At 41.0% G+C, this 86,238-nt stretch carries 85 protein-coding genes, 1 tRNA gene and 2 pseudogenes (1 of these 88 running past the window's edge); 12 read left to right on the forward strand and 76 right to left on the reverse strand.

The window, feature by feature from the left end; genetic code table 11:
• Nucleotides 1-694 carry the 3' portion of a pantoate--beta-alanine ligase gene (gene panC, locus T356_RS0103365; RefSeq protein WP_026513281.1) on the forward strand. Its footprint begins 158 nt before the window's first position, so only the last 694 of its 852 coding nucleotides appear in the window; its start codon lies beyond the left edge, outside the window; the stop codon is at nucleotides 692-694.
• A 32-nt stretch (nucleotides 695-726) separates the two neighbouring features.
• Nucleotides 727-1,119, forward strand: a complete 393-nt coding sequence (panD, locus tag T356_RS0103370) for an aspartate 1-decarboxylase (protein WP_026513282.1) — start codon at nucleotides 727-729, stop codon at nucleotides 1,117-1,119.
• 97 nt (nucleotides 1,120-1,216) lie between these two features.
• Here the strand turns inward: panD and T356_RS0103375 are convergent, their stop codons facing one another.
• The 11 genes from T356_RS0103375 to T356_RS0103430 form a co-directional block, all read right to left on the reverse strand.
• Nucleotides 1,217-1,969 carry a basic amino acid ABC transporter substrate-binding protein gene (locus T356_RS0103375; protein WP_026513283.1) on the reverse strand — a complete coding sequence of 251 codons (753 nt, stop codon included), beginning with the start codon at nucleotides 1,967-1,969 and terminating at the stop codon, nucleotides 1,217-1,219.
• A 33-nt stretch (nucleotides 1,970-2,002) separates the two neighbouring features.
• On the reverse strand, nucleotides 2,003-2,734 hold the full coding sequence (locus T356_RS0103380) for an amino acid ABC transporter ATP-binding protein (RefSeq protein ID WP_304412644.1): 732 nt from the start codon (nucleotides 2,732-2,734) through the stop codon (nucleotides 2,003-2,005).
• 10 nt (nucleotides 2,735-2,744) lie between these two features.
• Nucleotides 2,745-3,434, reverse strand: coding sequence for an amino acid ABC transporter permease (locus T356_RS0103385; RefSeq protein WP_035780301.1), 690 nt, complete (start codon nucleotides 3,432-3,434; stop codon nucleotides 2,745-2,747).
• Between the two features lie 90 nt (nucleotides 3,435-3,524).
• A complete protein-coding gene (locus T356_RS0103395) occupies nucleotides 3,525-4,343 on the reverse strand; it encodes a TPM domain-containing protein (protein WP_026513286.1) in 819 nt (272 codons plus the stop codon).
• Between the two features lie 3 nt (nucleotides 4,344-4,346).
• Nucleotides 4,347-5,024, reverse strand: a complete 678-nt coding sequence (locus T356_RS0103400; protein WP_026513287.1) for a CatA-like O-acetyltransferase — start codon at nucleotides 5,022-5,024, stop codon at nucleotides 4,347-4,349.
• A 13-nt stretch (nucleotides 5,025-5,037) separates the two neighbouring features.
• Nucleotides 5,038-6,168: a hypothetical protein gene (locus tag T356_RS0103405; RefSeq protein WP_026513288.1), complete on the reverse strand. Its 1,131-nt coding sequence runs from the start codon at nucleotides 6,166-6,168 to the stop codon at nucleotides 5,038-5,040.
• Nucleotides 6,169-6,189: 21 nt separating this feature from the next.
• Nucleotides 6,190-7,221, reverse strand: coding sequence for a hypothetical protein (locus T356_RS0103410; RefSeq protein WP_026513289.1), 1,032 nt, complete (start codon nucleotides 7,219-7,221; stop codon nucleotides 6,190-6,192).
• A 974-nt stretch (nucleotides 7,222-8,195) separates the two neighbouring features.
• On the reverse strand, nucleotides 8,196-8,537 hold the full coding sequence (locus T356_RS0103415; protein ID WP_026513290.1) for a hypothetical protein: 342 nt from the start codon (nucleotides 8,535-8,537) through the stop codon (nucleotides 8,196-8,198).
• Nucleotides 8,538-8,729: 192 nt separating this feature from the next.
• Complete coding sequence (locus T356_RS0103420) at nucleotides 8,730-9,119, reverse strand: C-GCAxxG-C-C family protein (RefSeq protein ID WP_026513291.1); 390 nt, start codon at nucleotides 9,117-9,119, stop codon at nucleotides 8,730-8,732.
• Entirely contained in the window at nucleotides 9,116-9,715 is a 600-nt protein-coding gene (locus T356_RS0103425) for a 4Fe-4S binding protein (protein WP_026513292.1), read from the reverse strand. The genes T356_RS0103420 and T356_RS0103425 overlap by 4 nt, the downstream gene beginning before the upstream one ends.
• A complete protein-coding gene (locus T356_RS0103430; protein ID WP_026513293.1) occupies nucleotides 9,702-9,902 on the reverse strand; it encodes a 4Fe-4S binding protein in 201 nt (66 codons plus the stop codon). Before T356_RS0103430 ends, T356_RS0103425 begins: the two co-directional genes overlap by 14 nt.
• A gap of 118 nt (nucleotides 9,903-10,020) precedes the next feature.
• On the opposite strand from T356_RS0103430, the gene T356_RS0103435 reads away from it, so the two are divergent.
• Entirely contained in the window at nucleotides 10,021-10,365 is a 345-nt protein-coding gene (locus tag T356_RS0103435) for a winged helix-turn-helix transcriptional regulator (protein WP_026513294.1), read from the forward strand.
• Nucleotides 10,366-10,386: 21 nt separating this feature from the next.
• Here T356_RS0103435 and T356_RS0103440 read toward each other — a convergent pair whose 3' ends face one another.
• The 5 genes from T356_RS0103440 to T356_RS21235 form a co-directional block, all read right to left on the reverse strand.
• Nucleotides 10,387-10,749, reverse strand: coding sequence for a YccF domain-containing protein (locus T356_RS0103440; RefSeq protein WP_026513295.1), 363 nt, complete (start codon nucleotides 10,747-10,749; stop codon nucleotides 10,387-10,389).
• A 16-nt stretch (nucleotides 10,750-10,765) separates the two neighbouring features.
• On the reverse strand, nucleotides 10,766-11,155 hold the full coding sequence (locus T356_RS0103445; protein WP_026513296.1) for a hypothetical protein: 390 nt from the start codon (nucleotides 11,153-11,155) through the stop codon (nucleotides 10,766-10,768).
• Nucleotides 11,156-11,173: 18 nt separating this feature from the next.
• Nucleotides 11,174-11,578 (reverse strand): (deoxy)nucleoside triphosphate pyrophosphohydrolase, encoded by a 405-nt coding sequence (locus T356_RS0103450; RefSeq protein WP_026513297.1) that lies wholly within the window; start codon nucleotides 11,576-11,578, stop codon nucleotides 11,174-11,176.
• 15 nt (nucleotides 11,579-11,593) lie between these two features.
• Entirely contained in the window at nucleotides 11,594-14,566 is a 2,973-nt protein-coding gene (locus T356_RS0103455; protein ID WP_026513298.1) for a DUF3427 domain-containing protein, read from the reverse strand.
• A gap of 320 nt (nucleotides 14,567-14,886) precedes the next feature.
• Entirely contained in the window at nucleotides 14,887-15,582 is a 696-nt protein-coding gene (locus T356_RS21235; RefSeq protein WP_051563117.1) for a hypothetical protein, read from the reverse strand.
• 297 nt (nucleotides 15,583-15,879) lie between these two features.
• Between T356_RS21235 and T356_RS20125 the strand changes: the two genes are divergently transcribed.
• Complete coding sequence (locus tag T356_RS20125) at nucleotides 15,880-16,200, forward strand: zinc ribbon domain-containing protein (protein WP_051563118.1); 321 nt, start codon at nucleotides 15,880-15,882, stop codon at nucleotides 16,198-16,200.
• Nucleotides 16,201-16,273: 73 nt separating this feature from the next.
• Here T356_RS20125 and T356_RS0103475 read toward each other — a convergent pair whose 3' ends face one another.
• From T356_RS0103475 to T356_RS0103500, 5 genes are all read right to left on the reverse strand, one after another.
• The gene (locus T356_RS0103475) at nucleotides 16,274-16,570 is read right to left on the reverse strand and encodes a HigA family addiction module antitoxin (protein ID WP_026513299.1); all 297 of its coding nucleotides are present in this window, start codon (nucleotides 16,568-16,570) and stop codon (nucleotides 16,274-16,276) included.
• 21 nt (nucleotides 16,571-16,591) lie between these two features.
• The gene (locus T356_RS0103480; protein WP_026513300.1) at nucleotides 16,592-17,278 is read right to left on the reverse strand and encodes a DUF1963 domain-containing protein; all 687 of its coding nucleotides are present in this window, start codon (nucleotides 17,276-17,278) and stop codon (nucleotides 16,592-16,594) included.
• A gap of 141 nt (nucleotides 17,279-17,419) precedes the next feature.
• On the reverse strand, nucleotides 17,420-17,890 hold the full coding sequence (locus T356_RS18230) for a hypothetical protein (protein ID WP_155838965.1): 471 nt from the start codon (nucleotides 17,888-17,890) through the stop codon (nucleotides 17,420-17,422).
• 338 nt (nucleotides 17,891-18,228) lie between these two features.
• Nucleotides 18,229-18,717, reverse strand: coding sequence for a flavodoxin family protein (locus T356_RS0103495; RefSeq protein WP_026513301.1), 489 nt, complete (start codon nucleotides 18,715-18,717; stop codon nucleotides 18,229-18,231).
• A gap of 32 nt (nucleotides 18,718-18,749) precedes the next feature.
• Nucleotides 18,750-20,174: an AAA family ATPase gene (locus tag T356_RS0103500; protein WP_026513302.1), complete on the reverse strand. Its 1,425-nt coding sequence runs from the start codon at nucleotides 20,172-20,174 to the stop codon at nucleotides 18,750-18,752.
• Between the two features lie 204 nt (nucleotides 20,175-20,378).
• Here T356_RS0103500 and T356_RS0103505 point away from each other — a divergent pair, with 204 nt between their 5' ends.
• Nucleotides 20,379-20,834: a PaaI family thioesterase gene (locus T356_RS0103505; protein WP_026513303.1), complete on the forward strand. Its 456-nt coding sequence runs from the start codon at nucleotides 20,379-20,381 to the stop codon at nucleotides 20,832-20,834.
• A gap of 54 nt (nucleotides 20,835-20,888) precedes the next feature.
• Here T356_RS0103505 and T356_RS0103510 read toward each other — a convergent pair whose 3' ends face one another.
• Nucleotides 20,889-22,106, reverse strand: a complete 1,218-nt coding sequence (locus T356_RS0103510; protein WP_026513304.1) for an RNA-splicing ligase RtcB — start codon at nucleotides 22,104-22,106, stop codon at nucleotides 20,889-20,891.
• Between the two features lie 58 nt (nucleotides 22,107-22,164).
• Complete coding sequence (locus T356_RS0103515) at nucleotides 22,165-23,637, reverse strand: DUF2828 family protein (protein WP_026513305.1); 1,473 nt, start codon at nucleotides 23,635-23,637, stop codon at nucleotides 22,165-22,167.
• A gap of 397 nt (nucleotides 23,638-24,034) precedes the next feature.
• Between T356_RS0103515 and T356_RS0103525 the strand changes: the two genes are divergently transcribed.
• Complete coding sequence (locus T356_RS0103525; RefSeq protein WP_026513306.1) at nucleotides 24,035-25,021, forward strand: WYL domain-containing protein; 987 nt, start codon at nucleotides 24,035-24,037, stop codon at nucleotides 25,019-25,021.
• A gap of 19 nt (nucleotides 25,022-25,040) precedes the next feature.
• Here the strand turns inward: T356_RS0103525 and T356_RS0103530 are convergent, their stop codons facing one another.
• The gene (locus T356_RS0103530; protein WP_026513307.1) at nucleotides 25,041-25,808 is read right to left on the reverse strand and encodes a nucleoside phosphorylase; all 768 of its coding nucleotides are present in this window, start codon (nucleotides 25,806-25,808) and stop codon (nucleotides 25,041-25,043) included.
• 240 nt (nucleotides 25,809-26,048) lie between these two features.
• Between T356_RS0103530 and T356_RS0103535 the strand changes: the two genes are divergently transcribed.
• Entirely contained in the window at nucleotides 26,049-28,094 is a 2,046-nt protein-coding gene (locus T356_RS0103535) for a methyl-accepting chemotaxis protein (protein ID WP_026513308.1), read from the forward strand.
• 276 nt (nucleotides 28,095-28,370) lie between these two features.
• Here the strand turns inward: T356_RS0103535 and T356_RS0103540 are convergent, their stop codons facing one another.
• Nucleotides 28,371-28,625 carry a helix-turn-helix domain-containing protein gene (locus T356_RS0103540; protein ID WP_026513309.1) on the reverse strand — a complete coding sequence of 85 codons (255 nt, stop codon included), beginning with the start codon at nucleotides 28,623-28,625 and terminating at the stop codon, nucleotides 28,371-28,373.
• 1,479 nt (nucleotides 28,626-30,104) lie between these two features.
• Here T356_RS0103540 and T356_RS20745 point away from each other — a divergent pair.
• Nucleotides 30,105-32,180 carry a pectate lyase family protein gene (locus T356_RS20745; protein WP_081777732.1) on the forward strand — a complete coding sequence of 692 codons (2,076 nt, stop codon included), beginning with the start codon at nucleotides 30,105-30,107 and terminating at the stop codon, nucleotides 32,178-32,180.
• Between the two features lie 62 nt (nucleotides 32,181-32,242).
• Here T356_RS20745 and T356_RS0103555 read toward each other — a convergent pair whose 3' ends face one another.
• From T356_RS0103555 to T356_RS18245, 20 genes are all read right to left on the reverse strand, one after another.
• Nucleotides 32,243-32,833: a TerD family protein gene (locus T356_RS0103555; RefSeq protein WP_026513311.1), complete on the reverse strand. Its 591-nt coding sequence runs from the start codon at nucleotides 32,831-32,833 to the stop codon at nucleotides 32,243-32,245.
• Nucleotides 32,830-33,600, reverse strand: a complete 771-nt coding sequence (locus T356_RS18235; RefSeq protein ID WP_051563119.1) for an HAD family hydrolase — start codon at nucleotides 33,598-33,600, stop codon at nucleotides 32,830-32,832. The genes T356_RS0103555 and T356_RS18235 overlap by 4 nt, the downstream gene beginning before the upstream one ends.
• The gene (locus T356_RS0103565; RefSeq protein WP_026513312.1) at nucleotides 33,601-34,653 is read right to left on the reverse strand and encodes a cysteine protease StiP family protein; all 1,053 of its coding nucleotides are present in this window, start codon (nucleotides 34,651-34,653) and stop codon (nucleotides 33,601-33,603) included. It abuts the gene before it with no gap.
• A gap of 5 nt (nucleotides 34,654-34,658) precedes the next feature.
• Entirely contained in the window at nucleotides 34,659-35,783 is a 1,125-nt protein-coding gene (locus tag T356_RS0103570) for a phosphoribosyltransferase domain-containing protein (protein ID WP_026513313.1), read from the reverse strand.
• A gap of 74 nt (nucleotides 35,784-35,857) precedes the next feature.
• A complete protein-coding gene (locus tag T356_RS0103575) occupies nucleotides 35,858-36,832 on the reverse strand; it encodes an HpcH/HpaI aldolase/citrate lyase family protein (RefSeq protein ID WP_026513314.1) in 975 nt (324 codons plus the stop codon).
• Nucleotides 36,833-36,862: 30 nt separating this feature from the next.
• A complete protein-coding gene (locus T356_RS0103580; RefSeq protein WP_026513315.1) occupies nucleotides 36,863-39,541 on the reverse strand; it encodes a calcium-translocating P-type ATPase, PMCA-type in 2,679 nt (892 codons plus the stop codon).
• 152 nt (nucleotides 39,542-39,693) lie between these two features.
• Complete coding sequence (locus tag T356_RS0103585) at nucleotides 39,694-40,305, reverse strand: TerD family protein (protein ID WP_026513316.1); 612 nt, start codon at nucleotides 40,303-40,305, stop codon at nucleotides 39,694-39,696.
• A gap of 20 nt (nucleotides 40,306-40,325) precedes the next feature.
• Nucleotides 40,326-40,907: a TerD family protein gene (locus T356_RS0103590; protein ID WP_026513317.1), complete on the reverse strand. Its 582-nt coding sequence runs from the start codon at nucleotides 40,905-40,907 to the stop codon at nucleotides 40,326-40,328.
• Nucleotides 40,908-40,929: 22 nt separating this feature from the next.
• Entirely contained in the window at nucleotides 40,930-41,511 is a 582-nt protein-coding gene (locus T356_RS0103595; RefSeq protein WP_026513318.1) for a TerD family protein, read from the reverse strand.
• A 56-nt stretch (nucleotides 41,512-41,567) separates the two neighbouring features.
• A complete protein-coding gene (locus T356_RS0103600) occupies nucleotides 41,568-42,728 on the reverse strand; it encodes a toxic anion resistance protein (protein ID WP_026513319.1) in 1,161 nt (386 codons plus the stop codon).
• 5 nt (nucleotides 42,729-42,733) lie between these two features.
• Nucleotides 42,734-45,013, reverse strand: a complete 2,280-nt coding sequence (locus tag T356_RS0103605; RefSeq protein ID WP_026513320.1) for a YceG family protein — start codon at nucleotides 45,011-45,013, stop codon at nucleotides 42,734-42,736.
• A gap of 373 nt (nucleotides 45,014-45,386) precedes the next feature.
• Entirely contained in the window at nucleotides 45,387-47,060 is a 1,674-nt protein-coding gene (locus T356_RS0103615) for a vWA domain-containing protein (RefSeq protein WP_026513321.1), read from the reverse strand.
• The gene (locus T356_RS0103620; protein WP_026513322.1) at nucleotides 47,057-47,863 is read right to left on the reverse strand and encodes a hypothetical protein; all 807 of its coding nucleotides are present in this window, start codon (nucleotides 47,861-47,863) and stop codon (nucleotides 47,057-47,059) included. The genes T356_RS0103615 and T356_RS0103620 overlap by 4 nt, the downstream gene beginning before the upstream one ends.
• Nucleotides 47,860-48,270: a hypothetical protein gene (locus T356_RS0103625; RefSeq protein WP_026513323.1), complete on the reverse strand. Its 411-nt coding sequence runs from the start codon at nucleotides 48,268-48,270 to the stop codon at nucleotides 47,860-47,862. Before T356_RS0103625 ends, T356_RS0103620 begins: the two co-directional genes overlap by 4 nt.
• Nucleotides 48,271-48,617: 347 nt before the next feature.
• Entirely contained in the window at nucleotides 48,618-49,166 is a 549-nt protein-coding gene (locus T356_RS0103630; RefSeq protein ID WP_026513324.1) for a GNAT family N-acetyltransferase, read from the reverse strand.
• A 206-nt stretch (nucleotides 49,167-49,372) separates the two neighbouring features.
• Nucleotides 49,373-50,542: a hypothetical protein gene (locus tag T356_RS0103640; RefSeq protein WP_026513325.1), complete on the reverse strand. Its 1,170-nt coding sequence runs from the start codon at nucleotides 50,540-50,542 to the stop codon at nucleotides 49,373-49,375.
• Between the two features lies 1 nt (nucleotide 50,543).
• Nucleotides 50,544-50,951 (reverse strand): hypothetical protein, encoded by a 408-nt coding sequence (locus T356_RS21240; protein WP_197020870.1) that lies wholly within the window; start codon nucleotides 50,949-50,951, stop codon nucleotides 50,544-50,546.
• A gap of 108 nt (nucleotides 50,952-51,059) precedes the next feature.
• Nucleotides 51,060-51,377: a thioredoxin gene (gene trxA, locus T356_RS0103650; protein WP_026513326.1), complete on the reverse strand. Its 318-nt coding sequence runs from the start codon at nucleotides 51,375-51,377 to the stop codon at nucleotides 51,060-51,062.
• Nucleotides 51,378-51,419: 42 nt separating this feature from the next.
• Nucleotides 51,420-52,109, reverse strand: coding sequence for a Pr6Pr family membrane protein (locus T356_RS0103655; protein ID WP_026513327.1), 690 nt, complete (start codon nucleotides 52,107-52,109; stop codon nucleotides 51,420-51,422).
• Nucleotides 52,110-52,576: 467 nt separating this feature from the next.
• Entirely contained in the window at nucleotides 52,577-53,035 is a 459-nt protein-coding gene (locus T356_RS18245; protein ID WP_035780304.1) for a hypothetical protein, read from the reverse strand.
• A 122-nt stretch (nucleotides 53,036-53,157) separates the two neighbouring features.
• On the opposite strand from T356_RS18245, the gene cobI reads away from it, so the two are divergent.
• On the forward strand, nucleotides 53,158-53,826 hold the full coding sequence (cobI, locus tag T356_RS0103675) for a precorrin-2 C(20)-methyltransferase (RefSeq protein ID WP_026513329.1): 669 nt from the start codon (nucleotides 53,158-53,160) through the stop codon (nucleotides 53,824-53,826).
• Nucleotides 53,827-53,846: 20 nt separating this feature from the next.
• Here the strand turns inward: cobI and T356_RS0103680 are convergent, their stop codons facing one another.
• Together T356_RS0103680 and T356_RS0103685 are read right to left on the reverse strand one after the other, a co-directional pair.
• Nucleotides 53,847-54,188, reverse strand: coding sequence for an arsenate reductase family protein (locus T356_RS0103680; protein WP_026513330.1), 342 nt, complete (start codon nucleotides 54,186-54,188; stop codon nucleotides 53,847-53,849).
• 74 nt (nucleotides 54,189-54,262) lie between these two features.
• Entirely contained in the window at nucleotides 54,263-54,604 is a 342-nt protein-coding gene (locus T356_RS0103685) for a CBM20 domain-containing protein (protein ID WP_026513331.1), read from the reverse strand.
• A 228-nt stretch (nucleotides 54,605-54,832) separates the two neighbouring features.
• Between T356_RS0103685 and T356_RS0103690 the strand changes: the two genes are divergently transcribed.
• Entirely contained in the window at nucleotides 54,833-55,864 is a 1,032-nt protein-coding gene (locus T356_RS0103690) for a helix-turn-helix domain-containing protein (protein WP_026513332.1), read from the forward strand.
• 88 nt (nucleotides 55,865-55,952) lie between these two features.
• Here the strand turns inward: T356_RS0103690 and T356_RS0103695 are convergent, their stop codons facing one another.
• The 5 genes from T356_RS0103695 to pnuC form a co-directional block, all read right to left on the reverse strand.
• A complete protein-coding gene (locus T356_RS0103695; protein ID WP_035780305.1) occupies nucleotides 55,953-57,041 on the reverse strand; it encodes a DUF6688 domain-containing protein in 1,089 nt (362 codons plus the stop codon).
• Nucleotides 57,042-57,066: 25 nt separating this feature from the next.
• Nucleotides 57,067-57,540 (reverse strand): flavin reductase, encoded by a 474-nt coding sequence (locus tag T356_RS0103700; protein WP_026513334.1) that lies wholly within the window; start codon nucleotides 57,538-57,540, stop codon nucleotides 57,067-57,069.
• 62 nt (nucleotides 57,541-57,602) lie between these two features.
• Nucleotides 57,603-58,682, reverse strand: a complete 1,080-nt coding sequence (locus T356_RS20130; RefSeq protein ID WP_051563121.1) for a hypothetical protein — start codon at nucleotides 58,680-58,682, stop codon at nucleotides 57,603-57,605.
• Complete coding sequence (locus tag T356_RS0103710; RefSeq protein WP_035780308.1) at nucleotides 58,639-59,646, reverse strand: AAA family ATPase; 1,008 nt, start codon at nucleotides 59,644-59,646, stop codon at nucleotides 58,639-58,641. Before T356_RS0103710 ends, T356_RS20130 begins: the two co-directional genes overlap by 44 nt.
• Nucleotides 59,636-60,334, reverse strand: coding sequence for a nicotinamide riboside transporter PnuC (gene pnuC, locus T356_RS0103715; RefSeq protein ID WP_034468332.1), 699 nt, complete (start codon nucleotides 60,332-60,334; stop codon nucleotides 59,636-59,638). The genes T356_RS0103710 and pnuC overlap by 11 nt, the downstream gene beginning before the upstream one ends.
• A gap of 121 nt (nucleotides 60,335-60,455) precedes the next feature.
• Here pnuC and T356_RS21800 point away from each other — a divergent pair.
• Both T356_RS21800 and T356_RS0103720 read left to right on the forward strand, forming a co-directional pair.
• Nucleotides 60,456-60,629, forward strand: a pseudogene (locus T356_RS21800) (helix-turn-helix domain-containing protein); the annotation flags it as partial.
• 78 nt (nucleotides 60,630-60,707) lie between these two features.
• A complete protein-coding gene (locus T356_RS0103720) occupies nucleotides 60,708-61,322 on the forward strand; it encodes a LysR family transcriptional regulator substrate-binding protein (protein WP_242846547.1) in 615 nt (204 codons plus the stop codon).
• Nucleotides 61,323-61,536: 214 nt separating this feature from the next.
• Here the strand turns inward: T356_RS0103720 and T356_RS0103725 are convergent, their stop codons facing one another.
• The 24 genes and pseudogenes from T356_RS0103725 to T356_RS21245 form a co-directional block, all read right to left on the reverse strand.
• Entirely contained in the window at nucleotides 61,537-63,528 is a 1,992-nt protein-coding gene (locus T356_RS0103725; RefSeq protein ID WP_026513338.1) for an oxidoreductase, read from the reverse strand.
• A gap of 142 nt (nucleotides 63,529-63,670) precedes the next feature.
• Nucleotides 63,671-66,295, reverse strand: a complete 2,625-nt coding sequence (locus T356_RS0103730) for a heavy metal translocating P-type ATPase (protein WP_026513339.1) — start codon at nucleotides 66,293-66,295, stop codon at nucleotides 63,671-63,673.
• A gap of 75 nt (nucleotides 66,296-66,370) precedes the next feature.
• Nucleotides 66,371-66,685 (reverse strand): metal-sensing transcriptional repressor, encoded by a 315-nt coding sequence (locus tag T356_RS0103735; RefSeq protein WP_155838969.1) that lies wholly within the window; start codon nucleotides 66,683-66,685, stop codon nucleotides 66,371-66,373.
• Between the two features lie 96 nt (nucleotides 66,686-66,781).
• On the reverse strand, nucleotides 66,782-68,416 hold the full coding sequence (locus T356_RS0103740; RefSeq protein WP_026513341.1) for a glycoside hydrolase family 43 protein: 1,635 nt from the start codon (nucleotides 68,414-68,416) through the stop codon (nucleotides 66,782-66,784).
• 18 nt (nucleotides 68,417-68,434) lie between these two features.
• Nucleotides 68,435-68,839, reverse strand: a complete 405-nt coding sequence (locus T356_RS0103745) for a DUF3237 family protein (RefSeq protein ID WP_026513342.1) — start codon at nucleotides 68,837-68,839, stop codon at nucleotides 68,435-68,437.
• A 31-nt stretch (nucleotides 68,840-68,870) separates the two neighbouring features.
• Complete coding sequence (locus T356_RS0103750; protein ID WP_026513343.1) at nucleotides 68,871-69,674, reverse strand: alpha/beta hydrolase; 804 nt, start codon at nucleotides 69,672-69,674, stop codon at nucleotides 68,871-68,873.
• A 14-nt stretch (nucleotides 69,675-69,688) separates the two neighbouring features.
• Entirely contained in the window at nucleotides 69,689-70,489 is an 801-nt protein-coding gene (locus T356_RS0103755) for an alpha/beta hydrolase (RefSeq protein WP_026513344.1), read from the reverse strand.
• Between the two features lie 55 nt (nucleotides 70,490-70,544).
• Nucleotides 70,545-71,639: an alpha/beta hydrolase-fold protein gene (locus T356_RS18255; RefSeq protein WP_051563122.1), complete on the reverse strand. Its 1,095-nt coding sequence runs from the start codon at nucleotides 71,637-71,639 to the stop codon at nucleotides 70,545-70,547.
• Nucleotides 71,640-71,679: 40 nt separating this feature from the next.
• Nucleotides 71,680-72,546 carry a Nif3-like dinuclear metal center hexameric protein gene (locus T356_RS0103765; protein ID WP_026513345.1) on the reverse strand — a complete coding sequence of 289 codons (867 nt, stop codon included), beginning with the start codon at nucleotides 72,544-72,546 and terminating at the stop codon, nucleotides 71,680-71,682.
• Between the two features lie 22 nt (nucleotides 72,547-72,568).
• The gene (locus tag T356_RS0103770; protein WP_035780311.1) at nucleotides 72,569-73,480 is read right to left on the reverse strand and encodes a carbohydrate ABC transporter permease; all 912 of its coding nucleotides are present in this window, start codon (nucleotides 73,478-73,480) and stop codon (nucleotides 72,569-72,571) included.
• Between the two features lie 13 nt (nucleotides 73,481-73,493).
• Nucleotides 73,494-74,426: an ABC transporter permease gene (locus T356_RS0103775; RefSeq protein ID WP_330370881.1), complete on the reverse strand. Its 933-nt coding sequence runs from the start codon at nucleotides 74,424-74,426 to the stop codon at nucleotides 73,494-73,496.
• A 218-nt stretch (nucleotides 74,427-74,644) separates the two neighbouring features.
• A complete protein-coding gene (locus T356_RS0103780) occupies nucleotides 74,645-76,165 on the reverse strand; it encodes an ABC transporter substrate-binding protein (protein WP_035780313.1) in 1,521 nt (506 codons plus the stop codon).
• 82 nt (nucleotides 76,166-76,247) lie between these two features.
• Nucleotides 76,248-77,867: a response regulator transcription factor gene (locus tag T356_RS0103785; RefSeq protein WP_026513349.1), complete on the reverse strand. Its 1,620-nt coding sequence runs from the start codon at nucleotides 77,865-77,867 to the stop codon at nucleotides 76,248-76,250.
• Nucleotides 77,852-79,591 (reverse strand): sensor histidine kinase, encoded by a 1,740-nt coding sequence (locus T356_RS0103790; RefSeq protein WP_081777735.1) that lies wholly within the window; start codon nucleotides 79,589-79,591, stop codon nucleotides 77,852-77,854. Before T356_RS0103790 ends, T356_RS0103785 begins: the two co-directional genes overlap by 16 nt.
• A 4-nt stretch (nucleotides 79,592-79,595) precedes the next feature.
• Complete coding sequence (locus T356_RS0103795; protein ID WP_026513351.1) at nucleotides 79,596-80,960, reverse strand: sensor domain-containing diguanylate cyclase; 1,365 nt, start codon at nucleotides 80,958-80,960, stop codon at nucleotides 79,596-79,598.
• Nucleotides 80,961-81,329: 369 nt separating this feature from the next.
• The gene (locus T356_RS0103800) at nucleotides 81,330-81,590 is read right to left on the reverse strand and encodes a prevent-host-death protein (RefSeq protein WP_026513352.1); all 261 of its coding nucleotides are present in this window, start codon (nucleotides 81,588-81,590) and stop codon (nucleotides 81,330-81,332) included.
• A 156-nt stretch (nucleotides 81,591-81,746) separates the two neighbouring features.
• Nucleotides 81,747-81,830 (reverse strand) — tRNA-Ser (locus tag T356_RS21045).
• Between the two features lie 18 nt (nucleotides 81,831-81,848).
• A complete protein-coding gene (locus tag T356_RS0103805; protein ID WP_330370882.1) occupies nucleotides 81,849-82,106 on the reverse strand; it encodes a helix-turn-helix transcriptional regulator in 258 nt (85 codons plus the stop codon).
• Nucleotides 82,107-82,745: 639 nt separating this feature from the next.
• Nucleotides 82,746-83,387 carry a hypothetical protein gene (locus T356_RS0103810; RefSeq protein ID WP_026513354.1) on the reverse strand — a complete coding sequence of 214 codons (642 nt, stop codon included), beginning with the start codon at nucleotides 83,385-83,387 and terminating at the stop codon, nucleotides 82,746-82,748.
• Between the two features lie 64 nt (nucleotides 83,388-83,451).
• Entirely contained in the window at nucleotides 83,452-83,976 is a 525-nt protein-coding gene (locus tag T356_RS0103815; RefSeq protein WP_026513355.1) for a hypothetical protein, read from the reverse strand.
• Between the two features lie 147 nt (nucleotides 83,977-84,123).
• Entirely contained in the window at nucleotides 84,124-84,669 is a 546-nt protein-coding gene (locus T356_RS0103820; protein ID WP_026513356.1) for a flavodoxin family protein, read from the reverse strand.
• A 41-nt stretch (nucleotides 84,670-84,710) separates the two neighbouring features.
• Nucleotides 84,711-85,400, reverse strand: a complete 690-nt coding sequence (locus T356_RS0103825; protein ID WP_026513357.1) for an aspartate/glutamate racemase family protein — start codon at nucleotides 85,398-85,400, stop codon at nucleotides 84,711-84,713.
• 237 nt (nucleotides 85,401-85,637) lie between these two features.
• Complete coding sequence (locus tag T356_RS0103830) at nucleotides 85,638-85,958, reverse strand: DMT family transporter (protein ID WP_026513358.1); 321 nt, start codon at nucleotides 85,956-85,958, stop codon at nucleotides 85,638-85,640.
• A 42-nt stretch (nucleotides 85,959-86,000) separates the two neighbouring features.
• Nucleotides 86,001-86,238 (reverse strand): annotated as a pseudogene (locus T356_RS21245) (RNA-guided endonuclease InsQ/TnpB family protein); the annotation flags it as partial.

Consider the following 86,238-nt stretch of genomic DNA (forward strand, 5'->3'; position numbering starts at 1 on the left):
CAGTGATTTTGTAAATCCCATACAGTTCGGCGCAAATGAGGATCTTGCAACATATCCGAGAGATTTTGTCACAGACTGTAAGATGTGCGATGAGCTCGGAACAGATCTTATCTTCCATCCCGATCCGGCAGAAATGTACAGCGACAACTTCTTCTCACATGTGGGAGTAGATACACTTTCCAAGGGACTTTGCGGCAAGAGCAGACCTACTCACTTTAACGGAGTCTGCACGGTAGTCACCAAACTTTTTAACATCGCCGAAGCTGACAGAGCCTATTTCGGAGAAAAAGATTATCAGCAGCTCGCAATCGTTCGCAAGATGGTTGCCGACCTCAACTACAACATCGAGATAATAGGATGTCCCATCATAAGGGAAAAAGACGGCCTTGCAAAAAGCTCAAGAAACACCTATCTGAATCAGTCAGAAAGAAGCGCTGCCCTCATCCTTCATAAGGCACTTACAAAAGGCGAAGAAATGGTCAGAAGCGGTGAAAAGAATGCAAAGAAGATAATCGGAACGATCAGAGAAATAATCGAATCAGAGCCTCTTGCCAAAATCGATTACGTAGAACTTGTAGATTCAGAAAAGCTTCAGCCAGTAGAGACCATCAACGGTCCGGTTCTTACCGCACTTGCCGTATATATCGGAAAGACAAGACTCATTGATAATTTCTTCGTTGACTCGGTCTGCTGACGATCACAATAAATGAATAAGGATAAATGCTTATGAATATAACCATGTTAAAAGGTAAGATTCACCGCGCGACCATAACTCATGCCAAACTTGATTATATAGGAAGTATCACCATCGACAGTGAGCTTATGGAAGCTGCGGGGATTCTTGAATATGAACAGGTGCAGATTGTTGATGTACAGAACGGAAACCGATTCGAGACATATACCATAGCCGGAGATGCGGGAAGCGGAATGATCTGTTTAAACGGCGCCGCCGCAAGACAGGTATGCATAGGTGACAATGTGATAATCATGTCCTACTGCACAATTGATGCAGGTGAAGCAAAGACGCATAAACCGACCGTGGTATTTGTGGATGAAGCCAATAAACCTGCACGCATCACAAGCTACGAGAAGCACGGGAAACTCGCAGATCTACAGTAGAGCCCGGCTCCGCCTAACAGAAAACATTTGATAGGATTTTCCTCTCAAATGAAAAAAGGGAGTTCACACTAACTATTAGCATGAACTCCCTTGATTTTTAGTTGGCATCAGCATATTTTGCTGCAAACTCTGAAATTGTTCCGTCAGCGAGCATCTTGTCGATTGCCTCGTTGATAGTATTAAGAAGCTCTGTGTTTCCTTTCTTAACTGCGATAGCATATTCCTCTGACTCGAAAGCATTGGAATCTTCAACGATAACAAGACCTTCGTTGTCACCAACAAAATCTTTTGCTGTAGCAGAGTCGATAACTACTACATCACACTTACCGTTTACAAGCTCAAGAATGCACTCTGTTCCCTTTTTAAATGCTTCATACTTGTATCCGAGATCCTGAACAACAGTCTCACCTGTATATCCCTGAACAACAGCGATTGCTTTACCTTCCATATCAGCTGCAGTCTTGATATCAGAACCTTCCTTAACAACCATAACCTGTGTTGCTGTGTAGTAAGGTGTTGAGAAATCAACAGTCTTAGCTCTCTCTTCTGTAGCTGTCATACCTGCGATAGCTGCATCGATCTGACCATTCTGGATTGCCACAAGAAGTGAATCAAATTCCATGTTTGCAATCTCAACATCTTTTCCTGAAATCTCACCGATCTTAGATGCAATAGCCATATCAATTCCGTCATAACCATCGATGACACCGTTTGTTGAGATGTACTCAAAAGGCGGAAACTCTGCGTTTGTTCCGAATACGATCTTATCAGATGATGAAGATCCGCATCCTGTAAGAGATGCAATGCTCATTACCAAAGTAAGTGCAACAGACAGTATTTTCTTTTTCATATTTTTCATATCTCCCTTTTTGCGCCGTTTTTATTATAAGACCTTGCTCAAGAACAACTTTGCTCTCTCGCTGGTCGGATGGCTGAATATCTGTTCCGGAGTTCCCTCTTCCATGATGATTCCCTCATCCATGAAAAGAACTCTGTTCGCAACTTCCCTTGCAAATCCCATCTCGTGAGTAACGATTACCATAGTCATACCGGTATCCGCAAGTTTCTTCATAACATCGAGAACTTCTCCTACCATTTCAGGATCAAGTGCCGACGTGGGTTCATCAAAAAGCATTACTTCCGGTTCCATCGCAAGCGCTCTTGCTATAGCAACACGCTGCTTCTGTCCTCCGGAAAGCTGTATTGGATAATTGTCGGCTTTTTCCACAAGTCCGACTTTATCAAGAAGTTCAAGCGCCTTATTGCGCGCAGCTTCCTTGGTCATTTTTTTAAGTTTGACAGGTGCATAGGTAATATTATCTATGATAGTCATATGTGGAAAAAGATTGAAATGCTGAAATACCATTCCCATCTTCTGGCGGATCTTGTTGATATCCGTCGCAGGGTCATTTATCTTTTCACCGTCAAGGAAAACCTCTCCCTCGGAGATTTCCTCAAGCTGATTGAGACATCTTAAAAATGTGCTCTTTCCGGATCCCGAAGGGCCGATCACAACCACTACTTCTCCCTGTTTAATCGAAGTGGTGATGCCGTTTAAAACTTCCAAATCTTCAAATTTCTTTTTAAGGTTCTTTACTTCAATCATATCACTCATGGCATTCTCCTCATCGTATGTCTGACTTACGGAGAGTGTTCTCAACTCTCTTAAGTGCCATTGTCAGCAACTTGATCAGCACATAATAGATAATCGCTGTTCCGATCAAAGGCATAAATGCCAAAAATGTAGAACTCTTTATGAAATCACCGGCCTTCTGAATATCCATAAGACCTACATATCCAACGATAGCTGTTTCTTTTATAAGAACGATGAACTCATTGCAAAGTGCAGGGAAAATGTTCTTGATAGCCTGCGGGATTACGATTCCCATGAGAGTCTGTCTTGCATTAAGTCCAAGCGATCTTCCCGCCTCGGTCTGCCCCTTATCAATAGACTGGATACCAGCGCGGACAATCTCAGAAACATACGCACCGGAATTTATACCGAACGCGATTGCTGCGATGATCCATTTGGGCCAGCGAACACTTGCGAACACAACGAAATAAATAATCATCAGCTGTGTAACCGACGGTGTTCCTCTGATAACATCTGTGTATATCGTACCTATAACCTTAAGGATCTTATTCGATGACATGTTGCACATCGCGATCAAAAATCCAATGACAATACCGATAATAACGGCAACGAGCGATACCTTTATCGTCACGCCTATACCGTCGATAAGCATCAGGTATCTGTTCTCTTCAATAAAACAACGGTTGAAATCCTCAACCAATTTTGCGAACCACTCATTCATACTAAAAACTTCCTCAACTCATGTGGGTTATAATTGCTTATGCAAAAATACCACATAATTATGCATTTTTCAACAAGCTTCTGTAATGCTCTATCTGCTTGCTCCTCCGCCATCGGAACCGCCTCCGCCAAAGCCACCGTCGTAACCTCCTCCATAGTCGTTACGGTTATAATCTATAAAATCGCTAAAAAATTTTCCCATCTTACTTTTGCGTTTTCTCTGATTAGGAAGGATAAGACGGCTCTTATTGCGTTCCATTTTTTCTGCATATTTAACACCCCAAACCATTCCAGCTATGAGTACCCCAAGAATTCCGAATACAACGAACCCTACTATGCCATCGCCCGGTTCTTCTTCAGTTTGTTTCAGATTGTTTGCAGTCGTATATTCATTGCTGATACCATAGTAACTATAGAAAAATCCTACAACCGCCTTTGTCGTTTCAAGTGCGGCTCTTGATGTACTGCTGTCTCTGTAAGGAACATAGTATGTATCAAGTATGTCCCCCGCCTTTTCGTCTGTGAGCTCATCATCTATGCCTCTTCCAACCTCAAGGCGCACATGATTTCCTTCTTTCTGCATCAGCAAAAGAATTCCGTTATTTGTTTCTTTTTTACCGACTCCCATCTCATTCATGAGCGTTGTCGCATATTCCTCGATAGACAGATTTGAATCTTCATAGGAAACAACCGCAACTTCAGCCGTAGTTTCTTTTTCCAAAGTTACAAGTATTCTGTTGATCGTATCTTCCGTTTCGGCGTCTATCATATCTGCCTCATCATATACAAAAACTCCTTTTGTAGTCTGCGGAACATACACCTCATCTTTGGGCATAAGGATTGAAACAACAGGTATTAGCACAGCCAACGCTATAACTATATATACTAATTTATTATTCTTCTTTTTCATCGTTTAGAACTCCATCTTGGATAGTTCTGCATCGAGATTTGCATAAAATCTGGATATATGCAAACCATCGATAAGCGCATGGTTTACAAAAACAACGACTGGGATAGTCGTCTTCTCTTTTTCAACGACATTACCGTCTTCCAGTGCAAGATACTTCTCTGTCTTGTACTTGCCCCAGACAATATTCGGAACAGAGAATTTCGAATCAGGATATGGCATTGTTCCGCCGGTAAAATCCTGCCACGGAACACATGATGTGAACAGATGGCTTCGCGAATCTCCCTCTTCTTCAAGGTGCTCTGCATTAAGCGCTTTCTCCTGCTTTACCTTGGCTTCCGCAAGATATTCACTAAGAGGCTGATCGGTATTGACCATGCAATATCTGTATGTCTCGTCAGGAAGCGCCACTGTATATGAAGGATTACAGTAAGAATATTCTATAATACCGTCTTCCTCTATTCTCTGCCTGAACTGCGGAACGCTGTTGGCTGCTCGGGCGATCGCATACTGAAAGCAGAGGAAAAAGGGATATCCCGCTTTTTTTAGCCTTTTTATCCAATCAGAAATATCAACCTGAACAGTCATAGTCACAAACGGGTATTCCATATTGCGAAAATGATCGAAGTGATCTTTCCTTGGATATGTCGTCATGTCGATGTTCTTATACGTTGTCTTTTCCATTTATCATTTCCCCTTAGTCTATAGGAGTAAAGTCTAGAAGTGTCGCAGCAAAATAGTTTTCACGGTATTTCTTATACTCTGCTTCGCCGCCGGTGAATTCAACATCATTGTCAAAACTGTTGGTCTCTCTGGTAAATCCAATATATGTAGCATTGCCATTTTCATCATATTCTTCATGAATACAGTCTTTCATCATAAGACCGTTCCCTTCAGGATTTACGAAATATACCTCGTATGAATGGTGGTTGCATGCAAATATAGCGCCGTCTTGAACGGCAACAGGATAGGCCGTCCCCGCTGAAGATACGTTTCCAAGGTTCTTTACAACACCGTCGACTTCGCCATAGAGAGCCACATCTATTGCAAGATTTTTTCCCTTATCTTTATACACATTTTCAGCCAGAGCAAGAACATCCCCATTATAGCCTTTGAGCTGAATATATGCATATCCCTGCCCTTTCTTGAGGTATGAGATCACTTCATCGTAGCTCTCAAACTCAGTCTTTCCTGCAACCTCTTCAACAAAAGAGCTGATATACATCTCAGGTTCCGGCGGCATTGCTTCTGCAACCGCCCGGATATCAAAACCTTCAAGATCACTTGCAACAGTAGAAAGACTGTATGCTATACCTATCTCTATGTCATACCAGGTGCAAAGATCTGCACATTCATCACCGTTGTATCTGTAGAATTTCGCATCCATGTTGCCGCCGCCCCATGTTGCAAGCTTGCCTTCATCTTTAGAAGACCATTCATAGTTCATTCCGGATATATCCGCAAATTCAGATGCCCCGTACTGTGTTCTGGCTGTAAATTCTTTTCCGTCAAGTGTAAATGTTGCCTGTATAAGCGGCGCTTCATCTCCCTTGCTTTCCATCATGCTCCATGTAACATTTTCCGCGCCTTCGGGAATTGTAAAAAGTCTTACGCTCCCATTTTTAGCCTCTTCTTCCGTGATATCTCTCCATGGATTGGCAAGCTTCGTTTCTTCGGAATCCGAGCTCATTTCAGTATTGCCGGCTTCAGCGTCATTTGCATCAGTTGTCTCAGATGAAGCCTCTGCGCTTTGCTCTGCATTGGCACCGCCACATCCTGTAAGCATGAGCATTCCGGCCATAATCAAATAAACAATCTTCTTTTTCATCTCTTTTCTCCCTTAAATCAATTAAAAAATGTTAGCTTCAAAAATTCCGCCACAGTCAGATTTCTGCCACGGCTTTTCCCCTTCGCCGCCCTCATACATAAATGACTGTGTTTTCTCATTATATGTAGCATTTCTAAAAGATATATCTACCGATCCGTTTTCGTTGTCGGTTCTCTGATAATAATTTATGTTGATAACCCCGTTATCTCTTCTGTAAATATGCCCGAGTTGAAAACCTGCTGCCTTTATCTCACCCGCAATGTCGAAGCCGCATGCAGAATTAAGTTCTTCCTCTGTAAGCTCTTTGGACGCATATTCCTTGAAATCAGATGTGTCTTTATCATAGTAAAAGAAATATTCTTTCCACGTATGGCCTGTATAAAGCCCTTTCTCAAGTCCTGGGCCATAATCAAGCACCACGTCCGGATTATCCGCATCCTCTGCCGATTCAAATTCAAGAGACATATCATAATTATCTACATTAATGCAGTAATCACCTGTATCCTCCGACTTATAAAAGCCGCCGATTCCTGAAATAGCTGACGACTTGCAATCTCCGCCGGCTATATAGAAGACATCCGTCACACTGCTTGACATGAAGGCTCTCTCTATCAGAATAAAATTCTTATTCTCTGTAGGAAGAACGTTTATAGCTTTGCCGTCATGAGCAACAAATGAAAACTCTTCCTCTACCTTCTCGCATACTTTGTCGGAAGCAAACCACACTTCGCCCTCGCAGGTTCCCATTTCCTTGTCCACTTCCTTGCCAATATATACGAAGGCATCCATCGATCCGTCTCCGTCAAAATCATCAACCAGAGATTCTCTTGCAAGTTCAGGAGCGACTGCGGCTGTATCAATGATCTTTTGTACAAGTGCCTCTCCCGTTGAAGCTGTCGTACTTGCTTCAGTTCCTGCCTCAACTGCCTGACTCGATACTTCCGCCACCGCAGTATCCTGTGTATTCCCCTCATCCTGCGTCGTTTCTTTTGCACCGCACGCTGTCAGCATCAGCGCCGCCAAAAGTGTCCAAACCAATTTTTTCTCTCTCAAATCATTACTCCATTTCTTAAAAACAACGGTTTTATAAGCTTTACTAGACTCGACAAAACCTCGTCAAGTGACCTTGTATGGTTCGCACTAAGCTCGATAATACCTCGCTAAGTGCTCTACACACAAAAAGTACATGGAAGCCTTTTCTCCCATGTACTATATTATAACATTACTTATTATTTGTGACTTCTTATACATCACAGCCCCATTATCTCGCCATAGATCATAACCGCATTCCTCACACAGTCTTCGCAGGGGCACAGCGGTTTACCAACCACCACAAATCTCGCTCGGTTGGCAGACGTCATCAACTCCGCAAAATTGCCTGCCTCCATGGCAAATTCTACACACAGTTATACATTTTGACTTTCCTCTACGTTACTCAAATTCAATTACAAACTTTATACCCGTAAAATCCACCTCACATTCGCTTGCTTATACGTGTATAGATTGATTTCCGAGATTCTATGCCCGTAAGAATACTCCTAAATTCACTCACTTCTACGTGTACAGATTGATTTCCGGGATTCTATGCCCGTAAGGCTACTCCCAAATGCACTTTCTTCTACGTGTACAGACTGATTTCCGAGATTCTATGCCCGTAAGGCTAGTGCAAAATCCACTTTCTTCTACGTGTACAGATTGATTTCTGAGATTCTATACCCGTAAGAATACTCCTAAATTCACTTGCTTCTACGTGCACAAATCGTTTTCCGAGATTCTATACCCGTAAAGCCATTCCCACATTCACTTGCTTCTACGTGCACAAATCATTTTCCGAGATTCTATACCCGTAAAGCCATTCCCACATTCACTTGTTTCTACGTGCAAACATCATTTTTCGGATTCTAATGTCCGTAAAGCTACTTCAATATTGAAACGTATACTTTAGCCAATGCCCGCATTCACATAACAATCCCTCATACGAGATCAAACACACCAAAACTTTTTTCTTATTAGAAACTGCTATATAATCACCTTAAGAATAAATCCTCACCGTGAGGAACAAATTTTTCAAGGAAATACCATATAAAAAATGCAAACACCCTGCCCCTAATGCTCTTAGACGCGATAGCAACCATGATCATAGCATGGGGGAGTATAATATTTTTTAACAACGCTTCGTTTATTGCGTTCCCGACAGCGCTCATAATAAAAAAAATCATATTTGTAAAAATAATTGGCGAATATAAAAATCCCAGAATATATGGCTTATCCATACTTATTACTTCTGTTACCTTCTTTACATTATCAACGCTGGTTATCGAATTATTCGTAAGACTAATTTTTGAACTCAGCCTAATAAATGATGCCATGAAAATATCCTGTATATCTCTGCCTTTTATGCTGGCACCGGACCTCATAGTAGGTCTATGGATATTTAGAAAAAAAATAAAAGAATGGCTTTCAAGAAAATTTCATTGATAAGCCATTCTATAATCATGCCGCAACAATTCTCGCTCTGAAAAGTCCCAGCCGGAATCTTGCGATATTAAAAAAAATTCGAATCACAGCCCCATTATCTCGCCATAGATCATAACCGCATTCCTCACGCAGTCTTCGCAGGGGCACAGCGGTTTACCGTCTGTGACGGTCTTTAGATCTTTGCATTTTAATGCACCGCATCTTTTGCCAAACTCTTCCTGAATCTGCTTGGTAACTCCAAGAGTTCCTTTGCCTTCTGTCTTGAGGCCTGCTATCATTCCTGCACCAATCAAGGCTCCGCAGGTTGCTTCAAGATTGCCCATTCCCGCACAGAATCCGGCAGATACCTGTTTGAGCTGTTCCTCCGTAAGTCCTGTCTGATCTGCCAAAGCCGCAGTCACTGCCTGTGCACAGTTATACATTCCGGAATTCTTAAGCTCCACAGCCCTCTCAGCTCTTTCTTCTAATGTCATAAATTCTCCCTACCTTTCTTTGCCTTTATCTTGCAAATGCCCTGTGTCATTGTTCCCATTGGACAGAAAGAACACCAGGTTCTCTCTTTGTACATTGCCATCACTATCAGTCCTATCAGAGTGGATGTCAGCATAAGGCTGTAAAAGCCAAATCCGAACTGCGCCACCCAATCGGGGAAGACACTTCCATTATACGCCCATTTCCATGGTACTTTAAATGTCCAAAAGAGCTTTACTACTTTCTTAAGCGACTCTGCTCCCGAGAACACAAGATAGGTCTGAAATATCATAGTTCCAAACATTGTCATAAAAAATGTGAGGAATCCATACCTGAACCACTTTGAGGAAATCCACTTAGGCGCCGGCTTTTTTCGCGAGCACTTAAGATTCCTTCCAAGTACCCAGAAAAGCTGACCCCTGCCGCACATGTGATTGCAAAACCATTTATTTCCACCGACTATCGCAAAGATAAGAGGAAGTATGAAATCGATCATTCCAAGCCAGGCAAATAAGATATTAAAGAATCCGAGTGCAAAATAAATGATCGTCCATATCCAAAGATAGTCGTACCATTGCTTTTTCTTATTTAATACCATCTTGCACCTCCACTACTTTTACAGATCCTGCCGGACAAGCTTTTTCGCATATACCGCATCCCACGCATTTAGAAACATCAACAACCGCATAAATGCCTCTATAAATGTCAATCGCTTCCCTCGGACATTGCAGCGCACAGACTCCGCAGGCTACGCATCTGTCTTTGTCATTAGTCGCCTTTCTCATAAAAATTCTCCTTAATAAAAGATTTACTTGTTTTTCTAATCTGATGCTTTTATTATATGTAGTATATTTTTTATATCAAGTACGCAGTTTAAATTTATCTGGTAAGGAAAAGTATACTATGAGAAAAATAGCCGATCACGAGCCTTTATGTGAAGATATCGCAGGAAAAGGTTGTGGATTAAAAAAAGTAATAGATACCGTTGGCGGCAAGTGGAAAATAATGATACTATGCGTCATCGATAAAAATGAAGTTGTCAGATACGGCGAACTGAGCCGCTCTGTTAACGGCATCACCAATACAATGCTCGCCAATTCGCTAAAAGAGCTGGAAGCAGACGGACTTGTTGAGAGAAAGCAGTATGATGAAATGCCCGTAAGAGTTGAATATAATCTTACAGAAAAAACAAAAAGCCTCATCCCAATTCTTCTCCAATTAAAGAAGTGGGGCGAGGACAATCTGTGACTTATTTTTTACTTATAACATTTAACCTACAATCCTGACTCCGAAAGGACACAGAGCAAGTCTTGCGATCTTAAAGAACTGTTTTCCGAAAGGAATTCCCACGATCGTGATGCACAAAATACATCCGATCACAAAGTTAGCAACTGCAAGCTCCCATCCTGATGCCAGAAGCCAGATAACATTTAAAAGAAATGATGCTGCATTTCCTTCATCCACGATTCTTTTACCAAAAGGGTTAAGTGACATTGATGCCATCTTAAAGCACTGAACACCAACCGGTATTCCTATCAAAGTAATGCACCAAAGAAGCCCTGTCAGGAGCCATCCGATTGCACTAAGCAAACCTCCGCAAATAATCCATATAAGATTCCCTAAAAAATTCATGTCGTTCCTTTCCGTTTCAAAAAAATATCAGAATCAGTATCCCGGCCACAATTCCCATTATTCCATATCCGGGATCATACGCTAGCTTTTTTAAATCAGCATATTCAGCAGGTATGCAGAATTTATGATCAGAGCTGCAAACCAATATATCCATTTTGTCACCAATTTTATATTTTGGCTTTTTAGTATAATATGGTATGTCAACTTGAGATTTTGCCGTATACCACCAATGCTCAATCTTATATCGGTACGTGGGATATATATGTTTATTTCTTGAGTCATTATGAATCTCAATATCTATAATAACAGCAGAAACCCTGATAGAACATTTTTTTATCAAATATAAATAGCGCGCCAAAAAAGCCAATCCGCTCATAATAAATATAATAGAAAAAATTACTTTCATAAACTAACCAAAAAATCTTTAATCCATGCCTTCTTTAATCATGTCGATCAACAGCTCATCGGCAGGGAGCCAATCAACGTTGCCAAGTTGTTCCTTTGTGAGCCACATTGCAGCTTCATGTTCGTTGAGAACCAGATTCCCTTTCAGAATATCTGACCAGAAACAATCCATTGAAAGGTGAAATGTTGGATAATCATATTCTATGGTATCTATTAACTCTCCTACACTTATTTCAGTATCAAGTTCCTCACGAATTTCCCTCTTTAGTGCTTCCTGAGGAGTTTCACCTTCTTCAATCTTTCCTCCGGGAAATTCCCATCCGTCCTTATATTCCCCATATCCCCTCTGGGTTGCAAATATTATTGGGCGACCGTCTTCATTTTCTGCTTTTATTACTGCCGCAACTACGCGTATGTTTTTCATTTCTGCTCCCTTCAACTAATTTGCTAAATACTCGTACAAATCTTCTCTAACAGCATGTTTCAATTGTAAATGAAAATTCATTATAGGTAAAACATCACCATCATCATTTTTGATATTAGTCTGTTGCCAAAATACAGGTGTTACTTCTCCCATATAGTAAAAGTCTGCACCTTCATCATCACTTTTCTTTATGAATAAGAATAACTTTTCCCCATTTTCATTTGCATGAATAATCTGCTGAGTTTCCTTACTATCCATGGACACTCTGCTTCGAGTCATCCAATTAAACAACTGCTCATTTATAAAATGATCGGGATAATTCGTAGAACTTGATATATCTTCATTTTTATTATATGTAACAAAAATCGGGCAGGTACCATATTTATATCTGTAACCGTAAACAGTGGAACTGTCATCTTTTTCCCAATTCAAGATTCTGCATACGTCTTTTCTTGAGTATTTCCTGTAAAGAACCAGATTATTATCATCTGCGTCCTTGTAATTATCTTTATATCTAAGTAATCCAAATTCAATTGTTTCTTTTAGTTGCTTTTCAAATTGTTTATTTAAAAGAGCTTGTGCATATGCGTTTGCTCTTTTAACCCTTCTCTCCTTTGCTGCTTCTTCATCAATCCACTGTACAAGTTCATACTTGCTTTTATCCGCTTTTGAATTTAACCATGCTAAGCTAACTATGTTCATTGCAGAATCATAGTCTTCTTCTCTATATGTTCCTCCGACAGCTTCCAATGCAGCTTTGAACCTGACACTATCAATAACACCCTGATCTGCTTTTTCTTCAATCAATGACTTAAGAATAAGCAACTCATGAGGTCGCTTTCCATTCATGAGAAACTGGGAAACAAAAGCCAGCATCTCTTCTTGTTCTTTAGAAAAAAGAGCTTTGTAATATGGTTCGATCCTTTTTAAAAATGAGTGATATGACTCTTTCGTATACTCAATAAACAACATCGGATCAATTTCACCATAATTATAAAAATCTATGATTGATGGTATTCTTCCCAATCTGTCTTTTAACAACTCATATTTTTCCTTAAGCATCGCGAGGCGTAAAGTAGACTTATCGATAGACTCAAAAATTTTTTGCTTACTCACCTCATCAAAGTGCACTGTAGATGCACCCGGAATGATCCTTCCGCCTTCCATAACATATCTGCGAATATTATCTTTGTTGTACGTTCTGTCACCTGACAAAGCTATGGGAATCATGAAGTTGTTATTATAATTACCGATAAAATCCAGTATTACCGTAAATTCTTTTCCATCAGCCTTACGAAGTCCTCTGCCAAGCTGCTGGATAAACACTATGGGAGACTGTGTAGGTCTGAGCATTATAACCTGATTAACTTCTACAATATCCACACCTTCATTAAGGATTTCCACAGATAAAATATAATCGAGCGGGCCGTTATTGTTTGTGTATGAGATATCTTCATTTTCAAACATCGCCAATCTTTCAAAAGCTTCTTCTCGCTCTGATTCCGATGCACTTCCGTTAAGCGCGATTGTTCTGTAGTACTTACCGGTAGCGGGATTGATGGTATGATTCATCTTCTCGGAAAGAGCCTCGGACTCATTTATTGAACTACAGAATATTAACCCCTTTACTCTATCTCCGCTATATCCGTAGTAATTAGCCTGCTCCACAATATGCTTAACTCGCTCATCGCAGGTCAATACAGAAAAATCGCGATTCTTGTCATCACCGATTATGGAAATATCAGTTATACCAAAATAGTGAAACGGGCACAACAAATTTTCTTCCATAGCCTGCTGTAATCTAATCTCGTAAGCAATCTGATGATCAAACAGCTCATATACATTGCGTCCCTCAATATTATCATCACGTTTATCGGGGGTAGCGGTCATTCCAAGCCATAATTTAGGTGTGAAGTGATTCATGATCTTCTGATATGTTGCCGAAGGAACATGATGCGCCTCATCAAGACAAATCGCATCAAAATGATCCGGAGAATATTTAAGCAGATGCTCATCCCTATTTAGAGTCTGCACTGTCGCGAATATGAAATCCGCATCATACTCACTGTATCCTGCTCCGACAAGTCCCATAGTTACAGACTTTCCAAACACCTTCTCATATGATTTCTTGGTCTGTCTGGCAAGCTGGCCTCTGTGCACAAGAAAAAGAACTCGCTTATATCCAAGTTCTCGCATAGCAAATGCTGAAGCATATGTTTTTCCCGTTCCTGTAGCAGATATAAGAAGCGCTCTGTTCTTTCCCAAACCGATTATTTTTCGCAGACTTGATATAAATCCAACCTGCATACTGTTTGGTTGTAATCTATATTTTTCAATTGAAACAAGATCTTCTTTTTTGGCACTTTCTCGCTGATGCCTTATTATCTGATACTTCTGCTTATATTCTTCAATGAAATCATCAAAGTCTATCGCATACGGAGACTCCCAGAGCCGCTCAAATTCTTCAATTATCTGCTTTGATACTTCTCCGTTTATTGTTGAAACAATCTTTGTATTCCATTCATAGTTCTGTTTCAGCGCTCCACCTGTCATATTGGAGCTTCCGATTATTATTCTGTATATTTCTTCATTTCGAAAAATATATCCCTTCGTATGAAAGCCCTCACCGGAACTTTCAGAATCAAATATTTTTAAAGTTATATTCGTAAGTGAATTTAATTTTTCCAGCGCCTTAGGCTCACTGAAGTTCAAATAATTAGTTGTAAGGATTTCTCCTTTAATCCCTTTTTTCTCCAATTCCTTGAGCGTTTGCAAAAGAGGCGTTATTCCGCCAAGTGTGATGAAAGCCACGCTGATTCTGAATTCATCGCATCGCAATAGCTCATCCTCTATGGATGAGAGAACTTTTTTCCCTTCTTTGTAGTTATTTGAAATAAACTGAGGCCTATACTTCTCGCTTGAAACTACTGTGCCATCTATATATGCCGTTTCAAAACCGTTTCTGAGTTCTTCAATTGAATTTCCCATAATACCGCCTCTTCTCCCTTTCGCCAAAAGTCGTGAAAATAGCCTTAATTCAAGTATAGTTGCATATAAATGTGCGATCAAATGTTTTTTCTATGCATTCTTGAACATGAAGTTCAAGAATGCATCAACCAAGCCAATTAAAATCGACTTCGTCGATAGGGCTTGGTTGACTCCTGAATCACATTCTCACGAAATCCGCAGCAAGTGCGGATTTCTGTAATTTCATTTAAGATGTCATACATTACAAAATGCACCTAGGACGCTGCTCTCTCCTTCAGCATCCAAGGTGCATTTTTCAAATAATCTATATAATAAATCCCTTACTTTGCTACTCTACCCTCTGCCTTACCGTATTCATTGTAATGCTTCAAAAGCTTATCTCCGTCTGCGCCTATTGCAGTCTGGAGATCCACGTTATTGATGTAATAAGCATATGCGTTAAACTCTTCCGTATTTCCTTTATATGTCTTGAGCGCTTCGACTGACGCATTTGTTGTATTTGCCTGTGCCGCAGGCGCCGCACTTGCTGAGTTAAGCTTAGGCGGATTACATTTTTTGCAAGGTTCATACCCCTTATCAACCGCGTTCTGCAAAGTTGTTTCTATCTTACTTTGCCCTAAACTTTGACAGCCGTCCGAATGATATTTCTTACCAGTCTTAGTGGTATATACAGTAGTATTGCCATTTGTAGTTGCTGTAGATTTAGCTACATTTGCAGGTGCTGCTGCCACATTTGTCGTAGCTGCAGGTTCTGAGCTTGCTGTATCAAGCTTAGGTGGATTGCACTTTTTGCAAGGTTCATACCCATTATCAACCGCACTCTGAAGCGTTTTTTCTATCTTGCTCTTACTAAGACTGCTGCAACCAGCATTATGATATTTCTTTCCCGTCTTAGTAACATACACTATAGTATCACCACTAGCAGCGTTGATCTTAACATCTCCCGTGATGAACGTTCCTACAACCACAAGAAAAGCTGTGATCACAGCGAGGTTTCTTTTCACAAACATCTTCATTGGCAATACCTCTCTTTCAAAAATAATGTAATTGCAATTATAATCACCTAATCTCACGAATGAAACAAACTCAGAATAAAAAGAACATAAAATAAAAATCTTAAATAATAAAAAAAGCCTTACCGCCTTTTGTTACTCGTGTATGAATATTTGTTAACAATAAATAAAAGTTTTTATTCGATAATATCGTAAAATATGGTATAGTAATTATATTAGGGGAGAAAATTTATGCTGTTTGTTATTAAGTAAGTAACATCTGCATTATAGTGATTGTTTTACAAAATAGGAGGAATCAAAATGTTTGTAATTTATGGAAGGAAAGCGTTTAGGAAGGATCTCGGATATACCCATAAGGTATATCATTGTCCCAACTGCAATAACAATAAACAGTATTTGGTCATGAGAAACAGGAAATTCTTCACCTTATATTGGATTCCAATAATTCCTTACTCATCTAAATATTATGTAACTTGCCCTGTCTGCGGCGCCGGATATGAAGTGAAAAAGGCTGATGCTTTGGGTAGTATGCAACCGGAACAGGTCGTTGTGGAAGCACAGCCAAATACAACTTACCTGAACGGAACTCCTTATGATTCCAACAACTCAAACTTTAATTAAATAAGACATATAATAAAAAGCACTCCGGACGCTGTTTCTATTACAGCATCTGAAGTGCATTTTTCATTTTTTATTATCCCTCTTTTACTTCAGATAGAGGGAAAGGTATAACATTAGCCGGTTCATGCTGATGCGCAATCCAAAGCGTTAATTTTTGTTGCATGTTCATCCAGCTCTCTGCAGATGTTCCGGTTGCTTTACTTATTCTCAATGCCATCTCAGGGCTTAAAGATGCTTTCTCATTTACAAACTCCGATAGAGCTTTTCTGCTCACCCCAAGCATTCTAGCCGCATCAGTAACTGTTAAATTTAAAGGTTTCATTACATCTTCTAAAAACACATTTCCCGGATGTGTAGGTTTTCTAATCATACATCTTTCCTCCTTTTTGTACTAGCAAAAATCACATTGAACATCCCATTTATCAAGCTTTTTACTATAGAAGAAATAAAAGCTTCCACTATCTACTATATTTAGCCCCGCTTTATCATCAGATGAAATCTGGAATATAAATTCATAGTCATCATCCCATCTGCCGGGTTGGATGTATGCAGGATAACCGCCTACTTTATGCATCGGATAAATTTCAGTATGAATATCTTCATAATAATCAATATCTTCTTTATTCTCTAATTCAATAATAGCCGCCTCAATATCCGGATCCATCCCACCATCCCACATTGGGAAATCATTATCAATCAACTGAGGTTCCAGAGGAAATGCTTTCATATACTCATTTTTCAAATCACATAATTCCAAACCTTCTATGGAATTATATGTCTTCACACTGAAATAGCCTTCCATATCTATTAAATGATCAAGTATGTTCGGTGATATAAAAACATTACATAGTACGATACCTTCTATCTCATTCGGTATATATTCCATATATCCGGTAAAAAGAGAGGCTAATGGCAACATTTCAGTTCCATCAATATCCTTAGGAATTTCATCCACTGTTTTTTTCCACTTTACCGCGCCTATCCAGCTTTCCCCAATTTCATTTGTAGGTTTAAAACCACCTGTCTCAAAAATTACTGCTTTTCTTTGCAGAATTCCTTTTATCTCATCAATAGTCATGTAAACTCTTTCCTCCTCCCTCAATGATAATCCTTATAATCCACAAATTAAACATCCTATTCTCCACAAAAAATGCACCTGGGCAGCTGCTCTCTCCTTCAGCATCCAAGGTGCATTTTTCACGTATACATTTTCACTCTCTTACCTTGCTATTCTCTCCTCTATAGCAATTCTCTCCTCTTCTTTGCCCTGTTTGAGGTAATGCTCAAGAAGCGCATCGCCGTCCGGTCCCACTTCAATCCATAGGTCAATGTTTTTGATGTAGTAAATATATGCGTTGAAATCTTTTGTATTGCCTTCGTATGTCTTGAGTGCTTCGATGGCTTCTTCACGTTCGCAATCCAGCGAGATCGTGTCAAGCGCTACGGACTGGCAGATATTGCAAGGCTTATATCCGCTATCTATTGCCTCCTGAAGCGTCAGCGTCGTGTAGCCCTTCCTAAGAGTTCCGCAATTTGCGCCATGATAACGATCACCTGATTTAGTAACGTACACCATTGTGTCACCGCTTGCTCCTGCTGCATTTATCTTTATTTCGCCTGTCAAAAAAGATTCAACAACCATAAGCAAAACTGTGCTCACAACAAATATTCTTTTAAGCGCCTCCTTCATTTCGAAACTCCTTCTCTTCTCCGCGAGGTAGAAAAAATGCACCCCAAATGCAGCTCTCTCCATCAGCATTTGCAATGCATTTTTCCCTAACTCTTTCCTTTTTGCGTTATACCTCCGCCTTACCCTTTTTTATATATACAGGCGGCCCATCCATTCTCGCGTGCGGCACAGGTCGTCCCTTCGATCCACTGCATGCCGAAGCGTTACTCGGATTTTGTAATTGCAATTATATATGCTCGTAATCGCGAATGAAACAAACTCGCAATAAAAAGAATATAAATAAAAAAAGGAAGAGAATAAAAATTTTGGATATTATTTTAAATTTCCATATGGTCGTTTCATTGATTCAGCGCAACGCAGAAACCATTGATCTGTGCCTCTTTCTCCGCGCTTGCCGATGCTTTGGGATCTACAAATATTGACGTAGCCTCAAATCCCGGTATCTCCAAGAACTTTGCAAGTTTATTGATAGCTTTTTCTCCGCCGGATCCGGCCATGCAGGCGTATGCGGAAAATCTTTTACCCGCAAGCGCTTTTCTGTTATCTTCTATGAATGTACGAATAGGAGGCGTGAAAGTTCCCGCCCACACGGGGAATCCGAAAATAATGCGGTCATACTTTGATAAATCGACATTGTAATCTTCAAGCTCAGGTTTCTCCGCCATGAGCGCACTCTTTCCGCCCCAGAAGAACTTTGCAAAGCCTTTGTCACTGTAGGCTTTCTTGGGAACAAGGCGAAGTGTATCGGCATCTACCTTTTCTTTTACCTTATCTGCAACGTACTGCGTGTTTCCTTCCAATGAGTAGTAAACTATCAGTGTTTTCATGCATTCTCCCTCTCTCTTCGATTGTATTGTCATTAAGTGAACAAATTCTCCATACACACTTCTTTTCCAATATAATTACTGTACATATTCTTTTTCACACCATATGTAGTAATCATGGTAATTATAATTGTATTAGTGTTTTTGGTAGCTTTTCTGAATACCTCGACCTTGTTCTTTAGCGCAAGGTCGTACGTTTTATCTATCTCATATTCGCGCCCTGCAAACTTTATCTCACACAGGTTTATTACCCTGTCACGTCTTTCTATGATCAAATCAATCTGTGCTCCGTTTTCGTCATCATCGCCTTGTTTATTCCACGTTGATACCTCTGTAAGAACACCCGATATTCCCAGAGTTTGCTTTATCTGATTAATATGATCTTTGCAAACCTGCTCATAAGTTAGCCCCGACCATGCGCGCCTTGCAGGATTGTCGTTCATATTACTCCAAAAATGCTCATCTTTGCCGTAATTATCCCGAATAAATTTAAAATAAAACAGCGAGTAATAGTCCGACAGCTGATAACGCATTCCTCGTTTTTTATTTCCATATGTCTTGTTTACTCTTATAAAGCCGCATTTCTCCAGATTCGACAACATCTTTGTCAACATGCCATTTGAAGGCAATCCTGTTTTCTTAACCAGTTCTTCTCTGGTAAGGCCACTTCTCTTCTCACTTAATGCTGCTGCAACTTTTATATACTGCTCACTATTAGAAAACAGCGTATGGTACAGATGTTCAAATTCATTCCATAACTCCGCTCTTTTCCCAAAGAATATGTCATCAATATTTTCATTTAAAGTCTTTTCACTGTCTAAAAGCCTTAAGTAGAACGGGATACCTCCCATGATCATATAAACCTGCACAATATCATATCTTGACCAAAAGATATTTCGAGAATTAAGATACATCTCCGTATGCCTAAGATCAAAGGGTTCCAAGAACAACCTGCAAGTTTGCCTATTAAATAAGCCACCTTTATTCTCATCTAATTTTTCAACCATCCAAGATGTTGCCGAACCACATACAATAAATACCAAATTCTTTCTGGTCGATCCCCAGGAATTCCAGAACCATTCAAATGCATTCAAAAATCCGGAGTTAATCTTATCCATCCATGGAAGCTCATCAAAGAAAACCACTTGCTTCTTCTTTGCATCTAAGGACTCAAGGTAATTTCTAAGCGCAAAAAAAGCCTCTGTCCAATCTTTTGGATCATCATACTTTTTATGCGACGTATTATTCAATTCCAGAATAAAGTTCTTTAACTGTTCTTGATTCTTTTGATTCTCTGAACCTGTAAACTTAAACGCAAAGGAATTGTCATAGTACTCATTTATAAGGAAAGTTTTTCCAACTCTTCTTCTGCCGTATACTACTATCAATTGTGCTTCTTTTTCAGACATCGCTCTGTCCAAGCGCTTTATCTCATTTTCACGTCCTATAAGATTTTCCATAGCGTCCTCCTGAACGACTTTTGTCTTTATCTATAATTTTAATGAGGATAAAGATAAAAGTCAATCCGACTTTTGTCTTTATCTCTGTTTTTTATAAACATAAAGACAAAAGTCACAGTCTAAAAACTTATAATTCTATTGACGTGAAAAAGTATTAGAATTTATTATGATAAATGCAATGCTATATTTAAGGAGAGTACCAAAATGAGACCAACACACACAGAAAAAGAAAATGCAATGAGGGAAAAGATAATTCCTGAATTATATGCAAACGAATACAATAAATTTATAGGTTTTGAGATATTGGAATTAAGCTCAACTTACAGTAAAGCCAGAATTAAAGCTGATTCCAGATTACATAACACTTACGGAAGTATTCACGGCGGAGCACTTCTTTCATTTGTTGATGCAATGGCAGGAGCAACAGGAAGCATGAGCGGACATTATGTTACTACCGTTTCAGCGAATCTGAACTTCTTACTTCCCGCAGTAAACACTGAGTATATCTACTGCGAATGCATGAAGCTTAAGACAGGTAAGCACATCCTTGTATTTGACATCAGAGTAACCGATGATAACGGAAATCTTTTGGACAGCGGAGAGTTCTCATTCTTTGCCAGCAAAGTTCCGGTACTTGGAGACAATCTTAAATTCAGCTAAAATATAGACCACGAATTAAGGGACAGCTATCCTAATGAATAGCTGTCCCTTTCTTTAATTAGAAGCCTTAAAGTTATATATCGGCTTCATCACATCAATTATCTCAACCGACTCTTTTATCACATCGATGATATCATCAAGTGACTTGTATGCCATGGGCGCCTCGTCGATGGTAGCCTCGCAGACTGATGAAGTATATATTCCCTTCATCGCCTCTTTGTACTCATCCATCGAGAGATTATTCTTTGCCGCAGATCTTGATAAGATTCTTCCCGCGCCGTGAGGTGCAGAGTAATTCCACTCAGGATTGCCCTTTCCCACAGCAAGAACCGAACCGTCTCTCATATTGATGGGAATGAGAACTTTCTCACCCTCATGTGCGGCAATTGAGCCTTTTCTAAGGATCATCTCCTCAGTGTCAATGTAATTATGTATTGTATGAAAGGACTCTCCTGCAGAAAGACCTGTTTTTTCCAAAAGAATCTCTGCCATCTTCTCGCGGTTTCTCCTTGCAAATCTCTGGCATATCTCAACATCGTGAAGGTAGTCCTCAAGATACTTGCCTGACAAGTAGCACAGATCCTCGGGCATTGTCAGTGCGCCCTCGTGATACTTCTCTTTATAAAGCTCTTTAAGTGCCGCCTGGATCTCTTTACGTCTTCCCTGCTCTTTGTATGTTCTGATGAGTTCCTCTCTTGCCTCAAGATACTCCCCTATTCCCTTGTCAAGGTCGACTGCAAGAGTCTGATAGAGCTCTGCCACCTGTTTTCCAAGGTTTCTTGATCCTGAGTGGATGATGAGGTACTGTGTGCCATCGGCAGCTCTGTCTATCTCAATGAAGTGATTTCCGCCGCCGAGTGTTCCAAGCGATCTCTCAAGTCTTTTTGTCTCCCTGAGCTGTCTGTAGCAGATAAGCTCTGTAAGATCGAATCTCTCAACTCTCCCCTCCCAGACTTCTCTTCCGGAAGGGATTGAAAATGCCGCCATATCGAACTTCTCAAGATCGATATCCTGCTTTCCGAGGTTAACCGTATACATTCCGCAGCCGATATCCACACCTACAACGTTGGGAACCGCCTTGTCTGTGATCGTCATTGTAGTTCCGATCGTGCAACCTTTTCCCGCATGGACATCAGGCATTATCCTGATCCTCGATCCCGCTGTCATGGGATAGTCGCACATTCTTCTGATCTGCTCTATAGCCTCATCCTCAACAACCTTTGCATAGCAAATGGCTGTATTAACTTTTCCTTTTATCTCAATTGTATTCATTTCTCTTTCCTTTCAATCCCGAACCGGAAGCTTCATTCTTCCGGTCCTTCGTCTCATGTTATGCAACAATCCTCTCATAGCGTTTTGATGAAAGGACGCTCATCATAAATTTATACGGTTCAAAGTTTCCATCTTTTAACATTGAAAAAATTTGCGGATTGCAGCCTGACACAAGTGCCACGCCCTGCTCGTTCATCTCAACTGGTTGCTGGGTGTTGCGGCTGTTCACATTCCAGAAGACTATCTGAGGAAGCTTAAACCCACGTCTCTCAAATTCTGCTTTGGCATTCTCAAAATTAGTCATACCGGAATTTTTCGCGCACATATCAAATTCCATATCGGAGATTATATACAATTTCTCAGGCATGTCCGACTGTTTAAGATTGTTGCGAACCGCAGTATTCAATATAAGCATAAATGTCTTTTCCAGATCAGTATTGCTGCACTCATTGAATCCCATGCAATAACGAACTTTCTCAACAATGTCTCTTCCTTTTATCTCCACAAGTCTCGGTCTGTTCGAAAATGTAATGAAGTGGTTATGAAAAGCACCTGTATTTTTCTCCGCAAAGTATATACCAAGCGACTGCGCAACCGCTGCAGGACTTGTATTTATTCCCCAGTACATCGAGCTCGAGCCGTCAACCACGACCAGAGAATTCTCTGAGCCTGCGTAGTTTTCAAGTGCGTTCCATGTTGCATCCATCGCGCTTCTTTCATCCTCGGTGATCTCTGCTCTTTTTATAACAGGGGCTATCACGTCATAAGGTGTGAGCGTTCCGGTGTGCATGACAGTCGGATTCTCTTTTGCCTTTTGGATAAAAGAGCGGTATCTTTCACCGTCATTTCTTATAAATGCTCTTCTGTACTTGTAGAGCGCTTTTGATGCCTGTTTCTCGTAGTCAAAAGAATAATCTTTTTCGCGAAGGTTATTCTCAATGATCTTGATCTGTGCTCTGAGTGCAGATAACGCTTTGCGATACTCGGAGTCTGTCATCTTCATTGCTCTTGCTATCTTCTTTGCATTTCTGACTGTATCGCGGTTGCTTGCATTTATAGAAGGAAGCCATTTGGCAAGAAGTGATACTTTAGCATCTTCGCCGTCCTGCGCAAGTGCTTCCATATCTGCTCTGAGAGTCTTTTCGATATAATCGGAAGCTTCTTTTTCAACGGGTGTATCCATAAGTGCGAGAAGGTCATCGTATCTGCCGTACTCAGCGATATTTTCTATATTCTTTCTTACAGACAAAGGCTCGTTTACCGCGAGGTACTTAAGTATCACCTTGAATACTCTTCTCTCACCAAGTCCGCCTCTTATATCTCTTGCAAAAAAGAGCATCTTCATCGCAAGTTCTGCATTCTCTGCATAAGCCTTTACGAATCGGTTTATGATATCTTCATCTGAAGCGTTCCTGAGAGCACCTATTGTCGCAAAGAGATCAAGGCACTCCGATCTGGTTGAAACGTATGTATTTGCGCCGTTTTCTGTATATGTTCTATTTGATTCTCTCTTTAAAAATTTTAACATCATTGTATTCTCTCTCCTATTAAAACCGTTCAAGCTTCAGCAAGGTGCAGCCGGGTTAGTGCCCGGCTCACTATCCTGCAATGCAGGACACGTTTGACAGACGTGGACTAATTTAATTGCTGTATGCACCTTTTTCTTTAAGCTCTTTCAAGACACACTTCCTATTCGGAAGGGGTGGGATTCGAACCCACAAAGCCGGACTATGAATCCGGTGCTTGCCATCTAGCTACCAATGATTGCTGTATGTGTCTTTCGCTTTGTTGTGATTACATCATAGCGCAGAAAAATGGAGATAAAAAGATGCAAGTTGACGCGCTTTTACAACCCCAATATAATATGTATATAACTTAGAATTACGTGATATTTTATAGAAATCGTAACCCCAAATAAGAGGTATAATATGACAGAGAAATACAAAATATATCTTTCCGAAGAAACCAGATTAAGACTTATAAACGACGCCGAGCTCTTTGAATTCACCAAGAAGGATGAATCCGTCAATCTCAACGCTTTCTTAAAGACGCTCATCGTGAATTACTTTGACAGGTACAGACGCGACAGCGAAGCCCTTCTTGATAACATAATGAAAGACCTGACAGGCCTTACATCAATATCAAACAAAGCCGCCTCTGCCCTTGCGGACAAGATCATAAGTACATATATAAAAGCCGACAACTCGCAGTCAGGCAAGAACTCTGCCCTCACGCTTACCGTCAGCGGCGCTTCTTATGAAATACTAAAGATAATAGAACTCAATATGCTTAAAGACACTTCGCTCTCACAGTACCTCAAAGATATGTTCAATTCATATCTTTCGATCCCGCGAAACGAAAGAGAGACAATTATTTTTAAAGATACATATGAAGACATCAACAAAGCACTTGAAGCTCACAAAGTACTCACGTTCGCATCAACTTATTCGGAACGCAAATATGCTTTTGCCGTTGAACCATATATGATTGCACCTTCAAAAGAGGAACAGTGCAATTACCTGCTCTGCAGGGACATCAACACCCGTACTCCCAGAACTTTCAGGATATCCAGGATGCGAAATGTGTTCATAACATCCGATGAATTTAATATCGATGAAGAATTGGAAAAAGAACTCCGAGAAAAAGCCACACGTACTCCTCATTCAGTATCGCCAAATGTACAGGCCGTTGTGCGCCTTAGCCAAAGCGGAACAAGACTGTTTAAAGTCATAACAAAAAACAGGCCAATCGCATCGAAAATAGAAGGTAATCTCTATTACTTCGACTGGCCTGCATTACAGCTTGAAGAATATTTTAGACGATTCGGAAGGGACGCTGTTGTCATAAAACCTGCTTCCCTCAAAGAAAAAATACGCAAATACTATTACTATGCCTTTAAAGAATACAATAAGTAACAAAGCTCATCTTGTGACATTATTTATAGCTTCGCAGCACATCAAGCCCGAGTAAAAGAGCTTTCTCATGCGAATCTATACCGAAATCTCTGCTGTCATATTCGTGAACGTTAGCAAGAGAATCTGCGGTGAACAGGAACTGTCCGAATTTCGCACCTCTTTTCCTACTACATGCTGCAAGAGCTGCGCACTCCATCTCAACTACAGAGCAGCCCTCTTCCAGGCGGTAATTTACCATATCTTTTGTCTCCCTGAAAAATCCGTCAGTTGTCCAGGTGGTACATTTTACAACAGGAAGATTATGGGCTTTGAAACAATTCTCAATAACGGATACAGGCTCTTCATCAAGCTCTATATATCTTGAAGCAGGCAGATAATGATATGATGTTCCTTCATCTCTCAGCGCTTTCGTAGGAATCATAAAAGCATTCTCGGGAATATCGGCCAGTACACCGCATGAACCTACTGCGATGATTTTTTTGCATCCACAGCTGATAAGGAAATCCAAAAAAGCTGTTGCGGCAGGTGCTCCGATTGTGGGCTGAACAAGGCATATATCCTCTTTTTCCTCATGAAGGACATAGACATTCACGGTATGTGAAACAGTGATGTACTTCTCTGCAATCTCATCGTTATGCTCCGCGGCATATCTGTCTACCACATCTCCCAGAAAAGCAACCAGACATTTCTCCGGTAGTTTGAGCCTGCCACTGTCGTGGTTGGGTGTGATCACTTCCCTCGAATGATCATCATACTCCAGTATCGGTATCTCATTTTTAATTATCATAATCTCTTCCTTTTTAACGTTATTTTGTAGAAAATATTTATGTATAATTATAACCGCTTACACCGTACGTGCAAATAACTTGTTTTTCCGTAGCTATATAAATTAAAAATCAATTAAATATTTATAAATATACGTTTTTCAGACTCTTTTCGTTGTAAAATCTTAATTGACCCCTTTATCGGGATAATTTCTTTTTTTCCGTAAAAACAGTTTTTTCATGAGTTCTTCATGGAGGTGCTTATGGCGGCAAATTCTAAGGTTAACATCAAAAAGCAAAGCAATGAGATCAGTTTTAAAGACAGTATCAAGACAAAACTGATTGCCATCTTACTTGCAGTTGCGGCAATCCCTCTAATCATCGCAGTAATCGTAAGCTACAAGACATCTACAGGAAAAGCAAAGGATGATGCTTTGAAACTTCTTAATTCAGATGCGAAAGTAGTTGCCGGTCAATTCTCAACAATTGTCCAGCAAAATCTCATCGCGCTTCAAACCTGCGCTTCCGCGCAAAGCACCATAGATTATCTAAAGACCTTTAATCAGAGCGGTGCAGATAAGAAAAGAGAACTGATTCTGGCGCAGATGGATCAGATCAACACAAATATTAATGACGGAAACCTCAACTGTATTCTGTCTATCGAGAGTGGTGATCAGCTCATAAGAACAGACCGCAAAGAATTCACAAACATCGCAGACAGAGAATATTTCCAGGAATGCTGGGCAACAAAAAGTACCGCCGTTTCAAATATCGTCATAAGTAAAGCAGCCGGAAACAGAATCACGATCATTATCGTACCTGTTTTTGACCCTTCAACAGGAGAAATGATAGGAACATTGCAGCGAAGCTTTGACCTGTCTGTACTTCATAATTTCCTTGCAGAGAACGTTAAGAACGGCTATATCGTTGACAAAGCCGGAACCGTTGCTGCTCATTCGCAATTTGAGATATCACCGGAAGATGAGCCCATTGTACATACTGAAGAAGAGTACATGACATCTTCTCTTACAAGCAATACTTTTGATAGCGTGATTGACGGAAAGCTCACCTATACATCATGGGTAAAAGAGCCTGTAACAGGCTTTGTAATCGCTATTTCGGAAACAAATGCCGAGATAATGTCATCTGCAACACGTTCAGCACTCACAGTTATCATCCTTGGAATCATCCTCCTTGCAGTTGCATGCGTGATCTCAATTATGATGGCAAAGAGCTTTACAGACCCGATCGCTGCAGTTAACGAGTCGCTCTTAGCACTTGCCGACGGAAGATTTGTCAAAGTTGAAAAATTTGATGCCAGAAACGATGAGTTCGGCACCATTTCAAAAGCTACAAACTCCGTTATCGGAACCCTCAACGATATAGTCAGTCATATAAAAGAATCTGCTTCGAGCGTAGGAGTTTCATCCGAAGAACTGTCAGATATGGCAAATCAGATCTCCCAAACTGCCGAAGACGTTTCAAATGCAGTTCAGGAAATCGCATCGGGTGCAACGCAGCAGGCTGACGAAATCCAGAGCGCTTCCGATAATGTTACCCTTATCGGCGATGCAGTCAGTGATGTGCAGACATCCACCGGTAACCTTTCAGAGCTTGCCGGCAAGATGAAAGAGGCATCCGAAGTTTCAAGTAAATCGCTGACATCCCTTCAAACCTCTTCTGTTGAGATGACAGCAAAGATAGATGATATCGCCAAGACTATTCAGGCAACTCAGGAAGCGGTTGATAACATAAGTGAAAAAGTTGAAGGAATTACATCCATCGCAACACAGACCAACCTTCTTTCACTCAATGCATCTATTGAGGCCGCAAGAGCCGGTGAAGCCGGAAAAGGATTCGCTGTCGTTGCGGAAGAAATCGGAAAACTTGCCGATGATTCAAAGACAATGGCCGATGATATCATGAAAGAAATGAGCACCCTTCTCGATCAGAGTAAAGCTGCAGTTGCCGCTGCCGAAGATGTAAAGAACGGAAACAACGAGCAGCAGATTGCTATCGGCGAAACTCTCGATGCCGTAAACGGAATGCTCCAGGATATCGGAAGTACCGTCGGCGGAGTAAAAGACATCTCGAATGGCGCAGACACATGTGCTTCATCCAAGAATGCCGTAGTAGATACCATGAGTGCTCTTTCAGCTATTTCTGAAGAAAATGCCGCTTCTTCAGAAGAGACCGGCGCATCCATGCAGGAGCTCTCCGCTACAGTTACTACACTTGCATGCTCAGCCGACAATCTGAAAGATATCGCCGAACAACTCAATGAAGAAATTAAATTCTTTAAATCATAAATCCATCTCAATGCACCATAAAAGGAGACGATCATTCATTACCGATCGTCTCCTTTTCATCAAAACTTATGCAAAATAAGTCTTTAAATCATCGCCAACATCTGATATAATCAATCCACTGCACTTTTTTAACTAAATATTGAATAACAGGGAGATCGGAGGATTTTCCCATTGTCAATAAATGTCAAATTAAAAAAGAAGACTTCCCGCCTGCATTGCGCGCCCACGCAATACAAACGGTCCGTCCTCTTTCGTTTTATGCAATATGCAAGAATATTAAGCGCATCTTCTTGCTCTTGCGTTTACATTTAGTACGATAATGTCCTCCATAGATACTTCAAAAATCATTGCAAGCGCAATAAGGTTATCAATGGTCGGCATTGCTGCACCATGCTGCCATTTGTAGATTGCCTGTGGGGTTGCAAAACCAAATAAGCTCTGCAATTCTTTAACAGTCAATCCTGCTGCCTTTCTTAACCTCGCAATATTTCTCCCTGTAGCCGCCATATCTATGGAAGGCATTGTAATCATCTCGTCCTCCTATTCCGGCATCCTAATAGATAGGAGTTGGTACCCCATTATCGGTGCCTTAGTGTATTAAAAAAAATGAGTATTATTATGTCAATGGATTATGTTTTACAGTTTCTCTGAGTCCATATATGATGTCCTCCAAGTCCGTGTATGTCATAGGTTTCTTTTGTTCAATGTATTTCATTTTCCAACTATGTTTTTTGATATGATCCAAAAGCTTTCCACTACCAAACTCTATTAGAATCAGCACTTTCTCTCTACAAATGGGCCGCTGTTGCGCCCGCTTCCATAATCACTCCACCTGTCTCAATATAATTATGTATAGCACGAAAACTTTTTGTCTGAATTCATTTCCGATATCACTAACCAGCAACCAAGTTGTTTTAACGCCTTTTCTCTTTCATTGTTTCATTCACACGTATCGTCTGACTGACGGCCGATATATATAAAATATACGCACACATCCGATTTAGGTGCAGCCAATTAAGGAACTGATCTACCTGTAAGAAATGTTTGTGGTTCCTTTGGCGCAACCGTTATCGGATCAACGCCGGTTATGATATTCAGTTGTATAGCCTATGTCCTTGGATAATCACATATCCGTCCTGTCTGCATTTTTATCTCGTCTTTGACTATCCTTGAATAACAAAGGCTTTACTATATCTCCTTTCACCTTGATCACTCAATCAACATTCATTGTTCAATATAATTACATTGAACAGTACACGAGGCGGGATTCGAACCCACATGCATCTCTGCGCCTGATATTAAGGTCAGGCCGCGAACCGTCTTCGCGACTCGTGCTTCGCATCCATATCGGAGCGTTTATATAGGGAAGTAAACTTGTAAGGTAGAACAAAGAGTCGCTCGCGACTCTTTGCGCGCCGATGCGCGCAAGCTTTAGCTTGCATAATACTTCTGCGCATCGGTCGCATCCATAGCGGAGCGTTTTTTATTTGATAGGATTTTCCTATCAAATAAAAAACCGCTTGCCTTCATACAAGGCAAGCGGTTTGCTTATCATGATCTATATGCTTTGATTCTTATTATTGAACCTCTGCTGAAATAACATCATCTCGCATCTGCTTTGTCTTATATGAATGCACGAAAGAAAATCCCCACTCGAATCGTTTAACGAATGATGATTTTTTAAAGGCTTTCATATTTTTTTTGCAGAACATGCGATTAGTTGTCACTCTTTAATCTTTTCCTTTCTCAAAGCTTTTTATTAAGCTCCGTTTCTAACTTATGTTGGTATGATAACATCATTTATCGTAGCTGTCATTATACCCGTGGTATAAATCACCAAATCTTCATACTTTTCGCGGCATCGTGTTATGCAGATTCCGCAAAATCCCCGAGTATAACAGATTATTTCCTTCATCTCTTCATATTGTTACTTTTAGATTAACAAATCTGCTAATATATTTACTGTATGAAGAAAGAGGTATTTGGGGACTAAATGGAGGAAGAAACAGTATGAAAAGATTTTCAAAACGCATCGGCTCACTCCTTACAGGTATAGCCATGTTTGCGTGCTCTTTGTATATAATGCCGCCTGTTACGGCACATGCAGAGGCAACATCACCCGAATCAGGTAAGTGTTATTACCTTAAGAATAAAAATAGCGGAATGTATCTGACAGTCGAAAATGATTCAGCATCCAACGCCGCTAATGTAATTCAATCAAAAGGCACAGGTTCACGCGGCCAGAAATGGATCCTTGAGCAAAACAGTTCAGGCTCTTATCGCCTGCATCCCGCAACAGACATGTCTGGCGGTATGTCTCTTGATGTAGCATACGGTTCATCAAAGGATGCGACCAATGTCCAGATTTATTCAAACAACGGCGCTGCGGCACAGAACTTCAAGTTCGTCGAGGCAGATTCCAAGAAAGGCTACTACATAACAACAGAAGCTTCAGGTTTTTCATCCGTTCTTGATGTAAACAGAAAGAGCAAAGAATCGGGAGCAAATGTTCAGCAGTACAGAAATCTCAAGCAGAGCAATCAGATCTGGTACTTTGAACAGACAGATATGCCTTCAGGCGGATCACAGAAAGCTCAACCCGGCAATAATAGCAGCAGCCAGGGTAACAGCTCCGTCAATCCACAGCCTGCGAACCCGAAGCCCGAAAATAACAATTCAAATAATCAGGCAAATAATCAGAACCAAACTTCCAATTACAGACCGGATTCATCATATCCTCAGCAGCAGATGCAACTTCAGAACTGCTCTGACGGCGGCAATGTAACAGCAAACGGAGGCGCTCTCACAACAAGCAATTCCACTGCCGCAAATGCCAGATGGATTCTTGATTATGTAAGTAACAACACATTCAGGATCATAAGTGCAGCAGACGGAACGAGCCTTACACAGGCAAACGGTTCTGTTTCCACAGCACCTGTATCTTCTGATAACAACGCGCAGTTCTGGACAATCAGTTCCATTAAAAAAGATGCAAACGGCATTCCTCTTAACTATAAGATCGAAAGTCAGGCAAATAACAACCTTGCACTTACTCTTTCAGGAAACAGTTACAGCCTCAGCTCTTTTAACGGATCTGCAGCGCAGTGCTTCAGACTTAATTCATACGGCGCAGAAGGCTTTGCCGGTTACTGCCTCGATATGAGCAAAAGAGAAAAAGCTTCCGTTACTGGCGGCGTTCTCGGACAGGTTGTAAAAGCAAATAACCTTTCGGATCTTCAGCGTTATGCTTCAGGTTCTACTCCGTATACCATTGTAATAAGCAGTGATATATCAGCAAACTCTCTTACAAAGGTTTCGGTAGGATCAAACAAGACCTTCGTTGGTTCTTACAACGCACATACGCTTAACAATATACACTTTAGAAACATTTCCGCTTCCGGAAACAACATTTATAAGAACATCACTTTTGCGCACTCTGTAAACATCAATGACAACGATGATATTCAGATGTATATAACAGACGGAAACAATTTCTGGCTCGATCACTGTTCATGGACAGGTCATGACATGGGAAAAGACGGAAACATACACGGAAATGACAAAGATAAGTTTGTCTATGTGGGACTTAAGTCAAACTTCGTATCAATTACAGGCTGTTACTTCGGAGGACATAAATATGGTCTCATCCTCGGTTATCCCGAAGAGAACGGTTCTCCCACATATAACGGATATCCTTGCATGACTATATGCAACAGCTACTTTAACGGTACTCAGACAAGAGCACCGGGACTTATGAGATACGGTTATTTCCACTGCTACAATAACTTTGTTTACAACTTCAATATCGGATATACACCTTATACAAACTGCAATATCTTCTCAGAGAACAACTACTTTGACAAAGGAAGAGATTCAGGCGGCGTAGTAAATGATATGGGAAGAGGAAACTTTACAGACAGTGGTTCTGTTCTTTCTTCAGACGTATCAAGACTTAGCATCGGCGGATGCAGCTGGAGGCCTTCATCCAACTACGGATACAAAGCCCGCAATGCAGCAGATGCCAAAGCATGGGCTACAAGCAACGCAGGTTCAAAGAACTCTCCTTTGGTATATGCAATTGATTAAGCAAATATATTTAAGCAAGAAAATGGGGGCTGTCATCGACAGCCCCTTAATTCATGCTTATATTAAATACTAATGTTAGTAAACATCTCTTCTCTGGTTTTTACATTTTTAAGTTCTATCACATCAGGCTCATACTTCCAGCCTTCAGCCTGCCTTACAAGTGTACCTACCTGTATTGCGCGTTCGCCGATTCCGATAAGACTAAACTCACCGATACTGTCACCTGTCTGCGAATTGATCATATCGATCCGCATATGCTCAAGTTTACCAAGCTTCAACTGCTTTTTGGGCTCTTTTAAAAGATCCAAAGTAAACACGATCGCTTTCGTTTCAGGTGACATCTTACTAAAGTCTATATCGATATTCTCGACACAGTTCTGAGCGTCATCACCTTTGTTATCGCCACCGTGAACTATGCTTCCGTCATCCGAAACAAGCTTCTCGTAATTTACGCATTTACAAGCTTTAGCTTCTCCGGAATTCTCTTCGATAATGTATGCCGATGCATCGCAATCCACAGAATGGTCGTTCTTTTCAAGCAATCCGTTTATCAATCCGCCTGAGCGCTGTTTGCCGTACTGCTCCCAGAAAAACCTGATCGTAATAGGATAGCTTCCGTCAATAATGATTTCTTTTCCAACACGTTTCTTCATAGGCCTACCTCGCTAAACTGTCTAACATCTCCCAATATTGAATTTATCAGATCTGTTTCATTAGTAAAACTCTTTTTGTTCTTATTACTAACCTTATCGAATATAGATTCTTTGCAATATGCCAGGTCGGCGATCTCAAGCATAGGAATATCTATCTCGCTGTCGCCTGCTGCAATAACAAACTCGGGAACAAACTTTTCTTTCAGCCTTGTAAGCGCCGCTCCCTTATTGAACTGCGGCGGCAAAAAATATATCTTTCTGCCAAAATACTCGACACGCAGCCTTGTCTTTTCAGAAAAAGTATCCGCAATACCTTCTACGCTTCCCCCGTCTTCACAGTAGGCAAAAACATACATCTCATCTACTTTTCTGCATCTGATATGCAGATCTTCTTTTTGAGATTCAAGCATAGCAAGAATATCATCCAGGTCTTTCCTGTATTCATCCATGAACTTGTAACTTGTTTCATCCCAGGAAGATACTCTTTCGTTGTTCGAAAGAAGTATTGCACCGTTTGTCGTAACAGCATATTCGGGCTCTGCTCCGGGTTTCCAATTTATCCTAAGGTACTGCTCGATCGACCTTGTCGTCAACGGAGTGTACCTTGCAAGCATCTTTAATTCTTCAATCTGTTCGTATGTCTCTTTATTAATATAACTCTGTTCTTTGCCATTTATCCACTCAATACACATATCTCCGTCTCTTTTTTGTTTATAAGAATGGATCAATGTATTATCGAGATCACATGCGATCAATATATTTTTCATTTATGTGTCCGCCATAGATTTAATAATTCCGCAAGCTCTGTAGTGTTTCAGCGGATATTCTGCCACTTCGATATTTTTCTCCCTCGCAAGCTGATAAAGATGTCCCAAATGCTCTTCATCATTCTTGCTGCTTACAAGTATCTTCCATGGCATCCTTCTTAAAAGAACTCGCGTAGCCTCACCGATACTGGGCTTTACCAGGTTGATATCATCGATGCCAAATTCTTTTGCAATAGCCCTTACTTCATCTATCGCACTTTCATCCGGCTTATCCTCTGCAGTATCAGATTCGTCTTCAAACTCAAATTTTGCCTCCACGGCGTCAATGAACTCATAAGTGACGTCTCTATCCATTAAATTATCATAAAAGACAGCACCGTGAAAATCTTTTTCTCCAATAATATCATCGCGCAAAAATGTTCTGCTAAGAAGCCCTGAAACCGTTGAGTTAAGGCATGAGCTTGCGATAAGAAAATCATCATGCGTTCCGAAATATTTGGCAACATACGCAGGATCTGACAAAACCGCAAGACTGTTATCTATCATAGGATAATCCTCGATAGCCTTCGCAAGCTCTCTCTGAATAGCACCCTTACCTGTCCATCCGTCAACAAACTGTATTCCCTCAGCATCGTGTCTTTCAAGAATATAATCTATCGCGTTTTTGTCTATTCCTCTTCCTCTTATGATCGAGATCGAATAGTGCGGCACATCGCAGCCGTATTTCTCTTTGATATATCTTTTTATCAAAATGCCGACAGGCGTACCTGCTCTTGCAAGAGAAACAAGCACCAGCTTATCCCCTTTTGCATTCCACAACCTCTGAGAAACCGCACCGACAGCCTTGGCTGTGATATGGCTGTATCTGGCAAGAGCATCTTCGTATGTCTTCTGATATTTCTCCGAAGGCTCATATTCTATAGGAAGCATCTCGCAGTAATGTCTTCCGCTCTGTATCTCCCTTTCGCGCTCTTCTGTCGTCTGAGGTTCCACCATTCCGGTTATATCTTTTAAAAGGACTGTCACATCCTCCGGTTTATATGTTCCAAACAAATCATTTACCCCCTGTAAAGAACTACGTTCTTATTTCCTTCTTTGAAAAGAGCCTCTACGAGACTGTGTCTTTCGCAGAAAGAATCGCGATCGCTATCTGTTACAATGATAACAAGATCGTACTTTTTAAGATCGTAGATATAGGTCTTTCTTCCATTGTCATAAAGACTCTTTATTCTGTATCCCGATGTTATCGGATAGCCTTTTGCCCTGCAGATTCCGATAGGACTGCGGGTTGTTGAATGTGTATAAACATTGGCTCTTGTATTCTTCTCTATTGTTTCACCCAAAACAATCGCGGGATACATGCATTCTTCCGTTCCCAGGATCAATATACTTCCGTAATCATCAAACAATTTTTCCTGGATCAAAAAATCATATGCAAACATCTTACAGTTTTCCACATATTCACGGGTTTTTACACCAAGTCTGGGATCCATAAGATTTGCGCGCGAATTCAGATATTCATATCTTGCTACGGCTACATTTTCATTTATCTCTTCGGCTTCACTTATATCATATTGCTTTACATCCTCGGTAAAATCCGTGTCATCAAGCTTTACAAGTGAAATGCTCTCTATTCCGTAGCTTTCCATCTTCGCATTGTTTTCTTGTGTTACTCTGTTTATTATTGAAGCTGCGACCAGCTTTTTTTCATTTACTTCAGGATAATTCTTCTTAAGTTGTTCAATAAAATTGATTATTGTTTTTCCGGTCGAGATCTCATCATCGACAAAAACAATAGTCTCAGTATCAGCAAGCCATTTCCCCAGATGAGAAGCTGAAAGCTTCTGATCCGTAGCATGGCTGTGCTCCTCGAGGAATTCAATCCATTCTGATTCACGTGAGATATTCTCTCTGGTTGTATGAATGTAGATGCAATCTCCACCCATCTTCTCTGCAACAGTCATGCCAACAGCAGTTGCAGTCTCAGCAAAGCCTATTACAAGCTTTGTCTCAGGGTACTTTTCACTTACAAGTTCCCCGAAAGTATGAAGCATTTCCAATGCATCCGACGGTCTTACCGGCAAATGCTTGCCCTGCAGAGGATCAACCAAAAGATATGTTCTTTTTGTATTATGAAAACGCTTCGCCAGTTTTAACAGCTCGTGTTCTGTATACTCTTTCACATTATCTCCTTTTATAAACAAATCGACGTTTCCGGATGTGCACGCTTCCCCATACGGCAATCCGGCTTTAACCGTCACACATCCTCTTTTATTCCATATATATCAGCAAGAATGGATATCTTCTTAGCCCACTTTCCGTGAACCTTAACTTCATTCATCCTGTTTCCACCTTCACTCTTCGCAACTCCGAGTGGTCCTTTATCCCAACCAAGGATCTTCATGGCATCTTCATAATCAGCTCTGCTTACCTTAAGACTCTCGTAGATAATAGGTAACTGACTGGGATGAATCGCTGTCTTTCCGATAAATCCGTTTATTCTGTCGAGCTCAAGTTCTCTCGCAAGTCCTTTGTCCCATACTCCGTCACGCTCTGCGCCGAAATACTCCCAAACAGGGCCGGACACAACATAATCCGAAGCAAAAATGTTTATGATATCAACAAATATGTCTCTTATAACTCCGATATCATATATTGTCTGACTTGCCGCTCTTCTAAGGCCGTAGAGATTGCAGAAATCATTTCCGCCTACTCTCACATTGAGTACATAGTCCTTGATCGTATCAAGAGACTCTTTTATCTTGGTCAAAGTTCCGATACGTGTCGCAACATCTGCTATCATCCTTGTTTCAAGGATTGGCATTATATAAGTGATCTTATCCTTGCCTGCATTAACCTTTTTAATGCAAGAGATGTAATCATTCATATTGGACAGATCAAACTTTGGAAGTAAATATCCGGAGATAATATCCGAATAATCTTTGTAGAGATCAATGATATGTCTCATATGCTCGGGTGTTCTTATTCTTACAAACACCAAAGGTCTCTTCTTTTCATCTATTTCCGCAAGTTCCCCAAGCACTTCCTTTAAGATCTGCTCTGCCTCTTCAAGACAATCGTCCTGAATAGTATCTTCCAGGCAAAATGCGAGGGAAGTTAAAAACGGAAAACTTCCGTTTTTAACTTTCTGAGGCACTTTCCGGTTCATTCCGGGAGCATAAAGAAGTCCTCCTATCGAGTACTTGAGTCGCTCTTTCTCATCTAATTCCATTTCTTCACCTGATCAAGCCCTTGTTACTTATTATTTCTTTTTTGTTGCAACAAGGATACCTTTCCTAATTAAATCAACAGGGATCATTGTTGCCGCTATTACTGCAACAAGTGCCCATCCACCGATGCTGAACGGTGTGCAGCTGAACATAGAACTGATCCAGCCAAATACTGCGAACGGAATAACCGCTGCATTAACAATAATTGCCTGTGCCAAAACGATGGCAAACCAAACCTTCATGAATCCGGGATTCTGTTTAAGTCCCTTGAATATTCCGAATCCGTCATCTCTTACATTGAATCCGTTAAAGAGCGCAGCTACAACAAACAGAACAAAGTATGCTGTATGAAGCTGTTCCTGTGATCCAAAGAAGTTTGCAAATACAGGCATCTTGAGGAATGCAAAACTTACAGCTGTAAGCCAAAGTGCCATGCTAAGGATCTGTATAGCCATTGACTTGCTGATAATGCTCTCATCTCTTCTTCTGGGTGCTTCAGTCATATACTTCTCATGAGCAGGCTCATTTCCGAGCATGATAGCTCCGAGACTGTCCATAACAAGATTTACAAAGAGAAGGTGTGTAACCTTCAAAGGTTCAACAACTCCGAAGAACGGGCTGATAGCACTTACGATAACTGCGGCAACATTTATCACCAACTGGAATTTACAGAATTTCAAAATGTTGTGATAAATAGTTCTTCCATACAAGATCGCATCTTTGATGGATCTGAAGTTATCATCGAGGATAACGATCTCACCTGCTTCTTTTGCAGCTTCTGTTCCGCTACCCATAGCGAATCCGACATCTGCTCTCTTAAGTGCGGGTGAATCATTAACTCCGTCTCCGGTCATACCGCAAACAAGATTCATTTCCTGACAGATTCTTACCATTCTGGACTTATCTGTAGGAAGAGCTCTTGCGATTACTCTGATATCTTTTACAATTGCCTTGATCTCATCATCAGTCATGTTGTTAAGCTGAGCAGATGTGAGGGCTCTGTCTGTTTCTTTCTGAATAAGACCTGCATCTTTAGCGATAGAAACCGCTGTCTCTAGACGGTCACCTGTGATCATAACTACCTGGATTCCGGCACCCTGTACTTCCTTGATGGCTTCCTTAGCCTCAGGACGAACATCGTCACGAATTGCTACAAATCCGATGATCACAACATCATCGTTGATCTTATCCTCTGTGAATGCTTTCTCTGAATATCCGAAAGCAAGCACTCTCATTGCTCTTGAAGCGTACTCATTGATCTTGGCTTCAACAGCTTCCTGTGTAAGTTCAATAACTTCACCGTTTGAATTAAGTCCCTTCTTGGCAGATGCAAGAAGTCTCTCGGGAGCTCCTTTGTAGAAGACCTGCTTGAGCTCTTTGATCTCAACCTGGCTGAACTTATTTGCAGAATTGAATGTCTGTGACATTCCTACGCTATAATCTGTATCTTTATCAGTTCCCTTTGTAAGGAAGTTCATCTCTTCCTCACCGAGGAATTTTACAAGAGCCTGGTCGGTAGCATTACCACCGATTACGCGATGCTCTCCGTCGAACATTGATGCTGTATTTTTTCCGATGGCGATATTAAGCATTGACTTTACTTTGCCGTGATCCTTGATCTCAGCCAAAGGAATGTTTGCACCGTCAGCTGTAAAGAATTCAACAACTTCAAGGCTTCCCTTTGTGATGGTACCTGTCTTATCACTGAACAAAATGTTGAGTGATCCTGCAGTCTCAATACCTACTGCCTTACGAACAAGGACGTTGTGATCAAGCATTCTGCTTGTGTTCTGCATAAGTACGAGTGAGATCATAAGAGGAAGTCCCTCAGGTACTGCACAAACAACGATCAATATCGCAAGTGAAACAGCTTCGATAACATTCATAAGAATGTTGCTCCAACCTGAAGCAAAATAAGCTGAAAATCCACCGGCACTGAAGATGAAGTAAGCGATATACAAAACAACGATCACTGCCGCAGATACATATCCGAATACAGAAATCTGATTTGCCAATATTCCAAGCTTAACCTTAAGAGGTGAATCGGGCTCTTCAGCCTGCATATCCTCAGCCATCTTACCCATCATGGTCTTAAGTCCGACTTTGCGAACTTCCATGACACCTTCTCCGTCGAAGATAACAGCGCCTCTAAAGAGTGAGTATGAATCAACAAAAACATCACCCGTGATTTCTTCAGGGAACTCAGTCTTTTCGTCTGTGGCTGTCTTTTCACATTCTTCAGCCTCACCGTTAAGTACTGAGTTATCAACTCTGAGGTCACCCTCAACGAGAATACCGTCAGCAGGAACCTTGTCACCTGACTGAAGGATAACTCTGTCACCAACTACTACATCATCAATTTCGATTACTGAAATAATTCCGTTTCTATATACTTTGCAAGTGTCTTTCTTGGTACTTTCCTTAAGTTCACGGTACTTTGTATCACTTGCAACACCTGTCTTTGCAGTAACAAATGCAACGATAAGTACTGCTACGACTGTTCCGATAGGTTCATAAATCTCTGCCTGTCCCATAAAGAACATGACAAGCATAATTACAACGATAAAGAGAAGGATTTTGATCATAGGATCGCTGAATGTTTCCTTGAACTCCTCCCAAAATGTTGTAGGTTCGGAATCAGGAATAATATTTGCTCCGTTCTTTTCCCTGGATTCCTTTACTTCAATATCTGTTAATCCTTTTTTCCCCATTTTCTAATCACTCCTAATAAGCGTTTTATTTCTTTTATTAAATATTTCCCCTAAAAGCGGTCCCCATAGAAAACGGGCGGGATAGCCACAAATCCCATTGCCAAGACAGTTTCTTTCCCACCCATTTACTTCAAGCACATATTTTAAATCTATTAGGTGTATCTCTTAGCCAGGCCATCGATTCCTTGATCCTGTGTTCCCTGACCGATAGCATTAAACTTCCACTCACCGTTATGGCGATAAACTTCACCAAAGATCATAGCGAGCTGTCCGGAATAATCCTCAGTAAGGTTATATCTGCAGATTTCCTTGTTATTACTCTGATCAACGATTCTTATATACGCATTCTTGATCATTCCGAAATGCTGATTACGTGTTGCAGCGGAATAAATATTTACAACAAAGACAATCTTGTCATACTCTGCAGGAACCGAAGCAAGATCAACAATGATCTGCTCATCGTCTCCGTCACCGGCACCTGTGAGGTTATCTCCCATATGCTGTACTGTTCCCGATGAATGCTTGAGGTTGCGGAAATATACAATATCCTTGCTTCCCTTTAACTTTCCACCCTTAAGCATAATTGCAGATGCATCGCAATCTATATCCTGAACCATACTTGAACTTCCGAACAATGCATTTAAAAGTCCGCCGCCGACGCTCTTTTTAGCCTCGTCCCATCCAAGTCCTACTATTACTTTTCCTAATCCTGCACTCTCTTTTGAAAGGCTAACTTTCTGACCTTTCTGTAAACTAATAGACATTCTGTCTACCTCCTTATCACTCAATCAACTTCAACACCGAAACTAGCACAAAGTGCTGCCAATCCGCCCTGATATCCGCTTCCTATAGCGTTAAATTTCCACTCGCCATTGTTCTTGTAAAGTTCTCCGAACACTGCTGCAGTTTCAATTGAGAAGTCCTCTCCGAGATCGTACTTAAGCATCTCTTCGCCTGTCTCTTCGTTATATATACGAATGAAAGCATTGTTAACCTGTCCAAAATTCTGACGTCTTGTCTCAGCATCATAGATTGTTGCTGTAAATGCGATCTTTACGATGTTCTCGGGAACACGGCTAAGATCAATTCTTATCTGCTCATCATCACCGTCGCCGGCACCTGTTAGATTGTCTCCGAGGTGCTCAATTCCACCTGAAGGGTGCTTTAAATTTCCATAGAATACAAAGTCTTCCTGTCTTGATACCTTGCCGCTCTCAGTCAAGCAGAAAGCTGCAGCGTCAAGATCGAAATCTCCGCCTGTATCAAAAGCATTTATGTCCCATCCAAGTCCTACTACAACTTTCTTTAATCCCGGATTATCCTTTGTAAGGCTTACTTTCTGTCCTTTACTTAAATTAATACCCATGTTTTTATTCTCTCCTTATCTGTTATTCAGCATCTATTCCATAATGTCCGCAAAGAGCTGCCAATCCGCCCTGGAATCCGCTACCGATTGCGTTGAACTTCCAATCGCCGTCTTTCTTGTACAATTCTCCGACAACTACAGCTGTCTCGATTGAGAAATCCTCACCGAGGTCGTATCTGATAAGCTCAGTATTTGTTGCCTCATCAACAATACGAATGTACGCATTTGAAACCTGACCGAAGTTCTGTCTTCTTCTCTCAGCGTCATAGATTGTTACTGTAAATGCAACCTTCTCAATGTTATCGGGGATTGTGCTAAGATTAACCATAACCTGCTCATCATCGCCTTCACCTTCACCGGTAAGGTTATCTCCCATGTGCTTAACAGAGCCGCTTGAATGCTCAAGGTTTCCATAGAAAATAAATTCTTTCTCTGTAGGGCACTTGCCTGATGATCCGAGCAAAAATGCAGATGCATCAAGGTCGAAATCAGCTCCCGAATCAAATGCATTTACATCCCATCCAAGTCCGACCATAATGCTCTTAAGGCTTGGATTGCCCTTTGTCAAATCAACTTTCTGTCCTTTACTAAGATTAATACTCATTTCAATTTCCTCCTAAAAATGTATATACAAAATGCCTGTTATCAGGCGGTAAAATATTAATTCTGATTTGCCGGCATATTATATCTCTGATTAAAGTCTTCCTTGATAGCCTCAAGTCTCTTCTGATCGTCAATTCTCTTCTGACGTGCTTCCTCCTGAATTCTCTGAGTCTCATCAATTCCCGATGTGATAGTTCTCCATGTTGTTTCAAGCGTCTCGATCTGAATTGAGTTGCCTGATGCCATTCTTGCTGTATTCTTAGATACTTCGATAGTATTCTGTGCATTCTTGATAAGCATCTCATTTGTCTTCTTATCAAGCTCAGACATTGCCTCTGCCTGGATCTTCTGGCGCTTAAGGAGGATTGCCTGTGCAAGAGCCTGCTTAAATACAGGAAGTGTAACGATGAATGCTGAATTGATCTTTCTGACAAGGTTGTAGTTACTGAACTCCATTGTCTTGATCATAGGAATTGACTGCATTGCTACGTTTTCTGCAATTCTAAGATCCTGAGTTCTCTGCTCGAGCATCATAAGAGCCTGCTGCATGCTTGTGATCTCAAACTGAAGTGAAGCATCGCCTGTCTCCTGCATTTTCTGCTGAAGCTGTGCGATATACTCTTCCAACTCTCTGCATCCCTGCTCACCTGCAAGTATGTATTTAACGAGCTGATGATAATATGCTACGTTTGACTCGAACATTGTATTGAGCTTGCGGTTTGACTGCTTGATCTCGTCCTCATAACTTCTGAGCTGAACGTAGATCTTGTCAACTTCGTCACCCATTGTGTGATACTTAGCTAGTATCTTCTCAAGCTGCTTCTTAAGATTTCCGAAGAGCTTACCGAAAAGTCCCGGATTTTCCTTGATCTCTTCGATGTCAAACTTTGCCATGATATTTGCCAATGTCTTGAGCATTGCGCTTGAATCATCCAATTGTGAAAGTGTCATGCTGTTAAGAACAACATCGGAAGCCTTTGAAATCTCTTCCGCAACCTCTGCACCGAATGAAACGATGGTATCGAGATTATTTACTTCGAGCTGACTGCAAAGTGCATCTACTTCCTCAGAATTAACCAGGTCACGGCTCATCTGCTCTCTGTCTGCAACGATGTCATACTGCTCTACAGGTTCAATCTCATTTTTTGCTGCAGGCGCACCTACATTCAAAGTTGTTGCCGCCTGTGCGGTCTGTGTTCTGCTAAAATCTAATCCCATTTCTTTTAACCTCTCTTAAAAATCATATCTCGCAGCGTACTGCTTAATTTTGATGGTGATAATCTTAAATTCGGAATCTGTAAATCATATACATATTCACCGATCTGATGCTCTTCAAACGGCCTCGTATTGAAATATCTTTCAACATTCTGATAGCCTGTCGGAACAAAAAACAAAATATCAAATCCGACCAGATTCAAAAAAGCAACCACTATCGAATCCTCAAGACTCAGCATCTTCTCTCCGGCATTGACGTATATCAATTTCGGATTTTTCTTTGTGAAGTCAAACTTCTGTATCATTCTTATCAAATCTTTACTAAGATTAAGAACCGTTCCGATGATGGTATACTCAGTTCCGTTTTCAAAGGTTCCTTTTATAACCTTTTGATCTATAAGTAATTGCAACTTATCCAGCATATGATCCTGTATCTCTTCCCTGAGGAAAGCATACGGAAAATCTTTATGATCTTTGATCTTATTGCGTTGGAGTTTTCCGTTTTTGAAAAACTCAGTTGCAAAAACTTTCATTGGATTTGGCGCATTCTGCTCTATGTGAGGAGCTTCCGTTATCAGGTATGTATCTTCTTTAAGCAGCTCTTTTATGCTGTTCCAATAACCGTTTATGTCGCCGTTCTTTACTCCCGATACCTTGGAAAAAATAACCGGTATGCTCACAACATTTTCCGTTGTGGCGAAATTCGGTCTGTACTTAACTTCCTCTTTCCACAGGATCGGAATTTCTTCATACATCGTATTAAGTGTTATCGCATTTGCTCTTGCATACTGCTGATTCCTGTATATACCGGAGTCCTGATACATCAGTGTATCGAGCTCGCGCTCTGCATGGTACGCAGATGTGCCCACATGAAGGTCTGTCGTTTCACTCGGAAACTTCTGCACATTCAGGCTGTCCGTAAAGTGCTGCTCATACAGCAGCGGATCGCTCAATGTACAATTCTCGTTTAAATTTGGTACAAAGATCAGTACATCGATAGGGAGCCTTGCCATCAGCTTCATGAAGAGGTTTTCATTTTCATTTTTGCAACCTCCGAAATGTATAAAGCAACCGACTTCCGGCGATTTCCAATTTACCAGTATCTTAAACGCGTAGCGCTTTATCCAGCAGATCAGGTAAACACCTTTATTTATCAATTTGTTAAGGTTCATTCCCGCGACTTTGGATTCCGCGAGCATAACATCTATAAATGCTTTATTTATCAGTCGTTGTATCTCGGCACTTGATGCAAATATGATATTTGTTGAAAGATCGGCAATCGCCTGATCCGGACTCTGATACGCATTTTTTCTGCGCACCTGAGATATTTCTTCCATGGTCGGAACAGGTATCTCGCCGTTCACTACCATCAGGTTTCTCTTACTGTTTTTTATCTCAAGTCCCATCTGATACAGCTCATTTACATATGTCAATTTATCTTCAACACCTTTTATCCTGCAGAAGCAGTTGTAAAAAAATCTGTTGTCGCTTCCGCGAAGTGCGATCGGTGTTCTGACGCTGTCCAGGATCTTGTTTTCTTCTATCCATGCATTTGTGCAATTGGTAATACTCGGTAATGTTCCGTATAGCCTCGCATTATTTGCGGTATCTCTGATATCGTCACGGATTTTTTTCAAACTGTATCCGTCGGGGAATGCTCCCAATCCTTCAATGAAAGTCAGCGCATCAGATGTCTGTGACTGAGGATCTAATTTCAGATACTCAGCATCCCCTTTATACTGGAGCAATATGACATCGCAACCGGCATTGGAAAGGATCGATATAAGCATCAGCTCATAATTACTGATATCCGCTTCATACAATATCTTTGGAACATCATCATTTCCGAGCTTGCTCAGAACTCTTTCAAACTTGTAATAGAGCCAGCACATGAACTTTATGTAGGCGTTCTTTAGCATGTTGTCATTCTTGCCGGCCTTATGCAGCTTATCCAGGCAATCATAGATTGCTGTGGACACTGCCTCCCTCTGATAATCATTCATTCTGGGAAGCCACTTTTTTATCCTGTCAGAAATGAATCCCAAACTAAGTTGAAAATCCATTCCCATAATCTCGTTATAGTATGAAAGGTTCTTTTCGTCAGGATTTGGAATCCTGCCTTCAATTACAACTCCCGATTTCCTCGCATCCTCGTAATACTTGCGTATAAAGGCATCTATCTTCTCGTTGTATCCGTTGATACGGTAGAAGTAGACTCCCTTTTCCGCTCTTTCGCCGAGGCGTTTAAAGAAATCATCCAAATTAGTGGTTTTAATATGTCTTAACACTGTCGTTATCCTCTAATATCTATATCTATGCATAAAAAAAGCATCTGTGATCATCTCCTACGCAACCGCATACGTTAACAGCTTGATAACCGCAAGAAATAATCTTATAAGATGCTTTACTTCTTTTGCCAAGCATAAATCCGCATGAATTCTCTGCCCTTTAATCAATTGCAGGTACTCTCTACACTTATATCACACTTACAGAAATTACACAATAATTAACTGTAGTGTAATATTATTTTACATATTTTGAAACGATTTATCAACTAAAAAATGAAAAAATTTTTTAACATTTCCTCTATCAAACCAAAAACTCGGATGGAACCTGTATGTTCACATCCGAGTCTATGATTTTTCTTATTATTTTTTTATATCAAAGATTTACATTAAACAGATTTCTGAGCTGGTTTACAACGTCATCACTGTTTGCCTTGATCTGAGCAGCTTCATTTATTCCTGAAAGTGTCTCAAGCTCTTTTACATTGTCATAGTTATAAGCAATGCTGTATACGGGAATCTTAAGTCCTCCTACAACATCAGTGATACGATTCAAAGAATATCCCGTGTTCTGAGCGCCGTCTGTAAGTACGAACAGCATGAGCTTTGCATTGGGAACTGTCTCTGCATAATCCTCAAGCATCTGCATACCTGTAAGTACAGCGTCATATGTCGCTGTTCCTCCGCCTGCAGAAAGATTTTTTACCTCTCCTGAGAAATATGCTCTCTGCTTGGAGTCAAACTGTGCGATCGGAAGATTAATAGTAACATTGTCCGAATAACTTACAAGTCCGATGTGATGATCCGAACTGATATATGTTGATGAGCTTATAAGTGACTGCTTAAGTGAATTGATAGGCTGTCCATCCATTGATCCGGATATATCAGCTACAAACACAGCCACAATAGGTCTTCCGCCGTTTTTATTCTTCTTCCAGACTTTCTGTGCCGCAATATAATCGGAACCTGACATTCCTGTATCCTGTGCAGCATAGTCATCGTCCTGGTTAAAGCCCTTCTCTGTTGCGAGCTTCTGCATATCAGCACTCTGACAGAATTCAACAAACATTCTTGCCGCTGCTTTTTCTTCATCTGTTGTCCACTCAAAAGTGTAAACAGGATGATCGTGTCTTATTCCTACAGGAGTGTAGATATAATTCTTAAGCTCAGGTGTGTTGGAATATGCCTGTTTCTCCATAACCATTGCATTTATGATTCCCTTAGCAGCCTGATTTCTGAGAACGGCTGTTGTATAGGCAACCGGAGGAGATGTCTTCTGGTATTCCATAAGTGCACTTGTTGCGGTATCTGAAAGAGGATCTGCCGCATCAAATGATGCAAGCATAGCGCAAAGTACATTAAGTCCTGTTGATGATGTATACGGATTGGTATATGCGAAATCGATGTCTCCCGCATTAGCTGCAGTAAGAACATTTCCTACGGTAACATCACCATATTTTTCTTTAAATGTATCGTAAACGTCTTTTTTAATGAGGATACCTGCAGTATTGCCGGCTATACGATCTGCAACCGTCTCTGTCTTGCATCCTGAAGCATCAAGCATCATTCCCCATGCAGCATTACTTGGAATAAACACTTCGGGCTGATATCCGCCTGCAGTGATATATGTAACGCCTTCGCCGGATGTGATCTTACGAACCGAAACGGTAACGCTTCTGCCGTCAATATCGTATCCTGCGCTGTTAAATTTCTGAGCAACTTCATTGAGCCAGTTATCCGGAGCCTCGGCTGAGAGCTCTGTTGCCGCTGCAATCTCAATATTGATCTCTCCATTTCCCGTTACTGTAATAGGAAATGTTTCGATATCCGCAAGCGTATCCGCCTCAGAAACATCCTCGGCATAGATATCCAAAGTCGGATTTGAATTGGTACTCACATCGACTTTCGTCATAAGCGATTTCAATTCTTTCTTGGCTTCTTCCTCTGTGAGCTTACTTACAGCTCCGTCAGAACGCACATTGTTGCATCCTGTGAGCGAAGCAGCAACCATAGTTGCTGCGAGCAGCGCTGATAAAACTTTCTTTTTCATGAATAGATTCCTCCCTCTTCTATCTGTGTAGTAAGAGCATTCTTATATACTTCAACCTCGTTTATGCCGCTTCCACTGTCGCCCTGTGAGTTGAGAAATTCAGTGACCGCAACAATAAACTCCTTTGTAGTCTTTAAAAGTCTGTTGTTATCTTCTGCACAATTCTTAGCTGTAAGTTCAACAACATCGAGATCGTTCTGTGTATTCGGACTTGATACCGTCATTATATTAAGAAGTTTTCTGACATTTCTGCAGATGTGCTGTTCAACACCGTCCAGCACTTCCTCTGTATCTCTGAGAGCATCCGCTCCGTTGCTGTCCAAAAGATTTTTTAACCTAAGCTGATAATCATCCATCTGAGCCATAGTCGCATCTACACTATTAAGGATGGTTCTCATCTCTTCTGCTTCAGCCGGATTAACCTGCGGTATTACGCTGAGCCACTTGTTGCCTTCTGCCGTAAGACTGTTTCTGATCTGAACGGGATCAAGATTGCCCTTCACCTTTAGTACAGGATCGGTGTGTGAACCGGCCGACTCGATCGCGATCTGCTTTCTGAGCTCCGCACCGGATAACATAAACAATACAACCATCACAATTGCCGCTACAAGAGCAATTATCAAAAGTATCGTAGTGATCGCTGCAACCACGCCATAGAATCTTATTCCCTCATATACAATAAGCGTATCTGATTGTTTCACCACTACCATCTTTATGACAAGTGTCAAAAAGAAAATGAGAACACTTATAATAAGTCTAAAAATATTCTTTTTGTGTTTTTTCATTAATCCGTCTTTATTCATTTCAGCTCCTTAGCTGCAGTCTCAAGATCCCTGCACCTTTTTATTATTTCTGCCATAAGCATCTGTTTATCCGATTCATCCAGCGCTTTAAGCGATACATTTATTGTATCCGCAACACCGGTCAATTGTCCATAAACACTATCGAGCAACATTATCTGCTGCATCACTACCTGCCTTGTCACACTGTCTGCGTCGTCAAGTTTGGACAAAGCATCGTTCATATCATCCTTCAACACATCTATTATGGATTTTAAAAATCGAAATCGTGGAACCAAAAGCCTAAGCTGCATATCATCTCCGGCTTCCGTACTCACGGATATTTTATTTAATATGTCCTGAAGCGAATTCTGTATCTTTGCTATTTCATCGGGATACTTTCGTATCTTTTCTGCAAGTCTGTTATCCATTCATTTTCCCCGGTAAATGCGCGCAAAAAAAGAGCCACTTTTATAAACTAACTTAAAAAGTGACCCCTTAAGTCTTATAATTCCGTCTGATACCGCACTTTTTAATGTTTCATGCATCATTGTTGCAGTGTCGAAATGTGTTCAAAACCCAGTATTAAAGCCAACACTAAACAAATTTATGTGTTTCTTTTTATCGCTTTTACAAACAAAATAATTAACCTTTACGAAACATTATATTCATTTTAAGTGCGATTTTCAATATTATTTTTTCTTAATATAGATCTTTAGGAATTGTCTTAAGATAATCCATGTATTTCGCTGTGATGATTTTTGCAATATGATGTCGATCAGAGTTTTTTTATCATACGGTATGCGTCTGCGTATGTTCCGTCAGAGTATTTCATATAATCAGGGAATGTACCGCACTTCTCGAATCCGAATTTCTCATACAGAGCAATCGCATTTTTATTTCCTGCAACAACCTCAAGTTCCGCCTGCTCGTAGCCGGCTTTCTTCGCAGCACCAAGAAGTGTCTCAAACATTGCTTTCCCGATTCCGCATCCGCAATATTCCTTATATAAAGCTATTGCAACATCGCATCTGTGCTTAAATCTATTAAACGGAGCAATACCTGTAAATGAACAGTTTCCGACATGCTTTCCGTCTATTGTTGCAACAAGCATAAGCTCTCGCTTGCCGGCCATCTTGCCTTCTATAAAATTCACTTCATCATCTTTGGTAATAGTGATCTCTTCAGGTTCTCTTATAAGGTAGGGTGTTTCTGCCGACGTAGTCTTCATATACTCTACCAGCGCTTCCGCATCCTCCGGTCTTGCGCTTCTTATTACTACTGTTCTGCCAAGTTTGTCATTAACAGATATTTCCTCAAATGTCATATACTGCCTCCGTCAAATTTTTTATCTGTTATCATATCACATTTTGCGGGGTACTTATAGCATCACTTATCCAGACACAAGTTGCTCACTGAATTCGTAAAGTCTCTTTGCAAGGTCCATATCTTTCGATCTTCGCGAGGAATTTGCTCCTGTCACTATTGCCAGTTTGTTGTCCATTCTCCCCATATCAACATCTACCTATTCTATCAAAATCTGATTGTACTAAGATTTGTTCCTGCGGCGAACTTCTCATACATATCGATTTTTCTTTTATACATTTCAACAACAAATTCTATTCTTTCTTCACTAACCTGAGAATCTTTATGATACATTTCTTTTATATATTCAGAACTCGGTAATTTCTGAACATCTACTAATTTCCTATTCTGAACATATTTAAGTAATTCCAACTCTTTTTCCTTAAATCCTTGTGCCTCTTGAGAAAGAACGAACTTATCAGTAACCGGCACTATGTCACGCCCAACCAGCATGCTTTTTCCACTATCATAAATCGGTGCCATGGAAATAAACTTAAGAGTATCAGCATCTCGCAAAACTGAAATATTTGTCAAATGTCTGTCCCGATTACTAAATATAAAATCAATCGAGATTTCAAATTCCAAGTATTCTCTTACTATATTTCTATCTAAGCCATTTTTATCGCATACATTTATCAGATGCTCATACCCCGAAATATTATTGGATCTAATTTCACTAGTCATTACCGCGTAAGCAGAAACAAGTTCTTTTTTCTGAGAAGTAAATAGTCCTGAAATGCATCCATAATCGTAATTTTTACCGTCAATATGAAGAAGGTCGTACTGAACAGCTTCTCTTCCCTGCTCCTTTATCGCTTCGCTTATGATAACCTCATTTATACTCTCACTGGAATAAATATCATGATTTCCCTTTACAAGCTTTCTTACACCGTTATCTATGATCCATGTTTTTTCTAAATTTCCCTGAAGAGAAGAATTTGGTTGATATTCATCGACTTCATTATCATTATAGTTTATTTTCCCAAGTAAAAGATTTTCCTTAAAATCATTATCAAACAGATTTACATTTTCCCATGTAAGACCTGAGCCTATAGGCCTTATCCAATAATAATCAGTAAGGCTAAGTCCTAAATTGTGTGTAAGGAATAACCCATTCGTTTCAATTCCATTATCCCTAAGCATCTTTTCAATCTTCCCCTGCTTTATAGGAATAGCGCGATCACGCCACCATTCTATAATTCCCTTGGGATTGATCCTATTCTGCAACGGTAAAAGAGCTATATTTTCTTTTTTTCCCAACTTAACAATATTTCCGTCTTCACCTATCTGAAGCATCATTATTTCTTCATTTTTTCGCATCAAGGTATACATAGCCATATTATTCACCGCCTAACAATTCGTTTTCATATTCATTTTCCAGTGACATCCACGCATAATCCGAAATGAAACTACTTGGTACATCCTTCTGCAAATCAAGTTTTTTTATAGTTCGAACACCATCAACAATATAATCAATCTCGTAATGATCATCGTTGGATAAGAGCAGCTTTCCTGAAATTCCATACTCATCGCTATGAGTAGTTTCAATTAAAGCCTCTCCTCTATCTCGATATATTGCTTCCGAAATTGCTCTATTTATAAATTCTCCCATTGTTTCACCCATCGCTTCTGCGTGAGCTTTAATGAAATCGAGGTTACCTTTCTCTGTACGAACTCTGATCTGATCGGTTGAATTCACATATCTTCTTGTTGCCTCTTTTTGTGCCTCTGTATAAATCGCACCCATCTTTTTTTCCTCCAAACAAAAATATAGATACACTATATTTACAAATATAGTGTATCTATATCAATCATAGATGTCAAATTCAAATCTTTTCCTTTGTTTGTATCTCTTTTATACAATTTCCTGAATCTTGCTCTCGAGTCTGGCTTTGGGTACTGCGCCCTTCTCATCACTGACAAGCTCGCCATTCTTGATGAAAGCAAAGTACGGAATACTCATAACTCCGTATTTCTGCGCAAGCTCAGGTTCTTCATCGACATTGATCTTGCCAACCTTTATCTTGCCATCATAATCCTTTGCAAGTTCATCAACTACAGGTCCCATCATCTTGCATGGGCCGCACCAATCCGCATAGAAATCGATAAATACCGGTATATCACTGTTCATAACTTCAGAATCAAAATTTTCTTTTGTAAATCTGTATTCCATTTTTTTCACCTTTACACCGACTCGCCGTCAGCGCCTTTCCTTTTACTTGCTTGATCTATTATTTTTATCAATCTTCTCTGCTATTGTAAGATAGCAATATCCCACAATCAGCAGAAAAATAAATAGTGCCAATATCCACCACGCACTTCCCATAAACGGAAGCTCATCGGTAAATCCGAATGCTCCTGCCGGGCTCCCCCAGTTCAGGAAAAAGTACGGATAATTATAGCCTTCAGAAAACTCCCATCCGTTGGCGTATGCAATCCCCGCATATATAGCGTATACAAGCGGAGGAATGATAACATAGAAGGCGTTTTTCTTTTTGATTCCCGCACCTGGCGCAACAACAAAGAAGTCTACTATTGATGCTATCGGAACCACAACGTGAGTGAGCACATTATGTACATTCCATGCATTTGCTCCGAGTGTAGGTGCAAGCACAAAGCAAAAGACAACGCCTGTAAGAGTTATGGCGACAGTACCTACATATTTAATGACGTAATGTACATTGCCGATATCTTTTCCTTGCGACATCTTGTAATAACCCACCGCACATATAATCGCTATCGCAATGTTTGACTGAGTCGTAAAATACATAAAGGTCTGAACGCCGTTCATGAATGAAGTCCCATCTCCGTAAGCACTTATAGCTGTGCCAACAAATGCTGATACAATGACTATGATCTTCAATATGAGACTTAGTTTTTTCTTTTTCTGTGGTATTGAATTCATGACGTATACCTCTTTCTAAAAAAGATTTCGCCGTTTGTGTTTTGCAACATTATATTGCACGCAATTTAATTTGTCAAGCATACCTCTCATATTATTTTTTATCTTATAGCTATCAGCAAAAAAGATCCTGAGAATAGTGTTCTCAAGACCTTTCTTCATTACATATTAAAAAGATTTTTCCACAGTAACCTTTATGTCATACGGTACAATCGCTCCTACTTCCTGCGCATATGCAGCGTAATTATTGAGTATTTTAACGATCGAACCAATTGAAATTGAGTCCTCCCATGCCTGTGTTTCAAAATCGTATCTATCATAAAATGTTATTTTCAGATTCCATTTTCCATCAACTTTTTTTCCTACAACTTCGTAGCTGACCTTATTATAGGAGAGGTGCAAGTCTGTTGTACTGTTTAAAGTTGTACTGCTCTTTATGCTCTTTTCCGATATATCAAGCCCTTCTACCTTTACTGTTCCTTCTTATTACCCTTGATAATTATTGCAGCTCCCACGCAGATGAACATACAACCTACTATTATTCCGCCGATCAATGACAACGGACTTATTTTCCCTGCAAGATATACCGATGTAGGTCCATCCGGGCCACCAATAATAGCATATCTGTGCGGTCTTTTTGAATAAAAAGTTATTGCTACCGTTGCCGTGCCTATGGCGACCGCAACAATTCCCCATATAATATTCGTTGCTTCAGCTGCAAGCTTTTTTAACAACGGTGCACTAAAATACACGCACACTCCTATCCCAAGTATAAAAGGGATAGCATAGATAATTGCAAAATACGGCGATGTACTGCCACCATACATAGCAGCATACTCCATCGCATGAAAATTACTTACCACAACAGCACACATCCATCCAAATAATAGTATTGCCATACCAACAAAAACATTAGAATACTTTTTCATATTATCCTCCACCTCTGTCAACAATACACTACCTTGTTTGAATATCTAATTGTAATAAATCCACGCTTTATTATAATATATCGTAGCTATAGACAAAACATTTTTTATTAATGGGAGATTGTATGGACGGAATGTTGTATGCAGTGGGCGTTGGTCCCGGAGACCCGGATCTGCTCACATTAAAAGCGGTCAAAGTATTGGAAAAAGCTGATATCATTGCTTGCCCCGCAAAAGAGAATAAACCGGGAATTGCATACACGATAGCCTCACAGGCTTGTCCGGCAATTTTATCAAAAGAAACTCTTACGCTCGATTTTCCGATGAGTAAAGGGAATCTGAACGATGCGCATAACAGCGCAGCAGATAAGATTATTGATGAATTAAGATCAGGGAAAAATGTGGTCTTCTTAACTCTTGGCGATCCCGGATTTTACTCGACTTTTTCCTATATCTCCGACAGGATAAAAAAATCCGGATATAACATTGAAATTATAAACGGGATTCCTTCTTTTTGTGCTGCTGCCGCAAAGATCGGATGCTCAATAGCAGAAGGTGAAGAACCTGTACTTATCACAACAGGTGAATATGTGCCATTTGCCGGAACTCTTATAATCATGAAAGCCGGAAGCAGGTTAAAAGAGCTGAAGGCTGAAATAAAGAATAGTGGGAAAGCTGCCTACCTTATTGAGAACTGCGGAATGCAGGGTGAGGCTGTCTATTATGATGTTGACTCTATTCCGGAAAAAGCAGGATATTTTTCGATCATAATTGTAAAGCCTTCACACAACTGATTTCATGAAGATTATTCCTGTTACTCCCACTTCTTCCACACATCAGGCTGATATCCAAGTGTAGACTGCTTTCCGTTTCTGACAACAGGTGTCTTGATAACATGCTGATTCTCAAGAATTTTTTCCATCTTATCTTCATCAGCGATATATTTTATCAATGCCAAAGTGTCTTTATCCTTGGCATCGGGATTTATCATATTCTCGACGCCGCCATTAGCCTGAGCAACAGATGTAAACTCTCCCTTGCTCATCCCCTTTTCTTTCATATCGATAAACTGATACTTGATGCCGCGCTCTTTGAAGAAGCGTTCCGCCTTCTTAGTATCATTGCATTTCTTCGTACCAAAAATCTGTATGTTCATTTCTTTTCCTTTCCTGCCTCGCATATATTTCTATACACGAGACAGGAATATAATAGCAATAAAATCTCAGATCATCAATTCCAGTGAATTGTATAATTTCCACCTTCTGAAGGAACCGTGTAGCTGTGATTGTTGCCGGATTCCCAAGTCACATTTCCGCTTTCATCCTTCATTATGGCCTTAAATTCGATATTTTTACCGATAGGAAGCTTTACAGAAAATGTCCACTTCGGATAATCGGGGCATGATGCCGGTCCGGCTGCAAAAGCAGGATCCCAATTTCCAAGTGCTTCGCAGTCTCCTGAAAGATATACACTCTGTCCCCAGTATGTTGTCGCATTCTTCATTTTGTAAATATCGCCGCCCGCCTCTGTGAGGAATCTGTTCCTGTCATGGTTATCGATAAATGTAACCATCTGATTGACATGGGCCTGCAGGCTGCTGACATGATAATCAGAAGAATAGACAATCCGGCGCTGATGATACAAAGCTATACCACGCTACCGGTGGTTATTGAGTAGCCGTTATTTCCCTGCGGTTAAAAAAATTTCCCGATAATTAACACCTGTTCAATAGTAATTTCTGCGGCGTTCCGATATCATAATCTCAGAACCGGTTACAATAGATTATTGGAGGGCACGAAGATGGATATAGGAAATACTATTAGAAAATATCGAAAAGAACTTGGATTTACGCAGGAAGAAATGGCAACGCGTCTCGGTGTTACTACACCCGCAGTCAACAAATGGGAAAACGGGAATACTCTTCCCGACATAAGCCTGCTTGCCCCGATCGCAAGGCTTCTTAGAATAACCACAGATGAACTCCTTGCGTATAAAGATGAACTGACGGATGACGAGATTAGTTTTTTTGTAAAAGATCTGAGTATGAAGATTTACGGCAACGCGCCTTTTGAAGACATGTTCAATCTTGCAAAAGAAAAAGTCGAGCAATATCCGAACTGTGAAAATCTCAAGTGGAAAGTAGCGATAACGCTCAATTCAGCTCTTATAATGAAGAGCATTCTCAATGAGGATAAGTATTGTGACACAATAGCTCTGTGGTATTCGCAGTTAATCAACGCCAAAGATCCGAAAATAAGAAAGACTGCGGCAGAATCTCTTTTCCACCTTAAAATGAGCAAAAAAGAATATGAGAAAGCACATGAATATCTTAAATACTTCTCTGACGAGAATCCCGATAAGAAGCTTTTCACCGCAAATATTCTCGCCAAAACAGGTAAGGATACCGAAGCTTATAGGACCTATGAGTCGTTGATGTTCGAGCAACTGAGCAGGCTACGGATGATCGTGGATGCTCTGCACGTATTCTGTCTGGAAAAAAATGATATGAAACTTGCGAAGCGTACTTCAGAGCTTAACTGTAACCTTGCGAAATGCTTTGACCTCGGTCCTTATCAGGAAAATGCATTCAAATTGCAGCTTGCCGCTCATGAAAAAGATGTTGATGCAACCGCGAAGATAATGAAAAAACTCATTGATAACACCGATACTATCCTTGATTATGCAAAGTCGGATTTCTTTTCACATGTTGAAACAGGAAATGTAGGCGACGAATTCTATGAAAATTTCAAAGCGAAACTTATAAAAAGATTTGTTGAAGACGAATGTTTTGATTACATGCATGATAATGACTATTGGAAGTCTTTGGCATAATTTTGGCAGAACAGAGAAGCGCATCTCTGTTCTGCTTTTTTAACACTAAATCCACTCCCAAATAGGAATGATGTCTGAGAATTATAATTTATTTTTTGTCACCCGTATATTGAACGGCAATTCTGTTCTCAGGGTGGACATCGGTTGAATACAGGACGATAAGGAATATCCATTCCAGTGGTTTCATTAAAAAGTAGACAATATCCGCTGACCACTTATGTCTGATAAGTTTGGCGACAGGGAAGCCGTATTTGTCATAGAAACCACGTATCAGCCTATGCGCACGGGGCGTTTTTTCTTGCAGGACTTCCTCGAAGGCATTGGCAATGCAGAGCTGTCTATTTACGATAACTTCGTGTCCATGCCGTATTCCTTTTCGGATTGGCTTAACTATTTTTCTATGTCCTCCTGCGGCAACTGTACATAGATAGTGCTCGTCAACATGCAGGTTGGGCGGGCTCTGCTTTGTTGATAATGCCCATTCACTTGTTTCTGTCCAGGCTTTTATGATAGAATCCGGCGCTTGTCCAAATAAAATGAGAATCATAATAAGTATTCCAAGAAGCGGGAACATTAATAAAAATGCCAGTACAGGCCATAGATCTGCCTTTCTCAATATTTTGTCAGCGACACGTAATATTTTGTTTTCCCGGATCTTGTCATTTGTTGTATTCTGTTCTTTCCAATCATGGATTTTTCTCAGTATGGTTCTTGCAGTGATGATGCCGCAACATACAGGCAAAGCAATAACAGAATAATCCAGAGGATCGTTATCTATTTTAGCTCCGACTATCTGTATCGTATAAACAATTAACTGGATCATTCCCAGATACATAGCAGAAATCGAAAGCACAACTACTAACGGTGGCATTTTTGTCAGCTCTTTACGCTGAAGCAGAACATATCCGGCAAAAGCAATTATAAAAATAACCGTGACTGTAAAAAGCGACTCTGTATAGATTGGCGAATGTCTTTCTGCATTTACAAGCTGTACATTCCAGTCTTCCCATGTAATCCATTTATACACCCCATATAGGCGAGCATATATAGCTCCGAAAATGAACACCAGTGCATCAATAGCCCAACTTTCATCGAATGGATTCTTTTTTAGCTCACGTATAAATAAAGCTATTTCCCATATTGTAAGAAATATTGGTATGGATAAAAGTAAAATCATAATAAACCTCAACCACTGTACGCGGTTATCTCAAAACATCCACAACTTCCCCAATGTACATATCATGCTCCGCATCCCCGTCATAGAAGCGCTTTACAATGTCAGGATGCATGTTCTTTGGATTAAGTCTCTGGCAAAAGAGCTTTTTGCAGACCAGAGTCACCTCTGCCTCCTCAAAAGTCATTGAGCCATTAACTTCTTTGGCAGTCAGCCCCGATGAATGCATCTTATCGATTTCTTTTCCTGATTTTGTTCCAAGTACTACAAGTGTATCCTTATACTTCTCAGGGTAGAAGCTGATCGTGAAATATTCGTTATTATCCATGAAATCATGAGTGTAACGGGGTGTCCTTACATAAACTGTAGCAACCGGCTTATTCCATAATGTTCCAAGACCGCCCCAACTAATCGTCATTGTATTAAAATTGTCCTTTTCCCCCGCTGTAAGAAGTGCCCACTTCTTATCAAACTGATCAAAAATATCTGTTGTAAATTCCATAACCTCTCTCCTTTTGTAACTACTGATTATTCTTCTAAATCTTTATATAAATAGCTATGTTTTCAAGTAGATTCCTCGGGAATCAAACATTCCAAGTCAATTCCACGCTTTTTAAGCATTTCTTTTTCATCACATAGCCGCTCATATACCGTAACATGCAATGCATTTAGTACATTTTCATCACCATGAAGCAACATAAACTTTATGGCATAAACATATAATTCCAACTCTTTATCAGATGAAGCCTGATTTCTTATAAGCTCAATAAACGGTTCATTTATTGCCTCTGATACAAAAAGATGAATCAGCATTTCACCATAGTCATCATAATGTTTCTTTAGTAACCTTATTCCCCCGGGCAAGATCCGTGATAAGATTTCAGCGCATTCCTCTTTATTTATCTTTTTCATCGTCATGTCTATCTCGGATTTTGCCAGATTTATTCTCTGCAAAACCTGATATTTCTTTAGCATGCTTTCATACTCACGGCGATCAAATATCCAATCTGTATCTACGAACCATGTAATACTTCCCTCAGTCTTATAATAGGGCAACGTATAATTCATTCGCCTTCTAAAAAGCTCTTCAGTCCAATGTTCGGAAATCCATTGGCGCCATTCATCGCTGTCTACATTTGCAAGAGCAATATTATCTCCGTACTTCTCCCAATCCTCATCGGAATATGCTTCAAGACAAAAGATTCCCATCCGTTTCTCTTCATCAAAACTCTCATTATCATGGTTGACATAACCAATTCTGTTCCAGTAGACATAATCGTCCTTCTTCTCTACTTCTGCCACAATAACAACACAAGAATAATCCGCATCATCTTCACACATTAACAACGGTACCGGTGCTTCATCCATTTCAAGTAGTTTCCACGTGAACAGAACATCGCCATACCAATCAAGCGCATAACTCCATGCAGGAATCAAGTTTGAAAACGGCCTTATAAAATTAATCTGCTTATCATTACTATCAGCAGTATATCGATCCAACCATTCTGACAAAGCACACCCATCAATAGCCGGTTCATACTCTACATATTCAGTTTTTTCATAGTTCTTTACTATTACATCAATATGATTCATATCCACATTAATCCGAAAGCAATCTTTCCACTGCTTCCACTGCTTTAACATAACGCTCCTGATATGTTCCGTTTATAACTATAAAATTCTTGCCGTGAGATGTGATAAGGTCTTTTATCTTATTGCTGTAGGTCTCCCTGTCATCGCGGATGACTTCGCTTCGGTCACCGTCTTGAACGAAAGCAACATCCGGCTCCAGGAACAGGATAAGATCATATTCATTGACAGCATCTATCGCATCTGAAAGTGCTTTGTTCCTGTCTATTTCCGGATCGTTCAGAAAACTCATATAAAACTGTGTTACCAGGGTGTCCGTATCTATAAACAAAACTTTATTGCTGTTATTTATGGCGTTGATTTCATTCAACTTATGCTGCAATAAGATCTCCGTGAAATCCTCCGAGAGCATTAACATGTCGGTTCCGCTTCGCTCTGAGATATCTCTTCCGGCTTCGTCAATATAGTTTGTATTGAATCTGTTTGCCAGGTTAATGGTAAGCGTTGATTTTCCGGTGCTCTCCCCTCCCATGAGGAGAACTTTTTTTACAAAATAAGGCTTTGCAACATTCGGGATCCAATCCCATCGCTTATACGGATTCTTCCTAATCTCTGTAGAACTTATATCATTCCGCGGGAAAAAATAGATCTCGCTTTCCGGATAGCACTTGTTCCAGAAGCTGTTTTCATCATAATCGTCTCCGCAAAAAACGATATCTATCGGCTTTCCGATCTGCTCCTTAACCTTCTTTGCATCGCTGTCCCAGTACTCTTCTGTATAATCAGCTTTTGTGGCAGCATCATCAAACAAAGTTATTATCTTTACATTTCCGATATGTTTTGTGAGCTGATAAAGCCATCTGTAGCGGACTCTGTAATTTATTTCGCCTCTGTTATTTCCTACGCTCAGAACTATATATAATTCACGGCACATGTTTGCAGCCTGTATAATGCAATCCACATGCCCCAAATGAAGCGGATTAAAGCTGCCACCGTACATACCAACGTTATACTGCATTCTTTTTGGCCTCCTTATACCAGCGAATAAACATGATAAAAGCGTTTATAAGATATATGCTCCACATGGCAAGAGTAGAAATAGATTCTCCTCCCTTCATAAAATCTACTGCCCACATAAACACGGTAACAATATCAACGACGATCCACAGAACCCACTGTTCCGTTAATCGTTTAATGGAAAGAACCTGTGCAACAACCGAAACAACCGTGCTCATGCTGTCAACATACGGCAAGTTTCCACCCATTCTTTTCAATATAGAACCATATATCACGATTGATACCGCAGTTATCGCATAGACAACAATACTCTTTGATAAGCTCAGGCGCTCCTTGATAACTTCGCCCGTCTCATCATTCATATACTTTTTCCATGCAATAAAGCCCACAAAATTCATCGGGAGGTAATAAATAAGATTCAGCATTACTTCCCCATAGTATTTTGCCCACAAAGCAACTATCGCGTACAAAATCGTATTTACAAGTCCAAAGATAAAAGAAGACCTTTTTCCTTTTCCTGTCAGAATAACACAACAAACGCCTGTGACAGCGGCCCAGAGGCTGACCGGAGAATCCTTCCAGTAAATTGACAATCCCAGGATTACCGCAGTCGCAAAAACAAGCCAAATAACATCAAACGGCTTCCATCCGCTAAGTTCGCTTTTTACAAATTTTTTAATGGCATCCATTTTTTATCTCCTTAATCCCTCAATGAAAAAAAGTGTCTTTTCACTAAAGTATATCACATAAAAATAAACTCTCCGCCGATGCGACTATTGCATATTTTTCCCACCTTGCTATTATTTTTTTATGAACACGAGAAATCTAAAATGTTTTCAAATCATATACGAAGAGCGTAACCTGCAGGTAGCTGCAAATAAACTTTTTCTGTCACCGCAAGGACTAAGTAAGATCATAAAGAACCTTGAAGAGGAATGCGGCACTCAACTTTTTTCAAGGACTAAAGACGGCTTTGTCCCTACGGAGAGCGGAAAGATTTTTTATGAAAAATCCAAGACTATAATTAAAAGCATGAATGAAATGTTCTCGGAGATAAGAGCTGTGAATGACAGGGAGAAGCGCTTCAGGATTGGATTTGCGGCTGGGACACTGCGAGCTGTAGATATTCCTTCGGTGCATTCTTTTATGAAATCTAATCCGGAAATTGTTGCAAGCTGGGATGAACAGGAAAACAAAACTGTCCTGAAGCGTGTGCTGAACGATGAGATAAACTGCGGTCTCGTTGTAGGAAAGCCTCAGGTTCCGGGGCTTTTGTCGGAACTCATCAAATCTGTAGATATCGTCCTGTATGTCCACAAAGACCACAGACTCAGAGGCAAACAGCAGATCAGTATTACGGAGATCAAAGATGAACCTCTTATCTCCATGAACGAGAAATACCACATTTATCACGATTTCATAAACGCCTGCCACATGAATGATTTCAATCCCGAGATTGTTGCAAAGGTTGGCGAAGGGGATTCTATTTACCGTCTTGTAAAAAATGGGATCGGAATCGGCATTGCTCCAAGGTTTTTCAAAGATGATACCGACGTTAAAGCGATTCCTATAACTGATACCTATACTTGGGATGTGTATGGGATTTATCTGGAAAACTCACCTGATGCGGAACTGGCGAAGAGGTTTTTGGAGCAGTGTTCAGATAAGCTTCACTGAGCTTGTTACATGCTCTACAGAACAAAGAGTCGCTCGCGACTCTTTGCGCGCCGATGCGCGCAAGCTTAAGCTTGCATAATTCATCTGCGCATCGGTCGCATCCATAGCGGAGCGTTTTTTGTTTGATAGGATTTTCCTATCAAACAAACAAACGACGAATGACTCATTATCTAAGTCATTCGTCGTTTTTATTTGTGTTTTTGATTTTCTTTTATCAGATATGGTTTGCTACTTCAAATGCATCCCAGATACCGTACATTATGTTGGATACCTGTCTTGCATCTCCGAGAAGATAGATCTCATCCACATCGTTCTTGTACTGATTATAGAGAGTATTTTCGCTCGAATATCCAACGCATAAAACAACGCTGTCTGCGGCAAGTTCCTTAGTGCCGTCTGCAACTTCAGCCTTAAGAACGCCGTTCTTATACTCTGTGACCTTAGCCCCTGTAACAACTTCAATTCCGTTGAAAGGAATAAGCTTATCAAGCATTTCCTTATTTGCTGAGCAGAGAGGTCCGTTAACTGCCAGAATCTTATCAAGAGCTTCAACGATAGTAACTTTCTTGCCCTTCATGGCAAGGTCAAGTGCGAGCTCACATCCGACAAGTCCGCCACCAACTACAGCTACGTTATCACCTGTTTCCTTCCGGCCAAGAAGTACCTGCTCTGCAGAATATACCTTTTCGTCATCTCCAAGCGAGAACATCTTCGGACGTGAACCTGTTGCAAGGATAACAGCATCGAACTGCTCGTCGAGAATCTCTTTTTCGGTAGCCTTGGTATTAAGATGAACCTCTACTCCGAGACGTGTCATTTCATCTTCATACCACTTTGCAAGAGCTATATCGTCTTCCTTAAATGAAGGTGCGCCTCCCGGGATAAGATTTCCGCCAAGTCTCTCTGTTGCCTCATAAAGAACAGGCTCGTGACCTCTCTCTGCAAGTACGCGTGCAGCCTCAAGTCCGGCAACACCACCGCCTACTACAAGAACCTTCTTCTTTTTGACAATAGGATTGTAACGGTTCACTCTCTCTTTTCCTGCCTGAGGGTTAACCGCGCAGTTTATAAGAGAATAGCTCTGGATACGTCCCATGCAGCCTTCCTGACAGCTGATACAAGGACGGATCTGACTCAAATTGTTTCTGCGAATCTTGTTTACGATATCAGGATCTGCAAGAGTCGGGCGTCCGAGAGATATCATGTCGCAAATATTGCTTTCAAGACACTCTAGAGCTGTGTCGGGATTATCTACACGTCCTGCCATGATAACAGGGATATTTACATTTTCTTTTGTAATTCTTGCAAACTCTTTGTAAGGTGCCTTCTCCATGTACATCGGGGGATGATTCCACCACCATGCATCATATGTTCCGGCATCAACATCAAGAGCATCATAGCCGTATTTCTCAAGAAGCTTGGCAGCCTCGATACCTTCCTCGATATCACGTCCCTTCTCCTCGAATTCTTCTCCTGGAAGTGCTCCTTCACGAAAATCTTTAACCATGCTCTTTAATGAGAATCTTAACGCAACGGGGAAATCCCATCCGCAAGTCTTTGCAATCTCTTCACGGATTTCTTTTGCAAATCTGAGTCTGTTTTCAAGTGATCCGCCATATTCATCTGTACGCTGGTTGAAGAAAGAAATAGCGAACTGATCGATAAGATATCCTTCGTGAACGGCGTGAATCTCAACACCGTCAAATCCCGCACGCTTAGCATTATATGCGCCTTTTCCGAAACTCTCTACGATTCCGTGAATCTCTTCAACTGTAAGAGGACGGCAAGTCTTATCAAGCCATCTGTGAGGAATTGGTGATGCAGATACAGGAGGGAATTCACCTAAGTTTGTAGGGATTGTAACTCGTCCGAATCCACCGCTCATCTGTAAAAAGATCTTTGATCCGTAAGCATGAACACGCTCTGTCATCTCACGGCTGGTTCTTACGAACTGAACCGGATTGTATGTTGAATTGGGTGTGTTGGGGAAAGAAGGTTTTTCCACCTCTGTATCCGAAAAAGTTACACCCGTAATAATAAGACCGATACCACCCTGAGCACGTCTGGTGTAGTAGTCGATACCTCTGTCATTCCATCCGCCTTCGCAGTCTCCGAGACCCAGCGGTCCCATGGGAGCCATGGCATAGCGGTTTTTGATTTCCAGTTTGCCGATTTTGATCGGTTCAAAAAGCCCTTTGTATTTCATTGAAACCTCCTTATTATCCGGCATTTTTTAGTTCTGCCATATGCCGATAACCATCGTTTAAAAAAATTTGCCATAGAAATATTTTAAAATACGGGCTTTTTGATAACCATCAACAAAACGTTGTTGTGTCGCAACGTTTTATTTAAGCAATTCCGTCGTACTCATAACCTGCATCTGTGACGGCAGCTTTGATAAGAGCTTCATCGACATCCTTTGAATTTGTGATTGTTACGAGGTTCTCCTCGTGGGAAGCTACCGCTGATTCAATTCCATCAATTGCCTCAAGAGCCTTTTTTACATGAGCCTCACAGTGTGCGCACATCATACCGTTTACCTTAATCTTCATTTCTTTGTTCTCCTTTTCTTTTTGGTTATTCAAATTTGTATCATTATCAGTATGCTCATCTATTGACCGAATAATCTTATGATCAATCGAATTTTTTATAACTTTGTCCTTGCTTCCATCATGAGCTTTTATCCAATTAAGCCTAAGTGCGTTAGATACCACACAAAAGCTTGAAAGTCCCATAGCTGCTGCGCCGAACATAGGATTAAGTGTCCATCCGAATGCAGCGACATAGCAACCTGCAGCAAGCGGAATGCCGATGACGTTATAGAAAAATGCCCAGAACAAGTTCTCATGGATATTTCTCAGAGTTGCCCCGGAGATTCTGATGGCTGCTGCCACATCGCGAATACTGCTCTTCATAAGCACAACATCCGCTGCATCTATGGCAATGTCTGTTCCTGCTCCTATGGCAATTCCGACATCCGCGCGGGTAAGCGCCGGGGCATCATTTATTCCATCGCCGACCATGGCAACTTTTCCATGCTCCATAAGCTTTCTGATAACAGCTTCTTTTCCGTCCGGAAGCACTCCCGCAACCACTTCGTCCACTCCGGCCTGCTCAGCGATTGCCTTTGCCGTAATCTCATTATCACCGGTCAGCATGACCACATGGATGCCCATTTTCTTGAGTTCACTGACCGCCTGAGGAGTATCATCCTTTATTGTGTCAGCGACAGCGATTATTCCGATCAGCTTATTATCTTTTGTGAAAAGAACCGGCGTCTTGCCCTGCGCTGATAACTCGTCGGTGCACACAGAAACTGCTTTTGTGCACTCTGCAACATCTTTTATTTTATCAATTCTTACAGTGCATTCTGTTAAAACATCATGGCTTTCTGTAATATATTTCGCATTCCCGCCCGCAACTGTTTCTGCGCCTAATTTCGCCTTTAGTCCATTTCCCGGCATAATTTCAAACTCTGTTGTCTCTTGAAGCTCTATATCATTTTCTTTTGCATGATTGATGATTGCTTTTGAAATAGGATGCTCACTTTTTGATTCCAATGCGTACGCCGCTGTAAGCAGCTCTTTTTCACTAACACCGGCTACCGGAATAACATCTGTAACACGCATAATTCCAGTAGTTATAGTTCCTGTCTTATCAAGGGCAACTATCTGAGTTTTTCCCGTAAGTTCCTGAACTGCTGCCGTCTTAAACAGAATTCCGTTCTTGGCACCTACGCCGTTTCCAACCATTATCGCCACCGGAGTTGCAAGTCCCAAAGCACACGGGCAGCTGATTACAAGAACCGATACTGCTCTTGCCATGGCATATCCGAAGGTTTGTCCAACCAAAAGCCATACAATAAATGTAACAGCTGCGATTCCTATGACTACCGGAACAAAAACACCCGAAACCCTGTCTGCAATCTTGGCAATCGGTGCCTTGGTCGCCGCAGCATCACTGACCATTCGAATTATTCCCGCAAGAGTGGTATCCTCGCCGACTCTTGCAGCTTCGCATACCATGTATCCCGATGTGTTGATGGTTGCAGCTGAGACTTTATCTCCCGGCTGCTTTTCTACAGGAACACTTTCTCCCGTGAGTGCGGACTCGTTAACGGCGCTCTCGCCCTCTTTTACAATACCGTCTACGGGTATACTGTCACCGGGGCGCACTACGAATCTGTCTCCAACCTTTACCTCATCTATCGAAACTATTTTCTCTATGTCGCCTTCCAGAATTACTGCAGTCTTTGGCGCAAGTTTCATAAGAGATTTTAAGGCATCCGTAGTTTTTCCCTTTGATCTCGCTTCAAGAGTTTTTCCAACTGTTATCAGCGTCAGGATTGTCGCGGCGGACTCAAAATAAAATTGATCCATGTAATACATGACGCGGTCCGTATCGCCAACCATTACCGCTCCCGACATGGCAAAAAGAGCATACACGCTGTATGCATATGAAGCCGTTGCGCCGAGAGCTACAAGGGTATCCATGTTCGGAGACCTGTGAATAAGTCCCTTGAATCCGCTGATAAAAAACTTCTGATTTATCACCATGACAAATCCTGCTATCAGCAATTCGTATAGTCCCATCGCAACATGATTGCCTTCAAGAAACGGCGGCAGTGGCCAGTTCCATAACATATGCCCCATTGAAACATACATTAGCGGGATCAACAGAATGGCTGATGCGATCAGTCTCTTTTTCAATATCGGTGTTTCCGTATCCTTCAGCGAATCATCATAATTGCCGGAATTATCGGCGGCTTTCGAGGCGTTCTTTAAACTCGCGCCATAGCCGGCTGACTCCACAGCCTTAATTATTTCTTCCGAAGATGCGCTTCCCTCAACGCCCATGGAGTTTGTGAGAAGACTTACAGCACAGCTCTCAACACCCTGAACAGCATTTACAGCCTTCTCAACCCTCGCCTGGCATGCGGCGCAGCTCATTCCGGTCACATTGTATTGTTCCATATTCATTCCTTTCGGTGGTTGGCAGAGGTGATGATATTAAGAAACTTTTTGATTCATCACATCCATCACCCCAGATCATTTCATCAGCTTCTGCAGCGTAACCACAAGCTCATCGATAATCTCATCATTACCTTCACGAATATTGTCAGCCACGCAGCTTCTCATATGATTTGCCAAAAGAACTTTATTGAAGCTGTTAAGAGCACTCGTAATGGCAGACACCTGAACCAGGATATCCGTGCAGTATGCGTCATTTTCAAGCATTCCTTCAACGCCGCGAACCTGGCCTTCTATTCGTTTCAGCCTGTTCATAAGATCTCTTTTTTCCTTAGCTTCTCTGTCTTTATGTTTACCGGAGCAATGCGGGCAACTGCCCTTCATTTCTTCCATATTGTTTTCGCACTCTGACATATATATTTCCTCCGCAAAATACCCCACTAGGGTATATATTAGTTGATACCAATATATACCCTAGTGGGGTATCTGTCAATTAGAATATGTAAACTCAGAAAAATTCGCGTTTCCACCAATTTCTTTCGTACTGTAAATAAACAGTCCAAATCTTGCACCCGTGAAATGATCAAGTTTGAATTCCAGCTTGTGGTCGCTTCCAAGTTTTTTCACCTGCTCAGGATGCTCAGATTCAGTGACATAGAAAAATGACACTGTATCATCGGCATTCGGAATAAGGCTTGAGTGCTCACTTCTCTGAACTGTCACGCTATCAAAGCAGACGCCTGCATAAAGCGTCACACCAGGGCTGTCCAAAGGAATACATTCCACTTCCTCAAAGGGCTCATCATCGCATCTTTCGCCCCAGATATCTTTTGTTTCAAGTTCTCTTTTGCCCATTACAAGGTAATAGGATGAGTCTCTCTTTGTTACTGCGATGAAGCCGTAATTACTTTCAAGGAGGCACAGTCCCGCATAGTCGCCGTCTTTAATTCCGCTTGCATCAACAGTGACGACTGCTTCGCAACCGGGAAAAAGAGTTCTCTGCGTCAAAGTGTTTTTGGCCTGAACGAGGTTACTGCTAATCTTGTCCGTTGTGATAGTAACGGTGCCTTTTTTCAAATCTCTTTTTACAAGCGACAGATTGGGCTCGTGATTAAACTGCCAGCAGGGCTTAAATCCAAAGCTTGAAGATATCGCTCCGCTAAAATCTGTTTTGAAGTCATCACTTGATACCAAAGGTGCATACTCGTATCCGGGCTTTAAATCTTCAATTTCAAATTCTTCAGGTATTTTTCCGTCTGCACCAAAAACAGGGAAACAGGCTTCTTTTCCTTCAGCTGTTGCTATCTTCCCCCAGGATACCGGCATGAGGCACGGAATTCTTCCCACGGCGCCACTGTCCTGAAAGAGAATGCCGTACCATTTCCCCGACGGAGTGTCCACAATCCCGCCCTGGGCTATTCCTGAATTTCTATAACCTCTGTCATCATCCATAACATCTTTGCCATAGTAAGGGCCTTCAGGCTTATCAGCCACGAATACAGCCTCGGTTCTTCTTCCTATACTCTTTGGCATGTGAATCAGAAAAATGTAGTACTTACCATTTATTTTGTAAAAATGAGAGCCTTCATATCCAAGATATACTTCATTCTTATCGGATAAGATCAGCTTTTCGGGATCGGTTCCGACGTCAGTCAGATGCATGGATTCATCAAATTTTAGTTCTTTCAGATAAATGTCGGTATTTCCATAAACGATATAAATCTTGCCGTCATCATCAAACAGAATGGAATTGTCATGATAAAAGCCCTCGAGAGTATACTTTTCCCAAGGACCGTATATGTCTTTTGCCTGATAGATGTAGGTCTTATGCATATCATTGGCCACAAAACATATATAATATACACCTTTATAAAAACGAAGACTTGCAGCCCACATACCGCAGCCGTAGATATTTTCTTTTCCCTCTAATCTCTGAGCGGCAGTACCATCCAACGTATCATATACGTATGCGGCATGTTCCCAGTTCACAAGGTCGTAAGAGCGAAGTATCTCGCAGCCCGGCATGAAGTACATCGTGGTGCTGACCATATAGTAGGTATCGCCGACTCTTATCACTTCAGGATCGGGGTAATCAAGTTTTGTAATTGGGTTGATGTTATTCATTATTAAAGTCCTATGTTATCAAGCATAAAAAGAAATAAGCACGCCCTTTTCTGTGCCGGTTACTGTTCCTTCGATGTCTGCTGTCTCCATCCATCTGAGCGCCTCTGAATCGGTATAGATCAAAGGCTTTGTGTGAATCGGACCGGGGCCCGTGCCGGGCAGAATCAGGCCGTTGTTCTCAATGAAGATATGACAGTCTTTTCCGTCGCAATCTTTACCTTCAAGTATATACCTTGCAGAGAGAGTTCGCTCTTTTCCCTTCTCCTGTTTCTGTGTATCCACTCCGCCCGGAAGTATTGTACCTTTGAAATTATCGCAGTCGCTTGTACCATGAAAAAGAATCATCGCCGCCTCTCCTGCACCGCCTTTGACCTCAATAACCTCATCAAGTATCACATCAATTGTCAAAATACATTCACTCATTTATTATTCCTAAATCTTTCTAAATCACTATTTAATCCGGGATTGCGAGACTGTTGCGACTTCCCTCCGGAATTCCCGCAAGGAACGAGAATGCGGGATCAAGCATTTTTTCCCAGGTATCATAGTCGTGATTACCTTTAGTCTCCCAATACTTGTAAGGAACCTGCGAATCATCAAGTGCCTTTTTGAAATACTTAACCTGCCCGTCAACGGCAATATCTCTGTCTCCGCATCCGATAAAGAGCTCCGGGATATCTTTTTTATCCGCTTCCGCATAAGTTCTTGCGATATTCCAAGGGCTCTTTTCATATTCTTCAAAGTTTCCGAACATGTTCGCAAATTCACCGTTTCCAAAGCCTCCTCCGGGACCGGTAAGAAGCATATGCGGATCGGCAGCGGGTGAAAAAGCCGCCACCTTCGAAAAAACTTTATTGTACCTAAGTCCGCTTAAAAGAGCTCCATATCCGCCCATGGAAATTCCGGCGATATAGGTATCCTCTCTTTTTTCGGACAACCTGAACATATCTCTTGTGCGCTCTATCAGTTCTTCACCGATGAACTTACTGTAATTGGCATTTCTTTCCGGATGATCTACATAAAACGCATTCTGTCCGTTTGGCATCACTACAGCCAATCCCTTAAGCTCAGCCTGCTTACGGATTCCAAGCATGGTTATGATGCTCGTGTAATCCCCGCTGTAACCGGGCAAAAAATATACTGTCTTATAGGGCGGCTCCGCATCCGAACCAAAAGGGCCTCTCTCCGGCATAAATACTGCCATGGAAACATTCTGTGATAAACAATTTGATAAAAAGTGAACCTCTGAGTAAGACATATAACCTCCTACTTTTATACATTCTCAAGAACCCACTCTACGCCCTTGGTAATGTATGCATTCCAGAATGTCCAATCGTGGATTCCGGGGCCTTCTTCATACTTCATCTTAGCACCCTTATCCTCAAGAAACTTCTTCATGATCTGATTATTCTGATAGAGAAAATCCTCTGTTCCGACAGCCATGTAAACAGGCGGATTAGTCTTTCCTTCCTTTACATTTCTGTCATAGAGAACTTCGGGGTTTGCATCCGACTCCTCAACCTTATCAAGATCGCCAAATACCTCTTTGTAATAATCATAGTTTGCGATCTCATCAGCATCACCACTCTTCATACTCGCGATCTGATGGATAATAAGCGCGGATGAAAGAGCAATTACTCCGCCGAAAGTTTCAGGGAAGGCAAATCCCGTGTGGATTGCACCAAAACCTCCCATAGAAAGTCCGCCGATTAAGGTATCCTCTTGTTTGTCAGAAAGACCGAACATCTTTCTTGTAAATTCCACAACTTCTTTTCCGACATAGGTGCAGTATTGGCAACCTGTAGCCTTTCTGTCCAGATAGAAGTTGTTGCCTGCCGTAACCATAATAACTGCCATGTTGTATTTAAAGGCAATATCCTCAGCGATTCCGTTATATTCCCAATCGCACTCATTTCCGGAAATACCGTGAAGAAGATACAAAGTCTTCATCGGTCTTTCATAGTTCTTATTTCCCATCGTCATAAACTCAGGCACGTCCCTTGGTATAACATAGACAATATTAGCCTGCCCCATCTGTGATAATGAATAAAATCTAAGTCTCCCTGTTGCCATTGTCCCTCTCCTATCATTTAAATATTTTTTGCCAAACCCTCTTTTACATTCAACATTAGCTTGCAAATATCATCTGTGCGAAATCATAGATGCATTTTCTCCACACATTCCAGTCGTGAGTTCCTTCGTAAATTTTTCTTGTGCAGTTAATTCCTTTTTCCCTGCAAAGGCTGTCATCATTTTCAAAGTGCTCAAGAAACGGATCCTCATTCCCTATAGCTCTAAAGAATGTGTTAAACCTTGAGTTAAACTCATCCGCATCGTTCATTGCATCAAGATGCGCATTGTCACTCTCCTTGTGGCAACTCATGTCCAATGGGCTTGCGCTTATCCAGTCGTGCAAAAATCCGCTGAATATTCCCACCTCAGAAAACATGTCGCCATGGTTACAGGCTATCATCGAAGCCTGAACGGATCCCATTGAAAGACCTGCAATACCGCGTCTTGCTTTACATCCGCCCACATGGTATCTGCCTTCTATAAAAGGAATAACATCTTCCATTAGCATAGGCTCAAAGAGAAGATGATCCACGATATGTTCATCCCCCTCTTTCTTCTGCACCATTCCATTATTCATCACTATAACGCACGGCTGTGCCTTACCTTCGGAAATCAGATTATCCATTATTAAGTTTACCTTACCTGCCATACTCCAGCCTATCTCATTTTCTCCGTGACCATGCTGAAGATATAGAACAGGGTACACTTTGTCCGGATCACTGTCATACTCAAAAGGTACGTAAACCATGCAGGATTCCCACTCTCCCGTCATATGGGAAAAGAAATACTCTCTCCTCACCGATCCATGCGGCACATTCTTAAGTGCAAAAAAATCCTCTTCATATTCAGGCAGTTCAATATAATTATACGGCCTTGAATATCCATAGGTTATCGGAAGTATTGCCTCAAGGTTTTCATTGCCGTCAACCACAATCTGTATGTAATTAATTGCTGTGCAAAAAGGCAGCTCGATTTCCCATTCATCCCCATCAATCTTATAAAAATCATAAAGGACTTCCGCAAACTTAAGCTGTACCTTCTTCGCCCCTTTCTCCAAAAGACGCAAAAAGTACTTGCCGTCTCTTTTTACTATGGGCTTTGGTCTATTGTCGTAACATAATACATCATTAAAACATAAAGCCGTATTCATCCGAAACTCCCGATTATTATTTGAATTTATTTTATCTCTGTTACACTGCGTAGTTCCACATATCATCTGTCTTCACGTACCTGACAGGCAACTCATTACCAACAAGCTCCGGAATCCAGTCAGCAGCGTATTTCGCGCCAAGCTCTTCCCAATTAAAATGTCCCAGATTAAAGCACACCTTATTTTCTCCAAGCTGCGAAGCATCTCTGATGTATGACAAAAGATTCCACTCGATTATTTCTCCGGGAACTATGGCATCAATATCGTCTCTCTGCATCGCCTTAATAACCTGCGTTGAAAAATCGTCGTAGTGATCTCCTGTATCTACCGTTTCTACAAAGGCATTTGGAAAAAGATGTGCAACAATAGCAAGTCTCTTGATCTTATCCTCAGCTCTTCCTATATATCTGACGCCATTCATGCCAATCTTTTCCATAAACTGTCTGTTGAGCTCTTCTACGCTCTGAGCCTCCGGCAGATCCACAACAAATCCAAACGGAACTCCTTCGCACTCCTCATTCAGATAATCAAGCCATCCCATGTACTTAAGAACGCCGGTAAATATTCCATCCGGTCTGTGAGCATGGGTGTGGTCATGATCTCTGTAGATCACAATACCGTTGTCGGTTGCAAGCTTTATCTTCTCGTCATAGACGTCGCACTTAAAATCAGCTTTCCATACCGGATAATCAGGTGTCAGATAGCTGGTCGGCTCGTGGACATATAACATATTATATCCAAGCTCAGCTGTCTTTTTTATAACATCCACCGTCGGTACCAACGCGGTAACAATTCCCGTGCACTCAACATCGGGATTTCCGCATTTAATTCCGTCACATCCCTTATAAGATGGGCCAAGGTCCGGATGGTATCCTTCAATTTTCTTTATTACATCTTGTATTGTCATAATATGCCTTTCTTAAGTTCTCTCAACCTTTTACAGCACCTACCACAACGCCCTTTACAAAATACTTCTGAACAAAGGGGTAAATAACAACAATTGGAAGTATTCCTATAACTGCCATGGACATTCTCACGGCGTTGCTTGGAAGTGATATGGCACCTGTTCCTACAGCTACAGAAGCTGCTCCGCTCTTCAAATACTGGATATTATTCATGATCCTGATAAGCAGATTCTGAATTCCGTAGTACTGAGGTTTTTGTATATAATACAGCGCATTTACCCAATCATTCCAATAGATAAGTGCTGTAAAAAGCGAAATCGTTGCTACAGTCGGTACCGCAAGCGGGAAAATAATCTTAAAGAAGATCGTAAGCTCACTTGCACCGTCAATCTGGGCTGACTCTATAAGCGCCTCAGGAATGCTGTTCGCATAGTAATTTCTTACAAGAAAAATATTAAATGCTCCGCAGAGATAATTAGGAATTATCAGTGCCCAAAGTGTATTCTTGATCTGGAAAACCTGTGTCCACATCATGTAAGACGGAACAACTCCGCCGTTAAACAGCATTGTAAAGAACACGAAGAATGCCAGAGCGTTTTTATACTTAAAGTTCCTTCTGCTCATGGGATATGCGATCATAGTTGTAATGAGTACGCTCACTACAGTTCCGATAATCGTCACGAGTATTGAAATCCCATATGCCCTGAATATTGTCGATCCCTGCTGGATCATGTAAACATAAGCATCCGCAGACCACATCTCAGGGAAAAAAGAATAACCGTTCCTAAGCAGTGTTGTCTCATCCGTAAATGATGCGATAACGATGAGGATTATGGGTAAAAGAGCCACCAAAGCAAGAAGTCCCAAAATTATTGTCGAAACAATCTTGAAAATTTTTGTATCTGAAGCCATCAGCTTTTTTTTCATGTTAACCATTGTCTATCTCCTTTTAGAACAGTGCATTGTCGCTGTCTATCTTACGAACAAGTGCATTAGCGGAAACTACGATTATAAATCCAAGAAGTGACTGGAAGAGTCCTGCTGCAGCACTCATTCCAACGTCATTGAGTTCCATAAGACCTCTGTAAACGTAGGTATCAATAGTCTGTGTTGTAGAATAAACAGCTCCCGAATTCATAGGAACCTGATAGAAAAGTCCGAAGTCTGAGAAGAAAATTCTTCCCACTGCCATAAGTGTCAGGATGATCACTGTGGGTTTTAACATCGGAAGCGTAATCCTGAAAATCTGCTGAACTTTGGAAGCTCCGTCAAGGCTTGCTGCCTCATAGACAGATTTATCGATTCCGGCGATGGCTGCAAGATAGATGATTGACTGGTAACCTGCATTCTTCCACATCTGCACGAAAGTCAGAATGAACGGCCAGTATTTACTTTCCATATACCAGGCTATCTCCTTCTTACCAAGGGCCTTAAGAATCGTGTTATTGATAAAGCCGCTGTCCGAATTAAGGAAAGCAAAGACCATGTATGCAATTATTACCCAGCTCATAAGGTTGGGCAAAAGAAGCGCCGACTGGAAAAACTTAGTTCTTATTGAATCCCCGAGTGCATTTAGAAAAATCGCAATGGTGATCGCAATAATCGTTCCTATGACGATAAATGCCAGATTATACAGAATTGTGTTTCTGGTCATTATAAGCGCATCTTTTGTTTGGAACAAAAACTTGAAATTATCGAAACCATTCCACGGGCTTCCCCACACACCCTTTTTATAACTGAATTTCTTAAATGCAAGGAAAATACCAAACATTGGAATGTAATTATTGATCAAAAGATATATGATACCCGGAGCCGCGATCAGAAGAAGCGGGCCGGATTTTGCATATTTTGTTTTTGAATTTTTCTTTTTCATATCAGACATTGCTCTTCTCCTTTCCTGATGATTTCAGTATACGGAGAATGGGATGTCTTTTCTTTCAAAAACAAGTCCTGTTTTTTCAAATTTGAGGGATACATCTACAGCATAGCTATTATCTGTTTGACAGGAATTTCAGAGAGATTTTCCGCACAAAATAATTCACTGCCGGGCCCTGCATAAGCAAAGCCTGACAGTGAATCAAGGTTATATATATGAATTTATTACTGAGCTGCAACCCAGGCATCAAGCTGCTCTTTCTTGGCAGCGAGAATATCATCATATCCGGCGTCCTTAAGAGCCTGACGGAACTCTGCAAAAGCAGGCTCTGTATCAACAGATCCGCAGACAATACCGGGCACATACTGCTGAATAACGTTGCTTACAGCTGTGTACTGTGTCTGAACCGACGAAGGATCAAATGTAAAGCCCATCGCAGGTGAGTTCTTAGCTTTGTGGTTCTGCTCATCTTCCCACTTAAGTGATTCCTCTGAACCTGAACCTTCAAGAGGCCACTGGATGAAGAAGTTACCAAGAACACCGCAGGAAAGCTGTGCAGTGTAAGGAACTGTTGCCGCATCCTGTCCCTCGGGATAAGACACTGTTCCATCCGCATTCTTTACATAATCCTCTCCCTCAATACCATAGAGCATTGCATTGATCACCTCAGGATCTGTATATGTGAGGTTGAGGAATTTAAGTGCCGCATCAGGATTTTCTGATGTTGAAGCAATAACCTGTGCTACCGCATTTATTGAAGATGTGTCAAGGTAAGCATCTCCGAGCGCGATTGCCTCTACTTCGTATCCGCTGGGAGCAGAAAGAGCTGCTGCCGCATCCGCAAGAGGATAGCTGTAAGAAGCTGAGTATGCGAAATAGCTTCCTGAAGACATGAGTTCTGCTGCAGCTGATGTTGTAGTAGCCGCATCCTTCATGATGTAATCGTTAAGGTACCACTCTCTTACAAGTGAAGCATACTTCTCGAAGTCTGCAAGATCATAGTAGCTTGTAACCGTCATATCATCGCCCTGAAGAACACCTGTCGGTGATGAAAAAGAATCTCCAAGCCAGTCAATCTCTGAAATCCATCTTGTAAGTCCGCTGTCACCCTGTGATACAGGTGCAAAAGGAGTCATCTCAGGATGAGCCTCTTTTACCTGTGCAAAAATCTTTGTAAGGTCCTCAGGAGACTTAACCGACTGCATATCAAGTCCAAGCTCCTGCGCCAGATCTTTTCTGTATATAAGCATCGGCTGAAGTGCGAAAGGCTTAAGTGTTGGAATCGCATAAAGTCTTCCGTCAAACATTGTTGTCTTGAGCCATTCCTCTTCGAAAAGAGCCTTTATCTCAGGTGCGTCAGCATCGATAATATCTGTTAAGTCATAACACATATCGCTTGCTATCGAGCTTCCAAGATCACCTAATGTGTGGAAAATATCAACCTCGCCATTCTGAACCGCAAGGCTTACCTGCTGTGAGTAGTCCGCGATTGAAAGCGGCATAAGATGAACTTCAACACCGATCTTCTCTCTGGTGATCTTGTTGATAACCTCTTCTACAGCAGAGGTATCATCAGGAACCGTATTAAAAGTAACAAATGCGTATGTTATCTGATCGTAATCGGAGCCATTGTTAGCGGCACCGTTCTGATCAACTCCGCCTTCACTACCTGTTGACGATCCACAGGCAACCAATGAAAGAGCCATTGTTCCGGCCAGTAACACACTGAGAATTTTCTTAACCATAATAACCTCCCTTGTTATTTGCATTTCTAAGATGCACTCATTATACAAAGGGAATATATTACTTCTCTTTCAAAAACAAGTCTTAGTTTTTCAATTTTAAGTTTTGTGTATGATACTCATTTGGAGTAAGCCCCGTTGTCTTTTTGAAAACCGTTGAAAAATATGAAAAATTATCAAATCCAACTTCAGTAGCCACGTCACTTATCCTCGCATCTGCTCTGGATAAAAGCTCTTTGGCCTTATCTATCCTGAAATCGGTTATATACTGCTTAAGGCTTATGCCGGTCTCTTTCTTGAACATCTTCGCCATGTACTCCGGAGTCAAATATACACACTCTGCAATCTCGGTTCTTGAGATATCTTCCTTATAATGCTCGTGAACAAAGGCCTTGGCACGGGATACGATTGAGTCCGAAGCTTCAACTTCCGAGACATAATCAAGTGTCTCGGAAATCAGATAAACCTGCCACCTCACCATGTTCATGAGAGAATCCGTAGCCTGCCTCTCCAGCGACTCGGAAGCCTCATTGGCAAAAAGCTGCGTGGCCTGAATTTCTTTTCCATGGAGATATACAAACACAATCTGCAAAAGATCCTGCTTAATCTCGGCAAGTGCCGCTGCATCAAGTTTTTTGGCTGCTGCCAGATTTTCCATGCTGAATTTAAGAAGATTAAGAAGCTCTTTCTTTTTCTTTTCATTAAGAAGGAGCCTGATTTCCTGCTGGTCAAGCATATGACCTTTTTCTGTAGCAAGGACGATCTCATCGTTTTCGTGAAAAACCTTGCCCTTGGAAGCCACGTTGTTTTTGTCCAGCTCCTCTATATGTGTCTTGGCAAGACAGAGTTTGTCTATATCACACGCATTTCCAATGTAGACAGTGATTATGTTCCGCAAGACCTCCTTGGCTTTTTCCAGTACCTGCAGGCCTTCACTATTTAGCCTGTCTGCAATTATCCCGGCATCATCTTCGCCGACAACAATCGCGGTATAAATTATATTTTTTACCCTGTAATTGACAAACTTCCCTTCGGAAATACCAATGAAAATACTGTTACCAAGAAACTTTACCAGCTCTTTTTCATATGTTCCGGCGCCGCCCTTACCCCAGTTTTCCTCTATCTGCTCAATATTGCCACCGGCAATAATGTAAAGCTGATACTGCCTGTCAGCATCTATATTAAGTCGCCTCTGGGAGATCTCTTTTGCAATAACTGCTTTGTCGGAGGCAATTCTCTGCTGCAAAACATCAAGCCAGAAAAGAGCTTCAACATACCCAAGATTTCCCGAGTACCACTCCTCATAGAGGGATGCCTTATGGCTCTCTTTTTTGTCATGAAGCTTTTGAATTGCGTTTGTCAGTTCAGCCTCCATACGATCGTTATTGAAAGGCTTAACCACATATCCTGACGCGCTGTATTCTATGGCTTGTCTGGCATAATCGAATTTTTCATGGCTTGTAAGGAAAATGAATTCTGTTTCAATCCCGTTTTCCCTAACCCATTTGATCAGCTCAAGTCCGGTTCCCATGGGCATCTCTATGTCGCAGATTGCAAGGCTTATATCATTTTCGGAAAAAAGCTTTTTCGCGGTCTCGATATTATATGCCGTATGCACCTTGTCTATATGAAATTTGTCCCATGCCACAGTATCCACTATTACGTCAACTGTGGGAATGTCATCATCTATTACGATAGCTTCCATACACTGCTCTGCCTCTTTACTCTTCTTGGTATCCACATATCTACGCGGCTACCGTTTGGTTCTTTATTTGAAAACTCCATCAGATCATCTCTTTTGTACATGAGTTTTAAGGTCTTTTTCATATTCCAAAGTCCCACGCCGTGCCCGTTTTCTTTTACAGTAACATTTCCGTCCCGAACCTGTGAAAGAAATTCTTCCGGAAATCCCTGTCCGTCATCTTCAACCGTGATGTGACACATAGACTCACCGCCCCTTACTTCAAGCTTGCAGGAAATCAGAATTGACGTCAGTTTATCCACCGATACCGCATGTTTGTAAATATTCTCCAGCATGGTATGTATAAGAAGCTGCGGAATCGGATATTCAGACACCTTCTCATCAACATCTATGAATTCAAATACACACCCCGGATAAAGAATATCCTGCATCGCAATATAGTCCCTGACATGCTCAATTTCTTCCGAAAGCTTTACAGTATGAAGTCCCGATCTGAAAAGATACCGTATGTTTCGCGAAAGCCTTTCTATATAATCACGTATCTCGTCGTTCCTGTCCTGGAATGACATACTGTGAATCGTCGTGAGAGCATTAAGAAAAAAATGAGGCTTGATCTGAAGCTGTACGTACTTTAGCGTTGCCTCATCAAACTGAATTCGTTCTTCGTAAGACTTCATACGCAAATTTACAATTGTGTCCATCATGTGATTAAAACTATCGTTGATCCGCATGAACTCCACTGTATCTGCTTTATCCGGAAGTCTGCAGTTCTGTTCACCGTTTTCGATACGCTTCATGACAGACATAAGATCTTTAAGCGGCATATAAACCACATTTCTTGCATACAAAGTCATGATTATCAACATGAAGATTGCAGATAAGATAAGCACAAGGATTACAACCTGAATAAGCTGGAATGCACCGAATACCCTGCCCTTATCTATTGCTACGAAGATTAAGAAATTACCTCTTTTTGAAGCACTTCCCAGGAAAAAGAATTTCCCGTTTTCCGACCACGCAGCATCGGCTATGTGCGTTGTATCAATATCGTCTGTTGTAATATCAATGTCACTTCCCGCCTTGGCGATTATGTTTCCGTTTTCATCCGTGACAAGGTAACAGACAGAATCGTTGGCCAAGCTCTTTTTCAAGGCTGCAGTTACATCCACCAGAGCCCCAAGCATTCTCTTTTTATTCTTGTATAGCCGCAGTAAATAATTCTTATTGCCTACCTTCTCGCAAAACCAGTATGACGGCATGTTGCCCGAATATTCTTCATAGAGTCTTTTTATAGTCTCCTCAATCGCGACATTTTGACTATAGCTAAGGCCGGTGGCCGTCTTGGATAAAAATGTATCTCCGATAAGATCGTAGAAAAAGATCGTGTCAACATCTGCGCTGCTACCGGCGACGTTTTTAAGTAGCTGCAATATATTCTGGGCCGCTACAGATTTTTCTATTTCGGTTCCTTTATCGAAAGCGGTAATATCCTTACTGTCCTGAAGAATTATTGCCAATGCCTGCTCATTAGACTTTAATATCTCATCCATCTCATAGCCAAATATCTCTTTTGCCTGATTTAAGTTGGATTCAGCGCCGTTTTCCAGAGTCCGCCCTGTATTCCACCACACTGCGGATAAAATTATGATCATCAGAAAAAGATAGCCCATTGAAGCTATCGCAATTGTACGTATGAAGGACCCTTTTTTCACGTTTTTTTGATTCATTATATTACTTACGATTCTTTAAAAATTTCTTATTTTCATACATTCTTTTGTCAGCAATTTCAAATACTGCTGCCACACAATCCTCTTGGTCGTACTTCGCCATACCACAGGCAATGACAACTCCGCCATTATAGAGAGCATCTTCGTTATGCCGTGCGATTATATCTACAAGTTTCTCACTGCGAGCATAGTCCTCATCCTGCGAGATGACCACGAACTCATCGCCACCTATTCTGTATACGGGACTGCGCTTAAAAATCCTGCAGATTGTGTCACATGCATCACATATGCATTTATCCCCGGCTTCATGCCCTTTAGTGTCATTAATCTTCTTAAGATCATTTACATCCAATACCACAATAGCAAACTCAGGCTGACGGTGCTCCTGAATTCTCTGATTCATAATGCCCTCTCTTACTTTATATGCATTCTTGTTCTTGATGCCTGTAAGCGAATCAATCTCAGCCATATTCTGCACAAGCGCAAGTTTTTCCGTATATTCACGTTTAATGCGCATAGCATCGGTCACATCCTGGCACAGTCCAAGCAGGCATTCCCTACCGGTATCATCTGTAAACTTAAGCTTTGTTGTCTGAAACTGTCTCGGATTACCGGCAGCATCAGGTACATCCTCATAAAAAATATAAGGCTTGTCCATCGCAAGAGCTTTCTTATCATCCTCTATAAAATGAATAGCCGTCTCTTCATCAAAAATCTCCAGATCAGTCAGCCCGACAACGCCCTCCGGAGTTTCTTTATGCGCATAATCCGCAAATGCCTGATTACATGCAAGATACTTTCCGGTGTCTACATCTTTTGAAAATGTCATGGCCGGCATATTGGTCAAAAGATCTGTTAGCGATTTCTTCAGGCTCACTATCTTCCTGTTTGCATCAGCCTCTTTCCTCAGGCGCTCGTTCTCCTGCTGCAGTCTAGCATATTCTGCAGAAATAACCTCGTTTTCATTTATACTTCCGCCAACAAAAACTCCCTGATCTGTGTACCAGATAACGGCAAGTCTTGTACCGTCTTCTTTGTAAATGTGCCTTCCGCATAAATGAACTACTCTGTATTCTTCATACCTTTTTTGCCTGTAGATCACATCGAAAACGCCGCTCTCTGTTAAAAAGCGATCTACCGCATCACCTACGGAAGCCAGATCATCAGGATGTACCAAACGATATATGTCGCTATCCACAAGATCATAGATTTCTTTTTTATCCATGCCCTCATATCCGGAAAGCTCCAAAAAACCTTCCGACATGACTACTGTAACCACTTTTCCATCAACACGCTGATAAATCGCAAAGGGGATTGGGCTGTTTTCCAATAGCTTTCGTTCTTCATCACTATATCTGTATTTTTCCAAGAGAGTCACCTCCTGTATAAGACAGCAAAGAAACATTTTACCACAATATATTTTATCATTTAATGGATGGCTGTTATCATTATTGCGATTATTTTATGAATAATTAACAAAAAAGCGGGTTCCGGATCAATACCGAAAGCCGCTTTTTAGTCATCATAGTGAATTTCATCTTCAAGTCCCATTTCGCCTGATAGTGTCTTTGTGATTTCTTAGTCTGCGTTGATAATTCCATTTTCCCTGACTTCATGAATTCTGCTATTTATTTTTTTGTAAATACTTCTTTCCTTTTTATTTTTCCAAAATACGAATCTATGTATTTCCGCATTTTAATAATCTTTTCTCTATAATCTTGAGAATAACGCAATACCTTCAATCGTCAAGTCCCATCACTTTCTGCATTTCTTCATCGCTAACCCAGCCTTCTCGTTCAGAACGTGTTTCAGCCTTCTTTAGGTCACCTAATACATTATGAATTGTCCTTAAACGATCAAGTTCGTCTGCTTCCTCCACAGTCATTATTGCATACGCACCTCTTCCATTTCTGGTAAGGTAAACTCTACTACTTGAATCAACTTCTTTAAGTACATCTGTATAATTTCTAAGATCAGAAATAGGCATAATAGCTGGCATAATAATCTCCTATTCTATATTTAATACTATATAACTCTTAACCTTAGTATAAAACTTTATTCAAAAAATCACAAGTCAATTCACCCGCAAATAAGCACTGCTAATTTGCAGCACTCCCTCTTATCGAAGCATCAGCCTTTTTTAGTAAAAAAACGGACATAGAGGAAGGATTCGAACCTTTGGCACGAAAAGCCGTGCTCCGTCTTAGCAGGACGGTCCCATAAACCATCTCGGTCACGCAAACATACTTTATTCAATTTATGCGCCTACCGCATAAAGCCATTCACCATCAGTAACAATAATGTCATCCAAAGTAACTCCCAAAACAGCTGCCAACACGACCAAATTATCTAATGTCGGCATTGCAGTTCCGTTCTGCCACTTGTAAATCGCCTGCGGAGTAGAAAAGCCGAACACCTCCTGCAATTTTTTTACAGAAATACCTGCTTTCACTCGAAGTTGTTTAATTTTCTGCCCTGTAGCAATCAGATCTATTGACGGGATATTCTGTATCATTTTTATCTCCTTTCAAGCTACAAACTTCACTAGACTCGTCAAGTGAAGTTGTATGGTTCGCACTAAGCTCGATAATACCTCGCTAAGTGCTCTACAGAACAAAGAGTCGCTCGCGACTCTTTCGCGCGCGAGCGGTATTGCGAAGCAATAAATTACCTTTCCGCGAGCTGCGCATCCTGCGGAGCATTTTTTATTTGATAGGAATTTCCTATCAAATAAAAAATCGCCTTCCTCATCAAAGGAAAGCGATCCGAAATACATGTCTATTTATATGCTTTGATCCTATCTTTTTTAGAATCCTGCTAAAACAACACTTTCTCGCATTTGCCTATCCTTAAAATGAGCGTATGAAATCAGACCTTCACTCTGCCATCTATTGAGTGATGATTTATAACTTTCACTGTATCTGTAATAATTGCGATTCAATGTTGTCATGTCTCTGTTCTTTCCTTTCCGGGAGCTTATCTTTTTTGCTCCGCTTCTCTCTTTATATATCGTATGTTAGCACTGAAAATCTTTATTGTCTATTATACTCATAGTATAAAAATTCTGGGATCTCGATAAACGAATCAAGAAGGCCAAGAAGAATCCCGGTGTTCAGATGCAGCTTGATAAAGGTAAAGCTCTTTTTCCAATTGCTTATTCATCATCTCCGCGTCTCTCCGTACATATGTCATCAAGCCAGCCTGTATCGTAGTCTGAGTCCATGTCTTTGTATGGAACTGCTCTTGGTCTGCCCATCTTGTAAAGTGCGCAGTTCTTGGGGCCATAACAAAAGCTTTCAAAACGGAATTTCTGTGTAACGCCCCAATTATACTCAATAGCGACATTTGCCATGCACGCCCATTTACAGGCAAAGCATTTTCCCTTCCAGTTTTTTGAATCAAGCATTCGGCATCCACGCCAGTCATATACAGAAAGCTCAGGGGCCTCATCAAGCCATGGTTCCTTGGCATCTGAGTTAACGTTCGCTGCTTCCTGCAATTTCTTAAGTGCTCCGGCCCGGTAATAATCTGCATACTCCAGCTTGGGATACATCTTTGTCCATGCTGTGCCACTGATCTCATCGCCGATATGGAACCTCATCTTCATCTGCTGCTTTTCGGAAATCGCAACAGCAAAATTCCTCTGCTCACCTGCCGTCTCACCCGAAATAAAGATATTATATCCAGTCATGCTATGGGTTCTGTTGTCCAGTTTATATCTCCACACGTTGGATCTGGGCTGAACAGAGATCACCGTGCCGCTGAAGCTTATCTTTTCCTGTGTGTCATCTATCATTGTCCATCCCCCTCATTAGTGTATTTGGTCTTGGTAAGGCCATTATTACCTGCCTGCATCATAATTATTTTGTTACTCGTCCTTTACGATACCTTCCGAAAAAAATACCGTCATCCACATACTTATCTGTCTGAGATACCCACATTGGAAATTTTCCTGTTGCTAATGCAGTTTGCCCATTTAGCATTCCTGTATGGAATGAGATATGGCGAAACTGTCTGAGCACCAATTCCATCCTTGTATGCTCACAGTTTTCAGGGCATTCATACAGCATTTCATCTGTAAGAGAATCAAGATATGTATAAGTTTTTTGTTCGATTCTATCAAGATAATCAAGGAGTTGTTCGTCTGAAAGTATTACCGAAGAAGGATTATCAGGATTGTCCAAACCATCTTCATGAAATGGAGGTTCATCATATATGCAAGGATTGATAAACCACTTATCCGCAGAATGAAGCGTATGATATACCCAGCGCCAACAAGGAGCACCACAACAAATCGCATCACGATTATAGGTCTGAATTGATGTCCTTATATTTAGAAAATTCGGTTTAACCATATCCTTGATTATCATACATAATTCATTCATTAAAAAACCTCCTTCTTTACACTATTACTCAATCCTTCATAAGTTATCCTGAAAATGAACTAAGTCTCTGCGCGACGGCCTGCCAAGGCTGTGCTCTACATTTTAATTCTTTTCAAAGATTCATATCTATTGTATCCTGCAAAACATTTACATACTCTTACAAAAATCTAAGATTTCCTGCTTTCTTGATTCTACATCCGCTTTATATTCGATAGATGTCAGCCCAAGATGCCCCACACTCTCTATCTCCAAATGACCATAAAAATGTTCTATGCTTCCGATGATCCGCTCACATTCCGGCATATTAGGTCCGGTTCTCAAAGCAATTGTAAAGCCTTTCTTGCCAGGCTTAATAGTTGCATGCGGCTCGTGCGTATTGCACCAAGGTGTACATCTGTCGATGAATGCCTTGAACTGCCCCGGAATATCTGCCCAGTATGACGGAGAAACAGAGACAATAATATCTGCCTCATCATATTCTCTCATTATATTCTCGATAACACCCGCATCACTCATGACACACTTCGCCATATTGTGGCACGAACGGCAGCCTCTGCAGAATGCAAAGACATAATCGTCAATGCAAATGCTTTTGACACTGTATTTATTTGATAACTGTTCCGAAACCAGCTTAACTATTTCTGCAGTTGCCCCTGTGCGAACAGGGCTGCAATTAATTATCAAAGCTCGCATTCCACAAAACTCCTTCGTACATAATTCTGGAATATATCCCCCTATAAAGCCTCATGGATCAAATCGTTTATGTGTATTTCAACGCTGTCCAGGCACGGAACAGAACAATTTTCCGAATTCAGTAAAAGAGGAAGTTCCGTACACCCCAGTACGACTGCTTCAATACCATATTGATCCCGCATTTTATCTATTATGCTTTGAAACTCTTTTAATGTGCTTTCCTTAACAATTCCCAGCTCCAACTCCTCAAAAATGCGTTTTGCCACAAGATTCCGATCATTTTCATCAGGAATAACTACTTCTATACCTGCGTCCTTGAAATCATTTTTCATATAATCCTGTTCCATTGTAAAAATGGTTCCAAGAAGAAGTATCTTTTTATATCCTTTATTCTCTACCTCTTTACAGACCGCTTTAGGAATACTAATCAACGAAACACCAGTATCGTTAACCAATTCTTCAAACACAATATGCATCGTCACGGCCGTCAAAGATATTACTTCTGCGCCTGCTTTTTCCAGACTATGTACTTTTTCGGAGAGATATTCCTTAAGAAGGTAATATTCCCCCGAAGAAACATAATCCCATGCTCTTCTGAAATCCACGCTCTCAATAATGATCTCCGGCATATGCTTTCCATCTGTGATCTTATCAATTCTGGAATTTAATTCTTTATAATACATAATTGTAGATTCAGGCCCGGTGCCTCCTACCAATCCTATTTTTTTCATATACTATCCTTTCTTCATCCTTTTAGAAAATCAATTCTTCTTCCGCTCTATTATTTATGACTCATTAACCAGCTTTCCCGTCATATGTTCAGGTATGAGTTCTAGGCACTGTACTCTCGGCAGAGCATTTTTCAATTCCTTTTGTAAATACTCTTCATCATCCGTGAACTTTTTTGTGAGATTGGTACAGATTTTTATTGCAGTATCCTCATCCTCAACAATAAGGGATAGTACACCTTAATCCTTTGCTAATAATTTTAATCCTGCAATTCCAACTACAATTAAAATAACACATATAACCTGTGGAACTGACAATTTCTCATTAAAAAGAAAAATCCCAAGCAGCGTAGTACCCACGATTCCCATGCCTGTCCACATAGCATAAGCTGTTCCCAAAGGAAGCTGCCTAAGTGCGATTGACAAAAACACTGCACTGGCTATATATCCCACACCGGTAATGATTGATGGGATAAGCACAGTAAATCCGTTAGACATTTTCATTGTTACCGCCCATGTTATTTCAAGAGCTCCTGCAATAAACAGATAGATCCACTTCATTATGAACTACCCTCACCGACTCCACGTCGGAAAGGGTTTCTGTTATGCCGCAGAGCGGCATGAACCTGTAGGATGCTCTATGCATCCTGCAGAACAAGGCATGTCCACTATGCCTCTATCCCATTGACTTACCTTTGGGAATACTTTCCTTAAGATGTTTGCAGCTCCATTTATGTCTGCATTTGTTATTGTACCATCGTAGTGCCTGTAAAGTCCTCTCTGTATCCTCTTTCCTGAGAAAAAGTAGTTTCCTGAACTGTTCTTTTTATACACAGGGATA

This window comes from Butyrivibrio sp. LB2008 (assembly GCF_000621565.1).
Taxonomy (GTDB): domain Bacteria; phylum Bacillota; class Clostridia; order Lachnospirales; family Lachnospiraceae; genus Butyrivibrio.

What these genes read in the sequence shown, in the direction of transcription:
- T356_RS0103765 (WP_026513345.1), bottom strand. Translation starts at nt 72,546, where the DNA reads ATGACAATACAAGATGTAATAAAGAAAATTGAAGGATACCATCCGGAC.
- T356_RS0103770 (WP_035780311.1), bottom strand. Translation starts at nt 73,480, where the DNA reads ATGGTTAACATGAAAAAAAAGCTGATGGCTTCAGATACAAAAATTTTC.
- T356_RS0103450 (WP_026513297.1), bottom strand. Translation starts at nt 11,578, where the DNA reads ATGAAAAACATACGCGTAGTTGCGGCAGTAATAAAAGCAGAAAATGAA.
- T356_RS0103505 (WP_026513303.1), top strand. Translation starts at nt 20,379, where the DNA reads ATGAGACCAACACACACAGAAAAAGAAAATGCAATGAGGGAAAAGATA.
- T356_RS0103750 (WP_026513343.1), bottom strand. Translation starts at nt 69,674, where the DNA reads ATGTCTTACTCAGAGGTTCACTTTTTATCAAATTGTTTATCACAGAAT.
- T356_RS0103740 (WP_026513341.1), bottom strand. Translation starts at nt 68,416, where the DNA reads ATGAATAACATCAACCCAATTACAAAACTTGATTACCCCGATCCTGAA.
- T356_RS21235 (WP_051563117.1), bottom strand. Translation starts at nt 15,582, where the DNA reads ATGAAGATGTTTGTGAAAAGAAACCTCGCTGTGATCACAGCTTTTCTT.
- T356_RS0103695 (WP_035780305.1), bottom strand. Translation starts at nt 57,041, where the DNA reads ATGATTTTACTTTTATCCATACCAATATTTCTTACAATATGGGAAATA.
- T356_RS0103495 (WP_026513301.1), bottom strand. Translation starts at nt 18,717, where the DNA reads ATGAAAACACTGATAGTTTACTACTCATTGGAAGGAAACACGCAGTAC.
- T356_RS0103725 (WP_026513338.1), bottom strand. Translation starts at nt 63,528, where the DNA reads ATGAAATACAAAGGGCTTTTTGAACCGATCAAAATCGGCAAACTGGAA.
- T356_RS0103830 (WP_026513358.1), bottom strand. Translation starts at nt 85,958, where the DNA reads ATGAAGTGGATCTATCTGTTTATTGCAGGAGCTCTTGAAATAACATGG.
- T356_RS0103440 (WP_026513295.1), bottom strand. Translation starts at nt 10,749, where the DNA reads ATGAATTTTTTAGGGAATCTTATATGGATTATTTGCGGAGGTTTGCTT.
- T356_RS0103585 (WP_026513316.1), bottom strand. Translation starts at nt 40,305, where the DNA reads ATGTCTATTAGTTTACAGAAAGGTCAGAAAGTTAGCCTTTCAAAAGAG.
- T356_RS20745 (WP_081777732.1), top strand. Translation starts at nt 30,105, where the DNA reads ATGAAAAGATTTTCAAAACGCATCGGCTCACTCCTTACAGGTATAGCC.
- T356_RS20125 (WP_051563118.1), top strand. Translation starts at nt 15,880, where the DNA reads ATGTTTGTAATTTATGGAAGGAAAGCGTTTAGGAAGGATCTCGGATAT.
- T356_RS0103775 (WP_330370881.1), bottom strand. Translation starts at nt 74,426, where the DNA reads ATGTCTGATATGAAAAAGAAAAATTCAAAAACAAAATATGCAAAATCC.
- T356_RS0103800 (WP_026513352.1), bottom strand. Translation starts at nt 81,590, where the DNA reads ATGCCAGCTATTATGCCTATTTCTGATCTTAGAAATTATACAGATGTA.
- T356_RS0103640 (WP_026513325.1), bottom strand. Translation starts at nt 50,542, where the DNA reads ATGGCTATGTATACCTTGATGCGAAAAAATGAAGAAATAATGATGCTT.
- T356_RS0103580 (WP_026513315.1), bottom strand. Translation starts at nt 39,541, where the DNA reads ATGGGGAAAAAAGGATTAACAGATATTGAAGTAAAGGAATCCAGGGAA.
- T356_RS0103595 (WP_026513318.1), bottom strand. Translation starts at nt 41,511, where the DNA reads ATGAGTATTAATCTTAGTAAAGGACAGAAAGTTGATTTGACAAAGGGC.
- T356_RS0103455 (WP_026513298.1), bottom strand. Translation starts at nt 14,566, where the DNA reads ATGGGAAATTCAATTGAAGAACTCAGAAACGGTTTTGAAACGGCATAT.
- T356_RS18245 (WP_035780304.1), bottom strand. Translation starts at nt 53,035, where the DNA reads ATGAAAAAGTATTCTAATGTTTTTGTTGGTATGGCAATACTATTATTT.
- T356_RS0103615 (WP_026513321.1), bottom strand. Translation starts at nt 47,060, where the DNA reads ATGAAAAAGAAAGTTTTATCAGCGCTGCTCGCAGCAACTATGGTTGCT.
- T356_RS0103630 (WP_026513324.1), bottom strand. Translation starts at nt 49,166, where the DNA reads ATGACATTTGAGGAAATATCTGTTAATGACAAACTTGGCAGAACAGTA.
- T356_RS0103435 (WP_026513294.1), top strand. Translation starts at nt 10,021, where the DNA reads ATGAGAAAAATAGCCGATCACGAGCCTTTATGTGAAGATATCGCAGGA.
- T356_RS0103515 (WP_026513305.1), bottom strand. Translation starts at nt 23,637, where the DNA reads ATGATGTTAAAATTTTTAAAGAGAGAATCAAATAGAACATATACAGAA.
- T356_RS0103730 (WP_026513339.1), bottom strand. Translation starts at nt 66,295, where the DNA reads ATGGAACAATACAATGTGACCGGAATGAGCTGCGCCGCATGCCAGGCG.
- T356_RS0103380 (WP_304412644.1), bottom strand. Translation starts at nt 2,734, where the DNA reads ATGAGTGATATGATTGAAGTAAAGAACCTTAAAAAGAAATTTGAAGAT.
- T356_RS0103400 (WP_026513287.1), bottom strand. Translation starts at nt 5,024, where the DNA reads ATGGAAAAGACAACGTATAAGAACATCGACATGACGACATATCCAAGG.
- T356_RS0103785 (WP_026513349.1), bottom strand. Translation starts at nt 77,867, where the DNA reads ATGGAAGCTATCGTAATAGATGATGACATTCCCACAGTTGACGTAATA.
- T356_RS0103425 (WP_026513292.1), bottom strand. Translation starts at nt 9,715, where the DNA reads ATGGTATTAAATAAGAAAAAGCAATGGTACGACTATCTTTGGATATGG.
- T356_RS0103375 (WP_026513283.1), bottom strand. Translation starts at nt 1,969, where the DNA reads ATGAAAAAGAAAATACTGTCTGTTGCACTTACTTTGGTAATGAGCATT.
- pnuC (WP_034468332.1), bottom strand. Translation starts at nt 60,334, where the DNA reads ATGGATGCCATTAAAAAATTTGTAAAAAGCGAACTTAGCGGATGGAAG.
- T356_RS0103475 (WP_026513299.1), bottom strand. Translation starts at nt 16,570, where the DNA reads ATGATTAGAAAACCTACACATCCGGGAAATGTGTTTTTAGAAGATGTA.
- T356_RS0103655 (WP_026513327.1), bottom strand. Translation starts at nt 52,109, where the DNA reads ATGAATTCAATACCACAGAAAAAGAAAAAACTAAGTCTCATATTGAAG.
- T356_RS0103755 (WP_026513344.1), bottom strand. Translation starts at nt 70,489, where the DNA reads ATGGCAACAGGGAGACTTAGATTTTATTCATTATCACAGATGGGGCAG.
- T356_RS18230 (WP_155838965.1), bottom strand. Translation starts at nt 17,890, where the DNA reads ATGAAGGAGGCGCTTAAAAGAATATTTGTTGTGAGCACAGTTTTGCTT.
- T356_RS18235 (WP_051563119.1), bottom strand. Translation starts at nt 33,600, where the DNA reads ATGAAAAATATATTGATCGCATGTGATCTCGATAATACATTGATCCAT.
- T356_RS0103700 (WP_026513334.1), bottom strand. Translation starts at nt 57,540, where the DNA reads ATGGAATTTACAACAGATATTTTTGATCAGTTTGATAAGAAGTGGGCA.
- T356_RS0103500 (WP_026513302.1), bottom strand. Translation starts at nt 20,174, where the DNA reads ATGGAAAATCTTATAGGACGTGAAAATGAGATAAAGCGCTTGGACAGA.
- trxA (WP_026513326.1), bottom strand. Translation starts at nt 51,377, where the DNA reads ATGGAATACAGATTTACAAAAGAAAATTTTGATTCTGAAGTTATGAAC.
- T356_RS0103535 (WP_026513308.1), top strand. Translation starts at nt 26,049, where the DNA reads ATGGCGGCAAATTCTAAGGTTAACATCAAAAAGCAAAGCAATGAGATC.
- T356_RS0103600 (WP_026513319.1), bottom strand. Translation starts at nt 42,728, where the DNA reads ATGGGATTAGATTTTAGCAGAACACAGACCGCACAGGCGGCAACAACT.
- T356_RS0103680 (WP_026513330.1), bottom strand. Translation starts at nt 54,188, where the DNA reads ATGAACATACAGATTTTTGGTACGAAGAAATGCAATGATACTAAGAAG.
- T356_RS0103825 (WP_026513357.1), bottom strand. Translation starts at nt 85,400, where the DNA reads ATGAAAAAAATAGGATTGGTAGGAGGCACCGGGCCTGAATCTACAATT.
- T356_RS0103430 (WP_026513293.1), bottom strand. Translation starts at nt 9,902, where the DNA reads ATGAGAAAGGCGACTAATGACAAAGACAGATGCGTAGCCTGCGGAGTC.
- T356_RS0103790 (WP_081777735.1), bottom strand. Translation starts at nt 79,591, where the DNA reads ATGAATCAAAAAAACGTGAAAAAAGGGTCCTTCATACGTACAATTGCG.
- T356_RS0103415 (WP_026513290.1), bottom strand. Translation starts at nt 8,537, where the DNA reads ATGGCATCATTTATTAGGCTGAGTTCAAAAATTAGTCTTACGAATAAT.
- T356_RS20130 (WP_051563121.1), bottom strand. Translation starts at nt 58,682, where the DNA reads ATGTTAAAGCAGTGGAAGCAGTGGAAAGATTGCTTTCGGATTAATGTG.
- T356_RS21240 (WP_197020870.1), bottom strand. Translation starts at nt 50,951, where the DNA reads ATGGGTGCGATTTATACAGAGGCACAAAAAGAGGCAACAAGAAGATAT.
- T356_RS0103780 (WP_035780313.1), bottom strand. Translation starts at nt 76,165, where the DNA reads ATGGTTAAGAAAATTCTCAGTGTGTTACTGGCCGGAACAATGGCTCTT.
- T356_RS0103820 (WP_026513356.1), bottom strand. Translation starts at nt 84,669, where the DNA reads ATGCGAGCTTTGATAATTAATTGCAGCCCTGTTCGCACAGGGGCAACT.
- T356_RS0103575 (WP_026513314.1), bottom strand. Translation starts at nt 36,832, where the DNA reads ATGGAATTAGATGAGAAAGAGCGACTCAAGTACTCGATAGGAGGACTT.
- T356_RS18255 (WP_051563122.1), bottom strand. Translation starts at nt 71,639, where the DNA reads ATGAATACGGCTTTATGTTTTAATGATGTATTATGTTACGACAATAGA.
- T356_RS0103625 (WP_026513323.1), bottom strand. Translation starts at nt 48,270, where the DNA reads ATGGATAACAGACTTGCAGAAAAGATACGAAAGTATCCCGATGAAATA.
- T356_RS0103385 (WP_035780301.1), bottom strand. Translation starts at nt 3,434, where the DNA reads ATGAATGAGTGGTTCGCAAAATTGGTTGAGGATTTCAACCGTTGTTTT.
- T356_RS0103420 (WP_026513291.1), bottom strand. Translation starts at nt 9,119, where the DNA reads ATGACATTAGAAGAAAGAGCTGAGAGGGCTGTGGAGCTTAAGAATTCC.
- T356_RS0103590 (WP_026513317.1), bottom strand. Translation starts at nt 40,907, where the DNA reads ATGGGTATTAATTTAAGTAAAGGACAGAAAGTAAGCCTTACAAAGGAT.
- panD (WP_026513282.1), top strand. Translation starts at nt 727, where the DNA reads ATGAATATAACCATGTTAAAAGGTAAGATTCACCGCGCGACCATAACT.
- T356_RS0103530 (WP_026513307.1), bottom strand. Translation starts at nt 25,808, where the DNA reads ATGATAATTAAAAATGAGATACCGATACTGGAGTATGATGATCATTCG.
- T356_RS0103445 (WP_026513296.1), bottom strand. Translation starts at nt 11,155, where the DNA reads ATGAAAGTAATTTTTTCTATTATATTTATTATGAGCGGATTGGCTTTT.
- T356_RS0103405 (WP_026513288.1), bottom strand. Translation starts at nt 6,168, where the DNA reads ATGAAAAAGAAGATTGTTTATTTGATTATGGCCGGAATGCTCATGCTT.
- T356_RS0103525 (WP_026513306.1), top strand. Translation starts at nt 24,035, where the DNA reads ATGACAGAGAAATACAAAATATATCTTTCCGAAGAAACCAGATTAAGA.
- T356_RS0103510 (WP_026513304.1), bottom strand. Translation starts at nt 22,106, where the DNA reads ATGAATACAATTGAGATAAAAGGAAAAGTTAATACAGCCATTTGCTAT.
- T356_RS0103395 (WP_026513286.1), bottom strand. Translation starts at nt 4,343, where the DNA reads ATGAAAAAGAAGAATAATAAATTAGTATATATAGTTATAGCGTTGGCT.
- T356_RS0103805 (WP_330370882.1), bottom strand. Translation starts at nt 82,106, where the DNA reads ATGATACAGAATATCCCGTCAATAGATCTGATTGCTACAGGGCAGAAA.
- T356_RS0103735 (WP_155838969.1), bottom strand. Translation starts at nt 66,685, where the DNA reads ATGGAAGAAATGAAGGGCAGTTGCCCGCATTGCTCCGGTAAACATAAA.
- T356_RS0103745 (WP_026513342.1), bottom strand. Translation starts at nt 68,839, where the DNA reads ATGAGTGAATGTATTTTGACAATTGATGTGATACTTGATGAGGTTATT.
- cobI (WP_026513329.1), top strand. Translation starts at nt 53,158, where the DNA reads ATGGACGGAATGTTGTATGCAGTGGGCGTTGGTCCCGGAGACCCGGAT.
- T356_RS0103555 (WP_026513311.1), bottom strand. Translation starts at nt 32,833, where the DNA reads ATGAAGAAACGTGTTGGAAAAGAAATCATTATTGACGGAAGCTATCCT.
- T356_RS0103690 (WP_026513332.1), top strand. Translation starts at nt 54,833, where the DNA reads ATGGATATAGGAAATACTATTAGAAAATATCGAAAAGAACTTGGATTT.
- T356_RS0103810 (WP_026513354.1), bottom strand. Translation starts at nt 83,387, where the DNA reads ATGATAGATGACACACAGGAAAAGATAAGCTTCAGCGGCACGGTGATC.
- T356_RS0103540 (WP_026513309.1), bottom strand. Translation starts at nt 28,625, where the DNA reads ATGATTACAATGCCTTCCATAGATATGGCGGCTACAGGGAGAAATATT.
- T356_RS0103815 (WP_026513355.1), bottom strand. Translation starts at nt 83,976, where the DNA reads ATGAATGAATTATGTATGATAATCAAGGATATGGTTAAACCGAATTTT.
- T356_RS0103710 (WP_035780308.1), bottom strand. Translation starts at nt 59,646, where the DNA reads ATGCAGTATAACGTTGGTATGTACGGTGGCAGCTTTAATCCGCTTCAT.
- T356_RS0103685 (WP_026513331.1), bottom strand. Translation starts at nt 54,604, where the DNA reads ATGGTTACATTTATCGATAACCATGACAGGAACAGATTCCTCACAGAG.
- T356_RS0103480 (WP_026513300.1), bottom strand. Translation starts at nt 17,278, where the DNA reads ATGACTATTGATGAGATAAAAGGAATTCTGCAAAGAAAAGCAGTAATT.
- T356_RS0103620 (WP_026513322.1), bottom strand. Translation starts at nt 47,863, where the DNA reads ATGAATAAAGACGGATTAATGAAAAAACACAAAAAGAATATTTTTAGA.